The sequence below is a fragment of the Massilia sp. W12 genome (genome assembly GCF_037300705.1).
GTDB lineage: Bacteria > Pseudomonadota > Gammaproteobacteria > Burkholderiales > Burkholderiaceae_D > JACPVY01.
Window position 1 is genome coordinate 1 of record NZ_CP147776.1, and the last position, 115,343, is coordinate 115,343.

Annotated in this window: 102 protein-coding genes, 2 tRNA genes and 1 pseudogene; 69 read left to right on the forward strand and 36 right to left on the reverse strand. The window is 57.2% G+C overall.

Features of this window, described 5'->3' with window-relative positions; genetic code table 11:
* The first annotated feature begins 100 nt into the window (after window positions 1-100).
* The 3 genes from dnaA (at window position 101) to gyrB (ending at window position 5,256) form a co-directional block, all read left to right on the forward strand.
* Entirely contained in the window at window positions 101-1,525 is a 1,425-nt protein-coding gene (gene dnaA, locus V8J88_RS00005) for a chromosomal replication initiator protein DnaA (protein WP_338847081.1), read from the forward strand.
* Between the two features lie 37 nt (window positions 1,526-1,562).
* Window positions 1,563-2,669 (forward strand): DNA polymerase III subunit beta, encoded by a 1,107-nt coding sequence (dnaN, locus tag V8J88_RS00010; protein ID WP_338847082.1) that lies wholly within the window; start codon window positions 1,563-1,565, stop codon window positions 2,667-2,669.
* 91 nt (window positions 2,670-2,760) lie between these two features.
* Window positions 2,761-5,256: a DNA topoisomerase (ATP-hydrolyzing) subunit B gene (gyrB, locus tag V8J88_RS00015; protein WP_338847083.1), complete on the forward strand. Its 2,496-nt coding sequence runs from the start codon at window positions 2,761-2,763 to the stop codon at window positions 5,254-5,256.
* Between the two features lie 73 nt (window positions 5,257-5,329).
* Here gyrB and V8J88_RS00020 read toward each other — a convergent pair whose 3' ends face one another.
* Both V8J88_RS00020 and V8J88_RS00025 read right to left on the reverse strand, forming a co-directional pair.
* Window positions 5,330-6,139, reverse strand: a complete 810-nt coding sequence (locus tag V8J88_RS00020) for a hypothetical protein (protein ID WP_338847084.1) — start codon at window positions 6,137-6,139, stop codon at window positions 5,330-5,332.
* A 29-nt stretch (window positions 6,140-6,168) separates the two neighbouring features.
* The gene (locus tag V8J88_RS00025; protein WP_338847085.1) at window positions 6,169-7,278 is read right to left on the reverse strand and encodes a M35 family metallo-endopeptidase; all 1,110 of its coding nucleotides are present in this window, start codon (window positions 7,276-7,278) and stop codon (window positions 6,169-6,171) included.
* 302 nt (window positions 7,279-7,580) lie between these two features.
* On the opposite strand from V8J88_RS00025, the gene V8J88_RS00030 reads away from it, so the two are divergent.
* The 3 genes from V8J88_RS00030 (at window position 7,581) to V8J88_RS00040 (ending at window position 10,289) form a co-directional block, all read left to right on the forward strand.
* Window positions 7,581-8,201 carry a Fic family protein gene (locus tag V8J88_RS00030; protein WP_338847086.1) on the forward strand — a complete coding sequence of 207 codons (621 nt, stop codon included), beginning with the start codon at window positions 7,581-7,583 and terminating at the stop codon, window positions 8,199-8,201.
* Between the two features lie 156 nt (window positions 8,202-8,357).
* On the forward strand, window positions 8,358-9,611 hold the full coding sequence (locus tag V8J88_RS00035) for an AAA family ATPase (RefSeq protein ID WP_338847087.1): 1,254 nt from the start codon (window positions 8,358-8,360) through the stop codon (window positions 9,609-9,611).
* Window positions 9,612-9,995: 384 nt separating this feature from the next.
* Window positions 9,996-10,289, forward strand: coding sequence for a hypothetical protein (locus V8J88_RS00040; protein WP_338847088.1), 294 nt, complete (start codon window positions 9,996-9,998; stop codon window positions 10,287-10,289).
* Here the strand turns inward: V8J88_RS00040 and V8J88_RS00045 are convergent, their stop codons facing one another.
* Complete coding sequence (locus V8J88_RS00045; RefSeq protein ID WP_338847089.1) at window positions 10,290-10,892, reverse strand: DUF938 domain-containing protein; 603 nt, start codon at window positions 10,890-10,892, stop codon at window positions 10,290-10,292.
* A gap of 199 nt (window positions 10,893-11,091) precedes the next feature.
* Here V8J88_RS00045 and V8J88_RS00050 point away from each other — a divergent pair, with 199 nt between their 5' ends.
* The gene (locus tag V8J88_RS00050) at window positions 11,092-13,923 is read left to right on the forward strand and encodes a pitrilysin family protein (protein ID WP_338847090.1); all 2,832 of its coding nucleotides are present in this window, start codon (window positions 11,092-11,094) and stop codon (window positions 13,921-13,923) included.
* Between the two features lie 45 nt (window positions 13,924-13,968).
* Here the strand turns inward: V8J88_RS00050 and V8J88_RS00055 are convergent, their stop codons facing one another.
* On the reverse strand, window positions 13,969-14,850 hold the full coding sequence (locus tag V8J88_RS00055) for a hypothetical protein (RefSeq protein ID WP_338847091.1): 882 nt from the start codon (window positions 14,848-14,850) through the stop codon (window positions 13,969-13,971).
* A gap of 140 nt (window positions 14,851-14,990) precedes the next feature.
* Here V8J88_RS00055 and V8J88_RS00060 point away from each other — a divergent pair.
* Window positions 14,991-15,311 (forward strand): annotated as a pseudogene (locus V8J88_RS00060) (ATP-binding cassette domain-containing protein); the annotation flags it as partial.
* Between the two features lie 13 nt (window positions 15,312-15,324).
* On the opposite strand, the gene V8J88_RS00065 reads toward V8J88_RS00060, so the two are convergent.
* Window positions 15,325-16,065, reverse strand: coding sequence for an AAA family ATPase (locus V8J88_RS00065; protein ID WP_338847092.1), 741 nt, complete (start codon window positions 16,063-16,065; stop codon window positions 15,325-15,327).
* A gap of 68 nt (window positions 16,066-16,133) precedes the next feature.
* Here V8J88_RS00065 and V8J88_RS00070 point away from each other — a divergent pair, with 68 nt between their 5' ends.
* Window positions 16,134-17,102 (forward strand): ribonuclease Z, encoded by a 969-nt coding sequence (locus tag V8J88_RS00070; protein ID WP_338847093.1) that lies wholly within the window; start codon window positions 16,134-16,136, stop codon window positions 17,100-17,102.
* A gap of 227 nt (window positions 17,103-17,329) precedes the next feature.
* Window positions 17,330-17,524, forward strand: coding sequence for a hypothetical protein (locus tag V8J88_RS00075; RefSeq protein ID WP_338847094.1), 195 nt, complete (start codon window positions 17,330-17,332; stop codon window positions 17,522-17,524).
* A 46-nt stretch (window positions 17,525-17,570) separates the two neighbouring features.
* Here the strand turns inward: V8J88_RS00075 and V8J88_RS00080 are convergent, their stop codons facing one another.
* The 8 genes from V8J88_RS00080 to V8J88_RS00115 form a co-directional block, all read right to left on the reverse strand.
* Window positions 17,571-24,986: an AAA family ATPase gene (locus V8J88_RS00080; protein ID WP_338847095.1), complete on the reverse strand. Its 7,416-nt coding sequence runs from the start codon at window positions 24,984-24,986 to the stop codon at window positions 17,571-17,573.
* A gap of 59 nt (window positions 24,987-25,045) precedes the next feature.
* Window positions 25,046-29,059 (reverse strand): response regulator, encoded by a 4,014-nt coding sequence (locus V8J88_RS00085; RefSeq protein WP_338847097.1) that lies wholly within the window; start codon window positions 29,057-29,059, stop codon window positions 25,046-25,048.
* 126 nt (window positions 29,060-29,185) lie between these two features.
* Window positions 29,186-29,380, reverse strand: a complete 195-nt coding sequence (locus V8J88_RS00090; protein WP_338847098.1) for a hypothetical protein — start codon at window positions 29,378-29,380, stop codon at window positions 29,186-29,188.
* A gap of 13 nt (window positions 29,381-29,393) precedes the next feature.
* Window positions 29,394-32,015, reverse strand: coding sequence for a cache domain-containing protein (locus V8J88_RS00095; protein WP_338847099.1), 2,622 nt, complete (start codon window positions 32,013-32,015; stop codon window positions 29,394-29,396).
* A gap of 9 nt (window positions 32,016-32,024) precedes the next feature.
* A complete protein-coding gene (locus V8J88_RS00100; protein WP_338847100.1) occupies window positions 32,025-32,330 on the reverse strand; it encodes a hypothetical protein in 306 nt (101 codons plus the stop codon).
* Between the two features lie 57 nt (window positions 32,331-32,387).
* On the reverse strand, window positions 32,388-34,532 hold the full coding sequence (recG, locus tag V8J88_RS00105; protein ID WP_338847102.1) for an ATP-dependent DNA helicase RecG: 2,145 nt from the start codon (window positions 34,530-34,532) through the stop codon (window positions 32,388-32,390).
* Window positions 34,533-34,633: 101 nt separating this feature from the next.
* Entirely contained in the window at window positions 34,634-35,104 is a 471-nt protein-coding gene (locus tag V8J88_RS00110) for a thiol-disulfide oxidoreductase DCC family protein (RefSeq protein WP_338847103.1), read from the reverse strand.
* 9 nt (window positions 35,105-35,113) lie between these two features.
* Window positions 35,114-35,542 (reverse strand): DoxX-like family protein, encoded by a 429-nt coding sequence (locus V8J88_RS00115; RefSeq protein WP_338847104.1) that lies wholly within the window; start codon window positions 35,540-35,542, stop codon window positions 35,114-35,116.
* A gap of 205 nt (window positions 35,543-35,747) precedes the next feature.
* Between V8J88_RS00115 and V8J88_RS00120 the strand changes: the two genes are divergently transcribed.
* The 9 genes from V8J88_RS00120 to V8J88_RS00160 all read left to right on the forward strand — a co-directional run bounded on the left by V8J88_RS00120 (window position 35,748) and on the right by V8J88_RS00160 (window position 46,664).
* Window positions 35,748-35,900, forward strand: coding sequence for a hypothetical protein (locus V8J88_RS00120; RefSeq protein ID WP_338847105.1), 153 nt, complete (start codon window positions 35,748-35,750; stop codon window positions 35,898-35,900).
* Complete coding sequence (locus tag V8J88_RS00125) at window positions 35,897-36,205, forward strand: type II toxin-antitoxin system RelE/ParE family toxin (RefSeq protein WP_338847106.1); 309 nt, start codon at window positions 35,897-35,899, stop codon at window positions 36,203-36,205. Before V8J88_RS00120 ends, V8J88_RS00125 begins: the two co-directional genes overlap by 4 nt.
* A 112-nt stretch (window positions 36,206-36,317) precedes the next feature.
* On the forward strand, window positions 36,318-37,349 hold the full coding sequence (gene queA, locus V8J88_RS00130; protein WP_338847107.1) for a tRNA preQ1(34) S-adenosylmethionine ribosyltransferase-isomerase QueA: 1,032 nt from the start codon (window positions 36,318-36,320) through the stop codon (window positions 37,347-37,349).
* Between the two features lies 1 nt (window position 37,350).
* Window positions 37,351-38,484, forward strand: coding sequence for a tRNA guanosine(34) transglycosylase Tgt (gene tgt, locus V8J88_RS00135; RefSeq protein WP_338847108.1), 1,134 nt, complete (start codon window positions 37,351-37,353; stop codon window positions 38,482-38,484).
* A 174-nt stretch (window positions 38,485-38,658) separates the two neighbouring features.
* Window positions 38,659-38,985 (forward strand): preprotein translocase subunit YajC, encoded by a 327-nt coding sequence (gene yajC / locus V8J88_RS00140; protein ID WP_338847109.1) that lies wholly within the window; start codon window positions 38,659-38,661, stop codon window positions 38,983-38,985.
* A gap of 20 nt (window positions 38,986-39,005) precedes the next feature.
* The gene (secD, locus tag V8J88_RS00145) at window positions 39,006-40,865 is read left to right on the forward strand and encodes a protein translocase subunit SecD (RefSeq protein ID WP_338847111.1); all 1,860 of its coding nucleotides are present in this window, start codon (window positions 39,006-39,008) and stop codon (window positions 40,863-40,865) included.
* Window positions 40,866-40,890: 25 nt separating this feature from the next.
* Window positions 40,891-41,913, forward strand: coding sequence for a protein translocase subunit SecF (gene secF, locus V8J88_RS00150; RefSeq protein WP_338847113.1), 1,023 nt, complete (start codon window positions 40,891-40,893; stop codon window positions 41,911-41,913).
* A 469-nt stretch (window positions 41,914-42,382) separates the two neighbouring features.
* On the forward strand, window positions 42,383-44,281 hold the full coding sequence (locus tag V8J88_RS00155; protein ID WP_338847114.1) for a proprotein convertase P-domain-containing protein: 1,899 nt from the start codon (window positions 42,383-42,385) through the stop codon (window positions 44,279-44,281).
* A gap of 493 nt (window positions 44,282-44,774) precedes the next feature.
* The gene (locus V8J88_RS00160; RefSeq protein ID WP_338847115.1) at window positions 44,775-46,664 is read left to right on the forward strand and encodes a proprotein convertase P-domain-containing protein; all 1,890 of its coding nucleotides are present in this window, start codon (window positions 44,775-44,777) and stop codon (window positions 46,662-46,664) included.
* 132 nt (window positions 46,665-46,796) lie between these two features.
* Here V8J88_RS00160 and V8J88_RS00165 read toward each other — a convergent pair whose 3' ends face one another.
* From V8J88_RS00165 to V8J88_RS00190, 6 genes are all read right to left on the reverse strand, one after another.
* Window positions 46,797-47,387 (reverse strand): chemotaxis protein CheD, encoded by a 591-nt coding sequence (locus tag V8J88_RS00165; RefSeq protein WP_338847117.1) that lies wholly within the window; start codon window positions 47,385-47,387, stop codon window positions 46,797-46,799.
* Between the two features lie 107 nt (window positions 47,388-47,494).
* On the reverse strand, window positions 47,495-47,833 hold the full coding sequence (locus tag V8J88_RS00170; RefSeq protein ID WP_338849968.1) for a methyl-accepting chemotaxis protein: 339 nt from the start codon (window positions 47,831-47,833) through the stop codon (window positions 47,495-47,497).
* A complete protein-coding gene (locus V8J88_RS00175) occupies window positions 47,763-49,076 on the reverse strand; it encodes a methyl-accepting chemotaxis protein (protein ID WP_338847118.1) in 1,314 nt (437 codons plus the stop codon). The genes V8J88_RS00170 and V8J88_RS00175 overlap by 71 nt, the downstream gene beginning before the upstream one ends.
* 168 nt (window positions 49,077-49,244) lie before the next feature.
* Window positions 49,245-50,030: a BPSS1780 family membrane protein gene (locus V8J88_RS00180; RefSeq protein WP_338847119.1), complete on the reverse strand. Its 786-nt coding sequence runs from the start codon at window positions 50,028-50,030 to the stop codon at window positions 49,245-49,247.
* A 3-nt stretch (window positions 50,031-50,033) separates the two neighbouring features.
* Window positions 50,034-50,999, reverse strand: coding sequence for a homoserine kinase (locus tag V8J88_RS00185; RefSeq protein WP_338847120.1), 966 nt, complete (start codon window positions 50,997-50,999; stop codon window positions 50,034-50,036).
* A gap of 8 nt (window positions 51,000-51,007) precedes the next feature.
* Window positions 51,008-51,469, reverse strand: coding sequence for a hypothetical protein (locus tag V8J88_RS00190; RefSeq protein WP_338847121.1), 462 nt, complete (start codon window positions 51,467-51,469; stop codon window positions 51,008-51,010).
* A 209-nt stretch (window positions 51,470-51,678) separates the two neighbouring features.
* Between V8J88_RS00190 and polA the strand changes: the two genes are divergently transcribed.
* Together polA and ybiB are read left to right on the forward strand one after the other, a co-directional pair.
* Complete coding sequence (gene polA, locus V8J88_RS00195) at window positions 51,679-54,429, forward strand: DNA polymerase I (protein WP_338847122.1); 2,751 nt, start codon at window positions 51,679-51,681, stop codon at window positions 54,427-54,429.
* 10 nt (window positions 54,430-54,439) lie between these two features.
* Complete coding sequence (gene ybiB / locus V8J88_RS00200; protein ID WP_338847123.1) at window positions 54,440-55,432, forward strand: DNA-binding protein YbiB; 993 nt, start codon at window positions 54,440-54,442, stop codon at window positions 55,430-55,432.
* Here ybiB and V8J88_RS00205 read toward each other — a convergent pair.
* Window positions 55,397-56,851, reverse strand: coding sequence for an HDOD domain-containing protein (locus V8J88_RS00205; protein ID WP_338847124.1), 1,455 nt, complete (start codon window positions 56,849-56,851; stop codon window positions 55,397-55,399). The genes ybiB and V8J88_RS00205 overlap by 36 nt on opposite strands.
* 454 nt (window positions 56,852-57,305) lie before the next feature.
* On the opposite strand from V8J88_RS00205, the gene rpsU reads away from it, so the two are divergent.
* From rpsU to V8J88_RS00245, 8 genes are all read left to right on the forward strand, one after another.
* Entirely contained in the window at window positions 57,306-57,518 is a 213-nt protein-coding gene (rpsU, locus tag V8J88_RS00210; protein ID WP_005877634.1) for a 30S ribosomal protein S21, read from the forward strand.
* A 224-nt stretch (window positions 57,519-57,742) separates the two neighbouring features.
* The gene (locus V8J88_RS00215; RefSeq protein WP_338847126.1) at window positions 57,743-58,189 is read left to right on the forward strand and encodes a GatB/YqeY domain-containing protein; all 447 of its coding nucleotides are present in this window, start codon (window positions 57,743-57,745) and stop codon (window positions 58,187-58,189) included.
* 23 nt (window positions 58,190-58,212) lie between these two features.
* Window positions 58,213-60,003: a DNA primase gene (dnaG, locus tag V8J88_RS00220; protein WP_338847127.1), complete on the forward strand. Its 1,791-nt coding sequence runs from the start codon at window positions 58,213-58,215 to the stop codon at window positions 60,001-60,003.
* A gap of 258 nt (window positions 60,004-60,261) precedes the next feature.
* Window positions 60,262-62,616 (forward strand): RNA polymerase sigma factor RpoD, encoded by a 2,355-nt coding sequence (rpoD, locus tag V8J88_RS00225; protein WP_338847128.1) that lies wholly within the window; start codon window positions 60,262-60,264, stop codon window positions 62,614-62,616.
* Window positions 62,617-62,677: 61 nt separating this feature from the next.
* On the forward strand, window positions 62,678-62,848 hold the full coding sequence (locus tag V8J88_RS00230; RefSeq protein WP_338847129.1) for a hypothetical protein: 171 nt from the start codon (window positions 62,678-62,680) through the stop codon (window positions 62,846-62,848).
* Window positions 62,849-62,941: 93 nt separating this feature from the next.
* Window positions 62,942-63,310: a type II toxin-antitoxin system death-on-curing family toxin gene (locus V8J88_RS00235; RefSeq protein WP_338847130.1), complete on the forward strand. Its 369-nt coding sequence runs from the start codon at window positions 62,942-62,944 to the stop codon at window positions 63,308-63,310.
* Between the two features lie 59 nt (window positions 63,311-63,369).
* Window positions 63,370-63,448 (forward strand) — tRNA-Ile (locus V8J88_RS00240).
* Between the two features lie 199 nt (window positions 63,449-63,647).
* Window positions 63,648-65,099, forward strand: coding sequence for a DEAD/DEAH box helicase (locus V8J88_RS00245; protein WP_338847131.1), 1,452 nt, complete (start codon window positions 63,648-63,650; stop codon window positions 65,097-65,099).
* 33 nt (window positions 65,100-65,132) lie between these two features.
* On the opposite strand, the gene gluQRS is transcribed toward V8J88_RS00245, so the two are convergent.
* Both gluQRS and V8J88_RS00255 read right to left on the reverse strand, forming a co-directional pair.
* The gene (gene gluQRS / locus V8J88_RS00250; RefSeq protein WP_338849970.1) at window positions 65,133-66,020 is read right to left on the reverse strand and encodes a tRNA glutamyl-Q(34) synthetase GluQRS; all 888 of its coding nucleotides are present in this window, start codon (window positions 66,018-66,020) and stop codon (window positions 65,133-65,135) included.
* Window positions 66,021-66,134: 114 nt separating this feature from the next.
* The gene (locus V8J88_RS00255) at window positions 66,135-67,049 is read right to left on the reverse strand and encodes a LysR substrate-binding domain-containing protein (RefSeq protein ID WP_338847132.1); all 915 of its coding nucleotides are present in this window, start codon (window positions 67,047-67,049) and stop codon (window positions 66,135-66,137) included.
* 150 nt (window positions 67,050-67,199) lie between these two features.
* Here V8J88_RS00255 and V8J88_RS00260 point away from each other — a divergent pair, with 150 nt between their 5' ends.
* The 13 genes from V8J88_RS00260 to V8J88_RS00320 all read left to right on the forward strand — a co-directional run bounded on the left by V8J88_RS00260 (window position 67,200) and on the right by V8J88_RS00320 (window position 77,051).
* Window positions 67,200-67,901, forward strand: a complete 702-nt coding sequence (locus V8J88_RS00260) for a pirin family protein (RefSeq protein WP_338847133.1) — start codon at window positions 67,200-67,202, stop codon at window positions 67,899-67,901.
* Window positions 67,902-67,980: 79 nt separating this feature from the next.
* Complete coding sequence (locus tag V8J88_RS00265; RefSeq protein ID WP_338847134.1) at window positions 67,981-68,553, forward strand: flavodoxin family protein; 573 nt, start codon at window positions 67,981-67,983, stop codon at window positions 68,551-68,553.
* A gap of 97 nt (window positions 68,554-68,650) precedes the next feature.
* The gene (locus tag V8J88_RS00270; RefSeq protein WP_338847135.1) at window positions 68,651-69,703 is read left to right on the forward strand and encodes a PDDEXK nuclease domain-containing protein; all 1,053 of its coding nucleotides are present in this window, start codon (window positions 68,651-68,653) and stop codon (window positions 69,701-69,703) included.
* A 118-nt stretch (window positions 69,704-69,821) separates the two neighbouring features.
* Window positions 69,822-70,457, forward strand: coding sequence for a YitT family protein (locus V8J88_RS00275; protein WP_338847137.1), 636 nt, complete (start codon window positions 69,822-69,824; stop codon window positions 70,455-70,457).
* 61 nt (window positions 70,458-70,518) lie between these two features.
* Window positions 70,519-70,592 (forward strand) — tRNA-Gly (locus V8J88_RS00280).
* Window positions 70,593-70,690: 98 nt separating this feature from the next.
* A complete protein-coding gene (gene trmB / locus V8J88_RS00285; protein WP_338849972.1) occupies window positions 70,691-71,371 on the forward strand; it encodes a tRNA (guanosine(46)-N7)-methyltransferase TrmB in 681 nt (226 codons plus the stop codon).
* 109 nt (window positions 71,372-71,480) lie between these two features.
* Window positions 71,481-71,750, forward strand: coding sequence for a hypothetical protein (locus tag V8J88_RS00290; RefSeq protein ID WP_338847138.1), 270 nt, complete (start codon window positions 71,481-71,483; stop codon window positions 71,748-71,750).
* 60 nt (window positions 71,751-71,810) lie between these two features.
* Entirely contained in the window at window positions 71,811-72,233 is a 423-nt protein-coding gene (locus tag V8J88_RS00295; protein ID WP_338847139.1) for a hypothetical protein, read from the forward strand.
* A gap of 10 nt (window positions 72,234-72,243) precedes the next feature.
* Entirely contained in the window at window positions 72,244-73,281 is a 1,038-nt protein-coding gene (locus tag V8J88_RS00300) for a ferritin-like protein (RefSeq protein WP_338847140.1), read from the forward strand.
* Between the two features lie 15 nt (window positions 73,282-73,296).
* A complete protein-coding gene (locus V8J88_RS00305) occupies window positions 73,297-74,988 on the forward strand; it encodes a PQQ-binding-like beta-propeller repeat protein (protein WP_338847141.1) in 1,692 nt (563 codons plus the stop codon).
* Window positions 74,989-74,993: 5 nt separating this feature from the next.
* On the forward strand, window positions 74,994-75,545 hold the full coding sequence (locus V8J88_RS00310) for a manganese efflux pump (protein ID WP_338847142.1): 552 nt from the start codon (window positions 74,994-74,996) through the stop codon (window positions 75,543-75,545).
* Between the two features lie 7 nt (window positions 75,546-75,552).
* The gene (locus V8J88_RS00315; RefSeq protein ID WP_338847143.1) at window positions 75,553-76,824 is read left to right on the forward strand and encodes a hypothetical protein; all 1,272 of its coding nucleotides are present in this window, start codon (window positions 75,553-75,555) and stop codon (window positions 76,822-76,824) included.
* Entirely contained in the window at window positions 76,821-77,051 is a 231-nt protein-coding gene (locus V8J88_RS00320) for a hypothetical protein (RefSeq protein WP_338847144.1), read from the forward strand. Before V8J88_RS00315 ends, V8J88_RS00320 begins: the two co-directional genes overlap by 4 nt.
* On the opposite strand, the gene V8J88_RS00325 is transcribed toward V8J88_RS00320, so the two are convergent.
* Genes V8J88_RS00325 through V8J88_RS00345 form a run of 5 tightly spaced genes read right to left on the reverse strand, consistent with a single transcriptional unit; the run spans window position 77,052 to window position 84,239 of the window.
* Window positions 77,052-78,623: a DUF2330 domain-containing protein gene (locus V8J88_RS00325; RefSeq protein ID WP_338847145.1), complete on the reverse strand. Its 1,572-nt coding sequence runs from the start codon at window positions 78,621-78,623 to the stop codon at window positions 77,052-77,054.
* Window positions 78,624-78,653: 30 nt separating this feature from the next.
* Window positions 78,654-80,234, reverse strand: coding sequence for a DUF2330 domain-containing protein (locus tag V8J88_RS00330; RefSeq protein WP_338847146.1), 1,581 nt, complete (start codon window positions 80,232-80,234; stop codon window positions 78,654-78,656).
* Window positions 80,235-80,258: 24 nt separating this feature from the next.
* Entirely contained in the window at window positions 80,259-81,926 is a 1,668-nt protein-coding gene (locus tag V8J88_RS00335; RefSeq protein ID WP_338847147.1) for a DUF2330 domain-containing protein, read from the reverse strand.
* A gap of 20 nt (window positions 81,927-81,946) precedes the next feature.
* Window positions 81,947-83,317 (reverse strand): hypothetical protein, encoded by a 1,371-nt coding sequence (locus V8J88_RS00340; RefSeq protein ID WP_338847148.1) that lies wholly within the window; start codon window positions 83,315-83,317, stop codon window positions 81,947-81,949.
* Between the two features lie 37 nt (window positions 83,318-83,354).
* Window positions 83,355-84,239 carry an RnfABCDGE type electron transport complex subunit D gene (locus V8J88_RS00345; RefSeq protein WP_338847149.1) on the reverse strand — a complete coding sequence of 295 codons (885 nt, stop codon included), beginning with the start codon at window positions 84,237-84,239 and terminating at the stop codon, window positions 83,355-83,357.
* A 333-nt stretch (window positions 84,240-84,572) separates the two neighbouring features.
* Here V8J88_RS00345 and V8J88_RS00350 point away from each other — a divergent pair, with 333 nt between their 5' ends.
* The 3 genes from V8J88_RS00350 (at window position 84,573) to V8J88_RS00360 (ending at window position 86,662) form a co-directional block, all read left to right on the forward strand.
* Window positions 84,573-84,866, forward strand: coding sequence for a hypothetical protein (locus V8J88_RS00350; protein WP_338847150.1), 294 nt, complete (start codon window positions 84,573-84,575; stop codon window positions 84,864-84,866).
* A 140-nt stretch (window positions 84,867-85,006) separates the two neighbouring features.
* A complete protein-coding gene (locus V8J88_RS00355; protein ID WP_338847152.1) occupies window positions 85,007-85,750 on the forward strand; it encodes a hypothetical protein in 744 nt (247 codons plus the stop codon).
* 63 nt (window positions 85,751-85,813) lie between these two features.
* Window positions 85,814-86,662: a DUF817 domain-containing protein gene (locus V8J88_RS00360; RefSeq protein WP_338847153.1), complete on the forward strand. Its 849-nt coding sequence runs from the start codon at window positions 85,814-85,816 to the stop codon at window positions 86,660-86,662.
* Window positions 86,663-86,701: 39 nt separating this feature from the next.
* Here the strand turns inward: V8J88_RS00360 and V8J88_RS00365 are convergent, their stop codons facing one another.
* From V8J88_RS00365 to V8J88_RS00375, 3 genes are read right to left on the reverse strand one after another with little or no spacing between them, the layout of a single operon-like run.
* A complete protein-coding gene (locus V8J88_RS00365) occupies window positions 86,702-87,157 on the reverse strand; it encodes a copper chaperone PCu(A)C (protein WP_338847154.1) in 456 nt (151 codons plus the stop codon).
* Window positions 87,158-87,178: 21 nt separating this feature from the next.
* Window positions 87,179-87,649: a tRNA (uridine(34)/cytosine(34)/5-carboxymethylaminomethyluridine(34)-2'-O)-methyltransferase TrmL gene (trmL, locus tag V8J88_RS00370; RefSeq protein WP_338847155.1), complete on the reverse strand. Its 471-nt coding sequence runs from the start codon at window positions 87,647-87,649 to the stop codon at window positions 87,179-87,181.
* Between the two features lie 18 nt (window positions 87,650-87,667).
* The gene (locus V8J88_RS00375; RefSeq protein ID WP_338847156.1) at window positions 87,668-88,417 is read right to left on the reverse strand and encodes a ComF family protein; all 750 of its coding nucleotides are present in this window, start codon (window positions 88,415-88,417) and stop codon (window positions 87,668-87,670) included.
* A gap of 107 nt (window positions 88,418-88,524) precedes the next feature.
* On the opposite strand from V8J88_RS00375, the gene V8J88_RS00380 reads away from it, so the two are divergent.
* From V8J88_RS00380 to V8J88_RS00425, 10 genes are all read left to right on the forward strand, one after another.
* Window positions 88,525-89,466, forward strand: coding sequence for a methyltransferase domain-containing protein (locus V8J88_RS00380; RefSeq protein WP_338847157.1), 942 nt, complete (start codon window positions 88,525-88,527; stop codon window positions 89,464-89,466).
* 552 nt (window positions 89,467-90,018) lie between these two features.
* Entirely contained in the window at window positions 90,019-91,191 is a 1,173-nt protein-coding gene (gene coxB, locus V8J88_RS00385) for a cytochrome c oxidase subunit II (protein WP_338847158.1), read from the forward strand.
* Between the two features lie 19 nt (window positions 91,192-91,210).
* Window positions 91,211-92,800: a cytochrome c oxidase subunit I gene (gene ctaD, locus V8J88_RS00390; RefSeq protein ID WP_338847159.1), complete on the forward strand. Its 1,590-nt coding sequence runs from the start codon at window positions 91,211-91,213 to the stop codon at window positions 92,798-92,800.
* Between the two features lie 47 nt (window positions 92,801-92,847).
* Entirely contained in the window at window positions 92,848-92,964 is a 117-nt protein-coding gene (locus tag V8J88_RS00395; RefSeq protein ID WP_338847160.1) for a cytochrome oxidase small assembly protein, read from the forward strand.
* An 8-nt stretch (window positions 92,965-92,972) separates the two neighbouring features.
* Window positions 92,973-93,527, forward strand: a complete 555-nt coding sequence (locus V8J88_RS00400) for a cytochrome c oxidase assembly protein (protein WP_338847161.1) — start codon at window positions 92,973-92,975, stop codon at window positions 93,525-93,527.
* A 12-nt stretch (window positions 93,528-93,539) separates the two neighbouring features.
* Window positions 93,540-93,755 carry a DUF2970 domain-containing protein gene (locus tag V8J88_RS00405; RefSeq protein WP_338847162.1) on the forward strand — a complete coding sequence of 72 codons (216 nt, stop codon included), beginning with the start codon at window positions 93,540-93,542 and terminating at the stop codon, window positions 93,753-93,755.
* A gap of 54 nt (window positions 93,756-93,809) precedes the next feature.
* On the forward strand, window positions 93,810-94,667 hold the full coding sequence (locus V8J88_RS00410) for a cytochrome c oxidase subunit 3 (RefSeq protein ID WP_338847163.1): 858 nt from the start codon (window positions 93,810-93,812) through the stop codon (window positions 94,665-94,667).
* A complete protein-coding gene (locus V8J88_RS00415; RefSeq protein ID WP_338847164.1) occupies window positions 94,631-95,125 on the forward strand; it encodes a Rap1a/Tai family immunity protein in 495 nt (164 codons plus the stop codon). The genes V8J88_RS00410 and V8J88_RS00415 overlap by 37 nt, the downstream gene beginning before the upstream one ends.
* Entirely contained in the window at window positions 95,122-95,610 is a 489-nt protein-coding gene (locus V8J88_RS00420) for a T6SS effector amidase Tae4 family protein (protein ID WP_338847165.1), read from the forward strand. The genes V8J88_RS00415 and V8J88_RS00420 overlap by 4 nt, the downstream gene beginning before the upstream one ends.
* 362 nt (window positions 95,611-95,972) lie before the next feature.
* Window positions 95,973-96,827 carry a hypothetical protein gene (locus V8J88_RS00425; RefSeq protein WP_338847166.1) on the forward strand — a complete coding sequence of 285 codons (855 nt, stop codon included), beginning with the start codon at window positions 95,973-95,975 and terminating at the stop codon, window positions 96,825-96,827.
* Window positions 96,828-97,041: 214 nt separating this feature from the next.
* On the opposite strand, the gene V8J88_RS00430 is transcribed toward V8J88_RS00425, so the two are convergent.
* A complete protein-coding gene (locus tag V8J88_RS00430; protein WP_338847167.1) occupies window positions 97,042-97,239 on the reverse strand; it encodes a twin transmembrane helix small protein in 198 nt (65 codons plus the stop codon).
* Between V8J88_RS00430 and V8J88_RS00435 the strand changes: the two genes are divergently transcribed.
* Both V8J88_RS00435 and V8J88_RS00440 read left to right on the forward strand, forming a co-directional pair.
* On the forward strand, window positions 97,238-98,014 hold the full coding sequence (locus V8J88_RS00435; RefSeq protein WP_338847168.1) for an SURF1 family protein: 777 nt from the start codon (window positions 97,238-97,240) through the stop codon (window positions 98,012-98,014). The two genes, V8J88_RS00430 and V8J88_RS00435, sit on opposite strands and share 2 nt — an antisense overlap.
* An 8-nt stretch (window positions 98,015-98,022) precedes the next feature.
* On the forward strand, window positions 98,023-98,622 hold the full coding sequence (locus V8J88_RS00440) for a cytochrome C oxidase subunit I (RefSeq protein ID WP_338847169.1): 600 nt from the start codon (window positions 98,023-98,025) through the stop codon (window positions 98,620-98,622).
* Window positions 98,623-98,640: 18 nt separating this feature from the next.
* On the opposite strand, the gene V8J88_RS00445 is transcribed toward V8J88_RS00440, so the two are convergent.
* Window positions 98,641-98,799, reverse strand: coding sequence for a hypothetical protein (locus V8J88_RS00445; RefSeq protein ID WP_338847170.1), 159 nt, complete (start codon window positions 98,797-98,799; stop codon window positions 98,641-98,643).
* A 99-nt stretch (window positions 98,800-98,898) separates the two neighbouring features.
* On the opposite strand from V8J88_RS00445, the gene V8J88_RS00450 reads away from it, so the two are divergent.
* The 5 genes from V8J88_RS00450 (at window position 98,899) to V8J88_RS00470 (ending at window position 102,668) form a co-directional block, all read left to right on the forward strand.
* On the forward strand, window positions 98,899-99,963 hold the full coding sequence (locus V8J88_RS00450) for a COX15/CtaA family protein (protein ID WP_338847171.1): 1,065 nt from the start codon (window positions 98,899-98,901) through the stop codon (window positions 99,961-99,963).
* On the forward strand, window positions 99,960-100,844 hold the full coding sequence (gene cyoE, locus V8J88_RS00455) for a heme o synthase (RefSeq protein WP_338847172.1): 885 nt from the start codon (window positions 99,960-99,962) through the stop codon (window positions 100,842-100,844). Before V8J88_RS00450 ends, cyoE begins: the two co-directional genes overlap by 4 nt.
* Window positions 100,845-100,854: 10 nt before the next feature.
* Window positions 100,855-101,424 (forward strand): SCO family protein, encoded by a 570-nt coding sequence (locus V8J88_RS00460; protein WP_338847173.1) that lies wholly within the window; start codon window positions 100,855-100,857, stop codon window positions 101,422-101,424.
* A gap of 190 nt (window positions 101,425-101,614) precedes the next feature.
* Window positions 101,615-102,118 (forward strand): DUF805 domain-containing protein, encoded by a 504-nt coding sequence (locus V8J88_RS00465; protein ID WP_338847174.1) that lies wholly within the window; start codon window positions 101,615-101,617, stop codon window positions 102,116-102,118.
* A gap of 37 nt (window positions 102,119-102,155) precedes the next feature.
* Window positions 102,156-102,668, forward strand: coding sequence for a DUF805 domain-containing protein (locus V8J88_RS00470; protein ID WP_338847175.1), 513 nt, complete (start codon window positions 102,156-102,158; stop codon window positions 102,666-102,668).
* A gap of 42 nt (window positions 102,669-102,710) precedes the next feature.
* On the opposite strand, the gene V8J88_RS00475 is transcribed toward V8J88_RS00470, so the two are convergent.
* Window positions 102,711-103,226 (reverse strand): DUF805 domain-containing protein, encoded by a 516-nt coding sequence (locus V8J88_RS00475; RefSeq protein ID WP_338847176.1) that lies wholly within the window; start codon window positions 103,224-103,226, stop codon window positions 102,711-102,713.
* A 241-nt stretch (window positions 103,227-103,467) separates the two neighbouring features.
* Between V8J88_RS00475 and V8J88_RS00480 the strand changes: the two genes are divergently transcribed.
* The 6 genes from V8J88_RS00480 (at window position 103,468) to V8J88_RS00505 (ending at window position 111,597) form a co-directional block, all read left to right on the forward strand.
* Window positions 103,468-104,619, forward strand: coding sequence for a heparan-alpha-glucosaminide N-acetyltransferase domain-containing protein (locus tag V8J88_RS00480; RefSeq protein WP_338847177.1), 1,152 nt, complete (start codon window positions 103,468-103,470; stop codon window positions 104,617-104,619).
* A 223-nt stretch (window positions 104,620-104,842) separates the two neighbouring features.
* On the forward strand, window positions 104,843-106,639 hold the full coding sequence (locus V8J88_RS00485) for a hypothetical protein (RefSeq protein ID WP_338847178.1): 1,797 nt from the start codon (window positions 104,843-104,845) through the stop codon (window positions 106,637-106,639).
* Between the two features lie 78 nt (window positions 106,640-106,717).
* Window positions 106,718-108,505 carry a M14 family metallopeptidase gene (locus V8J88_RS00490; protein ID WP_338847179.1) on the forward strand — a complete coding sequence of 596 codons (1,788 nt, stop codon included), beginning with the start codon at window positions 106,718-106,720 and terminating at the stop codon, window positions 108,503-108,505.
* 1 nt (window position 108,506) lies between these two features.
* Window positions 108,507-108,698: a hypothetical protein gene (locus V8J88_RS00495; RefSeq protein ID WP_338847180.1), complete on the forward strand. Its 192-nt coding sequence runs from the start codon at window positions 108,507-108,509 to the stop codon at window positions 108,696-108,698.
* A 218-nt stretch (window positions 108,699-108,916) separates the two neighbouring features.
* On the forward strand, window positions 108,917-110,401 hold the full coding sequence (locus V8J88_RS00500; RefSeq protein WP_338847181.1) for a class I SAM-dependent DNA methyltransferase: 1,485 nt from the start codon (window positions 108,917-108,919) through the stop codon (window positions 110,399-110,401).
* Window positions 110,398-111,597, forward strand: coding sequence for a restriction endonuclease subunit S (locus V8J88_RS00505; protein ID WP_338847182.1), 1,200 nt, complete (start codon window positions 110,398-110,400; stop codon window positions 111,595-111,597). The genes V8J88_RS00500 and V8J88_RS00505 overlap by 4 nt, the downstream gene beginning before the upstream one ends.
* Here V8J88_RS00505 and soxB read toward each other — a convergent pair.
* Genes soxB through soxA form a run of 3 tightly spaced genes read right to left on the reverse strand, consistent with a single transcriptional unit; the run spans window position 111,579 to window position 114,695 of the window.
* A complete protein-coding gene (gene soxB, locus V8J88_RS00510; RefSeq protein WP_338849974.1) occupies window positions 111,579-113,279 on the reverse strand; it encodes a thiosulfohydrolase SoxB in 1,701 nt (566 codons plus the stop codon). The genes V8J88_RS00505 and soxB overlap by 19 nt on opposite strands.
* Complete coding sequence (gene soxX / locus V8J88_RS00515) at window positions 113,279-113,896, reverse strand: sulfur oxidation c-type cytochrome SoxX (RefSeq protein ID WP_338847183.1); 618 nt, start codon at window positions 113,894-113,896, stop codon at window positions 113,279-113,281. Before soxX ends, soxB begins: the two co-directional genes overlap by 1 nt.
* 10 nt (window positions 113,897-113,906) lie before the next feature.
* Complete coding sequence (gene soxA, locus V8J88_RS00520) at window positions 113,907-114,695, reverse strand: sulfur oxidation c-type cytochrome SoxA (RefSeq protein ID WP_338847184.1); 789 nt, start codon at window positions 114,693-114,695, stop codon at window positions 113,907-113,909.
* 117 nt (window positions 114,696-114,812) lie between these two features.
* Here soxA and V8J88_RS00525 point away from each other — a divergent pair, with 117 nt between their 5' ends.
* Window positions 114,813-115,250: a multidrug/biocide efflux PACE transporter gene (locus tag V8J88_RS00525; RefSeq protein ID WP_338847185.1), complete on the forward strand. Its 438-nt coding sequence runs from the start codon at window positions 114,813-114,815 to the stop codon at window positions 115,248-115,250.
* Window positions 115,251-115,343 lie beyond the last annotated feature (93 nt).

The following is a 115,343-nucleotide window of genomic DNA, read 5'->3' on the forward strand; positions in this document are numbered from 1 at the left end:
GGCGGCAAGGCGGGGCGGATCGGTTTGATCTGCTGTGCAAAGGCCCTGCGCCTGATCTGCACCCGATGCGCACCCGATTATCGCTAGACAGAGATACTGAATGGATAATTTTTGGCAAACTTGTTCCGCGCAGCTGGAGTTGGAATTAACGCCGCAGCAGTACAGCGCCTGGATCAAGCCCTTGTTTGCGCTCGATCTGGAGGGCGACCGCTTGCGCATTGCTGCGCCCAACCGCTTTAAGCTGGATTGGGTCAAGACGCAATTTGCCGGCCGCATCACCGCGCTCGCTTCGCAACATTGGGGGCGTCCGATTGAAGTGCTGTTCGTGCTCGATCCGCGCACCCTGAAAAAACCGGCCCCTGCCAGTCCGCCGCCCGCCGCGCCGAATCCGCAAAGCGCGTCCGGCGGCGCGATGTCCGCCGCCAATGTGGCTGGGGATGCGCCGGCGCAGGCCGAATTGCCGGCCATCAGCGCTGAATACAATACCCTTTCGCCGCGCCAGGAGCAAAGCAAGGTCAATCCGGATCTGACTTTTGATTCGCTGGTGACAGGTAAAGCCAATCAATTGGCGCGCGCCGCCGCGATCCAGGTCGCCAACAACCCCGGCGTATCCTACAACCCGCTGTTTTTCTATGGCGGCGTGGGGCTGGGCAAAACCCACTTGGTGCACGCGATCGGCAATCAAGTTCTGCAAGACCGCCCGGGTGCGCGCATCCGCTATATTCACGCCGAACAATATGTGCGCGACGTGGTCACCGCCTACCAGCGCAAAGGGTTTGACGATTTCAAGCAGTATTACCACTCGCTGGATATGCTCTTGATCGACGATATTCAATTCTTCGCCGGCAAGAGCCGCACTCAGGAAGAATTTTTCTACGCTTTTGAAGCGCTGATCGCCGCCAAAAAGCAAATCATCATCACCAGCGACACCTATCCCAAAGAAATCGCGGGCATGGAAGATCGCCTGATTTCGCGTTTTGATTCCGGCTTAACCGTCGCCATTGAACCGCCGGAATTGGAAATGCGGGTCGCGATTCTGCTCAAAAAAGCGCGCCAGGAAGGCGTCACCTTCTCTGAAGATGTGGCCTTCTTTGTCGCTAAACACTTGCGCTCGAATGTGCGCGAGCTGGAAGGCGCATTGCGCAAAATTCTGGCGTATTCGCGCTTTCATAATAAAGACATCACGATTGATGTCGTGCGCGAAGCCTTGAAAGACTTGCTGTCGGTGCAAAACCGCCAGATTTCCGTGGAAAACATTCAAAAAACCGTGGCCGACTTCTTCAATGTGAAGGTGGCCGATATGTATTCCAAACGGCGTCCGGCGAATATTGCACGCCCGCGCCAGATCGCCATGTATCTGGCCAAGGAGTTGACGCAAAAGAGCTTGCCGGAAATCGGCGAGCTGTTCGGTGGCCGCGACCACACCACGGTGCTGCATGCCGTGCGCAAAATTGCGCAGGATCGCGCCAAAAACCCCGAAGTCAATCACGAATTGCACGTATTGGAACAAACCCTGAAGGGTTGACGCATACCGGAATGCAAAAACATTATTGAGGAACATCATGCAACTGCTCAACGCCACCCGCGACGCGCTTCTGCGACCGCTGCAAATCGTCAGCGGCATTGTCGAACGCCGTCACACCATGCCCATCCTGGCCAATGTGCTGATTAAAAAACAGGGCGAACGTCTGACCTTCCTCGCCACCGATTCTGAAGTGCAGATCAGCACCAGCGCGGTACTGGGCGGCAGCGAAGAAAATATCGCCACCACAGTCGCCGCGCGCAAATTGCTCGACATCGTGCGCGCCCTGTCTGAAACCAGCAATGTGGCGCTGCAACTGGATGGCCGCCGTATGACGGTGGCCGCCGGCAAATCGCGCTTTGCGCTGCAAACCCTGGACGCCGACGCCTTCCCGGTGGTGGCGCCGGCGGAAAACTACAGCGCCAGCGTGACCCTGCCGCAAAAAACCCTCAAGCATTTATTTTCCATGGTGCATTTCTCCATGGCGCAGCAAGACATCCGCTACTACCTGAACGGTTTGCTGCTGGTGCTGGATGGCGAATATGTGATGGCAGTCGCCACCGACGGTCACCGCCTCGCTTTCTGCCAGGTGAAGACTGAAGAGCAATTCGAGCGCCAGGAAGTGATCATCCCGCGCAAAACCGTAGGCGAATTGCAACGCCTGCTGGAAGAGCTGGATGATCCGGTGCAAATCGACCTGGCGCAAAGCCAGATCCGCCTGCGTTTTTCTGATATCGAATTGGTGTCCAAGCTGGTCGAAGGCAAATTCCCTGACTTCAACCGCGTGATTCCGCGCGGCTATGGCAACCATTTCACGCTCGACCGCGCCGTGTTGCAACACAGCTTGCAGCGCGCCGCCATCATGACTTCGGACAAATTCAAAGGCGTGCGCTGCATGATTGAACCGGGCGTGATGAAGATCAGCTCCACCAACGCCGACCAGGAAGAAGCGCTGGAAGAAATCGAAATCGATTACGGCGGCGCCTCGCTCGATCTCGGCTTCAATGTGTCTTACCTGCTCGAAGTATTGGGGAATTTGAAGACCGAACAGGTGCAATTCTCCTTCGGCGATTCCAGCTCTTCCGCGCTGGTGACGATACCCAACGACGGCGATTTCAAATACGTCGTCATGCCGATGCGCATTTAATCTGCAGTTCCACGGCGCGCGGCGCAGCTGCGCGCTGCGCCGGCGCAGCCGGCTTGTCACCTTGAGTCAACGTTTTTTCTGAAAGCAGTCCATGTCCGACATTTCCCAAGAGCCAAACGAGCAAAAGAAAGACGAATACGGCGCCGCCTCGATCCAGATCCTGGAAGGGCTGGAAGCAGTGCGCAAGCGGCCTGGCATGTACATTGGCGACACCTCCGACGGCACCGGCTTGCACCATCTGGTGTTTGAAGTGCTGGACAACTCGATTGACGAAGCCCTGGCCGGCCATTGCAGCGAAATTCACGTCACGATTCACTCCGACAACTCGATTTCGATCACCGACAACGGGCGCGGCGTGCCGACCGGCATCAAATTTGACGACAAACACGAACCCAAGCGCAGCGCGGCGGAAATCGTGATGACCGAGCTGCACGCCGGCGGCAAATTTGACCAGAATGCCTATAAAGTCTCAGGCGGCCTGCATGGCGTTGGCGTGTCTTGCGTGAACGCACTCTCGAAATGTCTGAAACTCACCATCCGCCGCGATGGCAAAGTGCACTTCATGGAATTCGCGCGTGGCGTACCGCAAAACCGTGAAACCGAAATGATAGACGGCGTGCTGTGTTCACCGATCAAGGTGATTGGCGAAACTGACAAACGCGGCACCGATGTGCATTTCTGGGCGGATGAGGAAATCTTCACCACGGTCGAATTCCATTATGAAATTCTGGCCAAGCGCATCCGCGAATTGTCCTTTTTGAACAATGGCGTGCGCATCAAACTGACTGATCAGCGCAGCGGCAAGGAAGAATTATTCGCCTTTGAAGGCGGCACGCGCGGCTTCGTGGAATACATCAACAAAGCTAAAACCGCGCTGCATCCGCAAGTGTTCCAGGCCACCGGCGAACGCCAGTCTGACCAGGGCAGCATGATTTCAGTGGACGTTTCGATGCAATGGAACGACGCCTATAACGAAACCGTGCTGTGCTTCACGAATAACATCCCGCAGCGCGACGGCGGCACCCACCTGACCGGCTTGCGCGCCGCGATGACGCGCGTGATCAACAAATACATTGAAGAAAACGAGCTGGCCAAAAAAGCCAAGGTCGAAATCAGCGGCGACGATATGCGCGAGGGACTGACCTGCGTGCTCTCGGTGAAAGTCCCTGAACCGAAGTTTTCTTCGCAAACCAAGGACAAGCTGGTCTCCTCTGAAGTGCGCGGCCCGGTGGAAGAAATTGTCGCCAAAACCCTGACCGATTTCCTGCAAGAACGCCCGACTGACGCGAAACTGATTTGCGCCAAAATCGTGGACGCCGCGCGTGCGCGCGAAGCCGCCCGCAAAGCGCGCGAACTGACCCGCCGCAAAGGCGTGATGGATGGCTTAGGTCTGTCGGCCAAGCTGGCCGACTGCCAGGAAAAAGACCCGGCCCTGTGCGAACTGTATATCGTCGAGGGTGACTCGGCAGGCGGCTCAGCGAAACAGGGACGCGACCGTAAATTCCAGGCGATTTTGCCGCTGCGCGGTAAAGTCTTGAACGTGGAAAAAGCGCGCTTTGAGAAAATGCTCTCCAGCGAGCAAATCACCACCCTGATTGCGACACTGGGCACCTCGATTGGCCCGGATGAGTTCAATATCGACAAGCTGCGTTATCACCGCATCATCATCATGACTGACGCGGACGTCGATGGCGCGCACATCCGCACCCTGTTGCTGACCCTGCTGTATCGGCAAATGCCGGCCCTGGTCGAGCGCGGCCATGTGTATATCGCGCAACCGCCGCTGTACAAAGTCAAAGCCGGGCGTGACGAGCGTTATCTGAAGGACGATCTGGAAGAAGCGTCTTACATGATGACGGTGGCGCTCAACACCGCCGCCCTGATTCCGGGCGAGGGACAGGAACCCATCAGCGGTGAAGCGCTGGGTGAACTGGTGCGCCAATACAATACCGCCAACGCCATCATGCAGCGCCTGTCCCGTGTGATTGACCGCGCGGCGTTGAGCGCGATCATGACCGGGGTGGAATTGGATTTGAGCAACCCGGCTGCCGCCGAACAATCGGCGCAAGCTTTGATGGCCGCGATTAATGATCCCGCAGTCAAAGTCCACGCCAGTTTTGATGAGCTGTCAGAAAAGCACATGCTGCGCATTGAGCGCCTGCACCATGGCAATTTGAAAGTCAGCAGCCTGGACGCCGACTTTGTGCAAAGCGCTGACTACCGCGCCCTGGTGCAAGCCGCAATCACCTTCAAGGGCTTGATCCAGCCCGGCGCGTTTGTGCGCCGTGGCGAAGGCGAGCGGATGAGAGATTCTGCGGTCAGCGACTTCCATCAAGCCATGCAATGGCTGCGCGACGAAGCCGAACGCACCGTCACCAAGCAGCGCTACAAAGGTCTGGGCGAAATGAACCCCGAGCAACTGTGGGAAACCACCATGGACCCGACCGTGCGCCGCCTGCTCAAAGTGCAAATCGAAGACGCCATCGCCGCCGACCAAATCTTCACCACCCTGATGGGCGATGAAGTGGAACCGCGCAGGGCGTTTATTGAGGGCAATGCGCTGTTGGCGGGGAATATTGATGCTTGATGCGTCATCAACAAAAAAGCGGCTGAGGCCGCTTTTTTGTTGATGTAACTGAATTGATTCAGCCTGAAAAATATTATGGCAGTATCGGAGGTGGTCCGAGTTCCGGCATTAAACTGTCGAAGCTTGATATTGTTTTCACCTGATGTGATGCTATATTGACTTCATATGTGAATTCGTTGTAGCTTGAAATTTTAATGACTTGCATTTCCTGGTTAAATTTCATTTTGCGAAAGGCATTTTTAAGATTTTTCTCGCAAAAGAAAATTTCATTTTTAGCCCATTGTGCAATCTGAGCAGACCAAAGCAATTTTTTACTCTGGGAATCAAGCGCTAAAAGCCAAGTGCCACCATGAGAAAATGCATCGCCATCATGTAGTGTTGCCTGGCGGTAAATAATTCCATTATGTTCAAGTTTGATGGAATCCAAGTGAGCAGTGATGTTTTTCTGGATTTCGTCAGAGACAAGTTGATATTCCGGCCCTTGCTTATCAGGAGCTGGGGGATTTAACAGTGTGACAGACTGATTGCTGATGTTTACAGAGTAAATGAAGCCAGAGTTTATGCTAACCAAGATAAGGCCATTTTTTTGATCTGCTTCTATTTTCTCAATGAGCGCAGGTGTTTCAATGCTAATCATCGGGTTTTTACTGCCCTTACTGATCAATATTGACCATAGACGTTTTCCTGATTTTTTGTCTTTGGCGAGTAGATAGGCATCTAAGCGATTTTCGCTTGTTACTTGATCTTCGGCCATCAAAAGCAAATCATTATACTCAAAAGGAGTGGCTATGATCGGCGCTGGTATACTGGGAGTAGAGTGCATTTCCTTTGCTCTTTCTGAATAATTTGCCTCAAATGCTGAGGAATTCGCATGGAAAAACATGCATAGGATGCCAAACAAGTATCGCATAATTATGTGATGCGCAATGCTTTTATGCGCTCGCCTTCTGTCAAAGCTTGTGCACAGTCTGCAGCAAAGAAAGCCCAACTATCTGCATTCTGGATGGCCTCTTTTCCGGGGAAACCTGCATGTGGGGCAATGCCTGCCCAGGCATAACGTGCATAGCTGCCATATGGGACATCAATAGTCTTTGCATCCAAGTGAGATAATTCGTGCAATATCACTCTTGCCCAATTTTTAGGGCCGTTCAGAAGGCCGCCAGGGGGCGGGTTGAAAAATGCTTGTTCAATGTAAACAATATCCATGCCTTCAAATCGGTTGGATATCACAAAAGCTTCCGACTTGAAAAAACGAATTTCCTCGGATGTGCTGGCTTCTCTCAATGAAATAAAATCTGTAAATATTAACTTTCCTCTTGTTAATGTGGCAATCATCGCTTTGAACCCAGTGCTGAGAATTAGCGCAAATTGCATTAAATCTTGATCGGTGCAAGAGCTGTCTCCAAACCAGCGGCGAATGAGTTCGAGGGAGGTCGAATGCTCTTCAGATTTTTGATTAAGTGCATTAGCCAGGATGATAATTGTTCTTTGTGCCCATGCTAATGCCATGCCGCTTGCATTGGCTAGCTCCATTCGCTCGCGCGGTGTAAAGTGCTCGCTATTGCTCCGCAGCAAAGATGTTGCTGAGCTAATGGCTGAAATTTTTTCATAAAATTGAAGTGAACACCAATTTGAAAACTCTTGAGGAAGCGAGTGTACCCAAACAGAGCGTTCGCCCGATGATGTTTCAAAATACATGTGCATTAAAAATTTCAATGCGGAAACATTAATGCTTTGTGCGGCAGGCAATAAATTAACAGTTGAATTCAAAGGGACATTGACTGCTTCGAGCAAGTTGACTGCAACATCAGACGTTTTGTAGTTTGGATTGATTGAACTGGCTTTTGTTCGGATTCGCTGCAGGACATTTGCTTCTTCATGCGCAAACCCGCTTGCTGTCATCATACGCTTGCTTGCTGAGATGATATCCTGCCAATCCTTATGAAACAGGGTGGGATCATGAATAATTTTCTGAACCCAGCGGTATTGCCAACTGAAATTCTTTCTGTAATCAAAAGTCAATTTTCTTCTCCAAATCGAGGATGACGGCTGCAGTTGATATTCAAAGAGATTGATTGTTTATTAGGGTTGTAAAGTTGGATGTGGTGTATTTGAAAATTTTATCATAATGAAGAGAGTGAGTTGACATGACGTAAAATTGTTACAATCTGGTACTGTCGTAAAAATAGTTTTTTTGGTGGTTGATATTTGATGGTGAAAAATTTTTAATTTTTAAAGTATAGTAATTGATGCCTCCATTTTTTTACACTCCGCCCAAACACCCCTGGCCCACCCCTGCGGCAACGCCAGGAAAACCTGCTTTTATGCTCAAAAAAATGATGGCGCAATATGTCTATGACATTGTCCATCTGGAAGGCAATCCGCTGACATTTCTCGAAGTGCAAACCTTGCTCGATGGTGAAACACCGGGAGGGCAGCGGGTGGATGATGTGATGCAAGTGTTGAATCAAAAGCGGGCACTGGAATATTTGCTGCAATTGTGCAAACGCGGCATGCAGGCCGAAGATCAAGCCTTGGCCTGTGCATTCCATCAACGCATCGCCTTTGAGGAAGCCTTGACTTGGGGGGAATTTCGCAATGGACAGGTGCGCATCAGTGGTGCAGACTATATGCCTCCAGCTGCAAGCGAATTATCGCAATATTTCGCAGATGGTTTGGTGCAATTGCAGGCGATCAGTCATCCATTTGAATATGCCTTGGCCTGGTTTTTTTGGGCGTCGCAGCAGCAATTCTTTTTTGATGGCAATAAACGCACCGCGCGCGCGTTGATGAATCATATTTTATTGCGTCATGGCTATTATTATTTAAGTGTGCCGGCTGCGAAAAAAGATGAATTCGATCAGATGATGGTGGACTTTTATCAATCGAAAAACGCAAGCGCTGGTATGGAGTGGATGAGCGCTTGCTACCGCACATGGGATTGAAGGCTTGAACAAATTGCCATGATTTTGCGGCGTCAATCATGCTTGCTGATGCGCGCATCATTCCTGCCAAGCATCAGCGCTTCGTCAAATTGACGCATAGGGGTTCTTCACACTGGAACAGGCTACAATCGCAACAACATACATCAGGGGAAGCATATGCGGGTGGAGAGTCTGAGTCTGCAAAATTTTCGCGGCATAGCGCAGATGGGCTTGCATTTCGCGCCGGGCGTGAATGCCCTGGTTGGGATCAATGGCGCGGGCAAGTCGGCGGTGTTGGATGCATTGGCGGCGGCAATTTACCGCAAACAATTGGATTTTCTTGAGGGGCGCTTTGAACCTGAGGCCTGGGTCCCCAAACGTGAAGTTTGGTATGCCCAGGATAGTATCAAGGGCAACGATGTCAGGATAGGCCAGCCAAAAGCGGTTATTGAGCTCAAGGCCAGCAATGAAAATAACCATGCCGGATGGGAATTTGTAGCGCAGCAACAAGTGTTATTGGCTCCGCCGGAAGAGAGCATGGTGAAGATGTTGCGTCCTTTGGCTTTGCAAATCCCATGTCCTGCCGCGGTCTATTACAGTGTGCAAAGAGCTGTGCGCGCCACTGCTTTGGAAGACAGTCAGTCAGAACAAGCCATCATGTTGCAGGTGTTTGATGGCGCCATGCAAAGCAGTGCGAACTTCAGTCAGTTTTTTTCCTGGTTCCGCGCCCGTGAAGACGCTGAAAACGAGCTGATTCGCGACGATCCAGCTTGGCGTGACCCTGCGATGCAAGCAGTGCGGGAGGCAATCGAGCGGTTTACCGGCTTTACCCGCCTGCGTGTGCGCCGTAAGCCTCAGCCATATATGAGCTTGCAAAAACAGGGACTGGAATTCAATGTCATGCAACTCTCGGATGGCGAGCGCTGTTTGCTTGCGCTGGTGGGCGATTTGGCGCGCCGCCTTGCGATGTGGCGCGAAGCCTGTCCTGACTTCAATGGAGAGGCTGTGGTTTTGATTGATGAAATTGAATTGCACTTGCATCCAGCCTGGCAGCGTAAGGTATTGCGGCAGTTGCATCAAACTTTCCCGCACTGTCAATTCATTGTGTCCACCCATTCGCCGCTGGTAATCAGCGAATTACCGCCCCAGCAAGTGTTTTTATTGAAGGACGGCGAATTCATCGGCCATCCTGCGCATGCATTTGGACTGGACAGCAGCGAAGTCGTGCGCAATGTGATGGAGGTTGATGCCCGCAATCCGGAAGTGCATCAGGAATTACAAGCGATTGAAGACGCTTTGGAAGACGGTGAGTACGATCAGGCCGGACAAATGATTGAGAAGATGCAAGCAAAAACCGGCGACATCCCACCGCTGCTCGGAGCACGCGCCGCGTTGGCCTCTTTGCGCGCCATGCAAGAGGATCAAACATGATTCCTGTCAAGAAAAGGACGCAGCCGCGCGCACTGATTGAGTGGAAACGGGAAAATAAGGATACGCCACAGAATTTGTATTACGCAGGATCTGGTTTTCCCGGGGAGGAAGTGCGGCGAGCCTTGATGGCGGAGCAGCATTATTTGTGTGCTTATACTATGCGCCGCTTGAAAGCTGGAGCGGAAAAATCTTCGGATGTGTGCCATATCGAACATTTTTTTACCACAGTCCAAATACCGCGATGGCAAAGACATCGACTATGGTAATTTATTCGCATGCTATCCCGGCAGCAATCATCAGGCATGTCATTATGGCGTACCCAAAAAAGCGGCGCATGATCCTCTTGCCGATCAGATTCTGAATCCGGCGCAAGATGATCCCTGCATGCATTTGCAGTTTCGCCGCAATGGTATGGTGCGTCATTTAAGCGAGCTGGGGAAAAGGACGATTGATGTGTTGAACTTAAATCACGACATGTTGGTGGAAGACCGGAAAATGGTGATCGCACGCAGCTTGCAGCCGCTCAAAAGCAGGCCATACATTTCACGGAGTCAGGCACAACGCTTATTGGAGGCAATCTTCATGCCGGATCAACAGGGTTGCTTGCCAGAATATTGTGGGGCTGTGCACAATGCGCTGCTACAGTATTTGAAAGAAAACCCTTCGCGCTCCAAATAATCAGCAGCCAAGTCCAACCCGCTCAAACACCAACATCTGATTATTCGCCGGCATCGCCAGCATTGCGTGCGTGCGCATGCCGGCTTGATGCGCCAGCGCTTGGATGTCTTCGCGGGCGCGCAAGCCCATTTGCGGGTCGCGCGCGCGCAGGGTGGCGTCGAATTCGGCATTGCCGGGGCTGGTGAAGCCGCCCTCCTGGTTAAAAGGCCCATACAGCACAAACAAACCGCCAGCCGGCAACAGCAGGCCGACTTGGCGCAACATCGCTTGCACCGCAGGCCAGGGCATGATGTGGCTGGTATTGGCGCTGAATACCGCGTCCACCCCATCGATCCGGGGCCAGGCTTGGCTGACATCCAGCAGCAGCGGCGGCAGGAAATTCGCTGCGCCACATTCTGCGCGCCAGGCCAGAATGCTGGCGTGATTGCCCGCCAGATCGCTGCTCTGCCATTGCAAATGCGGCAATTGCGGACAGAAATAGGCGGCATGCTGGCCCGTGCCGCTGCCGATTTCCAAGACTTTGCTGCGGCTGGCGAACAGCGTGCGCAATTGCGCCAAAATCGGTTCGCGGTTGCGTTCACAGGCGCTTGAGTGCAATTTCATGCCGAATATCCTCAGATAAAATAAGCCACAGCATACACAGCTCTGCGCGTTTATGCCGCAGCTGCCATTCCTTGCACCTTGCCGGGCGCGGACAAGATGCGAATTTTCTGCATGCGGCCCGGAATTTTTCCTATACTGCGCTGTCCGATTGCGCACTGCCTTTCGGGCAGCACGCATAACACCAAGACAGGAACCGATAATGAAGATCCACACCCCGCGCCTGCTGGCGCTGCCCGCCTTGCTCGCTGCGCTGTATGGCGTCACGCCGGCGCTGGCGCATGATCACGCCTCGCATACCAAACATGCCGCCCCGGCTGCGCAAAGCAGTGCGCCGCAGATCGCTTTTGAAAAATTCAAACTCGCTAACGGCCTGGAAGTGATTCTGGCGCCGAATAAAAAATTGCCCGTCGTCACCGTCAATATCTGGTATCACGTCGGCCCCGCGAACGAGGAACCGGGCCTGACCGGTTTTGCCCACCTGTTTGAACACATGATGTTCGCCGGCACCAAGCATGTGCCGCGCGGCATGGCCGATAAGCTGCTGGAAAGCATTGGCGTGACCGACTCCAACGGCACCACCGACTTCGACCGCACCAATTATTTCGACACCGTGCCCGCCAATCAGCTCGAAACCGCGCTCTGGATTCACGCCGACCGCATGGGCTATCTGCTGGACGTGCTGGACCAAACCGCGCTGTCCAATCAGCAAGACGTGGTGCGCAATGAGCGCCGCCAAAGCGTGGAAAACCGCCCCTATGGCATTGTCGAAGAGGGCTTGATCCAACTCATGCTGCCCAAGGGCCATCCGTATTATGCCGTGGTGATGGGCTCGCACGAAGATATTCAAAACGCCAAACTGGCTGACATCCGCAACTTCTTCACGCGCTACTACACGCCGAATAACGCCAGCCTGGTGCTGGCCGGCGACTTTGACCCGGCGCAAGCCAAGCGCCTGGTGCAAAAATACTTCGGCAGCTTCAAGCGCGGCCCGGACGTGGCCAAGCCCAAGGTCGAAACGCCGAAAATCACGGAAGAACGGCGCGCCGTGATCACCGATCAGGTGGAATTGCCGCGCGTCTTCATGGGCTGGCTGACTTCGCCGGCCTACACCCCGGGCGATATGGAATTGTCGCTGGCGGCGCAAATTCTGGGCGGCGGCAAAGCCAGCCGCCTGTACAAAAAGCTGGTGTATGAAAAGCAAATCGCGCAAGACGTCGCCGCCGCGCAATACTCGAATGCGCTGACTTCGATGTTCATGATGGATGTCACCGCGCGTCCTGGCAAAACCGCGCAGGAAATCGAAGCCGCGATGGAAGAGGAATTGGTGCGGCTGCGCGACGAAGGCCCGACCGAACAGGAACTCGAACGCGCCCGTAACACCATCGAAACCCTGGTTTTGACCACTGTCGAAAAATCCTCCGGCCTGGCGAATCAGCTCAACCACTACAACCAATACACTGGCGACCCCGGCTATCTGGAAAAAGATTTGCAACGCATGCGCAGTGTGACCCCGGCGGCGATCAAGGCGGCGGTGGCGGCGCAATTGCAAAAGAATATGCGCGCCGTGGTGCATGGCGTGCCGGGCGAGAAGAAACTGGCGCCGGAAGTGCCGGTTCCGCCGCAAGCCAAAGAAGTCAAAGGCGAAGCCAAGGCCATGCATGCAGCAGAAAGCTGGCGTCAAAAACAGCCCAAGGCTGGCCCGGAACCCAAGCTGAGCCTGCCGCAAGCACAGCAATTCAAGCTGGATAACGGTTTGCAAGTGATTTATCACAAAAACCCGTCCCTGCCTTTGGTGGCGGCGGAGTTGGTGATCAAGAGCGGAGCCGGCAGCAATCCGGCGCAGCGCCCCGGCTTGGCTGATTTCACCAGCAAGATGCTGGAAGAAGGCAGCCAAAAACGCAATGCGCTGCAAATCGCCGATGAATTGGCGCAGCTCGGCGCGACCGTCTCCAGCGGATCGGGACAGGACGCCAGCTTTGTGAAAATGCTCTCGCTGCGCAGCAATTTCGCGCGCACGCTGGATGTGGTGGCGGATATGGTGCTCAACCCGGCTTTCCCGCAAGCGGAAATCGAACGCCAGCGCGCCGCGCGCATGGGCGAACTGACCCAGGAAAAGGAAAATCCTAACCAGATCGCAGCACGCGTGGCGCGCATGGTGCAATACGGCCCGCAACATCCGGCTGCCTATCCGCAGATCGGTTCCGAGCAAAGCATGAAAGATCTGCAGCGCGAGGATGTGCTGGCATTCTGGCGTCAACACTATCTGCCGAATAACGCCGCCCTGGTGGTGTCGGGCGATATCGATGAAGCCGAATTGAAAAAACTGGCGAACCAATATTTTGGCGCCTGGAAGAGCGGCGCCGCGCCGCAGGAAAAACGCATCAGCGCGATGCCGGGCGCGGCCAAAGTGGTGTTGGTGGACAAGCCGGGCGCTTCGCAAACCGCCGTGCGCGTGATTGCCGATGGCCCTTTGCGCAAAGACAGCCAGCTGGATGCGCTGGAAGTCTTGAACGCCGCGATGGGCGGCTTATTCACCAGCCGCATCAATCACAACCTGCGTGAAGTCAAGGGCTACACCTATGGCGTGTATTCGCGTTTGAATCCGGGTCGTCAATATGGCAACTTCAGCCTGGGCGGCGGCATCCGCGCCGACGCCACCGGCGACGCGATTTCCATCATGTTCAAAGAAGTCAAAGACATGCTGGGCAAACCGATGGCGGCAGGCGAATTCAAGGGCGCGCGCAATGCGCAAGTGTTGACGCTGCCGGCCACCTTCGCCACCAATGCGGTGATCAGCCAAAGCATGGCCAATCTGTTCATTTATGATTTGCCGCTCGACTATTACAGCAAGCTGCCGCAACGCTTTGCCGCCGTAACCCCGCAAAGCGCACAAAAAGCCGGCATCAAATATCTGCAGCCGGAATTGCTGAAAGTGATTGCAGTGGGGGATAAGGCCAAAGTTTTGCCGCAGCTGGAAAAGCTGAAAATGGGCAAGATCGAAGAGCGTGACGCCGAAGGCAAGCTGAAATAATCCTGTATTGCCCGCCTTGACAAGCCCGCCCATGAGGCGGGCTTGTTATTTGGCCTGCAACTGCACCATACGCCCGATTAACAGCGGGCGGTAAGTGCTTTTGCCCAGATTATCCACTGCGCCGGGCTGGCTGAATTGGTAGGTGTAGGCGCTGGCGGTGCTCCAGCTCCAACCCGCCAAATGTCCCTGCTGGCCGCTGCCGGGGCTGGCGTCTTCATACAAATACAAAACCGCGCGCCCGATGCCGCGATCATGTCCATCGCTCTCCCGGCTGTCATTCAAATAGCGGCTGTCGCTGCTGCCATGCGCGCTGGAGGTGGAGTCAATCACCGTCACCATCCAACGCCGCACCAGGGACACGCCAGGAATGGCGCGCGTATCTTGCAGGCTCATGACTTGCGCCGGCGCCGGCGCAATAAAACTTTCCACCATCATCACATGTCCCCGGCTATCGCCGGCCTTGTATTTGCTGACCAGCAAATCGCCGCGTTGCAATAACAGACTGCCATGCAAGCGCAAGCGGCGCCCATTCGCCGCCAGTCCGGCGGCGGCGTCCAATGGCTGCAAAGCCATGCCGCGATACGCGCTGTGCGCGATGGCCGGATCGAGCGCGTCATACCATTGCGCCGCGTCCGGCGAGACGCTGCCGGTCAGTCCCTGCAGCACATCAGCGCTGAGCTGCGGATAACTTTGTTGCAACAGTAAAGCCATGAATGAGCCGCATTGCGAGGTGGCGCGCAAGACCTGATTGGCGTCCAGGCTGATTGCCGCCGGGCTGCCATAGACATTGTTTTCCGGCAGGATGCGTCCCAGCCAATTGGCGGCGGTTTGCAGATGGGCTTGCGGCCAATTAAAAGTGGCGGCTTGGGTGGCGCAGGCGCTGGCGAGCAGGGCGATGGCGCAGCATGAATGGAGTTTGGCAGGCATGAAGAACGGGGAAGAGTGGTAGAGAGTAAAGACAATTATGCCATATTGATAAATTAATGAAAGAAATTTTAATATTTAAGCCATAAATTTCTGTGAAACAGGTGGCTACGCCAGCGTGCCGGGTGCGCGCTGGGGGGGGGCAATTATCCGGCGGGTAAAAACAGCGCATTGCGATTGCGCGCGCCTTGCTGCGCAATCCGCGCATCCTGATTTTGGACGAAGCCACCAGCGCGCTCGACGCCGCCAGTGAAGCGCTGGTGCAACAAGCCTTGCACACTTTGATGCAGGGACGCACCACCTTGATTATCGCGCACCGCCTGTCCACCATCGCGCATGCCGACCGCATCGTGGTGATGCAACAAGGCCGGATTTTGCAGCAAGGGCGGCATGCGGATTTGCTGGCCGATGGCGGCGGCATGTATGCGCAATTGGTGCGGCGGCAGATGGGGCAGGCGGCTTAAGCCGCAACATCTTTCATTCCTCATCGTCTTGCAGCAATTGTTGCAGGCGGCGCGGGTAATGATTTAAAAAGTCGCGTGTGACGTAATAGTGTTCGGTATCTTCATACGCGACTTCAGATAAACCGCTGGCGTCAAATTGGATGATTTTGGCCTGCGGGTAAGCCAATAAAATCGGCGAATGGGTGGCGATGATGAATTGCGAGTGGTCTTCCACCAAATGATGGATGGCGCGTAAAGCAGCCAGTTGCCGGTTGGGCGAAAGGGCTGCTTCCGGCTCATCCAACAGATAGACGCCATTTCCTCTGAGCTTGTTCAGCAATACCGCCATAAACGATTCGCCATGCGATTGCTCGTGCAGCGAGCGTCCGCCATAGCTTTCCAGATAGCCAACGCCGTCCATATAGCTGGCCAGATTGAAAAAACTTTCCGCCCGCAAAAAATAGCCATCTGTGGGCAGCGGCGGGCTGCGCACCAGGCGCAAACTTTGATCCAATGTTGAGACTGAGTTGGCGGTGCTGAAACGGCTGCTCTTGGTTCCGCCTTCTTTGCCAAAGCCCAGCGCCAGCGCCAATGCTTCGAGTATGGTGGATTTGCCGGCCCCATTTTCGCCAACGAAGAAAGTGACATTCGGATGAAAATCAATCATGCCGATTTCAGCGACAGCGGGAATATTGAGAGGATAAGCATCGAAATCAAGCGTAATGTCGGGACGGAATTCGACGCGTTGCAGATAAGGGTGTGAGCGGCGTGGCATGATGCTTGTGAATGTTGGACAGGATGCAGCACGCTATACTAATCGAAATCAATGAATGAAAGAATGCTGTGGACTTACTGTTTTTAGGCACTTCCTCCGGCGTGCCCACTTTGCAAAGAAACGTCAGCGCGCTGGCCCTGATTCATGAACAGGGGCGCGAATGGTATTTGCTCGATTGCGGCGAAGCCACCCAGCACCAATTGCTGCGCTGCCCGCTGTCGGTGATTGATTTACGTGCGATTTTCATCACCCATGTGCATGGCGACCATTGCTATGGTTTGCCCGGCCTGTTGGCCAGCGCGGCGATGAATGGGCGCAAAACCCCGCTGACTCTGCTGGCGCCGCGCAAAGTGTTGGAGTGGGTCAGCGCCACGCGCGAGTTGACGCAACTGTGGCTGCCGTATGAATTGATTGAAATCGCGATTGATGAGCAGCCGCAGGACAGGCTTTGGCAAGATCGCGGCTGGAATCTGTCCTGTGTCCCGCTTTCCCACCGCGTGCCGAGCTGGGCCTATGTGCTGCAAGAAGACGCGCCGCCGCAACAGCTCGACAGCGCCTTGCTGGAGCGCCTGGGCCTGCCGCGCGGCCCCATGTGGGGACAGTTGCAACGCGGCCAAAGCGTGCAATGGCAGGGCCAGACAATTGCCGCAGAACAGGTATTGCGCGCCAGCGGGCCGGCGCTCAAGCTGGTTTTGGGCGGCGACAATGATCAGCCGGATTTATTGGCGCATGCCTGTCAGGGGGCGCAAGTGCTGGTGCATGAAGCGACTTACACCGAGTCGATTGCGCAAAAAGTCGGGCCGCAGGTGCAACACAGCAGCGCGGCGCGGGTTGGCGCCTTTGCCGCCAGCGTCAATTTGCCGCATCTGATTTTGACCCATTTCAGCCCGCGTTACCGCCCTGATGGAGGGGATGACAGCAATTCGCTGCCCTTGTTGCAAGCCGAGGCGGCGCAAATCTACCGGGGCCGTTTGTGGCTGGCGCAGGATTTTGCACGCTTCCGTTTGCAGCGCGATGGCGTGTTGCATGCTTTGTGAAGCAGGCTTGCGCTATAGTGCCGATACAAACGCGCGACAAGCTTGGCGCCAGATGGCAAGCAAAGTGGAGTTGAGCGCCTTGGCGCGCCGTCATATTCGCAGCACCGGATTCGATGGTGACGGTCAAGGCAGCGCCAGCATGCCAGCTTTCAGTTCTTTGGCGCATTCGGCTGGCGATGCCTTGGCGCAACTCATGCAAACCCAGGCTGACCCGATTTTGCCGATGCTTGAGCCGGCAGCGCAAACATCAAGTCGAACAAACCCGCGATATGCCGGGTTTGAATAAAGATGCGGCTTTGCGCAGTGAGCGGCAAAAATGGTTGGCGGGATTGTTGCAAGTATTGCAGGCCGCGCCGGATGAGGCGGATGACTTTTTGCGACAGGCGCCTTATCGGTATATTCTTGCCACCGTACAAGGCTGAATCAATCCAGCGGAAATTGCTGCGCCGTTTCCTTGCAGATGCTCAATTATGAATTGACGCCAATCTGGCACAGCGCCAGCGCCTCTTCAAACTCATATTGCTGCAAGCAGATTTGAATCTGCTGCATCTGCTGCGCGTTCAAGACTTCGCCCAGCAGCGCGCGTTGTTCCTGGAAATAATCCACCGCTTCCAGATTGGCCTCGTTTAACAAGGCGGCAAAGGCTTGCAGCGCGGCTTGCGCCTGTTGTTGCTGTGCATTGTCGCTGCTTGCGCTGTCTGCTGCATTGTGTGCCTTGGCCTGGGGGGCGGCTGCCGCCGGCAGCGCGTGCAGGCTGTTGAAAATCTCGCTGTGCGCATTTTCCACGCCCTGCATATATTGTTCGATCATGCCGGTATCGAGTTGCTCATCCGGGGTTTGGTCGAGATACGATTCGAGCAATTGGGCGGCATGCGCTAAGCGGCTGGCGCCGATGGCGGCGGCGGCGGTGTGCAGGTGGTGGATGCGCCGGATTGCGGAGAGCAGATCGCCATCGGTGAGCAAGAGCCGGGTTTCAATCACCGCCTGTTTGTGGGTCTTGGTGAAGCGGTTGAGTTGCTCTTGGTGCAGCGCGGGATTGCCGCCGGATTGGCGCAAGCCGAGTTGATGATCCACCCCGGCCAGATTCGGCAGCGCAGGCGCGGCAGCCGGGTTGGGCTTGAGCGCCGGCGCGTGCGCCCGTGGCGCATTATGCAGCCAGCGCGCCAGGCAGGCATACAGCTGTTCCGGGTGGATCGGTTTGGTCAGATAGTCTTGCATGCCTTCGATCAGGCAGCGTTCGCGCACATCGGTGAGGGCGTGCGCGGTCATCGCCACCACCGGCAATTGCGCAAAGCGGGCGTCGGCGCGCAGTGCGATGGTGGCGGCGTGGCCATCCATTTCCGGCATTTCCAAATCCATCAACACCAGCTGATAGCTGTCCGGGCCGCCGGCCTGCAGCTTTTGCAAAGCCTCGACCCCGGTGCTGGCGACATCCACTTCAATTCCGACGGCGGCTAACAACTCAATCGCAATCTGCTGATTGATATCATTGTCTTCCGCCAGCAAGACGCTGGTGTCGCGGAATTGACGCTGATCCGGCGCCGGCAGATGCAGCGGGCAACTCGGAGCGAATACATCCAGCAGCACTTGCTGCAATTGACTCAAGAGCAGCGGTTGTTGAATAAAGCCGGTGACGCCGGCGGCTTGTGCGGCTTCTTGCAGCGCATCGGCGCCAAACGGCAGCGGCAGCAGAATCGCCGGGGCCAGGCTCAAGGCCAGTTCCTGCATCTTGCGTGCGCAACTCACCCCATCCAGCGGATGTAAATCATGCGCCAGAATCAACAGCGGGTATGGTTCGCGCCGCCGTTCCGCCAGTTGCAGCGCAGCCAGCGCGGCGTCTGAGGTGGCCAGGGTTTCCACCTTCATGCCCAGCGCCTGCAGATTTTGCGCCAGAATGCTGCGCGCCGGGGAGTGGCGCGCCGCCAGCAGCACATGCGCGCCTTGCAGCAGTGAGGCGGCCGGCGGCGTGCTGTGCGCCTGCATGCTTTGCTGTACATAAAAGTGGAAGGTGGAGCCTTGGCCGGGGTTGCTTTCGACCCAGATGCGTCCCCCCATCATTTCCACCAGTCTTTGCGAAATCGACAGACCCAGTCCGGCCCCGCCATACTTGCGGGTGGTCGAGGTGTCGGCCTGGGAGAAGGGTTGGAATAAGCGGTTTTTCTGGCTTTGGCTCAAGCCGATGCCGGAATCGCGCACGGCAAAACACAGATGCACTTGTTCCGCTTCGCCGCTGTGGCGGTCGAGATGGCAGCTGACGCAGATTTCCCCATGTTCGGTGAATTTGATCGCATTGTTCACCAGGTTGACTAAAACCTGTCCCAGACGTAAAGGGTCGCCCAGCAACTCGCGCGGCACATCCGGCGCAATATCGAACAGATAATCGAGTTTTTTCTCGCTCGCTTTCTGGCTCGTCATGCCGGCCAGATTGGAGAGCACATCGTCGAGCTGATACGGCACTTTTTCCACATCCAGCTTGCCGGCTTCGATTTTGGAGAAATCCAGAATGTCGTTAATGATCCCCAGCAGGGACAGGCCGGCGCGGTGGATTTTGGCCACATAATCATGCTGTTTGGGACTCAGTTCGGTATGCAGGGCCAGATGCGCCATGCCGATGATGGCGTTCATCGGGGTGCGGATCTCATGGCTCATATTGGCCAGGAATTCAGACTTCTGGCGCGTCGCTTCTTCCGCTTTTTGCTTGGCCTGGTTCAGCCGTTCTTCGTTTTGCTGCAGCGATTGATTGGCCTGGCGCAATTCATCTGCATGCAGGCGCACTTGCTTTTCCTGTTGCCGCAATTGAATTTCAGTGTCGCGCTGGGTCGCCAGCGTGGCTTCCACCTGGCTGTAGGCGGCGGCATTGTCCAGCGCCACGGCTGCATACGCCGCCAGGGTGCGCAGCATGTCCAGATGCACGCGCCGGTACACATGTTTTTGATAGCTCTGCACGCCCAGCACGCCCAGCACGCCCAGCACCCGTTCGCCTAACAGCATCGGCACATACAGGCCGGCTTGCGGCAGCATGTCTTCCTGCAAGCCGCCCAGCTCCAATTCTTTCGGGATGTCCAGCGCGGGAATGTATTGCGCCAGATCGGCGTCCACATCGTTGATGAAAATTTCTTTTTTCTGCTCAATGCAATACACCGCAAGCTGATTGCGCTCGCGCATGCTGCGCGCATACGGGGCCATTTTCTGGCCCCGGTTGAGGGCATGCGGAAATTCGATCAATTCCTGTTCCGGGCGGTAAAAACCGATGCCGAAATTGGTCGCCACCATCAGCGCATTCACATGCTTGTACAGGGTGTTGATGATGTCGTCGCGGTTGAGGCTGGCGGTGATTTCGCGCCCGATTTCTGATAACACCGCGATATTGCGCTGCGCTAATTCCAGGCTTTCTTTTTGCTGCTCGACTTCTTCTTTTTGCTGCAAAATTTCGGCAGTGCGCTCGCTGATGGTGATTTCCAGCTGGTCGCGATATTGCGCCAAGGCCAGCTCGGCCAATTGGCGCTCCTGGTTTTCCTGCTTCAAATTGTGATACAGCAGGGCATTTTCCAGCGCAATCGCGGCCTGGCTGGCCAGCAGTTCCAGCAGGGACACTTGTTCGGCGTGCATGCCGCCGCCGCTTTTGCCCTGTTCCAGATACAGCACGCCAACCAGACTGGCTTGTTTTTGCAGCGGCAGGCAGAGCAGGGCGTGTGGCTGGTGCTGCGCAAACCAGGGGTCTTGCAGGCAGGCTTGCGGCAGATTATGCGCGCCGGCCTGTACTTTTTGCCGTTGTTGCGCGACCTGCTGCATCAAAATCTGCGGGCAGGGCAGGTGCGCGGCTTCCATTTCGCGCGGCAAATGCACGCCTTGCAAATCGGCTTGCGCCACCAGCTGCAGGCGTTCGCCGCGCAGCAAGGCGAGTTGGGCGAATTGGGCATGCGCATGTTGCAGCACCAGGCTCAAAAAGGTTTCCACCAATTCTGTCCACTCGATCACGCCGGATAGGGCGTGCGATGCTTTCAGGACGCCCAGTAAATCGAAGTGCCCGAGCGGGTGTGGATATTGGCTGCTGCGCGCTTCCAGCCAGGGGAATTCCTGTCCCAGTTGGCGCACTTTGGCGTGGGCGCCCCATTTTTGATAGCAGTAGCGCGCATCCCGCAAATAACTCTGGCCGATACGGATGAAATCCTGTTCGAGGTAAAAGCGGCCGGCCAATTCATTGCTCAATGCTTCATGTTGCAAAAAGCCGTTTTCGCGCGCTGTGTGCAAGGCCTGGTCGTAATACTGCATGGCGCTTTCCGCTTGTTGCAGCATGCGGCACTGTTCGGCTTGCGCCAGTTGCAGGCGGTGCAGAAAATTCGCCAGGCAATGTTGCGCCCAGTGCGCCAGCTGTGCGGTTTTTTGGTCGAATTCCTGGCGCCAGGCGGCTTGTTGTGCGGCTTCGGCCTGCCCATACAAACGTGCGATCGCCAGCATGTGATAGAACAGGTGGCTGACCAGGTACAGGGTGTTGACGCTGAACTGGGTGAGGTCGATGGCTTGCGCGTGTTGCAGCGCGCTGGCATAGTCGCCGCTGGTAAAAGCCAGAATCTGCCGCATCACATGGTAGCGCGCCAGGCCATTGGCGAAGCCGGTCTGGCGCAGATGGCGCAGTAAGTCTTCTTCATTGCAGTGCGCATCGCTGAGGCTGTCCGCGCCCTGGGTTTCGCCCTGCAGGCAGCGCAGCATTTGCACATTCAGCTGAATCGTGTCGGCAATCACATGGTTGTGGCTGTCGCGCGCCAGGCGCACATATTTGCGCGTGAATTCCAGCACCTGGTCGAGCGGTTCGCCTTTTTCAAAGGGGTGCCAGGCGGCGTACAGGGCGCAAAAGCCGGCGGAAGGCAGATTGCCTTGTTCCATACAGCTTTGCCAGGCTTGTTCCAGCAGCGGAATGCTGGAGGCCAGCGGCAAATGCCAGCAGTGCACAAAGGCGCCGTCTAAATATTGCAATTGACCGCGCCGTTTCTCATCGCCGGCGCGCTGGTTCAATTCCTGCGCCAGGCGCATGAATTCCGCCGCCAGCGTGATTTCTCCCAGGCTTGCCAGCACCATGGCGTAACGCGCCCAGACGGTGGCGGCGGCGGGCGAGTTGCCGTGTTGCAGCGCCAGTTTGACCGCTTGCAAGACCAACAGCGGAAACAGATTCGGGATCGCGCCGTACACTGAGGCGCTGATGCCGGCGAACACTTCAAGCGCCATTTTGATGCGCTCATCGCCGATTTGCGGCAGGTGCAGCAGTTCTTGCGCGCCGCGCAATTTGAAGCGCGCCAACAGCGGCGCATGCTGGGCGGTGAATTCTTCGCGCAGGCGGCTGTGATCGGCGCAAAAATCCAGCTCAAACATTTTCAAGGCCGCCAGTGAAACCTGGCTGGCGCGCTGGAAGTGTCCCGCCACCTGGTACAAGGCGATTTGCATGACGGTGATTTTGGCCCGTCCCAGATCGGAATCGGCGTGTTGCCAGAGCAGCTCAAACAAGCTTTCCGCCGCCGCCACATTGGCTTGCAGATATTCGCATTCGGCCAGCGCCAGATACAGGGTGAAGGTGTCGTCGTAGCGGCTGCGCCAGGCGTCTTCCGGCAGTAATTCGCGCGCAATTTGCAGGTAGTCGCGTGCGGCGCGGTAGGCCACCGCATCGCGCGCTTTTTTGCCGGCGATGAAGTTGAATTGGCACAGGCGTTCGCGTTCCTGCGGCGCTTCGATCAAATGGCGCGCCTGGTTGAAGTGATTGACGATGTCAAAGATTTCATCTTCGATTTGCGGCCAGCTCAAATGGGCGGCCAGATGGCGGCCAATTTTCAAATGCTGCGCCGGCAGTTCGCCAGCGGCGGTCAGCGAATAGGCGGCTTCCTGAATCCGGTCATGCTGAAATTGATAGCGCTCGCCATGCCGCAATAAGAGGCGCAGATGCACTGCATGCCATAAATCGAGCTGGGTTGCTTCGACGCTTTTTTCACATACCCGCGCCAGCACGTCGATCTCAGCGCCATTCCCCATGCAGGCCAGCATTTTCAGAATTTCCAGCGTGGCTTGCGGCAGGCTGCGCAAGCGGCTGATCATCAAATCCACCACATTGTCGGCAAAGCCCTCGGCGCGGATGCGCGCCAGATCCCAGCGCCATTTGCTTTGCACATGGTCAAAGGCGAGCAGGCCGTCATCCGCCAGGCGGGTCAGAAACTGGGTGGTGAAAAAGGGGTTGCCGGCGGTTTTGTCGTGCACCAGTTGCGCCAGCGGCCAGACCTGGCCGATATCGCTTTGCAGCGCATCGGCTAAGAGGTGGGCGACATCGGCTTGCAAAAAGGGCGTCAATTCGATTTCATGTATCGGCAGCGGGCCGTTGCGCAAGCCGGCCAGCGCCTCGTACAAGGGATGTTGGCGCTCGCCTTCTTTGATGCGGTAAGCCCCGATCATCAAAATATGGCGCAGGCTGCGGTCATTGATCCAATGTTCCAGCAGCGCCAGGCTGGCGCTGTCGAGCCATTGCAAATCATCGAGGAATAAGACGAGCGGGTGTTCCGGGGTGGCGAAGGCGGACAGGAATTGGCGGAAGGCGGCTTGAAAACGCAATTGCGCATCTGCCGGCGGCAGTGGCACCAGTGCGCTTTGCGGGCCGATCACGAAACGCAATTCCGGGATCAGCTCAATCATCAATTGTCCCTGATTGCCGAGCGCGAGTTGAATCGCCTGGCGCCAGTTGTCCAGTTCGGCTTCGCTTTGACACAGAATTTGCCGGATCAGGCTTTGAAACGCATGCGCCAGAGTGGCGTAGGGAATGTCGCGTTTGTATTGATCGAATTTGCCGGAAATGAACAGGGCGCAGGGTTGCAGCATGGCCTTTTGCAGTTCATTCACCAGCGAAGATTTACCGATGCCGGAATAGCCGGAGACCAGCACCAATTCGGGTTTGCCGCTTTCCATCACCCGCGTCATGGCGTCGAACAAAACATGCAGCTGGGCTTCGCGCCCGTACATGGTTTCCGGGATCAAGAGGCGCGCCGAGGCGTCTTGCCGGCCCAGCGTGAAATGCTGCAGCTGGCCGTGGCGCAGCAGCATTTGCTGACAGTGGCGCAGGTCGGCGCGCAAGCCATTGGCGGTCTGGTAGCGTTCTTCCGCATTTTTGGCCAGCAGTTTCATGACGATATGCGACAGCACCGGGGCGATATCCGGATTGCGCTGGGCTGGTGCGCCGGGCTGGCGCGCCACATGGCAATGAATCCATTGCATCGCGTCTTCGGCCTGAAACGGCAGCGCGCCGGTCAGCATCTGGTAAAACAGCACCCCCAGGGAATACAGATCGCTGCGCGAGTCAACCGAGCGGTTCATGCGCCCGGTTTGCTCCGGCGCCATGTAGGCGAAGGCGCCGGCCATGACTTCCATCGGCAGCGCGCTTTGGTGTTCGCGCGGGATGCGGCTGGCGATGCCAAAGCCGCACAGGCGCGCGCTGCCGCTTTCCGGGTCGATCAGGATATGCGCCGGCTGCAGGTCTTTGTGCACAATGTCTTGCAAGTGCATATGCGCTAAGGCGTCCAGAATGCCGCTGGCCAGGTGCAGAAATTGCGCCGCAGGCATCGGCCCGTCCAGCAGACTTTCCAGCAAAACCATGCCGGGATCTTGCAAAATCAGCACAATGCGGCCATTTGCGCCTTGCAGCGCAAGCGGGCGCACCGCCCAGCTTTCGTGCAATTCTTCGCGCAGCGCGTATTCCTGGTTAATGCGGTTGCGCAACGCGCTGGTGGTGCGCTCCAGAGTCGGGCTTTTCACCAGTACGTGTTGGCCATCCTGTTGCCGGCGTGCCCGATACAGGGTGAATTCCTCATCCTGGCGCAAGGTCTGGGTAATGGTATAGCCTTCCAGTTGCAGCATCTGCAGCCCTTCCCACTATCTGTATTGCCTGCGGCGCAGGCTGGCGTGTCGCTGCGCGCTTATGTTTCTTCCCAGGCGAGCAAGACCTGATCCACCAGCGCGCAGGCGGCGTCGCAATCGCCTGCGTACAACAAGGCATGCAATTGTTCCAGCAAATTTTGTTCCAGCAATAATGCCAGACCTGATTCAATGCTGGCAAAGTATTCCAGCGTGTCTTGCGGGTTGAGGTGCATCAAGGCGCTTAATTGTTCCAGCGCGGCGCGCGCCGCCAGGCTGCTGCTGCGTCCGCTTTGCGGCGGCAGCGCGACGGCAGGCGGCGCATATTCCGGCGCTTGCGGGGCGGCGGCGGGCGCGCCGGCCAGCGGCAAAAAGCGCGCTAAGCAGGCGTACAGCAATTCCGGCTGAATCGGTTTGGTCAGATAGTCTTGCATGCCGTCGCTTAAACAGCGTTCGCGGATTTCCGGCAGAGCGTGCGCGGTCAGCGCCACCAGCGGCAGGGCGGCGTAGCGGGCGTCGGCGCGGATTGCGGCGGTGGTGGCGTGGCCATCCATTTCCGGCATTTCCAGATCCATTAACAGCAAGGGGTAGTGGCCGGGCGGATGTTGCGCCAGTTTGTCCAGCACCTCTCGCCCGTTTTGCGCCAAATCGGCCTGCAGACCGACTGCTTGCAGCAATTCGCGCGTGATTTGCTGATTGATTTCATTGTCTTCGGCCAGCAGCACGGTTTGCGGGGCGAATTGGTGTTGCGGCGTATTGCTTTGCACTACCATTCTTTCATGCGGCGCAAACACGGAATTCAGGGTGGCGTATAACAGCGCTTCGCTGACCGGTTTGTACAAAAAGCCGGCGATGCCGGCCTGCTCGGCCTGTTCTTGCACTTCTTCGCGGCCAAAAGCGGTGGCCAGGATGAATTCCGGGCGGCTTTGCAACCGGCTTTCGGCGCGCACCGCCTGCGCCAGGGTGATCCCGTCGCAACAGGGCATTTGCCAATCTGAAATCAAGAGCTGATACGGGTCGTTTTCCTGCTGTGCTTGCAGCAAGGCGTCCAGCACCAGCCGGGCATCTTGCAGCGCGTGCACGCGCAAGGGCAGGGCGCGCAAGGCTTCGACAAAAATCTCCAGCGCAATCGGGTTGTCGTCCACCACCAGCACGCGCGCATCGCGCAGGCGGGCCGGCAATTGCTGCGTGGCCGGCAATGCCGGGCCAAGCGTGAAACGCAGGGTGAAGCTGAAGCAGGAGCCGGCTTCGCTGGCGCTTTGCACCTTGATTTTGGCGGATTCGTCATGCGCCATCAATTGCACCAGATGCTGGGAAATCGACAGTCCCAGGCCGGTGCCGCCGAATTTGCGCGAGGTCGAGCCGTCGGCCTGGGTGAAGGGCTGGAATAAATTCGCCACTTGCTGCGGCGTCATGCCGATGCCGGTATCGCGCACCGCAAATTGCAGCAGGGCGTGTTCTTCATCCTGTTCCAGCAGGCGGCAGCTGAGTTCGATTTCGCCTTGCTCGGTGAATTTGATCGCATTATTCACCAGGTTGATCAACACCTGTCCCAGGCGCAAGGCGTCGCCGACCAATTGGCGCGGCACTTCATGCGGCACGCGGAACAGATATTCGAGGCCTTTTTCCGCCGCTTTCTGGCTCGATACGCTGGCCACATTGGAGAGCACTTCGTCGAGCGAAAACGGGGCTTGCTCGATGTCCAGCTTGCCGGCTTCGATTTTGGAAAAATCCAGAATGTCATTGATCAAGCCGAGCAGGGACAAGCCGGCGCGGTGAATCTTGGACAGATAATCATGCTGCTTGGCGTTCAAGCCGCTCTTCAAAGCCAGATGCGCCAGCCCGATCACCGCATTCATCGGGGTGCGGATCTCATGGCTCATATTCGCCAGGAAGGCCGATTTCATCTGGGTGGCTTCTTCGGCGCGCTGGCGCGCCAATTGTTCCGCCGCCATTTTTTGCTCAATCAGGCTGGTTTGCAGTCGCGCCGCGCTGGCCAATTGCTCCTGGGTTTCGCTTAAGGTTTGCAAAGTGGCTTTCAGTTGCCGGTAGGTGGCCGAGTTGTCAAACGCGATTGCGCCATAGGCGCACAGACTGCGGAAGATCAGGCGCTCACGTTCGCCAAAGGCATGTACGCGCGCGCTTTGCACGCTCATCACACCCAGCACATGTTCGCCCACCGCCAGCGGCCCGTACAACATGCTGAGCTGGCGCGTGGTGCCTTGCAGGTGGTTGCTGTTGTCACTTTGCGCCGGGTCTTGCTCAATCAGGATTTCACGCCGTTCGCGCAGGCAGCGCGCTGAATTCGCTTGCGGGTTTTGCACGCTCACCAGCACATGCGGCAGCGGTTTGCCGTTTTCATTGCCAAACACCAGCTTCATATGCTGGCCGTCCGGCTCCAGCATGAAAACGGACAGGCTGTCTGCTTCCAGCAGGCCGTGCAGATGCCGGTTCAAGGTCTGGAACACGGCGTCTGCATCCAGGTGGGCGGTGATTTCCTGGCCGATCGAAGACAGATGTTCCAGCGTGGCCGAGGTTTGCGCCAGAATTTCAGCGCGCCGCGCCTGTTCCGCCGCCAGTTGCCGGTGGTGTTCGCCATCGGCTTGCGCGCGTTCAGTCTGGTGCCGCACTTGCATCGCGATAGCGCGGTTGGTGGCCCCTTCGTTATGGGTTTTCTCGCGCGCCATGCTGGCTTGCAAGGACATCGAATAGGCCAGCGCAAAATGGCCGATGCGGGCGTATTCGCGTCCCAGCGCGTCATACAGTTCGCCCGGTACGGTGTAACCGCTGATGCCTTGCGCGACTTCAATCGACTGCAGCAGATAATGCAGCACAGGATTGGGCGCATGCATGCCTTCCGGGGCCGGCAGGCTGTGCAATTGATGGATTTCCGCCAGCACCCGCAAGACCTGAATCTGGCTGAAGGGGTCGTCGAATTGCTGGCACAGGCGCAGCGCCTCATGCGCAGCTTCCAGCGCTTCCCCGGCTTGATCCATATGTGAGAGGGCATGCGCCCGGCCACGCGCCGCGCTGATCAGAAAATCGCTTTGCGCCAGCAGATTGGCGTGTTGCTGCTGGCGTGTGAACATGTCGAGGGCTGTCGGGTAGTCGCCCTTGTCCAGCATCAAATCGCCCATGTATTCCAGCGCGATGCCGTAGTTGCGCGAATTCGGCAACTTGTCCAGGTTTTGCATCGCTTCGAGCAGAATTTCATGCGCCGCTTCGTAGCGGCTCAGGCGGCGCAGGGTTTCGCCGGTTTGCATCAGGGTGCCGCCGAGGGTGGCCGGCCATTGGCGCGGGCGGCTCAGATCCAGTCCGCGTTGCATCCACTCCAGCGCGGTATTGTGTTCGTTCAGGCTGTTAAATGAATTGCCGATATTGGTGGCGATTACGGCGGCGCGGCGCAATTGTGCGCTGGCCAGCGCGGCTTCATAAGCCTGGGTCCATTCTGAAATGGCGCGTGCGAATTCGCTTTGCTGGCTGGCGGCGGTGCCGAGGAAGTCATGCAGACAGGCGGCCAGCGCCGGCTGGCTGGCGGTATCGAGATGTTGATATTGGCCGCTCCATTGCGCCAGCGCGGCATGGGCGTCACGGAATACGGCGGCGCGCGCCTGGGTCAGAATCGAGACGTCTGCGCGCAAGCGGTCATCGCCCTGCAGCGCCAGCGCCGCCGCCTGCTCCAGCCAGTAGTCGCGCGCGCTGGTGTCGCCCTGCTCCATGGCGATCCAGGCTTGCAGATTGCAGGCGTCAGACTGTCCCAATACATCGGCATGCTGCAGAAACAGGGCGCCAGCGCTTTGCGCTTCCTGCTGCGCCGGCGCCAGTTCGGCAAACAGGCGCAGGGTTTCGCCACGGGTCAGCAGGGTGCGCGCCTTGAGCTGGTCGATTTGCGCCGACGCCGGCGCCTGCGCCAATTCACGCAAAATATCATCGGCCATCGCCAGCGCGCCACGGGTATCGCGTTCACGCAAATGCCAGGCCAGTTCAGTCATGCAGCGCCAGCGCGGCAAACCTTGTGCGTTGGACAGGGTCAGGCGCAAACCGGCGATGTGTTCATCAGAAGCGAATAATTCCATTATTGATCAGAGGTGCGCAACGCTTGCGCTTCACAGAACGCAAGCGGCGGCGACCAAGCGCCGCAATGGGCCAATGCTACCGCAATTGGCCGCCGGCGGCAAAAAAGCGATGTCAATCCTTGCATTTCATGCGCCCAATACGATGCTGAGCGCGCGTTCCTTGATCTGTTTTGCATTCTTGACCGCTGTGCGGAAACTGTCTTCCGCCGCTTGCTGCAAAACCGGGTCGCCATTCGCGGCCACCCAGTTTTGTGCAAACACGGCGTAGGCTTCTTTCATGCGCTCACTCCAGGCAGCGGTGATGATGTCGGCTTCTTTCATGTGGCGCCCTGGATTAATGATGATGGCCCCGGCTCCGGTTCTTTTCCCGTTCGCGCTGGCGCAGTACGTCGATCATGACATTAAAGGTGCGCGCCAGGCGCCCGATTTCATCATTGCTTTCGACCTTGATGGTGGCTTTGGCGAAATCGCCTTCTTTGAGCGCAATCGCGGCATCGGTCAGGCGCAGCACCGGGCGCACAATCGAGCGTGCGAACCAGACCGCCAGCAGCAAGAACACCAGCCCGACCGCCACCACGCTGTACATCACATGCGAGAACAGGCGGCGCAATGGCGCTTCAAACTGGCTGCGCGGCTCGGTGATGCCGACCACCCAGTTGTGTCCCAGTACAGGAGAAAAGCCGGCATGCTCCGGTTTTTGCGACATCACCGAATGGTAGGTCACGCTGCCGTGCTTTTTCGCATGCACCATGGCTTGCGCCAATTCCGGCATATTCAGACTTTTCACTCTTTCTTTGCCAAAGCGTTGATCGCTGACGATTTCTTTTTGCTTGTCTTCGCTCAGGGTGTTCAGGCTTTGATACAGGTAGGCGCGGTCAGGGTGGGAAATCATCACGCCGTCGCCATCAATCAGGAAGGGGATGCGGCCTGTGCCTTCCGTGCTTTCGGTCAGCAGATTGTCGATGGTGACGCCCTTGATGCGCAGCACCACCACGCCGATGGCGTTGCCGTCCGGGTCGTACACCGGGTTGGAGTAAAACACGCCGGGGCTGTTATCCGCCAGCGACAACAGCATGCCGGTGACGAACGGGCGGCCCGCCATCGCCGAGCGGAAATAGTCGCGCATGCTGGCGTTTTTGCCGGTTACTGCCGGATCGCTGGAAACCAGCACCAAGCCTTTTTTATCGATCAATAACAGGCGGTGCACATCGGGATTGGTTTTCAGCAGCTGATAGATTTTTTCCTCAATATTGCGGCGTCCGCTTTCGTTTGGACTGCGCAAATAATTGATGAATTCCGGATCAGTCGCCAGATAACTGGCCAGTCCGCGATTGTCCGCCAGCAATTGGCTGATGCGCCCGGCCACGCTTTGCGCCAGCCGTTCCAGATTGCGCGATTCCGAGGACGCCACGGTTTGCATACTGCCTTGCAGATTGTAGTAGGCGGTGATCGACATCGGCAGCAAGGCCGCCAGCATCAGCGCCAGCGTCATTTTCAGCGCCAGCGGCCAATTCGCCGGCCGCCGATAGCTCTGCCACATATGCGAGATGCGGCGGCGCAGCAGCTGCGGCGAGTTCAGCAGCATTTTCCAGCTGGCGCGCAGGGCGAAGCGTTTTTCCTTTTCTTCTTTGCTGTCGTCTTCGCGCGCCAGCGCGGCTTGCAAACCCAGGCTGGAAGAGTGGGCGGCAAACAGCGCTTGCGCAAAAGATTGAATGCTTTGCGGGCGATTGTTTTTATCCAGCTCCAGGCCCCAGTCGATGGCGCGCAGCATGGCTTCGCTGTATTGTCCGGCGCACAGGCTTTGTATGCTCGGCGTTTCGCTTTGGCCGGACATGCGCTCCGGGGCGGGCGGCGGTTTGCGCCCGGACAGCATCCAGTACAAGGTGGCGCACAATGAATAAATATCGCTGTAAGGCCCTTGCTCGCTCTGCTCGTATTGCTCCGGCGGGGCATAGCCGGGCGTGACAATCGCCGCCGGGTCTTGCTGGTCTTGTCCCTGTTGTTTGGCGGCGCCGAAGTCGAGCAGCACCAGGCTGCCGTCTTCTTTGCGCACATAAATATTGTCGGGTTTGATGTCGCGATGCAAAAAGCCGGCTTCATGCATCATCGCCAGACCGTCGCACAGCGGTTGCAAGAGCGCCAGCAATTCTTCTTCGCCCAGCGGTTTGTCATGCCGCCACCAGCCGCGCAACGGTTGGCCGCGCTCATATTCGAGCACGATATACGCCGTGTGATGCGATTCAAAGAAGCGCGCCACGCGCACAATATTCGGGTGGCGGAAGGTGGCCAGGGTGCGCGCTTCCACCAAAAACTGGTCCAACCCGGTCAGATAAAAATCGCGCTCGGCGTGGCTTTTCGGGTGCACCGCATATTCGCCATCGCGATAGGCGTAGCCGGCTGGCAGATATTCTTTGATCGCCACCTTGGTGTTGAGATTGATATCAGTGGCCAGATAGGTGATGCCGAAACCGCCTTGCCCTAATACTGAATCAATCCGGTATTCGTGCAGCATGAAGCCGGCGGGCAGGGCGTTGGGCGTGACGCCAGGGGCCGGCTCGGTCAGGGTGATGCTGCGCGTGCTGATGCTGTGGCTGCGCGGATGGCTCAGGCTCTGGCTTTTGCCGCCCGGCGGCAGCCAGGCGGTCATCATGCGCGTTGGCGCATCGGCGTCAGTCACATCCTGATTCGCCGCCTCGGTGCTGTGGCGCATGTGCAGGGTTTTGGAAAACACCGTCGCTTCCGGATCGGGCAGATTGCGCGCCTGCTCCGCCGCTTCCAGCGCTTCTTTGAGTTTGTGCCGCAATTCTTCGGCTTCTTCGTCTTTGACCCGCCGCAATTTGCGTTCGAGTTGCAATGCGCTTTCCAGTTTGGCCAGCCGCTCCGAGATATGCGATGGCTGGATTTCGGTTTGATCGCCGTTGTGTATGGCGTCAGAGGAGGGTGATGGATGGGTCATACGTTTCGCTCATGAAGTTGGTTCAGGCAAGCGCTCGCATGTTCCGCGTCTAACCGCCTTGTTATATTCAAGATTGCGGTAATAACGGGTGACGGAAGAACCGCTGGCGTCGGTCGTATGGCGCCCTTCAGGAGGGACGGAAGGGCAATATCCTGCAGCGCTACCAGCTGCAGGCAGAGAATTTGCGGATGCGGCGGCAAATTCCTTCGTTCTATTGTAGGCAGTGCGGGCAGCTTGTGAAGTCTTTTTTGCAGGATTTTTGCGCGCAGGGACGGGTTTTTTGCCGGCGCAATGTTGCTGATCTGCAATTTCCATGGCTGTTTTGCTGGCGCTGGTGGCTGCGCGCGGTTTTCTCTTGCTTACTGCGCAGCTTCAGACTTTGAGGAAGTCTTGTTTGGCCCCCAGCCAGCGCGCCAGATGCAGGTCGATGCAGGGCGCCTGTTGTTGCATCAGGTGTTGCGCCAGACGGCTGGCGCGTTCCACCAGCCATTGATCCTGCTCCAGATCGGCAAAGCGCAACATGGCTTCGCCGGATTGGCGGGCGCCGAGAAATTCGCCGGGGCCGCGCAATTCCAGATCGCGCCGCGCGATTTCAAAGCCGTCATTCGTGTTGCGCATGGTGTCCAGACGCTGGCGCGCCACCATGCCCAGCGGCCCCTGGTACAGCAAGAGGCAGACGCTTTGCGCGCTGCCGCGTCCGACGCGCCCGCGCAGCTGGTGCAGTTGGGACAGGCCAAAGCGTTCTGCGTGCTCGATCACCATCAGCGATGCGTTCGGCACATCGACGCCGACTTCAATCACCGTGGTCGCCACCAGAACGTGAATGCGGCCAGCGGCAAAGCCTTCCATCACCTCGTGTTTTTCCTGCGCTTTCATGCGTCCGTGCACCAGGCCGACGCAGGCTTGCGGCAAGGCTTCCTGCAGCTGGGCGTGGGAGTCGATCGCGGCTTGTAATTGCAGGCTTTCGGATTCTTCAATCAAGGGGCAGACCCAGTAGGCCTGGCGCCCTTGCGCCAATTGCGCGCCGATCCGCTCCACCACTTCGGCGCGCCGCTCTTGCGGCAGGGCGCGTGTGACAATCGGGCTGCGCCCGGGCGGCAATTCATCAATCACCGAAACTTCCAGATCGGCGTAATAGGTCATCGCCAGGGTGCGCGGAATCGGCGTCGCGCTCATCATCAATTGATGCGGCGCGACTTCGCCATCGCGCCCGCGTCCCCCCTTATTGCGCAAATCCAGGCGCTGGCTGACGCCGAAGCGGTGCTGTTCGTCAATCAGGGCCAGTCCTAAGCGAGCGAATTGCACTTGTTCGGTGATCAGGGCGTGGGTGCCGATCAGCAATTGCGCGCTGCCGTCTTGCGCTGCGGCCTGCGCCGCCTGCTTTTCCTTTTTCTTCAAACTGCCGGTCAGCCAGGCCACTTGCACGCCCAGCGGGCGCAGCCAGCCGTCGATTTTGCGGAAATGCTGTTCGGCCAGAATTTCGGTCGGCGCCATCAGCGCGGCTTGAAAGCCGGAATCCAGCGCTTGCGCCGCCGCCAGCGCCGCCACCACGGTTTTGCCGCTGCCGACATCGCCTTGCAACAGGCGTTGCATCGGATAGTCTTGCGCCATGTCGCGGCTGATTTCATCCAACACGCGTTGCTGCGCGGCGGTGAGGGAAAACGGCAGCGCCGCCAGCAAACCATGCCACAGCGCGCCGCGCTGGCTCATCGGGTGTGCGCCGCGCGCGCGCCGCTCGGCTTGCGCGCGCTTGAGGGAAAGCTGTTGCGCCAGCAATTCATCAAATTTGATGCGCTGCCAGGCGGCATGGCTGCGCTCCTGCAGCGCATGCACATCGCTGCCCAGCGGCGGTTGGTGCAGGGTGTGCAGGGCTTCGGCAAATCCGGGCAAGCCGAGTTTTTGCACGATCTCCGGCGGCAGGCTGTCGCTGCTGTCAAAGGTTTGCAAGGCGTCTTTGATGGTTTTGCGCAAAAAATACTGGGAAAGCCCTTCGGCGGAGGGATACACCGGCGTCAGGGTTTGCGGCAGCGGGGTTTCGGGAGTGACGATTTTATACACCGGGTGAATCATTTCCGGGCCGAAAAAACCGTGTTTGACTTCGCCGCGCGCGCGCACCAGTACGCCGGGGGCGAGTTGTTTGAGCTGATAGCCTTGGAAATTGACAAAGCGCAGCACTAATTGCGCATCCGCTTTGCCATCCTGCCCGGCTTCGTGCAGTGTCACCACGAGTTGCCGGCGCGGCCGCAGATGCACTTGCGCATCGCTGACGCGCGCTTGCACTTGCACCGAGTGCGTGCCGAGGTAAGCAGCGCTGGACAAGGGGGTCAATTCACTTTCGTCTTCGTAGCGCAGCGGCAGGTGCAGCGCCATATCATGCGCATTGCGCAGGCCCAGCTTATGCAGGCGGCGCAGATTTTTTTGCAGCGCGTTAGCCGCGCTGTCTTTGGCGTCTTTGGCGTTGGGCCTTGCGGCTGGCGTGGCGGCGGCAGGCGGTGAAGAAGGGGCGTGGGCGCTCATGGCGTGCTGCGCTGTCGCGCGGAATATCCGGTTGGCAATGGTGACAAAACGGATTGTAGCCGGATTTGGCGCGCCGCCTCAGTTTGCGCGGGGCCGGCGGATCAGGGCGGGCCGGGCGGCGACTCCAGAAAACGGGCGCGTTGCGCCGCATCGGGCAGTACGCAGGCTTGCAATTTGCCAAACAGGTGGTAGCGATTATTCGCGATGCGCTGATACAGCCAATTGCGCAGGCCGCGCGGCAACAGCATGCCGGCGCAGGCCAGACGCCAGGGCCAGCCTAAGCGCCACATGACGCGCAAAAACGCATCGCCGTGGGTGTACAGCCGGCCATTTTCCAGTAACACCATGGTGTCAAAGCGGTCCAGCGGCAAACCGCACCAATCCAGCAAGGCTTGCCCGGCGGGCGATTGCACCGTGGCTAAGCGGAATTGTGCGCGCTGGTCGTAGCGCAGCAAAAAGCGCGACCAGGCGGCGCACAGGCGGCACACGCCGTCAAATAAAATCACGCTCTCGCCGGGCGCAAGGCCGGGCGGCGCGCTGTCCGAGGGGGAGGTAAAACGCAGTGTGAACATCGCAGTTTCTCAGCTTTGATTGGAGGATGGCGTGTGCGGCGCGCTGTGCAGCAGGCCGACGATGGCCAGCGCGGCCATGGCCAGATTCAGCGCGACCGGATTAAACGCGGTGCGCAAGACGGCGGGGGCGGCCCAGAAAGTCAGCGCCAACAGCGCCGGCATCGCCAGCAGGCTGAGCCACAGCGCAAGCCGCACATAGCGCCCGGACAGCAGCCAGAGCGCAAACAGGATTTCCGCCACGCCGCCAGCGCGCGCAAACCACAGGGCCGCATCCGCGCTGCCGGTGATGTGCTGCGCCAATTGCAATTCCATCGCGTCCGGCCCCAGCAATTTGGGAACCAGCCCCTGATACAGCCAGCACAGCCCCAGACTGAGGGTGCAAATCAGCAGACACAGACGCTCACGCGCTGCTGAGTAAGGGGGAAGGGGAGTTTGCATAATTGGCGGGAAGAAAGATAATTGTGCATAGTGTACGCGATTTCGCTGCCGCGCATCTTGACCTGTCAAGCCTCCCCCGTGCATGTTCTGTAGTAGAATCAAAGCGTCTCCAATCACCATCAGTGGAGTAAAACATGGGCGATATGAATTTCGAAATGTTGCAAACCGCCGCGTTGCAATTGCCTGCCGCTGATCGGGTGCTTTATTGAGCAGCCTGCTTTCCAGCCTGGAGCAGGATGCCGAGCTGGAACAGGAATGGGAAGCGTTGGCGGCGCAACGCGAAGCCAGCCTGGCAAGCGCGCAAATGCAAGATGCGCATACCTTGCTGCAGGAACTGCGCGCCACGCTTATCGCATGAAGCTGGTTTTTCACCCTGGCGCCAGTGAGGAGTTGCATCAGGCATTGGCGTATTGCCAAAATCAGGCCGGGGCGACAGTCGCGCAGCATTTTTTGCAACAAGTTGAGCGCGGCATACAATTGCTGCAGGCGCATCCCTTGTTGGGGCGCCCGACACAGCAAGGGCGGCGCAGTCTCTCTCTGCGACATTTTCCCTATTCTCTGATTTATCGCGCACAAGAAGATTGCCTGATCATTTTGGCGCCGCGTCATCACCATCGCCGCCCTGGTTTTGGCCAAGGCCGCCGCGCGCCGCTCACGCCTTGAGCGCAAAACAGGCAAGCGCTGCCTGGCGCATACAGGTACAATCACGGGTTTGCTTTTCATTTTGTGCTGTGCGTATGCTTTGCCGCATCGATACGCCGGCCTTGACTACGCTATGTACACCCTTTCCGATTTTGATTTTGATTTGCCGCCCGAACTGATTGCGCAAACCCCTTTGCCGCAGCGCAGCGCGTCGCGCCTTTTGCATGTCACGCCGCAAGCTTTGCGTGACCGGATTTTCAGTGATATTGAAGACCAGTTTGAGGCCGGCGATGTGCTGGTGTTCAATGACACCAAGGTTTTAAAAGCGCGCTTTTTCGGCATGAAAGACAGCGGCGGCAAAGTCGAAGTCTTGCTTGAGCGCGTGCTGGATGCGCACACCGTGTTAGCCCAGGTGCGCGCCTCGAAAAGCCCGAAACCGGGCAGCCGGCTGCAGTTGTCTGATGCATTTGAGGTCGAGGTTGGGGTGCGCGCGGGTGAATTCTTCACCCTGCATTTTCCGCCGGAGCAGGATTTATTTGCGCTGATCGAGCGCCACGGCAGTCTGCCGCTGCCGCCGTATATCGAACATGCGGCGGATGGCTTTGATGAGCAGCGCTATCAAACAGTGTATTCGCGCCACCCGGGCGCAGTGGCGGCGCCGACCGCCGGCCTGCATTTTGATGATGCGCTGTTAGCGCGTCTGCAAGCCAAGGGTGTGCAGCTGACCTGGCTGACGCTGCATGTCGGCGCCGGCACGTTTCAACCGGTGCGGGTGGAAGATTTATCACAGCACAAGATGCACAGCGAGTGGTACACCCTGCCGCAGGAAACAGTGGACGCGATCAGCGCGGCGCACGCCGCCGGGCGGCGTGTGACCGCAGTTGGCACCACCAGCATGCGCGCGCTGGAATCAGCCGCCAGCCGGTATGGCGGCGAGTTAAAAGCAGGCAGTGCGGATACACAAATTTTCATCACACCCGGCTATCAATTCAAGGTGGCGCAGCGCTTAATCACGAATTTCCATTTGCCCAAATCGACCTTGATGATGCTGGTGTCCGCTTTTGCGGGTTACGATCAAATTCGCGCCGCCTACGCGTATGCGATTGCGCAGCGCTACCGTTTTTTCAGTTATGGCGACGCGATGTTGCTGGAAAGGAAGTCCTGACATGCTCAAATACACCTTGTTGCAGCGCGACCCGGATAGCGCCGCGCGCCGTGGCCGCCTGGAATTGAACCATGGCGTGATCGAAACGCCGATTTTCATGCCGGTCGGCACCTATGGTTCGGTGAAGGCGATGGCGCCGCGCGACTTGCATGAAATCAATGCCCAAATCATTCTCGGCAACACCTTTCACCTGTGGTTGCGCCCCGGCGTGGAGATCATGAACCGTTTCGGCGGTTTGCATGATTTCATGGGCTGGAATAAGCCGATTTTGACCGACTCCGGCGGTTTTCAAGTGTTTTCGCTGGGCGCGATGCGCAAAATCACCGAGCAGGGCGTGCATTTCGCTTCGCCGATTAATGGCGACAAGCTGTTTTTATCGCCTGAAGTCTCAATGCAAATCCAGCGCGCCCTGAATTCCGACATCGTGATGCAGTTTGACGAATGCACCCCGTATGAAATCGATGGCCGTCCGGCCACTGTGCACGAAGCGGCGCAATCCATGCGCATGTCTTTGCGCTGGGCCAAGCGTTCGCAAGATGAATTTGCGCGCACGGAAAACCCGAATGCGCTGTTTGGCATCGTGCAGGGCGGCATGTATGAAGCGCTGCGCGACGAATCTTTGGCCGGTTTGGAAGAATTGGACTTCCCCGGTCTCGCGGTGGGCGGTTTATCGGTCGGCGAGCCGAAGGAAGAAATGATGCGCGTGCTGCAGCACATCGGCCCGCGCCTGCCGGCGCACAAGCCGCATTATCTGATGGGGGTGGGCACGCCGGAAGATCTGGTGGCCGGCGTGGCGCAGGGGATTGATATGTTTGACTGCGTGATGCCAACCCGCAATGCGCGCAATGGCTGGCTGTTCACCCGTTTTGGCGATGTCAAAATCAGAAATGCGCGCTACAAAGATGACCAGGGGCCGCTGGATGAATCCTGCAGCTGCCATACCTGCAGCAATTTCTCGCGTGCGTACTTGCATCACTTATTCCGCACCGGTGAAATTCTGGGCGCACATTTGAATACCGTGCACAATCTGCACTTCTATTTGCAGATCATGCAAGAGATGCGCGACGCGCTCGACGCCGGCCAATTCACCGCCTGGCGCGCGCAATTTGCAGCGCAGCGCGCGCGCGGTGTGTAAGTTTTCTTGCAATTTGCGGCGGCAGCCCCATCTGCCGCCACACGCCTGTTTACTGCCTTCATGTCAGCCGGCCTGAATGCCTGCAAAGCGTGTAGAATATTGCGCTATTTTGCATGCATTTTTCTGATGCATCTTCTTTTAAATCACAAATCAATATAACTTTCGGAGTCAGCAGTGTTTATTTCCAACGCATATGCGCAAACTGCAGGGGCCGCCACTGAAGGCGCATTCGGTAGCATGACCTGGATGATGATCATCATGCTGGTCGGCATGTTTTTCCTGGTGATCCGCCCGCAGCAAAAAGAGGCGAAGAAGAAGAAGGAAATGATGGATGCCCTGTCCAAAGGCGATGAGGTGGTGACCTTGGGCGGCATGCTGGGCAAGGTGGTGCGCATCACCGACACCCATCTGGTGCTGGAAATCGCCAACGGTTGTGAAATCATCGTAGTTAAAAGCGCAGTCAGCACCGTGTTGCCCAAGGGCAGCATGAAAGCGATCTGAGCTAACCGGACGCACCTGCCATGAACCGCTATCCTATTTGGAAATACATTCTTATTGTGGTCGTCGTCCTGCTCGGCGCCCTGTATACCATGCCGAACTACTTCGGCGAATCCCCCGCATTGCAAATCTCCAGTCTGAAAGCCACGCTGAAGGTGGAGCGCGATATGGTGGGCGTGGTGGAAAAGGCTTTGGCTGACGCCAAGATCGCGCATGACGGCGTGTTCTTTGACGATGCGAGCAATCGTGGCGGGGTGCGTGTGCGCTTCACCAATACCGATCTGCAATTCAAAGCCAAGGCGACGCTGGAAAAAGCGCTCAATCCTGATCCGCAGGACGAGCGTTACGGCGTGGCCTTCAACCTGCTCTCCAACACCCCGCAAGTTTTGCAAAACATCCGCGCGCTGCCCATGTATCTGGGGCTGGACTTGCGCGGCGGGGTGCATTTCCTGATGCAGGTGGATGTCAAAGCCGCTTTGGAAAAACGCGTCGCCGGCATGCAAAGCGCGGCGCGCGACACCTTGAAAAAAGCAGAAGTGCGGCACGCCGGCTTCAACCGCGAAGGCGATAAGCTGAGCGTGCGCTTCCGCGATGAAGACAGCCGCAAAAAAGGCCGCGCCGCGCTGGATAAGGAATTCGGCGATGTCAGCTTCCTCGAAGCGCGCGATGGCGATTTCTTTGTGCTGAGCATGCAATACAAGCCGGAAGCACTCAAAAAAGTGGCGGATGAGGCGGTCAAGCAAAACATCACCACGCTCTCCAAGCGGGTGAATGAACTGGGTGTGGCCGAGCCGCTGATCCAGCAACAAGGCGCCGACCGCATTGTGGTGCAATTGCCTGGCGTGCAAGACGTGGCGCGCGCCAAATCCATCATTGGCCGCACCGCCACCCTGGAAGTGCGTCTGGCTGACCCCAGCGTTCCACCAGGCGCGGCGGAAACCGCCGCAGTCCCGCCGGGCAGCGAATTGTTTAAAGTGGGCCGTGGCGCGCCGGTGGTGCTGCTGCGCGAAATCATTATCACCGGCGATGTGATTTCCAACGCCAATCCTTCGCAAGACCAGAATGGCCGCGCAGCGGTCAGCGTCAGCCTGAATGGCGATGGCGGACGCAAGATGCGCGATGTCACCCGCGCCAATCTCGGTAAACCGATGGGGATTGTGCTGTTTGAAAAGAACAAGGGTGAAGTGCTGACCGTGGCCACGATTCAAGGCGAATTCGGTTCGCAATTCCAGATCACCGGCATGGATTCGCCGGAAGCGGCGGCGGAACTCTCGCTGCTGTTGCGCGCCGGCTCGCTGGCTGCGCCGATGGACATCATCGAAGAGCGCACCATCGGCCCGCAATTGGGCGCCGACAACATCAAGAAAGGCTTTAACGCCACGCTGTACGGTTTTGCCGCAATTGCCGTGTTCATGATCGCCTACTACATGATGTTTGGCGTGTTCTCGGTGCTGGCGCTGGCCGTGAATGTGCTGTTGCTGGTGGCGATTCTGTCCTGGATGCAGGCCACCCTGACCCTGCCCGGCATCGCCGCAATCGCGCTGGCGCTCGGTATGGCGATTGACTCCAACGTGCTGATCAATGAACGGGTGCGAGAAGAATTGCGCAATGGCAATTCGCCGCAGCGTGCGATTGAAGCCGGCTTTGAACACGCCTGGGCCACGATTGTGGACTCCAACGTCACCACCCTTATCGTCGGTTTGATGTTGCTGGTGTTTGGCTCCGGCCCGGTGCGCGGCTTTGCTGTGGTGCACTGCCTGGGGATTTTGACCTCGATGTTCTCCGCCGTGTTCGTCTCGCGCGGGGTGGTCAATCTGTGGTATGGACGCCGGCGCAAGCTGAATGCGCTGTCCATCGGTCAAGTCTGGAAACCGCAGGCTTGATGCCGGCATCTAAGGATAAGAAATCATGGAATTTTTCCGGATTAAAAAAGACATTCCCTTCATGAAGCACGCGTTGATTTTCAACGTGATTTCTATCGTGACCTTCCTCGCTGCCGTGTTTTTCCTGTGGCAGCGCGGCTTGCATTTGTCGATCGAGTTCACCGGCGGCACCGAGGTGCAATTCACCTACGCCAAGGCGGCGAATATCGACGCGATCCGCAAGACGGTGATCGAACTCGGCTTTGCCGACAACCAGACCACCACCTTTGGCCGCGCTCAGGACGTGATGATCCGCCTGCCGGGCAAAGCCGCATCCGGCAGCAAAGAAGTCTCGCTGGTGGTGCTGGAGGGCTTGTGCAAGGCGGAAGGCGGCAGCCTGAAAGAAGTGGAGAAACTGAGCGAAAAAGGCGAGTTGCTGAAAAAGACGCTCTGTTTGGACGCTGCCGGCAAAGAACCGCTGACCTTGATGAAAAAAGAATTCGTCGGCCCGCAGATCGGCGACGAATTGACCCAAAACGGCTTGAAAGCCCTGGCTGGCGTGGTGATTTGCGTGATGGCCTATCTGGCCATGCGTTTTGAATGGAAGTTCTCGGTGGCGGCGATTTTCGCCAACTTGCATGACGTGGTGATCATTCTCGGCTTCTTTGCTTTCTTCCAGTGGGAATTCTCGCTGACTGTGCTGGCGGCGGTGTTGGCGGTGCTGGGTTACTCGGTGAATGAATCCGTGGTTATTTTTGACCGTATCCGCGAAAACTTCCGCAAGCTGCGCAGCGCCACCGTGACTGAAGTGATTGATAACGCGATTACTTCGACCATTTCGCGCACCGTGATCACGCACGGCAGCACGCAGCTGATGGTGCTCTCCATGCTGTTCCTGGGCGGCCCCACGCTGCATTATTTCGCCCTGGCGCTGACCATCGGCATTTTGTTCGGCATTTACTCCTCCGTCTTCGTGGCGGCGGCAATCGCCATGTGGCTGGGCGTCAAGCGGGAAGATCTGATCCGCCCGGTCAAAGAAAAAGACGAAAACGACGGCGCTGTGGTGTAAGCCTGCAGCGCAGTTTGTCCGCAAATTGAGATGCCGTTCAGTGTGAGCTGAACGGCATTTTTCATTCTGCAGTCCGGAACGGCGATTAACGCTGAAGGCGGCTGCGCATGCCTGCGCCATATCCTGCCAGTCAGGCCAAATCAGTCAAAGCGGCGAATGCCGCGCGCGGCGGCGCTGCGCTGCCGCGCGGGCAGTGCGCAAGGCGTTCTTGTCTATTAATATAAAAATGACATGAAAATATTTATATTGAAAATATATTTACAAATTTACATCGAATTTTATTGATTTTATTTCATTCTTATTGGATACTGCGTGCCGCAAACGACAATATGTTTGCATCCACAAGACGATTGCATTCCTGCATACCCCCATTCCCTTGATTGGCTTTGCGCCCCCAAGAAGCGCGGGCGTGAGGTCGTCGCTTGCTGCCGCGAACCCGCAGCATCCCACTACAAAACAGGAGATCAAAATGAACCCCACCCCCGCCTTTGTGCGCGCCAGCTTGCTGCTGGGCGCTTTGTTGTCCCCTTTCGCGGCGCAGGCGACGCGCTTGCCGATTGGCGAAGTGAAAGCCTTGAGCGTGAATTTCGAACCGCAGGCCGGTATTGCCGCCGAGAAGGAATTTGAAGTGCGCGGCGCGCCCGGCGCCGGCTTTGTCAAACTGCATTTTGACTATTTCAAATTACCTGCCGGCGCTGTGCTGGAAGTGATGGACGCCAGCGGCAAGGAAGTGTACCGCTACAGCAGCGATAAACTGGGGCCGCATACGGTGGACGCCAAGCTGGGCGAAAATGGCAAAACCAGTTTTGCCGCGATGTCGGTGAATGGCGAGGTGGCGCGCGTGCGTCTGCTGCTCAATGGCGCGGCCTGGAACTGGGCTGAACACGGGGTGCGCGTGCGCAAAATCACCGAAGGTTTTTCCCCGGAACGCATGGCCGCCGCAATGCATGGCCAGAGCATGAGCGCGGATGGCCGCTTGCTGTCGATTTGCGGCGCGGATGAACGCAAAGAAGCGGCCTGTTTTGAGAACAGCCATGCGGCGGAATTTGAACGCAGCCGCCCGGTGGCGCGTCTGGTGATGCAAGGCGGCTTGTGCACCGCCTGGCGGGTCGGCAATGGCAATTTCATGATGACCAACAACCATTGCTTCTCGACTCAGAGCGAAGCGCAGGCGTCTGAAGTCTGGTTTAACTATCAGCGCAGTTCCTGCACCGGCACGGCGATGGCCCCGGTGGTCAAAGTGGCGGTGGCGGATCTGCTGAAAACCGACTACACCCTGGATTACACCCTGTTCACCCTGCGCGACCCGGCGGCAGTGGCCTCCTTTGGCAACCTTGGTCTGGAAGTGCGCGATCTGGTTAAAGATGAGCAGATTTTCATTCCTCAGCATGGGGCCGGCAATCCCAAGCAATTGGCGATTACCAGCGATGTGAATAACGGCGCGTTGTGCCGCATCGATAATCCCTTGCAAGGCGGGCGCGGCGCGAATACCGACGCCGGCTACCGTTGCGACACCGTGGGCGGCTCTTCCGGTTCGCCGGTGCTGTCTTCCAGCAGCCGCAAAGTGATTGCGCTGCATCATCTGGGCGGCTGTCCGTCCGGCAATAATTCCGGGGCCTTGATCAGCAAGATTTGGCCGCAAATCGCGTCCTTCTTCAACAATCAAATCCCGGCCGGCAATGGCGGCGGCACGCCGACCCCGAACATCGCCATGTTGCAATTGAACCAGGCCAAGAGCAATCTGAGCGGGGCAAAGGGCGGCGAAGTTTTCTTTGCGCTGGATCTGGCCAGCGCGCCGGCGAATCTGCGCTTCACCACCTCCGGCGGCACTGGCGATTTGGATATGTATGTGCGCTACGGCAGTCTGCCGGGGATGAATCAGGCGGATTGCAAGGCGCAAAGCGTGGGCAATGCGGAAAGCTGCGTGATCGCCACGCCCAAAGCTGGCCGCTATTATGTGATGCTGCGCGGCAATGACGCCTATGCCGGCGCCAGCCTGCTGGCGGCGGCCAGCGCCACCGCGCGCAGCTTTGAAAACAAAACCCGCTTTGACATCCCGGATAAAAACACTGCTGGCATTAACAGTCCGGTCAGTGTGCCGCTGAGCGGCGCGGCCGGCAATCTGACGGTGGATGTGGATATTGTGCACACCTATGTCGGCGATTTGATCGTCGAATTGATTGCGCCGAATGGCAAGGTATTCAGCCTGCAGCGCCACAGCGGCGGTTCAACTGACAATCTGAACAAGACTTTCAGCGTGAATGCCGGGACGGTGAACGCCAGCGGAACCTGGAAATTGCATGTGGTGGATGCGGCGCGGGTTGACGTTGGTTATCTGAAGAGCTGGAAGTTGAATTTCAGCCGTTGATGACGCAAAGGATGGGGGCGCGTTGCGCTTCCATCCTGCAGCAAGGCGCGGCGCCCGCCCGCCTTGCATCTGTTTCATATTGTAATAAAACAACAGGGTGGAATTTTCAGCTTGACATGGAAGTTTTTGCCTTGTTTTGTGAATTGGTATGCACTGGGAAACCGGTTTTTCCTGCTAAGCGGCGTGCCTTTCAAGCCGCTGGTCTGCAATCCTGGTTTTTACAAAGCGATACAATATTGGCGTGGTCATGAAATTAATTTTGCCAGTAGGAAAAAATTATCATTAATTTCATTACGATTGCTTGCTAAGCATCGCGCTCTGCCTGATACTGTGCCCACGGTTGCACGACGCACCGTATCCTCATTAACGATTGCATTTCCCAGGCTCCCCCCGCTTTCCCTCTTCTGCGCTTGCGCGGTATGCGCTCGGGCTTTGCCAATCTTTGCCTGTTCACGGAATTTTCGTGGCACTCTTTATAACACCAGGAGATACAATGAATAAACATGCAATTCTGGGAGCTGGCGCATTGCTGGCTGTGTTGCTCAATCCCTATATTGCCGTGGCGGCCCCCTTGCCGATCGGCGAAGTGAAGGCGCTGAATGTGAATTTTGAACCGCAGGCAGGGATTGCTGCGGAAAAAGAATTTGTGGTGCGCGCCGCCCCCGGCGCCGGTTTTGTCAAATTGCATTTTGACTATTTCAATCTGCCGGCGGGCGCTGTGCTGGAAGTGCGTGACGCCAGCGGCAAGGAAGTGTATCGCTACGCCGCCGGCAAGCTGGGGCCGCATACGGTGGACGCCAAATTGGGCGAAAACGGCAAAACCAGCTTTGCCGCGATGTCGGTGAATGGCGAAGTGGCGCGCGTGCGCCTGCTGCTCAATGGCGCCAAATGGAATTGGAATGAACATGGCGTGCGCGTGCGCAAAATGACCGAAGGCTTTTCCCATGAGCGGATCGCCGCCGCTATGCGCGGCAAGCAATTGCGCCCGGATGGCACGCTGTCGATTTGCGGCGCGGATGAACGCAAAGATGCGGCATGCTGGGAAAACTCCAATCCTGCTGAATTTGAACGCAGCCGCCCGGTGGCGCGTCTGGTGATGTCCGGCGGTCTGTGCACCGCCTGGCGTTTGGGCAATGGCAATTTCATGATGACGAATAACCATTGCATCGCCAGCCAGGGCGACACCCAGGCTTCTGAAGTCTGGTTCAATTATCAATACACCGGCTGCAATGGCACGCAAATGGCGCCTGTCACCAAGGTGGCGGCAGCGGATATGCTGAAGACTGACGAAACGCTGGATTACACCTTGTTTACGCTGCGCGATCCAGCCGCTGTTTCCGCGTTTGGCAGCCTGGGCCTGGAAGTGCGCGATCTGGTGCGCGATGAGCAGATCTTCATTCCGCAACACGGCGGTGGCGATCCTAAGCAAATTTCCATCGTCAGCGATGTCAACACCGGCGGCCTGTGCCGCATCGATGCGCCGCTGCAAAACGGCAATGGAACCAATACCGACGCCGGCTACCGCTGCGACACGATTGGCGGCGCCTCCGGCTCGCCGGTGCTGTCCTCCATCAGCCGCAAGGCAATTGCGCTGCATCACCTGGGCGGCTGCCCTTCGGGCAATAACTCCGGCGCGCTGATCAGCAAGATCTGGCCGCAAATCGCATCCTTCTTCAATAATGAAATCCCGAGTGGCAGCGGTGGTACGCCGACGCCGGTGATTACGCCGCTGACGGTGAATCAGGCCAAAACCAATCTGGCTGGCGCCACCGGTAATGAAGCCTTCTATTCGCTGGATCTGGCGACTGCGCCGAGCACCTTGAAATTCACCACCGCCAGCGGCAGCGGCGATGTGGATTTGTATGTGCGCTATGGCAATCTGCCCAGCACCACGCAAGCTGACTGCAAGGCGCAAACCGTGGGCAATGCGGAAACCTGCACCATTCCGGCGCCGCAAGCTGGCCGTTACTATGTGATGTTGCGTGGCAATGATGCGTATGCTGGCGTGAGCTTGCAAGCAACAGCCACTTCCACCGTGAAGAGCTATGAAAACAATACCCGGGTCGATATTCCGGACAATAACGCTACCGGCGTGAGCAGCGCCATCAGCGTGCCGCTGACCAGCGCGGCAGGCAATCTGAGCGTGGATGTGGACATCGTGCACCCGTATATCGGCGACTTGGTGGTGTCGCTGGTGGCGCCGGATGGTTCGGTGTATGTTTTGCACAACCGCACCGGCGGCTCGGCTGACAATATCGTGAAATCGTTTAATGTCAGCGCCCCGCGTGTGGGACAGAACGGTTCGTGGAAATTGCGCGTGGTGGACGCCGCGCGGGTTGACGTCGGCTATATCAAGAGCTGGCGCATCAACTTCCCTAACTGAGTGAGTTGAAGACAGCCGGCGCCATGCATGGCGCCGGCTGTTTTTTTGCATACGTATAGCTGCAAAGGTGTTTGCAAAGAATTGTCTGAGAGGCGGGGAGTGCGCAGGGGCTGGGCGCAGTAGAGAAGGGAGTCAGGCGACGGCGCTGTTTTTCGCCAGGCGGATCCAAACATCGCCATTTTTGAGGTTGAAAATCACTTCACGATGGCCGTTGCCATATAAGTCTTCGGAAACGATTTGTATGCCGTGACTGCGCAAGAGCATTTTGGCGGTCTCGCCATTTTTCTTGCCGACATTCAAATTATCTTCCATACGGCGTTGCGGGAACATATTGCCGCCGCCAAAAACTTTGGCCTGACAATCCCGCGCATCGATGCGGTTGTCACGCAATTCATTGATCATCAATTGCATGACTTCATCGGCATATTTGCCATCCAGCGCTGTCGGGGAGCGCCGGTCGTTGGCCGGGCGATTACTCTTGCGCCGGTCCATTTCCAGCGCTTGCGCCGGACGGGTTGACAACAGAAAGTGACACATAGCGCCGAAGCGGCGCTGTGGATGCCACAGCGTGATAGAGACGCAAGACCCCAGCAGGGTGCGGACTTGGAATGCATCGTCGCCGACAAAATATTCGCCGGGATCGAGAAAGACTTCAATCGCATCTTCGTCCAAACCCATGCCGGATTTGTCATAGCTGCCGTTATCGTCATACAGAGTGGGCATGATTTCCTCAATCTTGCAGAAAAAACCACCATTCACACATGAAAATGAATGGGCTTGATTCATTCTAACGAAAATGAGGCGCGGCGGGTATGGTTAAGCCTAATTCCCTAGCGTAACAGTCTGCTATTCGCCGGTTTGGCGGCGACTTTGAAAATCCCGACCGCATTTGACAGTTGGCGCGCCTGGGTCGCCAGTTGCGCGGAAATTTCCGCCGCCTGCTCGACTTGCACGGAATTTGCCTGCGCGCCCTGATCCATATCCATCAACGCGATATTCACCTGATCCACCCCGTCGCTTTGCTCTTGGCTGCTGCGGCTGATTTCGGCCATGATGGTGGTCACGTCCTGCACCGCACGCACAATATCGCGCATGGTTTCATTGGCTTCCCGCACCAGACTGTCGCCGTGCTTGACGCGTTCGGCGGATGCGCTGATCAGCTGCTTGATTTCTCGCGCCGCCGCCGCGCTGCGCCAGACTGCGCACTTCGCCGGCCACCACAGCAAAGCCGCGCCCCTGTTCGCCAGCGCGCGCCGCCTCGACAGCAGCGTTCAGGGCCAGAATATTGGTTTGGAATGCGATGCCGTCAATGATGGCGATAATATCGACAATCTTTTTGGCGGACTCACTGATTTCCCCCATCGTCATGCCAACCTGCGTCACCACTTCGCCGCCCTGGCTGGCGATTTGCGCAGCGCTCACCGCCAAATGATTCGCCTGCTCGGCATTGGCGTTGTTGTTTTTCAGCGAGGCGGCGAATTCCTCCATGGTGCTGGCGGTTTCCTCCAGCGCGCTGGCCTGGGCCTCGGTGCGGCGCGCCAGATCGGCGCTTTCATTTGCAATCTGTTGCGCATGCTCATCGATTTCAGCAATCCCGTTGCGCACATCGCCTACCGCCGCCAGCAGATTCACATTCATCTGATTCAGGGCTTGCAATAACTGTCCCAATTCATCTTGGCGCCGGGTTGCGATGCGGTAGCTGAGGTCGCCGCTGGCGATGGTGCGGGCAAAATGCAAAGCTTGTTCGACCGGTTTTAGCAAGGCGTGCCGCAAACCGGCCCAGATCATCAGCACCCCGGCCAGCGCCAGCAGGCAGGCGCCGATCAGCCAGCTTTTGCCGCCATCGAACAGCGCCGCCAGCAGAGGCAGCAGCAGCAGCGCGGATAATGTCCCCATTTGCCAGCGCAGCCGGGCTGCAAGCGAGAGGGCGTCGAGCCGGGCGCGCCAGCCGCGCCAGCCGCTGCGCCATACCGCGCCGTGCCGCACTTGCAGACCGGCTTGCGGCTGTTCCCGTATCATCCGGTAAGCTTGTTCGGCGGCGCTGATTTCTTCTCTGGATGGGGCTACCCGCACCGACAGATAGCCGGTGACCTGTCCTTGTTCGCGGATGGGGGTGACATTCGCCTTGACCCAATAAAAATCGCCATTTTTGCAGCGGTTTTTGACGATGCCGGTCCAGGGAATGCCTTGTTTGATATCGCGCCAGAGATCGGCAAACGCCGCTTCCGGCATATCCGGATGGCGCACCAGATTGTGCGGCGCGCCGATTAACTCTTCTTCTGAAAAACCGCTGATGCGGATGAAGCCCGGGTTGGCGTAGGAAATTTTGCCTTTGAGATCGGTTTGCGAGACGATCACCTCATCCTCGCCCAGACGCTGCTCGATTTGCGTTACGGGTTGATTGATGCGCATGCTATTCCTCAATAGAACATGCCGCAGGTACGGGGCGGCGCCTTGAATATAGCGGTTTTCCAGTAACTTTTACAGCAATTGCCGGTGAAGTTGTTGCATAGCGGCACAGCTTGCCGCCGTTCTTGGCGTCTGTGCAATATTCAGGCTGGCGGATTTGCCAGCCTGTCTCTATTCAGTTGCTGGCGGCATGGCTTCCGGCATGCCAAAAAATTGCCGGTAGCAGCAATACATGCTGGCAAAGGCGAGCGCGAAAAATAAATTACCGCTGGCCAGCAGGATCATACTCACGCCCACATTGCCGAATAAAGCCTGGGCTAACATCAGCGGCGGCTGCATCGCAAAAGTGAACAGAATCAACGATAAAAACATGCCAAGGCCATACAGCAAAAATGCGCCCAGCGCGCGCCAGACCGAGACCATGCTGAAGAACAGGGCTTGCGCTACGCCCATGCGGCGCCAGCCGACCAGACCCGGGGTGAACCACAAGGCCATGAAGAAAGGGCACAGCAAGAGCAGGGAAAGCAGCACGGATTGCAAAAAGTGCGCGCTGTCAAAGCCGGGCGGCAGCTTGTTTTGATTGGCCGGATTGCTCAGGCTTTGAATCGTTTCCTGCCCCAATTGCAAGACCAGAATGGCGCCCGCCAGCAGTGCGGCGGCGACCCAGAACAGGCCCAGCAAGAGCATGGGTTTGAGCAAGGGGGCGCGCACGGTTTGCAGCAGGCTGTTCCAATCCTGCTTTTTGCCACTGTCAATATTGTGGCAGGCTTGCAGCATGATGAAGCACAAGGCCGGCGTCGCCAATTGCCACAGCAAGGCGCCGAAATCGCCCAACATCGCGCAAATAAACGCCAACGCCATCCACAGCAGTGAAAGAGACATTAATTCCGCAGGGCGTTTGCGCAGTAATTGCAAACCTTGCAAAATCCATTGCACGCCATCGCCAGCTTTCGCCATCTTTCAAGACTCCACAGGTAAGGCCGCTGCGCCATGCGCGATGCGCATGCGTAACACGCGCTCGAAATGGGCTGGATCATGCGGCGTCAGTTCTTCCGCCGGGCGTGGCCGGTGAAAATCAAACAGGCGCGAAATCCAGAAGCGCAGCGCAGCCAGACGCAGCAAAGCCGGCCATGCCTGCTGCTCATATTGATCAAAGGGACGCACCGTCTGGTACGCCTGCAGCATGGCGTGGCAGCGCGCGGCATCCAGCGCGCCGCTGTCAAGCGCAATGCACCAGTCATTTACCGTGATCGCCAGATCGTACAGCCAGGCATCGTCGCCGGCGAAATAAAAATCAAAGAAACCGCCCAGCACATTGCCCTGGAACATCACATTATTGCGGAATAAATCCAAATGCACCGGGCCGCGTTTGAGGTGATGCGCCGCATTGCTGGCGGCAAAGGCATCCTGGAAATGCATTTCCGCTAACAGCAAATGGCGCTGCGCCTGATCCAGAAACGGCAGCACCTGTTCCACCATGCCGCGCATCCAATCCAGATCGCGCAGATTTTGCTGCCGCAGCGGAAAATCGCGCCCCGCCAGATGCATGCGCGCCAGCATTTCGCCGCAGGCGGCGCAATGCGCCAGACCCGGCGCCATTTGCGAGGCGCCTTCGAGTTTGGAGACGATGCAAGCCGGTTTGTCTTTGAGCAAGAGCAAAATTTCGCCCTGGCGCGTGAGTTGCGGCTCCGGCGTCTTCACCCCGTGCAGCGCCAAGTGGCGCATCAGGTGCAGATAATAGGGGACGCGTTCAAACGGCAAGGTTTCAAAAATCGTCAGCACAAATTCACCGCGCGCGGTGTCGATGAAAAAATTGCTGTTCTCAATCCCGGAGGAAATGCCGCGCAAGCCATGCGCAGCGCCCAAATCATAGGCCTGGATCCAGTCTTGCAGCTCGTCCAGGCGCAAAGGTGTGAAGACGGCCATGATTGCGCTTACTTGGCGGCGGAGGAGGCCGGTTTGGCTGCAGCCTCAGACTTGGCGTCTTTCGCGCCGTCTTCCTTGGGCTTTTTCTCGCCGCCAAATTCCATTACCTGCCATTGCGCCGGGCGCACCTGGTTGCTTTGCTTGTCGCCCGGCAGCGCGCCCGGCGTTTCATTCGGTTTCACCACATATTGGCTCTTGCCGCTCTTGACCTTGGCTTCCACCACTTTGCCATTCACCTTGCGCTCAGTGATCTTGCGTTCCGGCTCAGGCTTGCCCAATTGCAAGCTGTTTTCTTTGCTGATGTCCTTGGGCGCTTCCGCCGTTTTGGCGGCGGCGCTTGCGCTGGCGGCGGCGCTGGAAGCGGCAGAGGCCGCAGGCATGGGCGGCGGTGGCGGCGCATCAGCCGCACAAACATAAAAAGCCATGCCTAAACCTGAGAACAGGAGGGAGAGTTGAACTGGCAAACGCATGATGGCAACCATTGAGAAATGTGGAAAACTGACGCGCATTGTAGCAGTTGACAGCGCTTTTCCGCGCATGGCGGCGCGCTTTCCATCCGGGTTGCGCAATTGCGCACAGGCAAGCGGATGCGGCGGCGGATTAAATTCAAGGGGCAAGCTGTCAGCGCGCCGGATTTTGGCGATAATTCCAACCTTTGCCCGCTCTTGTGGAATCGTTTATGGAAAATACTTTACTGTTGGTAGATGGGTCGAGTTACCTGTATCGCGCGTTTCACGCGATGCCGGATTTGCGCGGCCCGCAAGGCCAGCCCACCGGCGCATTGAAAGGCATCGTGAATATGCTGCGCAGCCTGCGTCAGGATTATCCGAGCGCCTATCTGGCCTGCGTGTTTGACGCCAAGGGCAAGACTTTCCGTGACGATCTCTATCCCGAATACAAAGCGCAGCGGGCGCCGATGCCGGATGATTTGCGCGCCCAGATCGAGCCGATTCACGCCGCTGTGAAAGCGATGGGCTGGCCGGTGTTGATTGTTGAACAGGTTGAGGCGGATGATGTGATCGGCACGCTGGCGGTGCAGGCGGCGGCGGATGGCATGCAGGTGGTGATTTCAACCGGCGATAAAGACTTGGCGCAACTGGTGAATGACAAGGTGTACTTGATCAACACCATGAGCGGGGAAAAGCTGGATATTGAAGGGGTGCGCAATAAATTCGGCGTTGGCCCGGAATTGATCATCGATTATCTGACTTTAATCGGCGACACCGTGGACAATGTGCCGGGGGTGGCCAAGTGCGGGCCGAAAACCGCCGTCAAATGGCTGCAGGAATATGGCAATCTGGATGGCGTGATCGCGCATGCCGACAAAATCGGCGGGGTGGTCGGCGGCAATCTGCGCGCCGCGCTGGACTGGCTGCCAATGGGGCGCCAATTGATCACCGTCAAGACCGATTGCGACTTGCAGGGACATATGCAAGATATTCGCAGCAGTTTGCAGGCGCGTCCCGAAGATGATGCGGAATTGCTGGCGTTTGCGGCGCAATACGGCGTGCGCATCGCCTCGCCGGCAGCCAAAGCCGCCGTCAAAGCGCAAGCGCCGGCCCCTGCGCCGGCGCCCGTCAGCGGCGACTTATTTCCCGGCGCGCCGCTCGAAACCCAATACGAAACGGTGCTGGAGCCGGCCCATCTGGAACAGTGGCTGGCGCGCATTTCTGCAGCGCAATTGACCGCGTTTGATACCGAAACCACTTCGCTGGAGCCGATGCATGCGCGCCTGGTCGGCATCTCGCTCTCAGTGCAAGCCGGCGCGGCTTGCTACATCCCGCTGGCGCATCAATATCCCGGCGCGCCGCAGCAAATCGGGGTGGAGGCCGCTTTACAGATTCTGCGCCCCTGGCTGGAGAGTGAGCAGCATCATAAAGTGGGACAGAATCTGAAATATGACGCGCATGTGCTGGCGAATCATGGCGTGAATTTGCGCGGCATCCGGCATGACACCTTGCTGCAATCGTATGTGCTGGAATCGCACAAACCGCACGATATGGACAGCCTGTCTTTGCGCCACTTGAATCGCAAAACCATCAAGTATGAAGAAGTGTGCGGCAAGGGGGCGCAGCAAATCGGCTTTGATCAGGTGGAGATTGAACGCGCCACCGCCTATGCGGCGGAAGATGCGGATGTCACCTTGCAACTGCATCAGGCTTTGTGGCCGCAGCTGGAGTCAGCGCGCGATGCCGCCGGCCATGGTTTGCGCTATGTGTACGAGGAACTTGAATTGCCGACCGCGCGCGTGCTCTTGCGCATGGAGCGCAACGGGGTCTTGATCGACGCGCAGGAATTGGCGCGCCAGTCGCAGCATTTGGGCGAAACCATTATGCAGCTGGAGCAAAAAGCGTATGAATTGGCGGGGCAGCCTTTTAATATGAATTCGCCCAAACAGCTGGGCGAATTGCTGTTTGGCAAATTGCAGTTGCCGGTAGTCAAAAAAACCGCCACCGGCGCACCTTCCACCGATGAGGAAGTGCTGCAAAAACTGGCTGAGGATTATCCCTTGCCCAAGGTGTTGCTGGAATATCGCGGCCTGGCTAAGTTGAAATCAACTTATACCGACAAATTGCCCAAAATGGTGAACCCGGACACGGGACGGGTGCATACCAATTATGCGCAGGCGGTGGCGGTGACAGGCCGGCTGGCTTCTAATGATCCGAATTTGCAGAATATCCCGATCCGCACAGCAGAGGGGCGGCGCATCCGCACCGCATTTGTGGCGGCGCCGGGCAAGCACATCGTGTCGGCTGACTATTCGCAAATCGAATTGCGCATCATGGCGCATATTTCACAGGACGCGAACATGCTGCGCGCCTTTGCGGAAGGCATTGATATTCACCGCGCCACCGCCAGCGAGGTCTTCGGCATTCCGCCGGAACAGGTCAGCAGCGAGCAGCGGCGCTATGCCAAAGTGATTAATTTCGGCTTGATTTATGGCATGGGCGTGTTTGGTTTGGCGCAAGCGATGGGCGTTGAGCGCGAGGCGGCGAAAAATTATATCGACCGTTATTTTCAGCGTTTCGCCGGTGTGCATGAATACATGGAAAGCACGCGCCGCGAAGCGCGCGCGCGCGGCTATGTGGAAACCGTATTCGGGCGCCGCCTGTGGTTGCCGGAAATCAATTCGCCGAATGGCCCGCGCCGCGCTGGCGCAGAACGTGCGGCGATTAATGCGCCGATGCAGGGTACTGCGGCGGATTTGATCAAGCTCGCCATGCGCGCGGTGCAAGATTGGCTGGAGCAAAGCCGGCTTGAGACGCGCATGGTGATGCAGGTGCACGATGAATTGGTGTTGGAGACGCCGGAGCATGAGTTGGATTTGGTGAAGACCGAATTGCCGCGTTTGATGGCAGGCGTGGCGGCTTTGCGCGTGCCTCTGCTGGCGGAAGTGGGGGTGGGCGCGAATTGGGATCAGGCGCACTGAGGAGATGGTCATGCAGCAGGATTTTGCCGCCGCGCGTTTTATCAAAGAAATCGGACGCGGACGCGATGGCGCTCGCGCCATGGGGCTGGAGGATGCGCAGGAATTGTATGGCGCCATGCTGGATGGCCGGGTCGCCGATCTGCAGCTGGGCGCGATTTTGCTGGCCATGCGCATCAAGGGCGAGAGCGTGGAGGAGCTGCATGGATTTTTGCGCGCCGCGCATGCGCGCATCCCGCCTTTGAGTGCGCCTGCCGGCGAATTTGCGCCGGTCTTGTTGCCCAGTTATAACGGCGCGCGCCATGCGCCGAATCTCTTGCCCTTGCTGGCGTGCATGTTGGCGCAGCGCGGCGTGCCGGTCTTGATTCACGGCGTATTGCAAGATGCGGGACGGGTCGCCACGGCGGAAGTGATGCGCGCCGCCGGCTTGCCGCTGGCGCAGCAGCCGATTCATATTTACGCCAGCTGGCAGCGGCATCAGCCGGCGTTTATGGCGATTGATCATCTGTCCCCCGAATTGGCGAAACTGCTCAGCTTGCGGCGCGTTTTGGGGGTGCGCAACTCCACTCACAGCGTGGTCAAATTGTTGCAACCTTTCGCTGAACCTGCGTTGCGCATCACGTCTTACACCCACCCGGAATATTTGCGCGTGCTGAGCGCGTATTATCAAAGCGCGGAAGCGGCCAGCCTGGGCGACGCCTTATTGATGCGCGCCACAGAAGGCGAAGCGGTGGCGAATGTGCGGCGCGCGCAGCAGATTGATGCGTTTTGCGCGGGCGCACAAAGCACGCTGGTGCAGCGCGAAGAAGTGGCCGGGCCGCCGCCTGACTTACCGGAACGGGGTGCGGCGGAAACGGCGGCCTGGATGGACGAAGTCTTGTGTGAGCAGCGCCAAGTCCCGCCGGCTTTGCTGGAACAGGTGGAGCAGATTTGCCAGGCTGCGCGCGCTTTGCGCGCGCGTTTGCCGCTGTCAGGAGGGCCGGGCGCAGGATACCAGCGCGGCTAAAATCACATCGCGCCATTTCTTTGGCGTGCCCTCGTTTTTCTCTTTCGGCAATTCTGTGCGCGCTTCGCTGTAATCGGCGTACAGCATGCCAAAGAAACGGCCATTCACAGATAACGACCAGACCTGGAAAGACTTGCCGCCGACCAGCGGATGAAACCATTCCGGCAGCAGCCGGCTGTAAGTCGGGTTGCGGATATCGCCCACATACACGTCTGCATTTTTGCTCATCAAAATGCGGAACAGATCAGGGCGCTGGCCATGACAGTGGAATTTTTGCGCGATTTGATTGGCATTGCGCCCCACGCCGGAGACCGCAGTCAAGCCGCCTGAGCCATCCGGCAGACACAGCAAAACCAGATCGAAATCATATTCATCATGCAGGATGCGTAAAGCCTGATGAATCATATCAATCGGCTTTTTACCGCCTGAGCGTGGATTGGGGCGGGTCAGACTGTCTTGGGAAGACAGCGAGTCGAGCACTTTTTCAGAAGACTTGCGCAACATCATGCGCGCATGCTCGACATCGCAAGGGTACTGCATATCTTTCAACATGCTGTCGAGGTCGGCCAGAGCGCCTTGAATCCATTCCTGAGTTTCATCGTTTTTCAAACCCAGGGCCTGGTGGAAGAAATTCAAATCATGCTGAATCACAATCCGCTCACGTCCTTCCGGCAGGCGGAACAGGGCGTCTGTCACATCGCGCGCAAACAGCGCAGCCACCGGATGCCAAGCTTGCGCGCTGGCAGGCGGGCGCGGCGGCACTTTTTCGGCGCGCACCGCCAGACTTTGTTGCAATACGTCGGGAAAACTCCAGTGTTGCGCCGCCATATTGCCCAACTCTTCAAAGCTCATGCCCAGGGTATGGCTGATCGCCTCATCTTCAGTCAAATTGCGCTCAGCCTGCAGAGTGTGGCTTTTTTCAATTTCGTCGAACAGATAATAATAGGCGCAGATGCGTCCCAGATTTTGCAGCAGGCCGCAGACCTGCGCTTCTTGCGGATTGTAACGGCCACCATTGTGACGCGTGATGATGGCGCTGAGCGCGCCGCAAAACCAGGCCGCAATAATCTCGGCATGCAGATGTTGTAATTGCGATTTGTTTTGTATCGACGCCAGCAGCGGGAGCGCGGCGGCGGTCTGTTTGACGGTGCTCAGACCCAGTACGGAAATGGCCTGATCAATGCTTAACACATTGCTTTTGCCGCGTGCGGTGGCGTTGGCGGCGCGCAGCAATTTACAAGTCAGGCCAGCGTCGCGCAAAGCGGCAACCACGATTTCACGATTGCCGGATAAGGTGTCTTCATCCATATTCACAATCGCGTTCACCGAGCTGGCAAGCGCGGCAAAACCCTCGTCCTGATCCAGCAGCGTTAATAGCTTTTGCGTGGTTTCTGCGCGCAAGTCTTTTTGCTCATCCATAACGTGTCCTGTTTCCGCTTGCGCCCGGCGTCAGCCCTGACCGCATGAATTGGGCGGCAGGTGGCAGGCAGGGCATTGGTCGTCTGTCTGGCCTTCTTTGGGCCATACTACGTGAGCCGGCTGCGCGCCGCAACAGCGAGCATGCGCAAACAGGGCGCGCGGGCCTGAATTGTTGCGGCGCCGCTGCATCGCTTTTTTGCCCGCCTTATGCGCGCTGGCGCCGCGATCCTCTGGCAACATCGCCTAAGTGGATGGGGTTTGCCTGTATCGGGTGGAGAAAATAGTCTGGCAGTCTGTGTTGTGTTTTTGCCGCGCAGGGCGGCGCCAGAGAGGCGGTTTTGGAATTTGTCGCCCGGTCGAGACAAAATGCGTAAAAATTCAGCAGGGTCTTCACAATTTTCCGGATTGCTGCTAGAATTTCGCTCTTCCTAATAATCCTTGGCACAGATTTTACATGACCACCATCCGCCTGAAAGAAAATGAGCCGTTTGAAGTCGCTATGCGTCGCTTCAAGCGCACCATTGAAAAAACCGGTCTGTTGACCGAACTGCGCGCACGCGAATTCTATGAAAAGCCGACCGCAGAGCGTAAGCGCAAATTGGCTGCCGCCGTGAAACGCCACTACAAGCGTATTCGCAGCCAGCAGTTGCCGAAAAAGATGTACTGATCGCTGCTTCGCACGATATACCGCTGGCCCGAATTTTCGGGCTTTTGGTATTTTTGGGCGCGCAGCGTTCTTTTTTTGGAATTCAGCCGGTCGGCTGATTCTCTGCCGTTTTCACGGCTACCGCCAGATTGCTGGCGTCATTGCCTGCTCCGGTTCGCCGCAGCGGGATATCGTTGTTTTCGGCTGTGCTTGCGCCTGCCGCATCTTTTCTCCGGGGAATACACATGGGCTTGAAAGAACAGATCAATGATGATGTCAAGAATGCGATGCGCGCCAAAGACAGCGCCCGGCTTGGCACATTGCGTTTGCTGACTGCTGAAATCAAGAAGAAGGAAGTGGATGAGCGCGTCGATGTGCAAGACGGTGATGTCATCGCCATTTTGGGCAAGATGATCAAGCAGCGCAAAGATTCCATTACCCAATTTGAAGCCGGCGGCCGTCAGGATCTGGCGGATAATGAGCGCGCTGAAATGACGGTGCTGTCGGCCTATCTGCCGGCTGCCATGTCGGACGCGGAAGTGGACGCCATCGTTGCCGCCGCCATCGCTGAAACCGGCGCCGCCGGCCCGCAGGATATGGGCAAGGTGATGGGCGTGGTCAAGGCCAAGGTGGCAGGCCGTGCGGATATGGGCGTGGTTTCGGCCCGTATCAAAGCGGCTCTGGCCAAGTAATACCAAGCAAGTCCGGGCGCCGTGTGATTCCTCCCTCATTCATTCAGGATTTACTCAACCGGGTGGATATCGTTGATATCGTCGGCGCCCGCGTGCAATTAAAAAAAGGCGGCGCAAACTATATGGGTTTGTGCCCCTTCCACAGCGAAAAATCCCCCAGTTTCACGGTTTCTCCTTCCAAGCAGTTTTACCACTGTTTTGGTTGTGGCGCGCATGGCACCGCGATCGGTTTTTTGATCGAATGGGGCGGCATGGGCTTTGTCGAGGCGGTGCGCGAACTGGCTTCCGGGGTTGGCATGCAAGTGCCGGAAGAGGATGAGAAAATCCCGCCGGCGCAACGTCAGGCGGCGCAGGCGAAAAACCTGGCCTTGTCTGATCTGATGACGCGCGCAGCCGATTTTTACCGCAAGGAATTGCGCGGCGCCACCCACGCCATCGCCTATCTGAAAGGACGCGGCCTGACCGGTGAAATTGCAGCGCGCTTTGGCTTGGGCTATGCGCCTGCCGGCTGGGATGCTTTACGCCGCGTGTTTCCGGATTACGATGCGCCGGAACTGGTGCAAGCCGGCTTGCTGATTGAGCGTGAAGAAGGGGATGGCGGCGCCGGGCGGCGCTATGACCGGTTTCGCGACCGCATCATGTTCCCGATCCGTAACAGCAAAGGGCAGGTGATCGCGTTTGGCGGGCGCGTACTGGATCAGGGCGAACCAAAATATCTGAACTCGCCGGAAACCCCGCTGTTTCAAAAAGGCCAGGAATTGTATGGCTTGTTTGAAGGGCGGCAGGCGGTGCGCGAAGCAGGTTATGTGCTGGTGACTGAGGGTTATATGGATGTGGTCGCGTTAGCACAGCACGGTTTTGCGCAAGCGGTGGCGACGCTGGGCACTGCTTGCACCAGCACCCATGTGCAAAAGTTGTTGCGCATCAGCGATTGTGTGATTTTCAGTTTTGATGGCGATAACGCAGGGCGGCGCGCCGCGCGCCGCGCACTGGAAGCCTGCTTGCCTTTTGCCACCGATGGCAAAAGCCTGAAGTTTCTGTTTTTGCCGCGCGAGCATGATCCGGACAGCTTTGTGCGCGAATATGGTCGAGCGGCATTTGAGCAGGAAGTGGCGCAAGCCATGCCGCTGTCGCAATTTCTGATCAACACAGCGGTTGATGAAAACGATTTGGACGAGCCGGAGGGGCGCGCGAATACCTTGAATGCCGCCAAGCCGCTGTTGCAAGCTTTGCCGCCGAATGCCTTGCGCATGCAAATTGTGCAATTGCTGGCCAAGGTGGTGGACGCCAAGCCGGAGCAGCTTGAGCAGATCTGTGAATTGCAAAAGCCGGTGCTGGTGACCGGCTTTGCCAAACCGGCGCGCCAGCGCAGTGCGCCCACGCCGCTGGCTTTGCAAGTGATGCGGATTTTGATCGCGCATCCGCAGTTGGTGGAGGAAGTCACCCCGGAAGGTTTGCAAGCCCTGTTGGCGCGCGCGCCGGAATCGGCGGAATTGCTGGAGCAATTGATAGGGATTGCGCTGGAATTGGGCGAGCATGCCAATTTTGCGCAATTATCAGAACAATTACGCGAGTTTGAGGATTTTTCCGCCATGATACGTGCGGTGGCGGCGGAGCCTGAGCAGGATGCGCAGGCCTGCCGCCTGGAATTGCGCGGCGCATTGCGCAAAAACCGTCTGTTAGCGCTCAAAGAAGAACAAAACCAGCTGATGCAAGGCGAAGTGACGCCGGCAGTGGCGCAGCGCTATCGCGACATCACGCAACTGATACAGGCGATGCAGCGCGAAGAGGAGGCTGAACGCGGCCCGCGCTGAGTTTTTCGGCGCGAAATACATTTTGATATTGAAAAAACGGCGTTTGCAGCACATCTTGTATGCAGCGCCCCATGACTGTGCTTCTGGCCATCCTTACCTTGGAGCAATGGAAAACCCGGTACCCGTGTTATAATATAAGGCTTATGTAAACTGCCTTTGGGGTTCGGATTTTCTGCCTGGCCCGTTGCAAGCAGCCCTCGCGGCGCCGGCACAGAAGGCACAGTCGTTTCGCAAACTTTCCAACTGATGGCGAAGGCAATGAAGAAACCTGCTAAAACCCTGAGTCTCCCCGCAAAAAACAAAACGCCGGAAGGCGAAATCGACAATGGCGGCGCGGATGCGCCGACCGTTGAAGTGAAATACAAGCGCAGCATGCGCGCCAAAGTCGAATTGGCGCAGGATGACGAGGCAGTGGCAGGCAAGCCGGCGCGCGGCGCCAGGCATGCAGCTGCTGAGCCGGTCGAAGTCAAAGTTGGCAATGCCCCTACCGTGTCGCAGACCACCGATGCCGCCACACTGGCCGCCATCGATACTTCGGGCTATGTGCTGCCTGGCGTCAAAGTGCCGGGCCGGCGCGGGCGCAAACCGAAAGAATTCCAGCCGGAAAATGATGAAGTCGCGGCCCTGAACGCCGTTGAGCGCGCCGAATTGAAAGCCGCCGACAAGGCCAAGGCCAAAGACCGCAAAGCCAAGGAAAAGGCATTGCTGAAAGACGCATTCTCTTCAGACACCGAAGCGACTGAAGAGGAATTGGAGCGGCGCCGGCAAAAACTCAAAACCCTGATCAAATTCGGCAAAGAGCGCGGCTTTTTGACCTATGCCGAGATCAACGACCATCTGCCGGACAATATTGTCGAACCGGATGCAATTGACGGCATCATCAGCACTTTCAACGACATGGGCATCGCGGTGTACGAACACGCGCCGGATGCGGAAACCCTGTTGCTGTCGGACAATGTGGCCATCGTCACCAGCGATGATGAAGCCGAAGCCGCTGCCGAAGCCGCCTTGTCCACCGTGGACTCCGATTTTGGCCGCACCACCGACCCGGTGCGTATGTATATGCGTGAAATGGGTTCGGTCGAGCTGTTGACGCGCGAAGGTGAAATTGAGATCGCCAAGCGTATCGAAGACGGCTTGCGCGACATGATTCAAGCCATTTCCGCCTGCCCGATCACCATCGTTGAAATCATCGAGGCCGGCGAACGCATCGCCAAAGAAGAAGTGCGCGTGGATGAAGTGGTGGATGGCATTGTGGACCCGGACGCGCAGGAAGATGAGCAGGCGCTGGCGGCGGATGCCGAGCACGACGAAGATGAAGACGAAGACGCCGACGAGGAAGAAGACGATGATGTCGGCGGCGGTTCGGCGGCAGCCGGCTTCTCCAGCGAACAGCTGGAGCAGCTGAAAAAAACGGCGCTGGAAAAATTTGAAAATATCTCGCAGCACTACAAAAAAATGCGCAAGTGCTACGAGAAAGAGGGTTATCACTCCAAGTCTTATCTGAAAGCGCAGGAAGCGATTTCGCATGAATTGCTGGGCCTGCGTTTTACCGCCAAGATGGTGGAAAAACTGTGCGACACCCTGCGCGGCCAGGTGGATGAAGTGCGTCATATCGAGAAGCAGATTCTGGATGTGGCGGTGAACAAGTGCGGCATGCCGCGCGCCCACTTCATCAAAGTGTTCCCGGGCAATGAAACCAATCTGGAATGGGTGGATGGCGAAGTCGCCGCCGGCCATGCTTACAGCGCCGTGCTGGGCCGGAATATTCCGACCATCAAGGAATTCCAGCAACGCCTGATTGATTTGCAAGCGCGCGTGGTGCTGCCGCTGCAGGATTTGCGCAACATCAACCGTCAAATGGCGGCGGGTGAAATGAAGGCGCGCAAAGCCAAGCGCGAAATGACCGAAGCCAACTTGCGTCTGGTGATTTCCATCGCCAAAAAGTACACCAATCGCGGCTTGCAATTCCTCGACTTGATCCAGGAAGGCAATATCGGCTTGATGAAGGCGGTGGACAAATTTGAATACCGTCGCGGTTATAAATTCTCGACCTACGCCACCTGGTGGATCCGTCAGGCCATCACGCGCTCCATCGCGGATCAGGCGCGCACCATCCGGATTCCGGTGCACATGATAGAGACCATCAACAAGATGAACCGCATTTCGCGCCAGATTCTGCAGGAAACCGGTTCAGAGCCGGATCCGGCCACCCTGGCGGCGAAGATGGACATGCCGGAAGACAAAATTCGCAAGATCATGAAGATTGCGAAAGAACCGATCTCGATGGAAACCCCGATTGGCGACGATGATGATTCGCATCTGGGCGACTTCATCGAGGACAACAACACCCTGGCCCCGGCGGACGCCGCCTTGCACGCCTCCATGCGTGGCGTGGTGAAAGATGTGTTGGACTCGCTGACCCCGCGCGAAGCGAAAGTGCTGCGCATGCGTTTCGGCATCGAAATGTCCACCGACCACACGCTGGAAGAGGTTGGCAAGCAATTTGACGTGACGCGCGAACGCATCCGCCAGATCGAAGCCAAGGCGCTGCGCAAACTGCGTCATCCTTCACGTTCGGATAAGTTGAAGAGTTTCCTGGAAGGGAATTGATTCAGTCCTTACCTGCCAGATGTATAATCATAAGAGGCTTTGTTCCGTATTGGAGGTGAAAATGGATGCAGCTACTGCAAGCAAGTATGGCTTGAAATACATACCAAAAACTGAGGTTGTACGCCCCAAAAACTTGCAGTCATTAAATGATGACAATGTGGATATCATTGAGATTGCAAAGCGCGTGATGGAAGAGCACAAAGAAGTGCTGGATGCATTAGCAAAACGCTGATTTCAGCTAGAGCCGCAGCCTGAGTTTCCCTTAAGTTGCGGTTTTTTCTGAGAAAAATTATTTCTTGTTGTCAATAGATTTGCGGAAAACGTAATGATTGGTGCGAAGAAGGTAATGGAAATCCATGATCTTGTGATTATGCAAGAAGGTGGGTTGCTTGGTGATCATGGCGTTGGAGCGATTGAGGGAGCATTAAGCCGAGTCATCAATCGGATAATGTACGAGGGGATGGAAGATGCCTATGAAATTGCAGCAATGTATGCAGTTTCAATTGCTCGTGGACATGTTTTTAATGATGCAAATAAAAGAACAGCACTATTAACAGCATTGTCATATCTTGAGTCGCAGGATATCTGGGTATCAAGAAGCCCGCAGCTTGAAGAAATGATGGTGGATGTTGCGCAGGGTTTGATTGACTACAAAGATTTTGCGCATGCACTTTACATGTGTGCGAAAAAGTGAGTTGATTTTAACGTCAATTTTCGTCCCTTCACCGAAGAACTGATAAAATTCTCCGCTTCGGGCCTCTAGCTCATGCCTGGTTAGAGCAGCGGACTCATAATCCGTTGGTGCCGAGTTCGACTCTCGGGGGGCCCACCAGAATGTAAGCCGCAGCGTGCAAACGTTGCGGCTTTTCTGCTTTTTGCAGCTTGCATCGCGACGAATGCTGGGTTATGGTGAAGTCCAGGCGTATGCCGGCTGGCAAAAGTGATAAAATAGAGAGTTGCCTGCATGCAAGATCAGGCGCCATGCGGAACCCGCATGCGGTTTTCCTCCTCAACCAAGCTTGACGAAAGACATGTCAGATACTGCCGACCCAGTTATTCCCGCTGCAGACACGCCAACCGACGTTGCGGAAAACCGCCCGCGCTTTGCCGATTTTGGCCTGGCGCCGCAAATTCTCAAAGCGCTGGAAGCCCAGGGCTATCTATACCCCACCCCGATTCAGGAGCAGGCGATTCCTATCGTCATGCAAGGACGGGATGTGATGGGCGCCGCACAAACCGGCACCGGCAAAACCGCCGGCTTTTCCCTGCCTATCATCCAATTACTGTTGCCCACGGCAAACGCCAGCATGTCGCCGGCGCGCCATCCGGTGCGTGCGCTGATTTTGACGCCGACGCGTGAGTTGGCGATTCAGGTCGCCGAAAATGTGAAGGCTTATTCCCAATTCACTTCCCTGCGCTCCACCGTGGTGTTTGGCGGCATGGATATGAATCCGCAGGCGGAAAAATTGCGCGGCGGGGTGGAGATCGTGATCGCCACGCCGGGCCGTTTGCTTGACCATGTGGCGCAAAAAACCGTCAGCTTGAGCCAAACCCAGTTGCTGGTGATGGATGAAGCTGACCGTATGCTGGACATGGGCTTTTTGCCTGATTTGCAGCGCATCATTTCGCTGCTTCCGGCCAAGCGGCAAAATTTAATGTTTTCCGCCACCTTCTCGCCGGAAATCAAAAAACTCGCCGCCACCTTCCTGAATAACCCGGTCAGCATCGAAGTTGCGCGCAGCAACTCGACGAATGAAAACGTGACCCAGGTTTTGTATCAGATCGAGGAAGAGGACAAAAACGATGTGATCGCGCATCTGATCCGCAGCCGCAATCTGAAGCAGGTGCTGGTGTTCTCCAATACCAAAGTGGGCGCTTCGCGTCTGTCGCGCCAATTGGAGCAGGAAGGCATCAAAGCCACTGCGATTCATGGCGACAAGACCCAGCAAGAGCGTTTAGCCGCCCTGCAGGCGTTCAAAGATGGCCAGACCGATGTGCTGGTGGCGACAGACGTGGCGGCGCGCGGCCTGGATATTGCCGAACTGCCGTGCGTGATCAACTATGATTTGCCGTTTAACGCCGAAGATTATGTGCACCGGATTGGCCGCACAGGCCGCGCCGGCGCCAGCGGCGATGCGATTTCTCTGTTTTGCGCCAAAGATGAGCGCTGTCTGCAAGACATTGAAAAGCTGATCAAACGCAAGCTGGAAAAGCAGAAATTGGACGATTTCGCGCCGCGCCGTTCCAGCGAACGCAGTATGCGCCGCGAAGAAGCTGACAATTGGCGCAACCGCAATGCTGAACGCAGCCCGTATGCGAATAATGCCGGACGCGGGCCGAAGCGGGAAAAAGTCGATCCCTGGTTCCTCAAACCCTATGAGCCGAGCAAGAGCGGCCCGGCGCCCACGCCAGCACCCGCAGCACGCCCGGCGAAGCAGCAAAAACTCGCCTTCCTCCTGGGTGGGCGGCCAAGCCAGGCTTGAGGGGGCATCGCGCCGCTGTGCAAGCGGCGCGTCTCAATCCACCCAGCGCGCGCGCCAGCTTTGCAGCGCGCGCCGCCAAAATGCCGCCAAACTGTCTGCGCCCACTGTATCGAGCTGCAAAAATCCGGCCGCCTGCTGCAGCAGCGCCAAGCGGCTGGCTTCATCGGCGCCGGGCAAAATCGGCGCGGCCCCGGTTTGTTTCGATAATTTTTCCCCGCCTGCATTCACCACCAGCGGCAAATGCAAATAACGCGGCCGGGCATAGCCTAATAAATCCTGCAAATACAACTGGCGCGCGCTCGAATCCAGCAAATCCATGCCGCGCACCACATCGCTCACACCTTGTTCCGCATCATCCACCACCACCGCCAGCTGATAAGCCCAATAGCCTTCCACCCGGCGCAATACAAAATCGCCCACTTCGCTGGCTAAAGCCTGTTGGCAGGGGCCGAGGTGGCGGTCGTTGAAGGTGATCAGATCGTGCGGCGCATCCGGCACGCGCAAACGCAGGCTGCGCCCGCTTTTGCCAGGGGGCAGACCCTGGCGACAGGTTCCGGCATACAGCGGCGCGCCATCCGCCGCCCGCAGCGTGCTGCTGAGGGCGATTTCGCTGCGGCTGCAGGCGCAGGGGTAAACATATGTCCCCAGACGTGCGCAGGCCTCAGCATAGCGCTGCTTGCGCTCGCTCTGGCGCAGAATCGGGCCATCGCTGTGCATGCCGAGCTGGCCCAGCACTTCGATAATCGCGGCTTCCGCTCCGGCCACGCTGCGCGCTTCATCCACGTCTTCAATCCGCAGCAGCCAGCGCCCGTCATGTGCGCGCGCATCCAGAAAACTGCCCAGCGCTGTCACCAAAGAGCCGGCATGCAAGGCCCCGGTGGGGGAGGGCGCAAAGCGCCCGACATAGGGTGCAAGCAAAATGTTTCCTCAGGTTGAATAATCAAAAACGGTGCAGCAAAGCAAGCCGCCATTCCCGGCGACGGGCGGCGCTGCTGCCGCAGGCAAGCTTCGCTTTGCATGAAAAAGCATACACGTTCAAGAGAATAATTTTTCCCAGCAAGCCGGATCGGAAAATTTTTGCACAAACCAGCGCGTGCATTTACCTTGCGCAGTTTTGCGCCAACCCAGATGCAGGGTGTCGGGCGGCTTGGCCTGCAGGGTTTGCTTTTCCACCAGCAAACCGCGCGCCAGAAACTGGGCCGCCATATGGCGCGGCAAATGGCCGCAACCCAGTCCAGCCAATTGCGCCTGCAATTTGTCTTGCAAACAGGGTACGGTGAGCACTTCCTGCCCGCTCAATAAACCAAAGCTGCTGGTCGGCAAATTCCTTGCGCTGTCCCCGACTGCAATCACGCGGTGGGCCTGAATTGTCATGCTCTCCAATGGCTCTTGTGCTTGCGCCAAAGGGTGCGCGGGCGCGATTGCAAAAATCCATTCCACACTGGCCACCGCCTTCATTTGAAAAACGCCGCTGCTGCGCAAAATTTCCGGCCCGCCCGCCGCCGTGCCTAACACGATATCGGCCCGCCCATCCAGCAAGGCTTCCCATACTCCGGTCAGCACCTCAAACGCAAAACGCAAACGTGTGCCGGGCATGGTTTCCTCAAATTCCTGAATCAGCGGCAGCAATTTTTCAAACGCCACCACATTGTCAATCGCCAGCCGCAATTCCACTTCCCAGCCGCGCGCGGTGCGCTGCACGCGGCGCTCCACTTCCGCCGCTGCCGCCAGCAAACTGCGCCCCTGTTCCAGCAACTCGCGCCCGGCGGCGGTGAGTTGCGCGCGATAGCCGCGCCGGTCAAACAGCAGCACATCCAAATCCTCCTCCAGCTTGCGCACGCTGTAGGTGAGGGCGGACGGGGTGCGCTGCAGCGCCTCAGCTGCGGCGGCAAAGCTGCCTTGGCGCGCAATCGTATCCAGGATTTGCAAGGCTTCCAGGGTCAGCATCATGATAAAAACATGTTCAAAAAAATTGAATGAGTTGTCCAGCGATGGGGCCTTATCTGGGCCGCAACTGAGCGCTATAGTAACGTCATCGCAGCACGAAATTAAAAAAAACGTGCGGCGGAATCAGAAAAAATTTTGAATAAGGAACTCATCATGATGCGCTTACGCAAAGCAGACCAACGCGGTTACGCTGACCATGGCTGGTTGCAATCCTGGCACAGTTTTTCTTTCGCTGATTATTACGACGCCAACCATATGCACTTCGGCCCCTTGCGCGTGATCAATGACGACTGGATCGCGCCCGACAATGGTTTTGGCATGCACGGCCACCGCGATATGGAAATCATCAGCTATGTGCTGGCCGGCGAATTGAGCCACAAAGACAGTATGGGCAATGGCAGTGTGATCCGTCCCGGCGCAGTGCAGCGTATGAGCGCCGGCAAAGGCGTGCTGCACTCTGAGTACAACCATGGTCAGGACACCACTCATCTGTTGCAAATCTGGATTCATCCATCGCAGCCGGGCGGCTCGCCTTCGTATGAGGAAAAAGTTTTCCCGACTGAGGAAAAGCAAGGCCGCCTGCGCCTGGTCGCCTCGCCTGATGGGCGCGAGGGCAGCGTCTCGATGCAGCAGGACGCCTTGCTGTATGTTGGACTGTTTGACGGCGCACAGCAAGCCAGTCTGGCGCTGCGCCCGGGTCGTCTGGCCTATGTGCACTTAGCACGCGGCGCCTTGCAAGTGAATGGCCAGGCTTTACAAGCTGGCGACGCCTTGCTCTTGCAAGACGAAGCGCAGATCAGCATCAGCCAAGGCGAGGCGGCGGAAGTGCTGGTGTTTGATCTGCCGCCGCAATAAATCTGTTTTCTACTGAATACATGCGGGGCGCGGCCAGGCGCCGGCTCCCGCTCACCCTGAAAAAACGAAAGGAAGCATCATGGCTAAAATCGCAGTTGTTTATCATTCCGGCTACGGCCACACCCAGAAACAGGCGCAGAGCGTATTTGCCGGCGCGCAATCGGTCAGCGCGGATACGCATTTACTGGCGATTGACGCAGAAGGCAATCTCGACGCCGCAGCCTGGGAAACCCTGGCGCAAGCTGACGCCATTATTTTCGGCGCACCGACTTATATGGGCATGGCTTCCTGGCAATTCAAAAAATTCGCCGACGCCACCTCCAAAGCCTGGTTCACTCAGCAATGGAAAGACAAGCTGGCGGCCGGTTTCACCAATTCCGCCAGCATGAATGGCGACAAGCTCTCCACCTTGCACTATATGTTCACTTTGGCGATGCAACACGGCATGTTGTGGGCGGGCACAGGCATGTTGCCGGCCAACCGTAAAGAGTCAGGCCGCAACGATGTGAACTACCTTGGTTCATTCGCAGGCGCCATGGCGCAAAGTCCATCCAACGCTTCCGCCGAAGAAGGCCCGCTGCCCGGCGATTTGGAAACTGCGCGCCTGTTTGGTGAGCGTATCGCGCAGCAGGCGGCCCGCTTGCGCGCTTGATGCAGCAGGCGCGCTGCGGCAGGCTTTCAGGGTGTAAAGTATGGCAATTGCCGCACGTTATGTGCGGCAAGCGCACTTTAAATTGCCAGATGAAAGCATGAAGCCGACACCCGATGTAAGCGATGCGCACTTAGTGCAAGACATCCGCCAACTGATAGAACAAGGCCGGCGCCAGCTGGCCGCCAGCGTCAACAGCGCCTTGACCCTGCTGTATTGGCAGATCGGCCAGCGCTTGCGCAGCGAAATCCTGCAAGGCGCGCGCGCCGCCTATGGCGAACAAATCGTCGCCGGCGTGGCGACGCAACTTGAAGCGGAATATGGGCGCGGTTTTTCGGCGAAGAATTTGCGGCATATGCTGCGTTTTGTCGAGGCGTTTCCGGACGAGCAGATTGTCTCCGCGCTGCGGAGACAATTGAGTTGGACGCATATCAAGATGCTGATCTACATAGATGACCCGCTCAAACGCGATTTTTATCTGCAAATGAGCCAGCAGGAGGGCTGGAGCACGCGCATCTTGCAAGAGCGCATGGATTCTCTGTTATTCGAGCGCACCGCCTTATCCAGGCAACCACAAGCGCTGTTGACGCAAGAATTGGCACAGCTGCGCGCCAGTGGCGAAATGTCACCGGCCCTGGTCTTGAAAGACCCGTATGTGCTGGATTTTCTGGGATTGCAAGACCGCTATCTGGAAAAAGACCTGGAAGATGCGATCTTGCGTGAGCTGGAGCTTTTTTTGCTCGAACTCGGCGCCGGTTTCACCTTCGTCGCGCGGCAAAAGCGCATCCAGATCGACAACGACGATTTCTATATCGACCTGCTGTTTTACAACCGCCGCTTAAAGCGTCTGGTGGCGATAGATTTGAAGCTGGGCGATTTCAAAGCCGCCGACAAAGGGCAAATGGAGCTGTATCTGCGCTGGCTGGCCAAGTACGAACAGGAGCCGGACGAGGCCCCGCCGCTGGGCATTATTTTATGCAGCGGCAAAAAACAAGAGCAAATCGAACTGCTGGAATTGGGCGCCAGCGGGATTCATGTTGCGGAATACCTGACGGCGCTGCCGCCGAAAGAGGTGCTGCAGGCGAAATTACAGGAGGCGGTGGCGCAATCGCGTCAAAGACTGGCAGCCACGGACAGCAGCCGCGAAGATTGAGTCTCATTTTACGGACAAGACCTTATGCGCGATCCTGCCTCATCCCCCGTGCGGCCTATAGCCGCCCCCGCCGGATTCGATTAGCATCAAGCTTCCCCGCATCATATGAAAGCCGCACATGAGCACCGCCAGTCCGCCGCCCGATCCTGCCGCCCGCGTTGCTGTCGGGCACAGCTTGATTGAAGATGTGTTGGCGCTGTTTACCGGCGCGGTGCTGGTCTCGCTCGGGGTTTCCATGTTTAAGCAAACCGGTTTGCTGACCGGCGGCACGGCGGGGCTGGCTTTTTTGCTGCACTATCTGGCGAAAATTTCCTTCGGCTGGGCGTTTTTCGCCATCAATCTGCCGTTTTACTGGCTCGCCTGGCGGCGCATGGGGCCGCGTTTCACCGTCAAAACTTTTTGCGCCATCGCCCTGGTGGCGTCGCTCTCAGATTTGCATCCGCGCTTATTTCAACTGCATGCGCTGACCCCGTTTTATGTCGCCTTGATCGGCGGCGTGATGATGGGGGCCGGGTTTATTATTTTGTTCCGCCATCAGGCCAGTCTGGGCGGCTTTAATATTCTGGCGCTGTATCTGCAAGAAAAATACCGCATCCCGGCTGGCAAATTATTGCTGGGGCTGGATTTGAGCATCTTGCTGATTGCTGTCAGCTTTGCCCAATGGCCGCTCTTGCTGGCTTCGGTGCTGGGCGCGGTGATGTTGAATGTCGCCATCACCTTGAACCACAAAGCCGGGCGTTATGTCGCGGTCTGATCCGTAAAACGCGCAAGCGTTTGCGCGCACCGCATTCTGCTGCTAGAATGCGCAGCTTGTCGCGGGTGTAGCTCAATGGTAGAGCAGGAGCTTCCCAAGCTTAAGACGAGGGTTCGATTCCCTTCACCCGCTCCATCTCAGAGATGCCCATGCAAGACAAGCCGCCCGCAGCGCTGAACAGCGCACCAGAGTCCGATTCAGCACAGGCTGTCGCCGGACAAGCCCCCCGCACCATGTTGTATGACCCGAATGAGCGCCGCATCCGCAGCTTTGTCACGCGCGCAGGCCGGGTCTCGACCGGACAACAGCGCGCGCTCGATAGCCTCGGCCCGCAATTTTGCCTGCCCTACGCCAAAGCGCCCTTGGACTATGCCCAAGTGTTCGGGCGCAGCGCGCCGGTGGTGCTGGAAATCGGTTTTGGCATGGGCGACACCACGGCCCGGATTGCCGCCGCCTTGCCGGAACATGATTTTATCGGCGTCGAAGTGCATACCCCCGGCATTGGCAGCTTGCTGAAATTGATCGGCGAACAGGATTTGCACAATCTGCGCCTGATTCAGCATGATGCGGTGGAAGTGTTGCGCGATATGATCCCGCCCGCCAGCTTGGCCGGCGTGCACATTTATTTCCCCGACCCCTGGCACAAAGCGCGCCACAACAAACGCCGCCTGATCCAAAGCCCCTTCGTGGCCGACCTGTGCCGCCACATCGCGCCGGGCGGCTATTTGCATTGCGCCACCGATTGGGAAGACTACGCCGTGCAAATGCTGGAAGTTCTGTCGGCAGAAGCCAGCCTGCAAAACACGGCAGACGGCTATGCGCCGCGCCCGGCTTGGCGTCCCGAAACCAAATTCGAGCGGCGCGGCCTGCGTTTAGGCCATGGCGTGTGGGATTTGCTGTTCCGCAAGAAATAAGAATTGCGCCACATGCTTGAATCTAGTCAGGTATAGATACAGAAGATGCGCAGGTAATGCCCGCTGGACTTGATCGAAAGATCCCCAGCGGGTTTCCTTTTTTGGGGAAATGATTACGCCGATTCCAGAGGAAAAAGGCTGCGTCAAATTGTTCTCCATGGCTTTCTTTGATGCGCCACATCTGTTTCGCTTGGCTAAAAAACGGCCGCGCGGCTTTGGTGACTTGTCGCCCCGCAACTTGCCGCCAACGCAAGTAATCTTTCCCGCCGTTCATCAAAGTAATCAAAGAAACAACAAGCGCCCGCGCTTTTCAGCTGCCGCCTTGCAGTTTTCCCGCCACGGTTTAGCATGCTTACAACCTGCTGCTCGCCAGGCGTGACAGGTTTCCTATTTCTACAAAAAATCTCACATCAACCCGCATCAGCAAGCAGGAGGCAGGATGTTTGAGTCCGTCCCTAAGTACCAGCAATGGCTGGAGCAGAACTTGAATCAGCAAGCCGCCGTGGCCGGCAGTGTGCATCTGGTGCGTGATGGCGCCTTGCATCTGGTGGCGGCGCGCAACTTACCGCCGCCAGTGTTGGCGGCGGTGGCCGTGGTGCCGGAGGGCAAGGGCATGGCGGGACTTGCCATGCAACGCAAAATTCCGGTCAGCACCTGCAATCTGCAAACCGATGAGAGCGGCGATGTGCGTCCCGGCGCGCGGGCAGTGCAGGCGCAGGCGGCCATTGCAGTGCCGGTGCTGGATGGCGCGCAAGGCGTGTCTGCAGTGGTGGGCTACGCCTGGGGCGATCAACGCGAATTGGATGAAACGCTGCGCCAACACTTGAGCCGTCAGGCGCAAGATTTGATGCACTTGCTGTGAGGGACAAGACATGATCCGCATCAAACCATTTCGCGCCAGCAGCAAAGGCGGCGCCGCCGCACGCCATAAAGCTGAGCTGGAGGCGCTGAAAAAAAATCTGCAATTGGCGATTGAGCTGGAACACGCCACCATTCCGCCCTATCTGTACGCGCTGTACTCCATCAAAGATGGCCGCAATCTGGAAGCCGCCGCCTTGATCCGTTCTGTCGTGATTCAGGAAATGTTGCACATGGCGATTGATTGCAACATTCTCAACGCCATTGGCGGCCGGCCTAAATTGGCTGATCCCAATTTTATTCCCAGCTATCCCGGACATTTGCCGGGCGATGTGCAGGACAAATTAATCGTTGGCCTGGCTCCGCTGTCCAAGCAGCTGTTGCACGATGTGTTCATGATGATCGAAGAGCCGGAACATGCGGTCGATGGCGACCCGACCCCGGACGATGGCGTCACCATCGGCGAGTTTTACAAAGAAATTCAGCAGCAGATTGTGCAAGCCGGCAAGGGCGGCAATATCTTCACCGGCGATCCGGCCAAACAAGTCACCACCGGCTTTGCCGAATTGCAGCATTTGCATATCTGCGACCAGAAAAGCGCCCTGGCGGGGATTGAATTGATCATCCGCCAGGGCGAGGGCAGCAGCCGCTCACCACTGGAGCCGGATGGCGAATTGGCGCATTACTACAAATACGCCGAGATTTATCATGGCCGCAAACTGGTGCACAACCCCGACCCCAAAGGCGAGCCGCCATGGGCGTTTCTGGGACACCCGATTCATTTTGACCCGTGCGGCGTGGAACCGGTGATTGTCAATCCAAGCAGCGCCAGCTATGCCGGCAAGCCCGAATTGCAGCGCCTGAATCTGAATTTCAATACCGGCTATTCCGACCTCCTGCGCAAGCTCGACCTGGTCTTCAATGGCCAGCCGGATCAACTCGGGCCGGCCCTGCTGTTTATGCAAAACATGAAGAGCATGGCGCAATACATGATGGCGCAGGAAGTAGTGCCGGGACAGACAGCCGGCCCGACCTTTGAATGGATTGCATAAACGCACGAGGGCAAAATGGAAAAAAGCAATTGGTGGATGTTTCATGGCGACCCGGCGCACAGCGGCGCGATCAAGGGCAGCAATATTCAGCGCGCTAATCTGGATAAATTCGGCTTGCTGCACGATATCGAGATTCCCGGCCCGGTGCTGTCGGTGCCGGCAGTGGTGGATGGCTATGTGTATGTGGGTTTGGCGAATAACCACGATCTGCCCGGCTCGAATGGCGGCAAGTTTCTGAAAATTGATCTGAAAAGCGGCAAGATCACACACCAGTTTGAATGGGCGATTGACCCGGCGCAGGGCGATTCGCACGGCTTCATGGGCATGGGCTGCACCCCGGCGGTATGGAATGGCAGAGTGTATTTCAGCGCCTTCGATGGCAAATTTTATTGTCTGGCGCAAAGCGATTTGAAACTGGAATGGGTGGTCGATTTGCGCTATGCCGATCTGGCGCACAACCAGCCAGTCACCAATCCATGGGAGAAGGATGATCCGCCGCCCGCCGGCTGGTGTTCACCGGTGGTGGCGCCAAATGATGGCGCGAATGGCTTGGTGTTTGTCGGCATTGGCGAAGGTGAAAACCCGCAAACCTATGGCTTCGTGTATGCCTTGGATGCGAAAAGCGGCGATGTGGTGTGGCTGTATTGCACCTGCCAGTTCACCGATGGCGTGCCGAATGTGCCGAATATGATTCCGCCCGATGCGCTGACTGAAGATACGCTGGCCAAGCTGCCGGCCATGTTTTCTGTCGGCCCGAATCAACCGCCGGTGCGCGGCTGCTCGGTCTGGTCGTCGATTGCCTACGACAGTCAATACGACCGGATTTACTGCACCACCGGCAACCCGTCCCCGGATACCTGTTTTCCGACCAAGGGTTTTTCCAATGGCATCCTGGCATTGAATGCCGCCAGCGGCGCCTACTGCGCATTTTTCCAGCCGCCGCCGGAAAGCAGTTATCGCGACACTGACAACGACGTCGATTTTGGCGGCTCGCCCACGCTGTTCACCCTGAATGGGCGGCGCGTGGTGGCGGCAGGCTGCAAAAACGGCAGCATCTTTTTATGCGATGCCGCCAGCCTGGAACTGCTGAAATGGCGTCAATTGCTGCCGCTGTATAACGATGGGACACAAATCCCCACAGTCGATCCGCATGTCGGGCCGAACGACAACCGCATGGACCCGTTTGTGCCAAACCGCATGTCGGATGAAATCGACCAGGAAAACTATTCCGGCACCTATTCCACCCCGGCCGTGCATGCCGCATTGGGGCGCTTGTACATCGGCGTGGGCGGCAATAATTATCACAATGTGCAAGCCGGCATCGACTACAGCACCACGCCTTTCATGCGCGCGCTCGATTGGCAAACCCTGGACGACGCCTGGGAATTGGACAATGGCGATCCGCGCCGCTATATCGCGCCCACCCCGCCGATGTACACCACACCCGGCGAAGCCGCGCTCAGCTCGCCCTTGGTGTTGAATGATCTGGTGTTTTGCTCCACCTCCAAAGTGGCCTTGTACGCCTTTGACGCCTATAGCGGCAAGATGCTGTGGCAAGACCAATTGGGTGAGCAAACCGGCGGCATGAATGGCGGCTATGGCTATTGCCTGGGGCCGGCGGCAGCGGGCGATTATGTGGTGGCCGGCGCGCTGGTGTTTGGCAAAAGCGGCGGCGTGCTGCGGATTTATGGATTCAAGAAAGGCTGAGCGCGATGTTTGAGATCATGATGTTTGGCATTCTGGCGGGGGTGGATAATCTGCAAGCCTGCTCCGCGCTCGGCCTGTTGCCTTTGCATAAGCGGCGTCTGCACTTGCTGGCCGCCGCTTTTTGCTTGAGCGAAATCGGCGCCGCGCTGCTTGGCATGTGGCTGGCGCGCAGCCTCAGCGTCTGGCTCGGCGTGGATGGGCCGGAGTTCGGCCCCTGGCTGATGCTGGCCTGCGGCGTGCTGGTGCTGGGCCTGGCCTGGCGCGGCGATGATGAGCGCTTGCATGATGTGATCAATCAGCGCGGCTGGATTTTCGGCTTGCCGCTGACCCTCAGCTTTGACAATCTGGCGGCTGGGGCCGGCATCAGTTTTTCTTCTGTCCCGCTGTTTTCTGCAGCGCTGGCGATAGGCGTGATTTCCGCCAGCATGTCTTGCATCGGTTTGTATCTGGGACAAGGCGTGCGCCGTTTTCTGCCGCAGAAAATGGATTATGCCGCCGGCTTTTTCTTATGTGGCCTGGCTTTGTGGCGCATGTTGATGCCGGAAACAGCGCATTGAAAGGGGCGTGATGAAACATCTCTTGCATGGAAAATTGCATTTTCCCAGCTCGCTTGCTTTTGTGCGGGAAGGGCGCATGGCCGGTTGTCTGTTCATCGCCGAAAGCGGCTTGCCGTTTGACGGCGCGCCCAAGGGCGGGGTGGTGAGTTGCATCACGCCGGGCGGCGCGCGTGAAATCGTGTTGCGCAATTTGCGTGAGCCGGTGAATGGTTTGCTGTGGCATCAAGACAGTCTGATCATCAGCGAGGGCGGGCGTCCGGGCCGCATCAGCCGCCTGTTTCCCGATAGCGGCAAGCTGCAAGTGCTGCAGGATAATTTACCGGGACATGGTAATTATCAAACCAATATGGCGGTGGCCGGGCCGGATGGCAAACTGTATTTCAGTCAGGGCGCACTGACCAATAGCGGCATGATCGGGCATGATTCGCTGCAAATGGCCTGGCTGCGTGAAATTGAGCATGCCGCCGACATTCCCGGCATGGAAATTGTGCTGCGCGATGTGGTGCGCCAGGCGCGCGACAATCAGGGACGGGTATGGGAGAGCGGCGCGTTTTCCCGTTTGGGCGAGCGCCATGCGCCAGGGGCGCGCCTGGCGGCGCAATTGCCCTGTACTTCCTCGGTGATGCGTATGAACCTGGATGGCAGTGAATTGGAATTGGTGGCCTGGGGCCTGCGCAATGCTTACGGCCTCTTGTTTTTGCCGGATGGCCGCTTATTGGCGACAGATCAGGGTGCGGATGTGCGCGGCGTGCGCCCGGTGTATGGCTGCCCGGATTTTCTGTATGAAGTCAAAGCCGGCGCCTGGTATGGGTTTCCCGACTTCTACGGCGGCAAACCGATTTCCGCCTATGCTGCGCCGGATGGGACGCAGCAGGAATTTTTGTTAGCGAATCACGCCGAACTGCCGCCGCCGCAAACCCCGCTGACAGCGTTTGAAATCAATGCCTGCGCGGTGAAAATGGCGCAAATTCCAGCCGGCTTGCCATATGCCGGCGATTTGCTGGTGGCGCAGTTTGGCGATGAGCGTCCGTGGACTGCGCCGGGCGCGGGCCAAGCCGGACGCAATCTGGTGCGCGTCAGCCTGCACGATTGGCAGGTGCACAGCCTGCCGGACTTGGGCTTGCAGCGCCCGCTTGATCTGGCTTTCGGCCCGGATGGCTTGCTGTATGTGGTGGACTTCGGCGAATTTGAGTTCCGTCCCGATTTCAGTTTTGCCGCGCGCGCAGGCAGTGGCGCGGTGTGGCGTATCGATCCCGCATTTTTGGAGCACAGCGCATGAAAAAAACCGTCTCATTTGCGCGCGACATCGCGCCCATCTTCGCCCAATTCCGCGCTTCCATGACCTGGCGCCTGGATTTGACCAATTACGACAGCGTGAAAGCGAACGCGGATATGGTGTGGAGCCAGATCAGCACGCAACAGATGCCGCCAGCTCCTTATCCGCCGCTGACCAAGGCGCAACTGGCCTTGTTTCATACCTGGATGAAAGAAGATTTTCCGGCTTGATTACGGCGCCGCCAGGCTTTTGGGTTTGGCGGCGGCTTGCCCCGCTGCGCTGCGTTTGAGCTGGTCGATTTTTTGCGCGCTCCAGCCGCTTAATTTCGGCAGATTTATTGCTTCTTCCTGCAGCAATTTCGGTAATTCCTCATAATATTCCTGGCCTTGCTGCAATGCTCGTTGCTTGGTTTTCTGGCATGTTTGCATGCACTCTTGATGTAACTCTTCTTGCGCTCGATTGCTGTTGGCGTCAGCATGCTCATTGCGCTTTTGCATAATCGCTTTGACTTCCACCTGGCAAAATTGATTGCAGTCAGTTTTTTCCACCTGCGCTTTGCAACTCGCCATATCGCCCTTGAACGGGTAAGTAATAAAGTGACGGACTTGCCAGTTTCTGCTGTCGCGGGTGGCAGTCAAGACCAGGTCTTCAGGGAAACTCTCAGGCGTATAACGCAGGTGCAAGCGGGTGATGACGGCGGGGCGCTTGCGTTCATCTTTGAGCGGCGGCATCTTGATCAGCCCGCCGGGACTTTGCAAGGCGGCAAAACCGGCTTGCGCATCGCCGGACAGCCAGAATACGCCGGCTTTTTGCAATTCCTCATTTGTGGGCGGATCGGTAATACAGGGGTCGCATGAATTCAGGCTCCAGGCATATTCTGTAAAGATGTTGCGATAGCCCTCTTGTTTGGATTGCTTGTCGAACATGGCTTGATAAAACTCGGCATAGTGCGGTTTGATAAAATTGGGCAGCGCCATATCGGTCGGCAATTTACTGGTGCGATAGTTAGCGGCTTCCACCCGACCCTCGCGCGTGAGCGCATACACAATCAAATCCTGCGGCTTGCCGGCTTCCGCGTTCAACATGCCCAGCCGCATCGGCAGCATGAATTTCGGGCTTTCAAAGGCGAATTGCAAAGGACGCAAATAGCCGAAACCAATCCGTTTTTGCTCTTTCAGATTCACTTTGGCGACAAAAAATTTCATACCCTGCTTGATGTAGGGCGCCAATGCGCTGCTGGCGCCTGGCGGGATTTTGTAGCCGTTTTGGCGCAGCCAGAGTTCCAGCCCTTCAGACTGTTTGGCCGACAAACTCACGATGTCATACTCATCCAGGGTGAACTTGGCCTCGACTGTGACGCCTGTGGCCTGGTAACGGCGCGCGTCTTTGCTGAAATAAGTGCTGGCAGTGACATGAACTTTTTGCACGGACATGTATTTTATACCCCACGGAATTTCAAACTTGCATGGGTCTTCATCATGATATTCAGTCAGGCGCGGCGCGCTGAGTTCATCCAGTTTCTTGAAAATTGCTTTGTCGGCGATTCGCACTTGTCCCTGTTTGATGACTTGCGGGGTGGGCACAACCAACACGAATTCTGACAGCGGGCCGGCATAGTCGTTTTGCATCGAAATCACCGTGCGTTCGCCGTCGCGCGCCAAAATCACCTGGCTGGCGCGGTTGTACAGCGAGGCGTCAGCCCTGGCGGCGTAAAAGCCGCAAAAGGCTTGCGCTTGCTGGCTGAAGGCTGCTGCGCCAAGCAGCATGACGCAGCATATTTTTTGAAAGCGGGCATACATCATGTTTTGGCTCCAATAATAATGGGGGGCGACTTATTTTTTGGCGGCGGCACTGTAGCGCTGCGCCTCCGGCATCTGTTCGATTTTTTGCAAACTCCAGCCGCTCAAATCAGACAGCGTTTTCTTTTCCTGTTCCAGCCGGTTGGGCAAGTCCACGCGGTAATATTGCAGCGCGTTTTTCAAGCCATTCGCCTTGCTCTCATTGCAGGATTGCAGGCATTCCGCATGAAGTTTGTCACGGCTTTTTTGCTGCCATTCCGGTCTGAGGATTTTTGGTTCTTCGCGTTGCACCCGCAAAACTTCTTCCACCCTGGGCTTGCATTCAGCCGCGCAATCGACTTTCGCCGCCTTCTCGCGGCACTGCTGCATATCGCCGCTAAACGGTTGCTGAATCACATAGCGCGCCTGCCAGTTTTCATTATCGCGGGTTTGCGTCAACACCAAATCCTCAGGAAAACTCTCCGGCGTGTAGCGCAAATGCAGACGGGTAATCATGGCGTCGCGCTGGCCGCTTTGCGGCAGCGGCGGCATTTTGACTTGCGCGCCAGGGGCCTGCATGGATTGGAAACCGGCGATGGCATTGCCGGACAGCCAGAACACGCCGGCTTTTTGCAATTCTTCAGCCGAGAGCGGATCGGCGGCGCAGGGATCGCACCAATTCATGTCCCAGAAATATTCTGTGAACACGCTGCGATAGCCATCCTGTTTGGCCTGCTTTTCAAACATATCCTGATAAAACGCGCCAAACTGCGGTTTGATGAAAAAGGGGAGATTCATATTCGCCGGCAGTTTTTTAGTGCGGTAGTTGGCGGCTTCCACCCGTCCCTTGCGCGTCAACACATACACAATCAAATCCTGCGCACGGCCGGCTTCCGCATTCAACATGCCAAGTCGCATCGGCAGCATGAATTTCGGACTTTCAAAGGCGAATTGCAGCGGGCGCAGGTAGGAAAATCCGGTTTTTTTCTGCTCCTTCAAATTCACTTTGGCGACGAAAAATTTCATGCCCTGTTTGATGTACGGGGCCAGTGCGCTGCTGGCGCCTTTGGGGATTTGGTAGCCGTTTTCACGCAGCCAGATTTCCAAGCCTTGCGACTGTTTCGCCGACAGGCTGAGAATATCGTATTCCTCCAGCGTGAATTTGGCGTCTATTGTCACCCCCAGTTGCTTGGCGCGCTCGGCTTTCTCCATCATGGGCGCGCCCGCCATCGCCATTGGCGCGGGCATCATGCGCATGTTATAGCCCATCTGCGGCCCCCAGTAATTTTCCAGGCGGCAGGGGTCTTCATCATGGTATTCGGCCAGACGCGGGGTGGAAAATTCATCCAGGCGCTTGAATACATTTTTATCAGCGATACGCACCTGTCCCTGTTTGATGGCTTGCGGGGTCGGCACGACCAGCACAAATTCAGACAGCGGCCCCTGATAATCGTTTTGCATCGAAATTACGGTGCGCTCGCCATCGCGCGCCAAAATCACCTGGCTGGCGCGGTTGAACAGCGAGGCGTCGGCCTTGCCGGCGTAAAAGCCGCAAAAAGCGTGTGCGGGCGACGCCAGAATGGCGCTCAACAGCATTGCACTTGGCAGGTGTTTCAAATAAGTCTGAATCTGCATACAGTTTTCCTTTGATTGAATGCTTCAGCGCCCGTTTTTGCCGGCAATTTGCGTAGGGGCGGGGCTGGCTTTGCCGGTTTTTGGCATGCCTTGATGCAGCAAATTTTCCTGCGCGCCCGGCAGTGCCTCAATTTGCGCCATGCTCCAGCCGCTTAAATTTGCCAGTGTTTGCTTTTCGCGCTCCAGTCTTTGCGCCACGTCTTTCTGGAAATAATTGATGATAGGGCGAAAGCTGTCTTGCTTGGCGACATGGCAGGCGCGCTCACACTCTGCTTGCCACACCGGCGCAGTTTGATGGCGCCAGCTGCTCGCCCTGCCGGAGTTTTGCAGCGCAATCACCTTGCTCACACGCGGCTCACATTCATCGCTGCAGCGATGTTTTTGCTCCAGCACAGCAATGCATTTCTGCAGCGCGCCATACTGTGGGTGATGAATCACATGCCGCACCTGCCAATTTTCCTGATCACGGGTTTCGCTCAACACTAAGTCTTCCGGGAAGGATTCTGCGTTATAGCGTAAGTGCAGACGGGTTATAGCGACAGGCGTGAGCTTATTCGCATCCGCTTCGACAATTGCCTGGCCGCTGATGCGCGCGGCAAATTCCTTTTTACTGTCATTCAGCCAGAATACCCCGGCTTGCTGCCAATGTTTGACTTCAGGCGGCGTTTCAACGCAAGGATCGCACATAAAGCGCCATTCGTTGCGCCAATAATGTTCGGTGTACACGGTGCGCATTTCATCTTGCTTTACCTGGCGCTCAAAATAGCTTTTGTAAACGTCCGCGAAGCGCTCTTTGATGAAGTAGGGCAGTTCTTGATTGGTGGAAAGCTTTGCTGTGCGGTAATTGGCCGCTTCCACCCGACCATGCGGTGACAGCGCATAGACAATCAAATCCTGCGCGCTGCCGGCTTGCGCATTCAACATTCCCAAGCGCAGCGGCAGCATGTATTTCGGACTTTGGAAAGCAAATTGCAGTGGCCGCAGATAGTTGAAGCCGAGGCGCTCTTTTTCTTTCAAATTGACTTTGGCGGCAAAAAATTTCATGCCCTGGCGGATATACGGTTGCAGCGCGGCTGCTGCGCCGGGCGGCAGGCGATAGCCGTTTTGCAGCAGCCAGCTTTCCAAGCTGCTCGATTCTTGCGCCGAGAGGCTGACAATATCGTATTCCTCCAGTGTGAAGCGGGCTTCCACTTTGACGGCGGCAGGATTGGCAATTGAACCCCTTTGCACCGTTTGAGCCGGCATACTCATTTCATTGGTAATGTATCTTCTGATCGCTTTCCCGAACACCTTGACCGTGTTATCTGCAACAAACTGCTTGCCCCAATCAAATGAGAAATTGCATTCCGGCGCCTTCTCATGGTACTCCGCCAGCCTGGGAGCGGTATAAGCATCCAGGCGCGCAAACACTTCTTTGTCTGCAATTTTCACCTGTCCCTGTTTGATGGCTTGCGGCGTGGGCACGACCAGCACAAACTCGGACAAGGGACCTTGGTAGTCGTTTTGCATGGTGATCACGGTGCGGTCTTCATCGCGCGCCAAAATCACCTGGCTGGCGCGGTTGAACAGTGAGGCGTCGGCCTTGCCGGCGTAAAAGCCGCAAAACGCTTGCGCCGGCAGGCTCAAGATGCTGCTGCACAAGAGCACAGTTGCCGGCAGGAGTGAGGTGAGCGAGATTGTGCGCATATTCATCTTTCTGATGTGTGGGGTTTTTATTGTTCGATGCCCTGCATGCGGTTTTCCCAGTCTTGAAAATCCGGGAAGTGCTGACGCAACCAGCTTTCCGGTTGCTTCAAATCCTTTTGCAATTGCAACAGCGCTGCGCGCATTTTCGGGATGCGTTCCTGTTCGGCGGAGCGTACTTTCAGCAGTGCGTCTTGACGCAGGGGTTCGCATTGGGTTGTGCAATTGTGCAAGACAATCAACTCATCGCTGTCAAGGTCTTCCGGTTTTCGCTTTCTGCCCAGGAAGTTATTCATGCAATCCTGTGTGCAATTTAATGATTTTGCGCAGGACGTTTCACTTTCACTTGCGGGGCGGTAATTGGCCCGATATGTATCGTATTCATGAAACTCGCTGAGTTGTAATTCCAGCTCGTCAGCTTTGTGATGCTGACCCGGATATCTCAATTCGTACATCGTGTGCAGCAATGTGCTTGCAGACGCATTCCAAAAGGTCAGCGTGTCCCCCTGCTTAAACCTGCCTGCGCTTGATTTGTAAATCACGTTTGCATCGTTTTCATTCAGCGCTTTGTAGTATTCATCTTCGCTGAAAAAAGACGGCCACAGACCGGTTTGCCGGGAGATTTGCACATTTTCATAGTTGCTGCTGCGCAGAGCGTGTGTTGGGCTGAAAAAATGCAGGCGGGTGACAAATTTTGCGCCAGACTTGACGGCTGGCAATTTCATCGTTTTCACACGGACGTTCATTTCAAGCGCAAAGCGTTCATCTCCTGGCGGCAATCCTTTGAGCGGCACAGCTAAAAACTCCTTGCCTTCCATGATGAGGTTTTGTATTTGCCCTAAAGTGGCTGGCGGCGCAATAAAACCATGTTCAATCAACCAGCTTGGCAGCAGATAGGCATCTTTGCGCGAAAAAATGCGCGCTTGGAGTAAATTGGGGTCCGGCGTATGCGGGGCCTGCTGTGGAGACTGGGCGTACGTCCAGCAACCGCCCTGGCGGCGCCGTATCGTGCTGATATTGGCAAGTCTGGCTACTTTGTCGAAATCCACTTTACAAAATTCTTCCTGTGATTCACTTTGCAGCTTATTTCGGGATGAACTGGCGCCTGGATATCTGAAGACATCTGTCCGGATGGTGTGACTGAGAATTTCACCATGCACAGGCAGCAGCCAGATTTGGCTCAGGGAATAAGCAGGTTTGATGTCAGTCTTGAAAATGATGCGCGCATTTACCCCTTGATGCAGCCAGGCGATCTGACAATCTGTGTATTCATTTCCGCTCCCATCATCGTCCTCATTGCTGCTATGACTGAGGTAAAAGCCGCAAAACGCTTGTGCGCCCGCCGCCACGCTGAGCATCAGCAAGGCAAAACAAGCTTGTATGCAAAATCTGAGCAACATCGCCTTCTTCCTTGAATCTGTATGAATCTATTCGCCATCATGCCGGGCGGGTTTGCGGCATTGTCGCCGGGGCCGCGCTGAGCGGGCTGGTTTGCGGGGGCGTTTCGCGCCACTCAAAACGTGTTTGCGGCCACAGCCAATTCAACAGCGGAACCAGCCAGCTCAATGCAAACAGCGCCACGATCAAGCCATGTTGTTTGAACAGCATGAATTGCCAGTAGTAGGCCGCCAGCGCCACCGCCGCCACCCACAGCATGCGCACGCTGCGCCGTTGCGGCGTGGTCATCGGATCGGAAATCATGAAGAAAGCGAATAAGAGCGTGGCGCCATTGCAGAATTGCTTGACCCAGATCGCTGCGCCCGGATCCCAGGCATAGCCAAGCCACAGCAGACGCGCGGCCAGCACGCCGCCCCAGACCAATAAAAAAGTAATCGATACATCCAGCCTGGCGATGCGTTGCGTAACGATGCCGCCCAGGGCGATGAACCACAGCGCCAACAGGCTGGAAGAACCCCATTGCCCGGGCGAGAGCCAGGCGCCTTCCACCACACTGAGGGCGAGAAAGGCGGCCAGATTGGCGGGATTCAGAATATGGCTTTTGCAAGCCGCTGGGCCGGCGCGCAAGAGATATTTGGAACTCATGGCGATGCAGGCCAGCAGCGGATGCACCCAGAGATTGTCGGCGCGCACCAAAATCGAGATGCCAAAGCAGGAAATCAGCGCGCTCAAATAGCCGCCAAAATTGTAACGGCCCGGCAGGCGCAAAGCATGCTGCCAACAGGTTTGCGTCAGGATACCGCTGGCGAAACATAGCGCAACCTGCTGCCAGCTCAAGGCAAAATCACGGGCTAATGCGCCGATTGTCAAAAAGCTGGCCAGAAACAGGATCTGAAACCAACGTGCGTCAAGTTTTGCAAACATAGTTTATTTTCCGGGAATATTGCGCAGGCAGATTTGGATTGAAACGACGCTCAGTGGCATAAAGGGTTAAGTCTATGCGAAAAAAAACCATAGAAGCATAATATGAATGCGTTACTTATTTCCTTGGAATAATTTTTTTGTTTCCTATTGGAAAATATGCAACAAATCAGCCTCAATTTACATTTTGTAACCCGGATTGCATAGGGAAAGTGGATATTCTGACGCCGCAATCCGCCCGCAAGGGAAAACCCAAAGAAATACAGGCCCGCCAGGGCTGCCGGTGCAACACCGCTTTGCATCTTTGCCTCCAACCATTTTTTATATGGAGATACCATGAAGAAACATTTGACAGCCGCATTGATCATGGCCGCCTGCTTGCACGGTCAGGTATTTGCCGCGAATGCAATGGACAGCAAGTCAGCGGCCAATGCCGCCGCCAGCCATTATCAAACAATTGATTTGCAAACTGCAGAAGTGCGCAATACGCCGCTGCAATTTCACGCCGACAAAAAAACCGAAGCCAGTCTGCGCGCGCCGATTCCTGCGCCAGCATCGACCTGGCTGGTGCTCGGTGGTTTAGCCGTGTTGGGTTTATTCGCCAGCCGCTCCAGCCAGCACTTCGCCTGATTTCTCTTCAACGGGGGCGTAAGTCCGCCCCATCCTGCCAGCCAAACGCAGGTTAGCCGCCTGCTCCCGCCAGCTTCGTTTCACCTGCCATCTTTCGGATGACGGGACGCCTTCTCTCGCACACACAAAAAGGGTACATCATGATAAAAATCTTGTTTTCAGGTTTGCTTTGCTGCGCCGCTCTGCCGGCGCTGGCCGATGCCCGGCATCAAGCTGCAATTGATCAGATACAGATCAATGTTTTCAACTTGCAGGACAACAGCCCGATTTCGCTCGACTCCATTGTGACAGGTGTGAGCGGTCGCGGCTTCTTCATGGTGAAGGATAATGGCGGCACGGTGATTGAGGGGAGTGATCTTGGGCTGGAAGCGCGTGCTGATGGGCGCGATTTTGGCGGTCAATATGCAAGGTATAGCGCAGGCGTCGGTATGTCAGGGCGTCTGGCCGCGGATGTTGAGATTCCGGGCGGCTTTGCATCCGCCGCAGCGGAGCGCACGGTGCAATTCAATTTGCCGGCGCACAGTATCATTCGGACTGAGGTTGAGCTAAGCGCCAATCACGCCGTGTTTAATCAAGGGCCCGGCATGAATTATGGCGGCAGTATTTTCAACTTCAATTTAGGTTTGCCGGGACAGCAGGACACCAAGATTCCAGGCTATTTCGAGCCGGGCGACGCCACACGTTTTGTTTTTTACTATGCAAATTGGTCTGACAGCGTGGAGCAAGTCGTATGGAGCGCCAGCGTGTATTCGACCGCAACCGAATCCAAGTCCAGCTGGCGCGCGCATGCTGACGGCGTGGCGCCGGTGCCTGAAATGGAAAATTGGGCCATGCTCTTAGGCGGCCTGGGCTTGCTCGCCACGCGTTTGCGCCGCCGCGACTGATGTCTGCGCATGGCATGTCTTACGCATGTTTTACAATAGCCTTTTTTGCAGAAAAGACATGTTATGCGCCTCAGTTTGCAAGCGCTGGATCAGTATTTACTCAGTCTTGCCGCGCCGCAGTTGCGCGGCATTCGCCGTTTTTTGCTGGAATTCTGGTTTTTTGGCGTCAAAGAAGCGCGCTGCTGTCTGTTTGCAGGCCTGTTTTTTCTGGCGGTCTTTCTTGTGCCGCGCGCCGGTATCGCCGGCTTGCCGCGCTATGATGTTTTACTCTTGATTGCATTGGCGATTCAGGTCTGGATGTTGTGGGCCAAGCTGGAGACGATGGATGAGTTGCGCGCCATCTGCCTGTTTCACCTGATCGGATTTGCCTTGGAGGTTTTCAAGACATCTTCCGGCATCAAATCCTGGTCTTATCCTGATTTTGCCTATAGCAAGGTACTGGGTGTGCCGCTGTTTTCCGGCTTTATGTATGCCGCCGTCGGCAGCTATATGACACAAGCCTGGCGCTTATTCAAACTGCGCATTGAACATCACCCGCCGTATTGGATGGCGACTTTGTGCGCGCTCTTGATTTATGCGAATTTTTTCACCCATCACTACATCGGCGACTATCGCTGGTATCTGGCGGCGTTTGCGCTGGGCCTGTATGCGCGCAGCACGGTGATTTTTTACCCCATGGAAAAAGCGCGCAACATGCCGCTTTTGCTGTCATTTGTGCTGATCGGCTTTTTTATCTGGCTGGCGGAAAACCTCAGCACCTTTTTTGGCATCTGGCGCTATCCAAACCAGCTTGGGGCTTGGTCAGTGGTGCATATCAGCAAATGGAGCGCCTGGGCTATGCTGGTGATCATGACCTTCACCATCATCGTCCACCTCAAGCACATCAAAGAAACAGTGCGCGTGCCGGAATGAAAAAGCGCCTGAACAGGCGCTTTTTCATTGTATCTTCGTTTATTTGCCGCTTTTCGGGGCTTCGACCTTGATCATCACCTCGACTTTGCCGGCTTTTTCAAACTCCAATTGCATGGGGAATGTTTGCCCCGCCTTGAGCGGCGCTTTCAAGCCCATCAGCATCAAATGGGCGCCTTTGCCGGATTGCATTTCCACTTTGGCGCCGGCGGGCAGTGCTAAATCCTCCATGGCGCGCATTTGCATGACGTCACCGCTCATTTCCATGGTGTGGATTTCCACGCTCTCGGCTGCGGCGCTGCTGGCTTTGCGCAGCCGGTCGGCCTGTTTGCCGGTGTTTTCCAATTTCAAATACGCCGCGCCGGACATTTGACCGGGGACGCTGGCGCGGGCATACGCCTGACTGATTTTGAGTGCGCCGAGTTTGACCTCATTGGCGGCGGCGGGCAGGGTGGCCAGCAGGGCGCTGGCGGCCAGGGAGAACAGAATTTTTTTCATGATCAGAAAGGGTGAGGGAGGTTATATGCCGCCAGCAAAGCCGTGCTGACGCCAGGCTTCATACACAACAATGGCGACTGCATTGGATAGATTAATACTGCGGTTGCCGGGTTGCATCGGCAGCCGTATGCGCTGTGTTTGCGGAAAGCTGTCGCGCAAGGCGGGCGTCAGGCCGCGCGTTTCCGAGCCGAAAATGAACAAATCGCCCGGCGCAAACGCCACATTCGCGAAGGGTTGCGAGCCATGTGTGGTCATGGCGAACATGCGGGCCGGATCGGGCTGGACTGTGTTGAGAAAATCCTGCCAGTTGCGATGCACTTGCATTTGCGCGTATTCGTGATAGTCCAGACCGGCGCGCCGCATCTTGGCGTCATCCAGCGGAAAACCCAGCGGTTCGATTAAGTGCAGCTGTGCGCCGCTGTTGGCGCACAGGCGGATGATATTGCCGGTGTTCGGCGGGATTTCGGGTTCGACCAGAACGACGTGAAACAACAGAATCTCCTTTTCATCTCAAGCATGGCGCGGGGTGCGCGCAAACACATAGTTGCTGACGCGCGCCGCGCCGTAGCGCCGCAGCACGCGCGCAATCTCATTCAAGGTCTGACCACTGGTCATGACATCATCCACCACCCCGATGTGCAAACCGGCGATGCGGGCGACGCTTTCCGGGGCGGGTAAAAAAGCGCGCCGCAGATTGCGCCGCCGCGCCCGGTAAGATAATGCCGATTGCGCTTGTGTTTCGCGCACCCGCAGCAACAGCCCGGGCGCCAGCGGCGCGCCGAGCAATTGCGCCAGCGGGCGCGCAATTTCCAGCGCTTGATTGTACCCGCGTTCGCGCAGACGCTGGCTGCCAAGCGGCGCGGCGCATAATAAATCCGGCAAATCCTGCTGCGGCGCGCGCAAAATCGCATCGCGCAACAGCGGCGCCAGCGCGGCGCCGAGTTCTGGTTTGGCGCCGAATTTGAGCGCCAGCACCAGCCGGTCTTGCGGCGCGGCATAGGCGCAGGCGGCGATGGTGGCGTCAAAGTGCGGCGGGTGCGCCAGACAGGCCCCGCATTGCGCTGTTTCATGCTCAGACAGCGGCAGCGCGCAGATGCGGCAACGCGGCGTGTCTTGACTTAAAAATTGCTGGCAATCAGCGCACAGCAGGGCGCGCGCGGTGCAACCGCACAGGGCGCAGCAGGATGGCAAGAAAAAATCCAGCGCCGGCGCACACGCCTGCCAAGTGCTGCGCAAAAAACGCAAAGCCCGGTTTGTCATATGGATTCCTTTCGGCGGATTTGCACGCAGACTGAGCGCCGGCGTCACGCGCCGGCATGCTCCCTGATATACTGCAGCCTCTTTTTTCAGATTGTGCCGCAAGCATCGTGAACCAGCCAGCTTCCGCCGAATCCGCATCCGCTCCCATTGATCAGCAATTAGTGGCGCGCCTGTTTGCGCGCAGTGAGCGCTTGGGCGCGGCGGATTTTTTATTGCGTGAAGTGGCGCAACGCATGCATGAGCGTTTGGATTTATTGCGCTTGCAACCGCAGGATATTCTTGACGCCGGCGCGGGCTTGGGCTTGGACGCCTTGCAATTGCTGGAGCGCTGGCCGCAAGCGCGCGCGCTGGCGCTGGATCTGGCGCCGCAACGCTTGAGCCAGGGCCGGCGCTTGCTGGCGCAGCAAAAACAGGCTGCGCAATCCACCCTGGGGCGGGTGTTCGGGCGCTGGCTGGGCGGGGCGCGCGATGATGATCCGCTGATACGCGTGGCGGGCGACTATGCCGCTTTGCCCTTGCGTCCTGCCAGCCTGGATTTCCTGTGGTCGAATCTGGCCCTGCATTGGCATGCCCGGCCGCATCGGGTGTTCATGGAGTGGCGGCGCGTGTTGCGCGCGCAAGGCGTGTTGATGTTTTCCTGCTTCGGCCCGGACAGCCTGCGCCAATTGCGCAGCGCGTTTGAGTACGCCGGACTGGGGCAGGCGCGCGTGCTGCCCTTTGTCGATATGCATGACCTGGGCGATATGCTGCTGGCGGCCGGCTTTGCCGATCCTGTGCTGGACATGGAAATGCTGACCTTGCGTTGGCGCGATCCGCAGCAAATGTTAGAGGAAGTGCGCGCATTGGGCGGCAACCCGCTGGCGAACCGGGCGCGCGGCTTATGCGGGCGGCAAGCCTGGCAGCGCATGTTGCAAGCGTTGCCACGCGATGCGGAAGGTCATTATCAAATGCAGATCGAGATTGTGTACGGCCATGCTTTTTGCCCCCAGCCAAAAACCGGCGGGACAGGTGAATCCGTGCTGCATTTCATGCCCCGGCCCCGCAGCTGAGGGCGTTTTGTAGCCGTATGGCAACATTTTCTTGCAAATTTCCCCCTTGCAATTTCCCTTAAATCTGCTTTTGCATTGCAGCATTGAGGATTTTCTGTAAATTCTTAAGCCTGTCATTTGGCGTGTAAAAGACGGGTTTTTGCAGAAAATGGCAGAAGTTAGCAGGTAAATGTGCTTTTCGTACGGCGCCTGGCGTGTGCGCCGTGTTGCCCCCATGGGGGCGCTCTGATTATAATCAAGTGAAAATCAGGTAAAATAATGTGTTTTTCAGGGCGGGCTTGCAGGTTTGCCCTGCTCTGGGCGGGGGACGCACAGTCGCCGCCGTCAAGCGCCGTTGCAAGAGAATCCGGCAGCATCAAGTCAGGATTTTTCAGGAGGGATTTGCGCGTGTTCACCGACAACGGGCAGTGGATTCCGCTCAGGAATCCGCGCGGCCCGTTTTTGTCTGTCCGCCTTTTGGCTGGCAGGCAGAGCGCGGCAGCATGCGCCAGCGCCAACATCCGTTGGCGTCAGGTTTTTTGAAAATTATTATCTTTGGTTGTTGAGGAAAACATGAAACTTGCAAAGCGACTTCAAGCCTTGATGCTGGGAATCGGCGTATGGCTGGCTGCCGCACCGTCCTGGGCGGTCGGCAACAGTGAGGGCGGGCCAGCGGTCAACCAGCTCAATCTGGCTGCTCCGGTCACCAAGATTGCGGAAGACATTCACTGGATGCACTGGATGGTGATGGGCGTTTGCCTGTTCATCTTCGTGGCTGTGTTCGGCGTCATGTTTTACTCGATCTTCAAGCATCGCAAATCAGTCGGCCACAAGCCGGCCACTTTCCACGAAAGCACGGCTGTGGAAATCGCCTGGACCGTGGTGCCGTTCCTGATCGTGATCGGGATGGCCTTGCCGGCTACCAAGATCGTGGTGGCGATGAAAGACACTTCCAATCCGGATCTGACCATCAAAGTCACCGGCATGCAGTGGAAGTGGGGCTATGAATACCTCAAAGGCGAAGGGCAGGGCATTTCCTTCCTGTCTGCGCTGTCCACTCCGCGTGAACAAATCGGCGCACCCGGCATGCTGCCGACCGCTGCGCGCGGCGACAACTACCTGATCGAAGTCGATAACGAGCTGGTGGTGCCGGTGAAAAAGAAAGTGCGCCTGGTGCTGACCGCCAACGACGTGATTCACGCCTGGATGATTCCGGCTTTCGGCGTCAAGCAGGATGCGATTCCGGGCTTTGTGCGCGATACCTGGTTTAAGGCGGAAAAAACCGGCGTGTACCGTGGCCAATGCGCTGAATTGTGCGGCAAAGAACATGCTTTCATGCCTATCGTGGTGCGCGTGCTGTCTGAAAAAGACTACTCTGACTGGGTGGCCAAGAAGCAAAAAGAAATGAAGGCCAAAGCGGATGATCCGTCCAAGGTCTGGACGGTGGACGAGCTGAAACAGCGCGGCGAACAGGTTTATGCGCAAAATTGCGCCGCCTGTCACCAGGCTAACGGCAAAGGCGCACCGGGCGCGTTCCCGGCGCTGGATGGTTCGCCCATGGTGGTTGGCGGCAAGGATGCGCAAATCAAGATGGTTTTGGAAGGCAAGGGCGCGATGCCGGCCTGGAAGGCCTTGTCTGACACCGAGTTGGCGGCCGTCATCACCTACACCCGCAACAGCTGGAGCAATAAGGCTGAGCAGAATATCGTGCAACCGGCAGAAGTTCTGGCCGCACGTAACAAGTAATTGAGAGCAGGAGTTCGAGATGACTACAAGCATTCATGTCAATGATCATGGCCACGGTCATGACGATCATCATCCGCATGGCATAGGGCGCTGGATTTTCGCCACCAACCACAAAGATATCGGTTCCCTGTATCTGTGGTTCTCGTTTGTCATGCTGATGGTCGGCGGCGTGTTGGCGCTGTGCATCCGTCTGGAATTATTCCAGCCCGGTTTGCAATATTTCCAACCTGAGTTGTTCAATCAATTCACCACCATGCATGGTCTGATCATGGTGTTCGGCGCCATCATGCCGGCCTTCGTCGGCTTCGCCAACTGGATGATCCCGCTGCAAATCGGCGCATCCGATATGGCGTTTGCGCGTATGAACAACTTCTCTTTCTGGTTGTTGCCGCCCGCTGCGCTGCTGCTGGCCGGTTCCTTCCTGGTTCCTGGCGGCGCGACTGCCGCCGGCTGGACGCTGTATGCGCCGCTCTCGACCCAGATGGGTATCGGCATGGACATGGGTATTTTCGCCATGCACATCATGGGCGCGTCCTCGATCATGGGTTCGATCAACATCATCGTCACCATTCTGAACATGCGCGCGCCCGGCATGACCCTGATGAAGATGCCGATGTTTGTCTGGACCTGGCTGATCACTGCTTATCTGCTGATCGCGGTGATGCCGGTGCTGGCTGGCGCCATCACCATGACGCTGACTGACCGTCATTTCGGCACTTCATTCTTTAACGCTGCCGGCGGCGGCGATCCGGTGATGTACCAGCATATTTTCTGGTTCTTCGGCCATCCCGAGGTGTACATCATGATTCTGCCGGCTTTCGGCATCGTGTCCCAGATCATCCCGGCGTTTGCGCGCAAACCGCTGTTTGGCTACGCCTCAATGGTGTATGCAACTTCCTCCATCGCGATTCTGTCCTTCATCGTGTGGGCGCACCATATGTTCACCACCGGCATGCCGGTGACTGCGCAGCTGTTCTTTATGTACGCCACCATGCTGATCGCGATTCCGACCGGCGTGAAAGTGTTTAACTGGATCGCCACCATGTGGCAGGGTTCGATGACGTTTGAAACCCCGATGCTGTTTGCTGTCGGCTTCATCTTCGTGTTCACCATGGGCGGCTTCACCGGCGTGATCTGCGCGATCACCCCGATTGATATTCAGCTGCAAGACACTTACTACGTGGTGGCGCACTTCCACTACGTGCTGGTGGCCGGCTCGCTGTTCTCGCTGTTCGCCGGTTTCTATTACTGGTCGCCGAAGTGGACTGGTTATATGTACAACGAAACCCGTGGCAAGATTCACTTCTGGGCTTCGCTGATCACCTTCAATATCACCTTCTTCCCGATGCACTTCCTGGGTCTGGCCGGCATGCCGCGCCGCTATGCCGACTATCCGGCCCAGTTTGCTGACTTCAATATGATTGCATCCATCGGCGCTATCGGTTTCGGTCTGTGCCAGGTGTATTTCCTGTTCTTCGTGGTGTTGCCGGCGATTCGCGGCGGCCAGAAGGCGGAAGCCAAGCCCTGGGATGGCGCGGAAGGTTTGGAATGGACTGTGCCCAGCCCGGCGCCGTTCCACACTTTTGAAACTCCGCCCAAGGTGGATTGATTGCAGCATTGCGCGGCGCCTCTCTGCGCCGCGCCTGGAGAGATGAAGTGGCAAGTCGAGAAGATGAAATCAAAGCGAAAAACCGCCGCACCGGCATGTGGGTGGCGGTTTTGGCGGCAGTTTTTTTTGCCGCTTTGTTTGTTAAGCGCACCTGGTTTATGTAAGGCCGCCAATGACGCAACAAACCGGCTTTTTGCAGAGACTGAACCGGCGCATGCTGGGCAAATTGGTGTTGATTGCCTTTTTGATGTTCGGCTTTGGTTATGCGCTGATTCCGATTTACCGCAAGATTTGCGAAATCACCGGCGTCAACCTGATCACGCCGCAAGACATGACAGTCAAGCGGCCTGATAACACCCAGGTGGACAAGAGCCGCAAGGTGACGATTGAGTTTGACGCCACAGCCCAAGGCCCGTGGCGCGCCAGGCCGGTGAAAAACAGCCTGGATGTGCACCCGGGCGAATTGGCGCATATCGTGTATGAAGTGGTGAACAAGGAAAAGCATCCGGTCACAGCGCAGGCGATTCCAAGCTATGCGCCGCAGCAATCGGGTGAGTTTTTCAAGAAAGTGGAGTGCTTTTGCTTCCAGCAGCAAAAACTGGGGCCGAACGAAGCGCGGCAGATGCAAGTCGTGTTTTATGTTGATCCCAAGCTGCCGGCGAATGTCAAAACCATCACTGTTTCATATACGTTTTTTGAAGTGGCCGGCTTGAACAAACCGGCATAAAGAGGGGGCGTGATGACTGAGGATTTAAAGCAGGCGGTCAAACGCAAGCCCTCGTTTCTGGCGACGGTGCGCGCGGTGTTGTGGTCATTCATCGGCATCCGCAAGAAGAGCGGATACGAGCAGGATGCAGAGCAACTCAATCCGCTGCATGTGATTATCGCCGGCGTGCTGGGCGCAGTGATTTTTATCGTAACCCTGTTGTTCATCGTCAGCAGGGTTGTGGCTTAAGGCAACAAGAACAGCAACAGGAATTGCAACAATTCGAGTAATCGGGAGATTGAAATGAGTTCACACAACGCCAAGGCGCCGTATTACTACGTGCCGCATTCATCCAAATGGCCGGTTCTGGGCGGCGTCTGCCTGCTCATGACCATGGCTGGCGCTTCGGCCTGGGTCAATAACATAGGCTGGGGCATGTACGCCAGTTTCATTGGCATCGCCATGTTCCTGGTCGTGTTGTACAACTGGTTTGGCGATGCTGCCGCCGAATCTGAAAGCGGGCAATACAGCGACCGCATCGACATCTCCTACCGTTGGAGCATGGGCTGGTTCATTTTCTCGGAAGTGATGTTTTTCGCCGCATTCTTTGGCGCGCTGTTCTATGCCAAGGGCGTCACCTTCCCCTGGCTGGCGGATTTGAATCACAAAGTGATTTGGCCTGATTTCAATGGCATCTGGGGCGGCGTCGGCCCGGCCGGCACGGTGGAAGCGTTCAGCAAAATGACCTTGACCATCCCGACCATCAACACCGCTTTGCTGTTGACCTCCGGCGTGACCTTGACCATCGCCCACCATGCACTGGTGGCGAATCAGCGCAGCAAAACCATTTTCTGGTTGTTCCTGACGATTTTGCTGGGTGCGGTGTTTATGGGCTTCCAGGCATATGAATACATACATGCCTACAGCGATTTGAATCTGAAACTGACCTCCGGCATCTACGGTTCCACCTTCTTCATGCTGACCGGCTTCCATGGCTTCCATGTGACCATGGGCGCTATCATGCTGTCTTGTGTGTTATACCGTTTGATGAAGGGCCACTTCCGCCCCGACTGGCACTTCGGCTTTGAAGGCGCCGCCTGGTATTGGCACTTTGTGGACGTGGTGTGGCTGGGCTTGTACTTCGTCGTGTACTGGAACTGAACTGCGCAGCAGTGAAGCAAAAAAAACAGCGCCCTGCGGGGCGCTGTTTTTTATTATCGAAATCTTTTGTGAGAACTGAGATGCGAATATTTTGTTTGTTTGCCATCCTGCTGTTTTGTGGCGCCGCCCAGGGGGAAACCCGTTTGGCGCGACCGATAGCGGAACAGCAACGCTTGAATATTGAAAATAATAATTTGACCACCGAAGAATTTTTGTCTGCATATATGAGCAAAAATATAATGGAGCGCCGATATGCGGAAATGTTCTTGTTGGGAGTTATGGAAGCCGGCGAGGGGAGAGATTGGTGCGATTATCGAAAATTTAAGACTGTAACTGTGAATGAGGAAATATACAGCGGGCTGCAAGGTTTGAGCATGGGGCAACGAAAAGAGCGTGCGGCATCAATCTTAATCAGTATTTTGCGTAAGCAATTTCCATGTAAAGGGAAAAATAAATGAAAGTGAAGTATCTGATTTTGAAGAATAATCACTACTCATCAAATGAGCTAAATACCAGTTATGTTTCGCGCCAGAAACTGTATCGTGAAATTGGATATGACGATGAGCAGTTGATAAAGCAAAATGCCGGATATAAGAATACCTGTGCTACTCGCATGAGTTTGGCCTTGCTTAAATCTGGTGTGCAGATCAGGGGGCGGTTGAAAATTAAAGAAGGCTCTTACAAGGGAAAAACGTTTGAGCCTGGTGCGAAGTTGTTGGCGGATCATTTGGCGAACCGGCATATTTTGGGGAGGCCGCTTGTCATGACTCCAGCGACGGCACTCTCAAAGTTGTCCGGGAAAAAAGGAATAATTTTCTTCTGGAAAATTGATGGATATGATGGTGGGCATATTGATGTAATTGATTCTACAACAAAAGAGCAAGTGTGCAATTCTGCATGCTACTTTGCTTCCAAAGAAATATGGTTCTGGGAGTTGGATTGAAAAATAACGTTTCTATTCGGTCTCTGCGGATGTGATTAATCACTCTTTAAAATTTAATGTTTATAAAAATCATAGGGAATTTTGCGTGGGAATTTAAAAAACCTTATAAACAGTAAAGCAATAAGAAGCAGCGTCTTGCGGGGAGGGTGAAAATGGGGCAGTAAGATCGGGGGGGGCTTTGTAAAAAATGCCATCTATTCAGGGGGGCAACGTATTGGAGCGTATGCGGCCCATCTTGCGTACTCCTACTGGAGCTAATTCCATTATTGATCCAACGCTGTCGGACGCCGGGCTATCACTGCGCTCAATCCAGCCTTCTGATGACCCGAATTCGACTGACTAATCACCTCAAAGGATTGAAGATGAGATTGAAACCACTTCGTAAAACTTGTCTTGCATCGTTCCTGATTGCAGCAAGCGTTCTAATCTTTGTGCCAGCAAAAGCCAGCGAAAAAGATGCCACCGCTACCTATAAAGAAACAATTGAATTTATTAAAGAACACAAAATTTCTGCCTATTACAAAAATGACTCAGAAGCAGCCTTAGTCTTTTTTGGTTCAAGGCATACTTTTAATTCCGGTGATCCGCAACTGAAAGCAATCGAGAATTTTTTCGCACTGCTGAAGCCAACGCTTGTGTTGACGGAAGGTGGCAGGTGGCCTGTGGCAAAAGATAAAGTTGCTGCAATTACTGCTTACTCGGAAATGGGATTTCTCACTTTCTTAGCACATGCAAATGAAGTGAAATTTGATTCGCTTGATTTGGATTATCAAGCGCAAGTGAACTACGCACTGAAAAGGCACGATCCGCTGGATGTCAGCGTCTATACAATCATTAGATTAATACCACAATGGCGTGATCAATATGGTTATGAAGCGATTTCAAGGAAAATTGATCAGTACTTGGCAAACGAGGAGTTTAAGAACACGTTCCCGCTGAACACGGGGCCAAAAAATTTTAATGAACTAAAAGCTTACTGCGCTCAAAAGTTTCCAGATGTGAAAAATATATTGGATTTCGATTATCACCTGACTGCAAATGGAATTCAGCCTGACGTGCTCATGAAAGTGAGTGCTTCCTTTTCTGAGGTTCGTGATGCTTACATGGAAAAGAAAATAATGCAGGAGATTGAGAAAGGCGAGCGTGTATTTGCTATAGCAGGAACGCCGCACTTGGCGAAAATTGTGCCTAATTTGCTTAAAAAATACAGTAATTAGAGCTGCTTGCGATGCATCGCAACACATGTGGCCGGCTGATGCATGGTTGGCCCCGCCAATTGAACGAGCCGGCTGGCAGGTCGCCGAAAAAAGCTGCGGCGAAAGCGGCGCGCAATTTACCCGCCAAACAAAGCAATTCAGCCCCCTTCATGTGACTGGACCCCTGCCGCGCCCACTCCCCCATTTCTTGGTAGAATGACGCGCCCTCACTTCTTCAGCGCAAACCCGTCGGCTGTATCCATCCCATCCAGTGCGCCAGCAAGACGCATACAAACAGGGTGATCGACAAGGCGACGCGGGCGGTGAGTGACCACACCATACTTTTGCCGCTTTTCCGGCGCAGCATAAAGAACAGGGCGAAGGCCAAGCTGCCCAAAATCAGCGCAAAGGCCAGGATAAATACAATTTTCATGATGATGAGCAGCTCAGAACAAAGCACGATTGTAAACCCAAAACGCTTCGCCTTCCTGCCATGGGGGCCGACGCTTGTGCTGTTTTTGCTGCTCGCCTTGGGGCTGGGCGCCGGCGTATGGCAAACCCGGCGCGCCTGGTTCAAAGAAGAAAACGCCGCCAAACTGCAGGCGCGCCAGCGCCAGGCGCCGGTGCGCAATCCTTTTTTTGAGGATGTGGCGGCGCATGAATTCCGCCGTGTCCAAGTACATGGCGAATTTGCTCCGCAATGGTCGGTCTGGCTGGAAAACCGGCCACAGCAGGGAAAATCCGGGTTTGTGCTGGTCACGCCTTTGCGTCTTGATAACACCAATCAATATGTGCTGGTGGCGCGCGGCTGGGCGGCGCGCGATCCGCGCCAGCGCGATAAATTGCCGCAGGTCGCCACCCCCGCCGGCTCCTGGGCCTTGGATGGCATGATCAAACGCGATTTTGAACGCGTCATGCAACTCGGTCAGCCGCCGGCCCTGCAAACCAATGCGATTCTGCAAAACCTGGAGCGCAGCGAATTTGCGCGCAGCAGCGGCTTGCATGTGCTGCCCTGGGTGATTGAACAAAGCAGCGAGGCTCAGGACGGCTTACAGCGCAATTGGCCGCAAGCCGGCAGCGGCGCCGACAAGCATCGCGCGTATGCCTTTCAATGGTTCGGCCTGTCATGCGCCGCACTCGGTTTTTATATTTGGCTGGGCGTGCGCCGTGCGCGCGGCCTGGACTCTCCGCAAACATCAGCAAAATGAGCATCGCCATGAGTGAAAACAGCAGTCCTGCCAAGCCCAAACGATCATCCGCCATGTTATGGGCCGTGCTGGCGGTATGCATCGCCCCGATCGCCGCATCGTATTTTTATTATTACGTGGTGAAACCCGGCCCGGCCACCAACTACGGCGCCTTGCTCGATCCGCGCCAATACCCGATGCCAAACTTGAATGCGCGCAGCCTGGATGGCCAACCGCGCGAGCTGGCCAGCCTGAATGGCAAATGGCGCATGCTGATGGTGGCGCCTGCCGCATGCGCGGAGAGCTGCCGCGAAAAGCTGTTTCAAATGCGCCAATTGCGCTTGACCCAGGGACGTGAAAAAGACCGCATCGAGCGCGTCTGGCTGATCACTGATGAGCAGGCGCTCGACACCATCCTGCTGCGTGAATATGACGGCACCCATTTCATCCGCGCCGAGCGCGCCAAAATCGCCGCCTGGCTGCCGGCGGAAGCTTCGACCCGGATCGAAGACCATCTCTACTTCATCGATCCGCTTGGCAATTTGATGATGCGTTACCCGAAAGATGCGGACCCGCACAAGATCAAAAAAGACTTAAACAAGCTGATTAAAATCTCGAAGATTGGCTAACAATCCTGGAGTCCTCAGTCAACCGCTTTGTTGCTTCGATAACCCGATGATTTTCTTGAAATTTTCAGCAAATTGCAGCATCACACCCCGGGCCGGGGCGCGACCGGCGCGCAAAGCATGCTGTTCGCCGTTTTCGCCCTTGCCGGGCGCGCCCTCGCTTGCAAGCGAGGGCCGCATTGATGGCCGCTGGCATGCCGCCCGAATTGCCTTCAATACCCTGGCCAGGAAGCCGGTAAACTGCTTACTCCCGCCTCTCCAACTGAGGAATCCAGGATAATGGAATGGCATAAATTCCTGCAATTGGCCATCACCGGCTTGCTGGTGGCCAGTTTTCCCTTGTCCATCGTCTGGGCGCGCAAACAGGAGGCGCGCTATGTCAAATTGTGCGGCCTGCTGCTGTTTTTGACATTTGATTTGATTGTTTTCGGCGCCTACACCCGGCTCTCTGATTCCGGCCTGGGCTGTCCTGATTGGCCGGGCTGCTACGGTCACGCCAATCCGCTGCAGGCGCATGCCCAGATCAGCGCCGCCGAAGCCGCCATGCCGCATGGCCCGGTGACGGTGTTTAAAGCCTGGGTTGAAATGATTCACCGTTTTCTGGCGATGGGCATCGGCATCCTGATCACCACAATGTGCGTGCTGGCCTGGCAGCGCCGCAAGACGCAGCCGGTGGGGGCCATGGCGTATTGGCTGTTTGCCCTGGTTTGCGTGCAAGGCGCATTCGGCGCCTGGACCGTGACCATGAAATTGCAGCCGCTGATTGTCACCATCCATTTATTGCTGGGCATGCTGCTGCTGGCCATGATCGCCTGGCACTGGGCGCGCCTGCATCCCATGCCGCCAGCGCCGCAAGCCGGCGGCTTGCGCATGTGGGCGCGCCTCGCGCTGGTGATTGTGTTTTGCCAAATCGCCCTGGGCGGCTGGGTGTCGACCAATTACGCCACCCTGGCCTGTATGGAATTTCCGATGTGTCAGGGGCGTTGGCTGCCGGAAATGGATTGGGGCCATGGCTTCACCCTTTGGCGTGAACTGGGTAAAACCGGCGGCGGCGATTGGCTGCCGTTCGCCGCGCTGACTGCGATTCACTGGCTGCACCGCAATTTCGCCTGGCTGGTGCTGGCCGTCTGCGGCGTGCTGGCCTGGCGCGCGCGCGGCGCTCATCCGCGCGCGGCGCGCATGATCGGCGCCTTGCTGCTGGCCCAATTCTGCACCGGCTTGCTGACGATTTATTTTAAATTTCCGCTATTACTGGCGCTCTTGCATAATGCCGGCGCCGCCGCTCTCGTGCTTTGCCTGTCCATGCTAAACTCGCGCCTTGATCGCTGCCCTGACCGTCCATGAATTCCGAAGCCCCTCTTCCTCATCCCTTGGCCCAGTATTGGGTGCTGACCAAACCGCGCGTCACGCAGCTGGCGGTGTTTTGTGCTGTGATCGGCATGTTTTTGGCCACACCCGGTATGCCGCCGCTGGACAAAGTGCTGTTTGGCGCGCTTGGCATCTGGATGCTGGCGGGCGCCGCGTTTGCCGTGAATTGTTTGTTAGAGCGTGAAATTGATGCGCGCATGTTGCGCACCGCGCGCCGCGCCGTTGCTTCCGGCGAATTGAGCGCCGCGCGCACCCTGCAGTTTTCCATCGTACTGGGCGGGGCCGGCATGGCGCTGCTGTACTTTCTGGTGAATCCCTTCACTATGTGGCTGACCCTGGCCACCTTTGTCGGTTATGCCCTGATTTACACCCTGATCCTGAAACCGGCCACGCCGCAAAATATTGTGATTGGCGGCCTTTCCGGCGCCATGCCGCCTGCGCTGGGCTGGGCGGCGGTGGCGAATGCCGCGCCGGTTGAAGCCTGGCTTCTGGTCTTGATCATTTTTGTCTGGACGCCGCCGCATTTCTGGGCCTTGGCGCTGTACCGACGTGAAGATTATGAAAAATCCGGCCTGCCCATGTTGCCGGTCACGCACGGCATGCATTTCACCCAGTTTCATGTCTGGCTCTACACCATCGCTCTGACCGCCACCACGCTGCTGCCATATGCGATCAAGATGAGCCACCATATTTATCTGGTGTGCGCTTTGCTGCTGGACGCCGCCTTTATGTGGCAAGCCTGGAAGCTGTACCGCAATTATTCCGATGCGCAGGCGCGCAAGACCTTCCGCTTTTCGATTGTGTATCTGGCCTTGCTGTTCGCCGCGTTGCTGGTCGATCATTATTTTCCCCTGTAAGGAGTCGCTGATGTTGCTGCGTTTGCTTTTGTGCTGCTGTGTTTTTTTGCTGGCTGGCTGTGAGCAAAAAAAGACGTTCGCAAATGTTGATATCACCGGCGCCGAGTACGCGCAAAAACTCAATCTGACCGATCACCATGGCAAAAAACGCAGCCTGGCGGATTTCAAAGGCCGCGCCGTGCTGGTGTTTTTCGGCTATACCCAATGTCCGGATGTATGCCCGACCACCATGACGGAAATGGCCGCCATCATGAAAAAACTGGGGTCACGCGCAGAGCAATTACAAGTGATTTTTGTCACCCTCGATCCAGAGCGCGATACCCAGGCCCTGCTGGCGCAATACGTGCCGGCCTTTGATCAGCGCTTTCTGGGCATGTATGGCAGCTTGAAAGAAACCGAGGAAGCGGCGCGTGAATTTCATATCTTCTTCAAGAAAGTCATGCCGAAAGAGGGCGCTCACTACACCATCGACCATACCGCAGGCAGCTATCTGTTCGATAAAGATGGCCGGGTGCGTCTGTTTATCCGCTACAACCAGCCGCAGGAAAGCATTCTGAGAGATTTGGAACAGTTGCTCTGATAATCGCTTGCGGCGCCGCTGCTGCTGACTGCATATTGCCGCGCCGCAAATGCAGGCCGGCGCCGGCTTCGCGCAAGCCGGCGTCAGTGTCAGCTTGAATTGCGCCGCGCCGCATAAAAATAATATTTACTTGAAGCAATATCCCGCACATGCCATCATGCGCCATCTTTTCTGAGGAGAATATGGTCACATGGAAAACGCATATCAAGCCCCCGTCAGCAATATTGAACAGCAAAGCCAGGAGTATCAGACCCCGCGCATCTGGTCCTTGCGCGGGCGGATTGGCCGTTTGCGCTTTATTGCTTATTGCGGCTTAATGCCTCCCATCCTGGTCATGCTCGGCATACTGTTCGGCCTCATCATTCCGCTGCTGCCGCCAGCAGTGGCGCGTTCATTCAGAGACATGCCGCCGGCCTTTGTCGGCATTGCGCTGTTTGTGGTGGTTATGCTGTTTATCGCTTACTTTGCGGTACGCCGCTTGCGCGACATGAGTTACCCGATTTGGCTGTCGCTCTTGATGCTTGTGCCCTATATTGGCACGCTGCCTCTTCTTTTGCTCATCTTCAAAGCCGGTGACGAGGGAGAAAACCGGCATGGCTTGCCGCCCGCGCCGAACGGCATGGGAGTAATAATCGGCGCCATCCTCACCAGCTTGCTATTTATATCCGGCATGCTCAAGAATGCTTCGCGCTGAACGGTATCCAGTATCCCCTTCAATTCAGGATATAAACATGAGTAATTTCTACAAAAGCCCGCAAAGCCAGCTGGGTAAAACGGAGTACGCCAATCTCCAGATCGTGGCCCTGAGTGGGCGCATCGGGCGCTTGCGTTTTCTGGTGTACAGTTTTTTCCTCGGCCTGCTCGGGCTTGCGGCCGAACAAGTGCTGTCCAACCTCTTGCCTTTCGACTTGCTGTTGATGGATAGCGCGGTGGATTGGAGCGTGGGCGGCGTCACACTGATCGGCGCTTTGATTCTGACCATACGCCGTCTGCAGGATGTGGAACATCACCCCTTGTTATGCCTCATCATGTTCCTGCCAATCATCAACCTGCTGTTTTGGCTGTATTTATTGCTGGCGCCCGGCAGCGAGTTTGCCAACAGCTATGGCTTGCCGCCGCCGCCCAATCCGCCCGGCATGGGGTGGTTGGCGGCGCTGGCGATTTTGTGCACAGCAGGGGTGTTTTTACTGTTTTTTGGCAGTATCTTTGCGCTGCTGATGTTCTTTACCGCAGGCAGTTGGTAAGCCCTGCAGGCCGGCCGCGCGCATGCTGCCGGCCTGCTGGTTTCATTGTCCCATTGTGCGCATCAAGCCGACCATCATCACAATCGTCATGATGATTTGCAAGACGCTAAGTCCGATCAAGACCACGGCGCTGACAATCACCGGCGTGGTGTTCGGCTCAGGCGGTGCGCCATAGCGGTTATCGCCATCGGTGCCGGGGGCAAACAATAGGTAGAGCATAAAAAGGAGATTCACGAGCGGCAGCAGCATCAGCAAACAAAGCCAGCCTGTTTTATCCAGATCATGCAGACGGCGTATGCAAAATACGACATACATCCCGATAAATGGAATCGCCAACAACACCATCAACCAGCTCAGTGATTCCAGTTTGGCCGGATCGGCGCCGATGATCGCAAACAAAATACCCAGCGGGAATGCGAAGAGCAAGGTAAGCGCAACGGGATACACGTAATAACGCAAGCGCCCGATGCGCCCGCGCAAAGCGAAAATCTTTACTTTAGTGAACTTGTCAGTGTCATGCGCCACACTGCTGCCGGGGGCTTGATAGGGGTGTGTCATGCTTCTTCTCTCCTGAAAATGGGTGTTTTCTTAAGCGCTGAAAGTTATATGTTCTCATATTATATGGCCTCTGCGTGCAGATAAGCTGCAATTCGTCGCAAGACAACCTGATCCTGCCCGCCTGGCGTGTTTTTTCATCATACAGACGCAGCTGCAGCATTCAAGCGTGATATGCAAAGCGCGTTTGACCTGATACGCCATTTGCGCGCAGCATACAGCTTTGCCCGCCTGGAGCCGCAGCATGAGCACCTCTGCCGACACATCCCCAAGCCATGCGCGTCTGGCCGCCCCCGACCTCTTGCGCGGCCTGGTCATCATGCTGATGGCCTTGGATCATGTGCGCGATTTTTTTGTGCATCTGAATTTCAATCCCACCGACTTGAGCGCCACCAGCCCGGCCTGGTTTTTGACACGCTGGATCACCCATTTATGCGCGCCCGCATTTGTCCTGCTGGCTGGACTGGCGGCATGGTTGCGCATGCAGCGCGTGGGCGCAGCGGCGCAAAGCCGCTATCTGCTGCAGCGTGGCGCACTCTTGATCTTGCTCGAAGTGAGCTGGATCAACTTCAGCTGGCAATTTGAATTCGGCCTCATCGTGTTTCAGGTGATCTGGGCCTTGGGCGTGGCCATGCTGGCGCTGGGGCTGGCGCTGTGGCTGCCGCGCGCAGCCTTGATCGCCCTGGCCGCACTCTTGATTTTGCCGCACAACCTGCTCGACGCCTGGCATAGTGAGAGCGCGCCGCTGTGGCTAAAAATCTGGCATCAAAGCGGCGGCGCTAAAATCGCCGGTCTCAAATTGTATTTTCTCTATCCCCTGATGCCCTGGATAGGCTTGATGCTGGCCGGTTTTGCCATCGGCCCGCTGTGCCGGGCCGCACCCATGCAACGCAGCCGGCATTGGCTGCACATCGGCCTCATGCTGCTGCTTGCCTTTGTGCTTTTGCGCAGCGGCAATTGGTATGGCGACCCGCATCCCTGGCGCGTGCACAGCAATGGCGCGGTATACAGCCTGCTGTCATTTATCAATGTGCATAAATATCCGCCTTCATTGCAATACCTCTGCCTCTTCGTCGGCCTCGCCATGTTGCTGCTGGCGGCCTTGGAAAATATGCCGCCAGGGTGGTGGCGTGAAAGCCTGGCCCTGTTTGGCCGCCACCCATTGTTGTTTTACTGCCTGCATATCGCCGTTTTACATGCCGCCGGCATGCTCTGGATGGAATGGCGATATGGCCCTGTGGCATACTCAGCAGGGCAGGGCAGGCAGTTGCCGCCGGAGTATGCGCCCTCCCTTTTGCTGTGTTACAGCGTGTGGTTGCTGGCCTTGTTGCTATTTGCTTTGTTCTTGCGCACATGGGAAAACAGGCGGGATAAGCGGCGCGTGGCCTCAGCCTGATTTGCTGGATAGATTTCATTGTTTTTATGTAAAACATTGCAAATTGCGCCACAATACCTGTCAAATCTAACAGTTTTTGATATAAAATTGACGTAATTGCAATGTTTTTGTCGCGGCAAACTCTATACTTGCCGCAGCGCTGTCCTCACCACTGCCGGCGCTGTTTGCAAGTTCAGCGCCGCTTCGCGCAGCGATTTTCACCACAGCCAACCGACACCGCACCATGCCACCCGCCCTCATCGCACTGTATTCCCGCTTCATCGAGGTGGCCACGCCCGGCTTGAGTCTCTTGATTTTGAGTCTGGCCGCCTGGCTCAGTTTGCCGCTTTTATTGTGCTGGCGACATGCGCGCCGCCTGCTGCGCTTGCGTCTGGCCCCGCCCTTGCCTGAAATATTGACTGACGGCGCCGCGCTGTCGCCCGATTTGCGCGCCTGCCAATTAGCCTTGCGCAGCGCGGCGACGGAATTGCAAGAAGCCGGTTTTCAACGTCAGCAAAGTTGGCGCAGCCATGGCTTGGCGCAGCAAACCATGGAACTGCAAGAACTCTGGTGGAATCCGCAGATGCAAGTGCATGCCCTGCTCAGCTTGCACCCGGCGCCGCAATTCGGCCAATGTTATGAAATCGTGCTGCAGGATTGGAATGCGCAAGGGCGCAGCCTGCTGACCTGCTGGCGCGGCGCACCCGGTCTGAGCCGCCTGCGCCTGCCGCAACCGGGAATGGAAGTGCAATACTGCGCCGGCGTCACCCTGCAAGAGATGCTGAGCGCCCACCTGCGCCGCCTGCAGGAATTGGACTGGCGCTGCGTGCAAGCCGGCAGCGCATGTTGGCAGGCGCAACGCAATCTGGCTGAACAGCTCTTGCCCTTCGGCTTGCGCGCCGGCCAATTGCGCGTCTGCCGCGAGCGCGCCGGCGCACGCACCCTGTACCGGCTGCGCCTCTGGAGCGCGCTGCGGATTGCCGCGCAACATCTGCGCGCCGCCGCCTGGCGCCAATGGGCGCGCTGGCGCCGCCTGCCCTGGCGCGTCAGCGATGCCGCCATGCTGCAAGTGGCGCACAGCTGGCAATGGCAGCAAGCTTACGCCAGCGGCTGGCTGCGCGCGCAAAAACCGCGCGCAGTGGCTTACTGGGCCGCCTTGATTCCGGGCGCGCTGTGCTTGTGGCTGAGCTGGCGCGCGCAAAGTCTGGTGGCCGCCGGCGTGCTCTTGATCATGCTCGGCCTGCATCTGGCCTGGCTGGGTTTGCAAAGCCGGCTGGCGCAATGGCAGCTGCAGCGCGAGGCCGGCAGCCGCCTGCGCCATCCGCTGTTACTCCTGGCCGGTTTGCTGGCCGGCCCGGCCTTTGGCATTGGTCTGGCCTTGGGCTTGACGCTCGGCCTGGTGCAAGGCTGGCTGCAGCCGGATCAGGGCGGCGCCCTGTTTTGGCTGATTCTGTTCTCTCTGGTGCTGCACCTGGGCCAATTACTGCCTTTGCGCGTGTACAGCGGCGGACAAATGCTGGATTTGCTGCTGCCCTGGGCCTGGCCGCGCCTCTTGCTCTGCCTCGGCAGCGCGCTAACCTTGTTCACCCTGTCCTGCTGGCTGCCGCTGCCGCGCCGTCTGCTGGTGCTGGGCCTGGTCTTGCTCTTGCTCTGGCGTGTCCCCGGATTGTGGCGGCGGGCGAATGCGGTGCGCCTGTTGCGCGCCCATCCCGCGCCCGCCGGCGCGCACGGCTTCGCCCTCTGGCGCAGCCTGGCGCGGCAGCGCGTGCTGGGGGCGGGCGGCAAGTGGCTGCTGGCGCATCAATTGCCGGCGCTGGCCTTGCGTGTGCGGCCCGGTGTTTCATCGGCTTTATTTGGTTTGAGCTTGTATCTGCTGTTGGCCCTGTTGCCGGCGCTGACCATAGGCGGCTTGTTTTTGAGCAAACCGCAACAAAGCATTCAAGTCTGGAAACAGGGACAGCAAGTAGTGTGGGGACAGGCGGAAAATCCGGCCCCGGCCCCGCTCGACAGCGCCGCCGCGCGCCATGCGCGCCTGCAATAAGCGCAATCCATGCGGCGGCTTGCGGCAAACCGCGCGAGCCAGGATAATGCCAGCTCTTCCTCTTACCGAGTCACGCCCATGTCCAGCCGTTTCCCGTCCCGCGCGCGCATTCTGGCCGCGCTGTTTGGCGCCGCACTGAGCGCCGCCAGTCCGAGCGCCAGCGCGGATACTCTGCAAACCCAATCCGAATTAAGCGGCTTTGTGCGCACCGGGCGCTATGCCGAAGTGGGGGAATTATGCGAACGTTTTGCGCGCCGTTATCCGCAATGGGTGCGCTGTCTGCAATTCGGCGTCACCCCGGAAGGACGCAAAATGCATGCGCTGGCGGTTTCCACCGGCAGCCGTTTGACGCCGCAGGCGGCGCAAGCCGCGCGTATTCCGGTGGTGCTGGCGCAGGGCGCCATCCACGCCGGCGAAATTGATGGCAAAGACGCCGGCTTTTTATGGCTGCGTGAAATACTGGCCGACGGCAAGCGGCGCGCCGTGCTGGAAAATCAAATTCTGCTGTTTGTCCCGGTATTCAATCCCGATGGGCATGAGCGCTTTGGCCGCTGGAGCCGGCCAAACCAGCGCGGCCCGGAACAGATGGGCTGGCGCGTCACCGCGCAAAACATCAATCTCAACCGCGATTACGCCAAAGCCGAGAGCGCCGAAATGGCGGCCATGCTGCGCCTGGTGCGCGAATGGGATCCGCTGATCTATATCGATATGCATGTCACCAACGGCGCGCAATTCCAGCACGATATTTCAGTGCAGATCGAGCCGGTGCATGCCTCTGACGCCGGGTTGCAGGAAATCGGCCGCAGCATGCAAAACGGCGCCATGGAGCGCTTGCGCCAGCAAGGCAGCCTGCCGCTGCCGTTTTACATGGAATTTCAGGAAACCGACCAGCCGGCCTCCGGCTTTGCCGACAATCTGCCGCCGCCGCGCTTCTCACATGGCTATTTCCACCTGCGCAACCGCTTTGGCGTGCTGGTTGAGCTGCATTCCTGGAAAGAATATCCCTACCGCGTGAAAGTCATGCGCAATGCGCTGGACGCGATTTTGCAGCAAAGCGCGCAAGATGGCCGCAAATGGCTGCAAGAAGCCCGCGCGGCGGATGTGCGCGCCAGCCAATTGGGCGGCAAGCCGGTGGCCCTGACATACCGCACCAGCGAAGCCAGCCGCATGATTGACTTCCAGGGCTATGCCTACAGCCATAGCAAATCAGATATTTCAGGGGCGACCATGGTGCGCTACGACGAAACCCGGCCTCAGGTCTGGCGCGTGCCCCTGCGCGAGCAAATCGAAGTCCAGAACAGCATCGCCGCGCCGCGCGCCGGCTATTTGATCCCGCAAGCCTGGGCCGCCATCATCGCCCCCAAACTGGACTTGCACGGCATCCAATATCAGCGCGCTGCGCGCGCCGGCAGCGCCACCTTGCTTGCCTGGCGCGCCAGCGAATTCAGTTTCAGCAAAGACAGCAGCGAAGGCCGCCAGCGCCTCGAAGCCAAGGGCGAATGGCGCAGCGAAACCCAGAGCTGGCCGGCAGGCAGCTTGTATGTCCCGATCAACCAGCCCAAAGCGCGCCTGATCGTGGCCTTGCTGGAACCGGGCGCGCCGGACGCCTTCCTGGCCTGGGGGTATTTCAACATCGCTTTTGAGAAAAAAGAATATATGGAGAGCTATGTGGCGGAAGAAGTGGCGCAAAATATGCTGGCGGCAGATCCGGCCTTGCGCGCTGCGTTTGCGGAAAAGTTGCGCGATCCCCAATTTGCCGCCGATCCGCATGCGCGCCTGGCGTTTTTCGCCAGCCGCCATCCCTCATATGACGCGCGCTGGAAGCTGTATCCGGTGCTGCGCCTGGAACAGCCACTGGAGCAATAACATGGAACATCGCGAATTGCAGGAAATCTTGAATCAGCAACTGCCGGGGCGCTTGCTGCGGGTTGCGCAGGCGGGCGGATTTGTGACCCAGGACGTGGTTCCGGGGCGCATCACAGTGTGGCTGGACGAAACCGGGCGCGTTGCCAGCGTACGTGTCGATGGCGCAACACAGGCGCTGGAAGAAGCCGTCTAAAGGTGTCTCAAGTCACCCGCAGCACGCCAGCGCCCGTGTCGCACACGGACGCTGGCGCTCTCTGAAAAAAGCGTGTTACCGCCCTGTCAAGTGAAGCCGGTCACAAGCGAATGGGGTGGAGAGAAAAATATTTCAGCTGCGTTGCTTCCCGTCCTGGTATAGCGTGCAGGAATCCCCATTCTGAAGTTCTTCCGGCCATGTATGCACTGACGCAACAAATGCTTAACCGTGCTGTCTGGCAAGCTTGTGACAGCTTCCGCGCCTCGGTTGATTCATACGAGTACAAAAATTTTGTGCTCGGCATGCTGTTCTTGAAATTTATCGCCGACGTGATGCGCGATCACGACGAGGGACGCAGCCCGGATGTGCCGGAACTGTTCAATCTGCCGCTGGAAGCAAATTTTTACTGGCTGCTGGATAAAAGCCCGGAAAGCGGCAACCAACTGCGTCTGGATCGCGCCCTGCGCCTGCTGGAATTGGCCAACCGCGACAAACTCAATCGCGTATTTGATGAAATTCAATTCGATTCCGCGCATTTGGGCGCAGCGGCGCGGCGCGATGAATTGGCGCGCCAGCTGCTGCAAAAATTCTCCCGTCCCGAACTCGATTTACGCCCCAGCCGCATCGGCTCGCTGGATGTGATCGGCAACGCCTATGAATACCTGATTGCGCGTTTCGCCAGCGATAGCGGCAAAAAAGCCGGCGAATTCTATACCCCGGCGCAAGTCTCGGAATTAATGGCGATGTTAGTCGATGCGCAAGACGGCGAACGCATCTATGACCCGGCGTGCGGCTCCGGCTCATTGCTGCTGCACTGCCTGCGCCATGCGCGCAGCCGCAATGCGCGCAGCAAAATCAGCTTATGGGGACAGGAATCAAAATTCACCACCTGGCAGCTGGCCAAGATGAATATGTTTTTGCACGGCGAAAGCGGGGAGCGCATCATGTGGGCCGATTCCCTGCTTGAACCCAAATTCGTCGATCTGCAACAACAGCTGTATCAATTTGAAGTCGTGGTGGCGAATCCGCCGTTTTCCTTGCAGGAATGGGGCCATGCCAGCCTGCAGCAAGACCGCTGGAAGCGCTTTGCGCGCGGCATGCCGCCAGCCTCAAACGGCGACTACGCATTTCTATTGCATATGCTGGCCAGCCTTGATCCGCAACGCGGGCGGATGGCGGTGATTGTGCCGGGCGGGGTCTTATTCCGGCGCGGCGCGGAAGGCGAATTGCGGCGCAAGCTGCTGCAGGAAAATCTGATTGAAAGCGTGATCGCCCTGCCGCCGAATCTGTTTTACGGCACCGAACTGAGCGCCTCGATTTTATTCATGCGCAGCGGCAAGCGCACGCGCGATATTTTATTCATAGACGCCAGCCGCGAATGCGACGCCAGCCAGCGTAAAAACCGCCTGCGCGAAAGCGACTTGCAAGGCATCATGCAACAAGTGCGCAGCCGCAGCAGCACACCCGGTTACGCCAGCCTGGTCAGCCTGGAGCAAGTGCTGGCGCAAGATGGCGATTTGCGCGTCGCAGCCTGGGTCGAAGCGCCGCCCGGCGGCAGTGAAAACCCTGATCTGCAAGCCCTGCTGGCGCAACAGGAGGCGGTGCGGCGGCAAATCGCCGCCAGCGACGCCGAATTGCGCGCCGCGCTGCGCGCGCTGGGCGTCTTGCCGCCGCTGCACGCCGAAGACGGGGACGCGTCATGAGCGGCTGGCCGCTGCGCAGTCTGGCCCAATGCGTGCAGAGCCAGACCGGTCTGGTGGTGAATGCGCGCAAGCAGGGCGCGGCAAGCGCGCGTCTGCCATATTTGAGCACGCGCAATGTGCAACAAGATGGACTGGATTTATCCGATGTGGGCGAGATTGCGCTTGATGCGGCCAGTGCTGCACGCGCGCGTTTGCAAAGCGGCGACGTGCTCTTGCTCAAGGGCGGCAGCCCGCAGCATCTGGGCCGCAGCGCATTGTGGCGCGCGGAATTGGCCGAATGCCTGCATCAAAACCATCTGCTGGTCTTGCGTTGCGGCGACGGCATCTTGCCCGAATATTTACTGGCGCTGTTGCAAAGCGCGCCGGTGCGCGCCTATTTTCAGCGCCAGGCTTGCAGCAGCACGCGCCTGGCGCATTTGACGCTGGATGCGGTGCTGCAACTGCGCTTCATTCTGCCGCCGCTGGCGCAGCAACAAAACCGCTGCGCCGCGCTGCTGGAAGTCGAGCGCCAAATCAGCCTCAGCCAGGAAGCCATTCAGCGCAGCCGGGAATTGCAACAAGCATTGCGTCTGCGTCTCTTGCAGGCTGCGGCGCAGGACTGGCCGCTGCAGCCGCTGGGCCGGCTGTGCCGCTTTGGCGGCAATCTGGAGGCCCGCGAACGCTTATTTCTGCCGCCTTTCCGCTATATCGAAATCAGCGATTTGACGCAGGGCGGGATACGTCCCGATTTACCGCTGATCCAGGCGGATAAAGCGCCGGCGCGGGCGCGCCGCCGCCTGCAGGCTGGCGCAATTTTGCTCGGCATGGCGCGCCCGGAATTGCAGCGCTTTGCGCGCGTCGGCCCGGAGCATGCCGACTGTATCGCCAGCACTGCTTTCGCGGTGCTCTTGCCGCAAGCGGAATTGGATGGCGATTTTCTGTTTCACACGCTGTTCGCGCCCTATCTGGCGCAGCAAATGCAGCAAGCCGCACGCGGCGGCACGATTCCAGCCTTGAATCAGGATTGCATTGCCGCCCTGCAAATCGCGCTGCCGCCGCTGGCGCGGCAAGTGCAAATCGCGCGCGCCATGAACGCCCTGTTTGCGCGTTTGCAAGGCGAGTTGCGTGAGCTGGCTTGCCTGCAAGCCCTGCAGCAGCGCTTATTGCAGGATGTCTTGCCGCCCTTGCCGCCGCAAGATTACGCCGGCAAACCTTGATTGCCCTGTAAGCCGATAATGCGCGGCACATTCGGCTGTTGCACGCGCACCGTTTTCTGTTCCCGCAACCAGGGCGCCAGCACGTCCCAAATCATCGGCCCCTGCTGTCCCTGCACCCCGGCCCAGCTCGCCACCTTGTACTTGCGGCTGGCGTCCAGCGGCTTGCCGTGCAGACGCAAATCACTGATGCGGCTGCCCATTTTTTGCAGTGGCGCAATGCTGTAGGTCAAACCGCCGGTGCGCACCATATCGCCGCCTTGCTGGTAATACGGATCGGGATTGAACAGATTGTCAGCAACATCTTCCAAAATCCCTTTGATCTCCGCGCCGCTGAGCAGATTCACACTGACTTGCGAATACGTGGTCGCGGTCTGGCTCATTAAATCGCCATACGTGATGGGGCTGCCGGCCAGCAGGCTCGGGCCCCAGCGGAAACCGGGCGAAAATGCGATTTCCGCATCGCGCGCGGCCATCAAACCATCCAAAATCAATTGATCAAAGCCGCCATTGAAATTACCGCGCCGGTGCAATTCGCCTTCGGTGCGGGTCAGCACTTCGCCCAATTGCGCAGCATACGGCGCATGCAAGGTCTGGATTAACTGCGCCATTTCCCGGTCTGGCGGCAGCAAATTGGAAAACACCGGCAGCAAGCGCCAGGCGTGGCGCTTGATCTTGCCCTCGCGCACCTCAAAATCGAGCACGCCGACAAACTTGCCATGACTGCCGCTGTTGCACACCAGCGTTTGGCCATCGCGGTTGGCAACCGGAATCGCCAGCGGCACAGCATCGTGTGTATGTCCCCCCAGAATGGCGTCCAGGCCGCTCACGCGCGCAGCCAGTTTCAGATCCACATCCATGCCATTATGCGACAGCAACACCACCACCCGGGCGCCCTTGGCGCGCAGATCCAAAATCAGTTTTTGCAGATTTTCTTCTTCGATGCCAAAGCGCCAATCCGGCATCAAATGACGCGGATTGGCCACCGGCGTGTAGGGAAAGGCCTGGCCGATCACAGCGACCGGCACGCCATTGACTTCGCGCCACAAATGCGAAGCGAACACCGGGTCGCCGAAATCCTGGGTTTGCACATTCTGCGCAATGAAAGCAATGCGCTCGCGCAAACGGGTTTGGATCAATTCCTGCACACGCTTGGCGCCCAGCGTCATTTCCCAATGCGCGGTCATCGCATCCACCCCCAGCAAGAGGCAGGCTTGCGCCATATCTTCGCCCTGCGTCCACAGCGCTGGCCCCGAGCCTTGCCAGGTGTCGCCGCCATCCAGCAACAAGGCGTTGGGGCGCTGCGCGCGCAAACGCTTGATCAGGGTGGCCAGATGGGCAAACCCGCCCAGCTTGCCGTAACGCTGCGCATTTTCTTGAAAATCCAGATCAGCCAGGGCGTAGGCTGCGCGGCTGCGCGGCGCGATGCCGGCAGCCTGCAAGAGATGTTTGCCGGTCAGATGCGGCCAGCGGTTGGCGGCCTGGCCGACGCCAATGTTATAGCTGGCCTCGCGGTAATGCAGCGGCTGCAATTGCGCATGGCAATCGGTGAAATGCAGAAAATGCACATTCCCCACCCTTGGCAGATCATAGCTTTGCGCTTCGTCAGCGGCATGGCTCTGTCCCGGCAGCAGACCGGCGAGCGCGCCGGCGGTCAGGGATTGTAAGTACTCGCGCCGGCTGATCATTGATTCACCGGTGAGGCGGGATCGAGCAAGAGCGCCATCACATCGCGTATCTGCTCTTCAGTCAAAATACCTTGATGGCCGAAACGCGGCATCACCGAACAGGCGCGGTACGCTTGCGCATTGTAAATCTTGGCCCAGGTGTAGCGCAGCACCTCCTCACTGCCGCCGCGCAGCTTGCCGTACTGGCTTAAAGACGGCCCCAGATTGCCGAAAGAGATTTCTTTTTTATTGATTTGGTGACAGGCGTAGCAATTCCCGCCATTCACCCCGCCGGCGGCGTCCGAGCTTTGCATGCCGCGCCCGTTTTGCGCAATCGCCTCGCCTTTTTTCCAATCGCCCAGCCATTTGCCATCTGCCGGATAACGCACCGTGGCCAATTGCTGCGCTTCCAATTCTGCCGCCGCAGCCCCTTCCAGCGTGGCCCCGCTGCACTGTTTTTGCGCAGCGTCGCGCTGCAACAGGCGTTCGCGGCTGGCCGCGCCCTTGCTTTGAAAATCGCGCGCAATCAGGGCTTCGGCTTCGCTGGCGATTTGCGCGGCGGAAAATTCCGGGGCCAGACCGGCCCCGGCGCAGCCTGCACACAGCAGGGACAGCAAGATCATCTGGTATCGCATAGCGTCCCCTTCAACGTTTTAAGGCTGGCGCGGCAAATACCCCGCCATTTGCATTTTTCGCCAGGAACATGGTCAAGGCGGTGATCGTGTCTGAGCCGTATTCCACTTGCGCAAAGCGCTGCTGGCGCAAGCAATCGGATAAGCGGTGCTGCATGCTGCGCACCTCACCCTGCGAAACACGGTAAGCCGGCCAGCTGGTGTAAGCCGCCTGCGCTTGCGGGGTGCGCAAAATATTCGGCAAATCCTGCATACGGATGCGTTGCCCGTCGCTGGAGTGACAGGAGGCGCAAGAAAAGTCATGCGAACCGGCGCGATAGTGGAATAGATATTCGCCGATTTTGTAGGTTTTCTGTTCTTGCGGATGGGCGGTGGAAACCGCCATTTTCATCCCGCGCGACTGGCCGGCGATCCAGGCCGCCAGCGCTTCCATGACGGACGGTTTGCCGGGCGCGCCGAAATGCTGCGCGCGCGCCTGCGCAGCGCTCCAGCCCTGCAATGTGATGCGGCAATGCAGTAAGCGCTGCTCCAAATCCATCACCTTGCCGGTGTCGGCAAAATAGCGCGGCAGTTCGACATACGCGCCGGCGGTCACGCCCGCGCCTTTACCCAAATCGCAAGCCTGCAGGCTGGCTTGCTTCGGGCCGTCTTTCTTTTGCCAGATTTCCGCGCCGCGCATCTCCCATAATTCAGCAGGATTGCCTTCGGCCAATAATTCGCGGTATTGCGTTAAATCGTTTTGGGCTTGCGCCTGTCCCGCCAAAAAGAGCAGGGCGGCGCAAGACAGAATATGGATTTGCATGAGGAAACTCCGGCAGTGGGCGGGGTAAGCTGCATGGTAAGCGCAGCGCGGGGTGGCTGTCCATCCGCGCACGGATTTAGCGTTGCAGGTGTACACTGTAGCGCCGCTGGAGCAGCTATGAACGCCAATCAAGTCACCAAGAGATCCATTCCCGAACGTATTTTTCACGCCATTCTGTATGAAATTGTGGCGCTGCTGCTGTGCACGCCCCTGTTCGCCTGGCTGATGAATACCCCGCTGTTGCAAATGGGGGCCTTGAATCTGATGCTCTCGACCCTGGCAATGGCCTGGAATGTGCTGTTCAATGCCGCCTGGGACGCCATGTTGCGCCGCATGGCCTGGCAAAAAACGCCGCGTCTGCGCATTGCGCATGGCGTGGCGTTTGAATGCAGCTTAGGCTTGCTGGCGATTCCGCTGGCGGCCTGGTGGCTGGATATCAGCTGGTGGCAGGCCTTGGTGCTGGATGGCGGCCTGTTGCTGTTTTTCCTGCCATATACCGTCGCGTTTAACTGGACTTACGATCATGCCAGAGCGCGCTGGCAGGCGCGGGGATAGGCGTGAGGTGCAAGCCTGATGGGGGCGGCGCAGCCGCAAAACCGGTTTGCGCAGCGCTGCCGCCGCTCTGCTCTTGAGCCGGGGCGCGCAACT

Bases quoted from the DNA above. Each gene is read 5' to 3' on its own strand.
- dnaA (WP_338847081.1), top strand. From the start codon at position 101: ATGGATAATTTTTGGCAAACTTGTTCCGCGCAGCTGGAGTTGGAATTA.
- dnaN (WP_338847082.1), top strand. From the start codon at position 1,563: ATGCAACTGCTCAACGCCACCCGCGACGCGCTTCTGCGACCGCTGCAA.
- gyrB (WP_338847083.1), top strand. From the start codon at position 2,761: ATGTCCGACATTTCCCAAGAGCCAAACGAGCAAAAGAAAGACGAATAC.
- V8J88_RS00020 (WP_338847084.1), bottom strand. From the start codon at position 6,139: ATGTTTTTCCATGCGAATTCCTCAGCATTTGAGGCAAATTATTCAGAA.
- V8J88_RS00030 (WP_338847086.1), top strand. From the start codon at position 7,581: ATGCTCAAAAAAATGATGGCGCAATATGTCTATGACATTGTCCATCTG.
- V8J88_RS00035 (WP_338847087.1), top strand. From the start codon at position 8,358: ATGCGGGTGGAGAGTCTGAGTCTGCAAAATTTTCGCGGCATAGCGCAG.
- V8J88_RS00040 (WP_338847088.1), top strand. From the start codon at position 9,996: ATGCATTTGCAGTTTCGCCGCAATGGTATGGTGCGTCATTTAAGCGAG.
- V8J88_RS00045 (WP_338847089.1), bottom strand. From the start codon at position 10,892: ATGAAATTGCACTCAAGCGCCTGTGAACGCAACCGCGAACCGATTTTG.
- V8J88_RS00050 (WP_338847090.1), top strand. From the start codon at position 11,092: ATGAAGATCCACACCCCGCGCCTGCTGGCGCTGCCCGCCTTGCTCGCT.
- V8J88_RS00055 (WP_338847091.1), bottom strand. From the start codon at position 14,850: ATGCCTGCCAAACTCCATTCATGCTGCGCCATCGCCCTGCTCGCCAGC.
- V8J88_RS00065 (WP_338847092.1), bottom strand. From the start codon at position 16,065: ATGCCACGCCGCTCACACCCTTATCTGCAACGCGTCGAATTCCGTCCC.
- V8J88_RS00080 (WP_338847095.1), bottom strand. From the start codon at position 24,986: ATGCTGCAACTGGAAGGCTATACCATTACCCAGACCTTGCGCCAGGAT.
- V8J88_RS00085 (WP_338847097.1), bottom strand. From the start codon at position 29,059: ATGGAATTATTCGCTTCTGATGAACACATCGCCGGTTTGCGCCTGACC.
- V8J88_RS00090 (WP_338847098.1), bottom strand. From the start codon at position 29,380: ATGAAAGAAGCCGACATCATCACCGCTGCCTGGAGTGAGCGCATGAAA.
- V8J88_RS00095 (WP_338847099.1), bottom strand. From the start codon at position 32,015: ATGACCCATCCATCACCCTCCTCTGACGCCATACACAACGGCGATCAA.
- V8J88_RS00100 (WP_338847100.1), bottom strand. From the start codon at position 32,330: ATGGAAATTGCAGATCAGCAACATTGCGCCGGCAAAAAACCCGTCCCT.
- recG (WP_338847102.1), bottom strand. From the start codon at position 34,532: ATGAGCGCCCACGCCCCTTCTTCACCGCCTGCCGCCGCCACGCCAGCC.
- V8J88_RS00110 (WP_338847103.1), bottom strand. From the start codon at position 35,104: ATGTTCACACTGCGTTTTACCTCCCCCTCGGACAGCGCGCCGCCCGGC.
- V8J88_RS00115 (WP_338847104.1), bottom strand. From the start codon at position 35,542: ATGCAAACTCCCCTTCCCCCTTACTCAGCAGCGCGTGAGCGTCTGTGT.
- V8J88_RS00125 (WP_338847106.1), top strand. From the start codon at position 35,897: ATGAAGCTGGTTTTTCACCCTGGCGCCAGTGAGGAGTTGCATCAGGCA.
- queA (WP_338847107.1), top strand. From the start codon at position 36,318: ATGTACACCCTTTCCGATTTTGATTTTGATTTGCCGCCCGAACTGATT.
- tgt (WP_338847108.1), top strand. From the start codon at position 37,351: ATGCTCAAATACACCTTGTTGCAGCGCGACCCGGATAGCGCCGCGCGC.
- secD (WP_338847111.1), top strand. From the start codon at position 39,006: ATGAACCGCTATCCTATTTGGAAATACATTCTTATTGTGGTCGTCGTC.
- secF (WP_338847113.1), top strand. From the start codon at position 40,891: ATGGAATTTTTCCGGATTAAAAAAGACATTCCCTTCATGAAGCACGCG.
- V8J88_RS00155 (WP_338847114.1), top strand. From the start codon at position 42,383: ATGAACCCCACCCCCGCCTTTGTGCGCGCCAGCTTGCTGCTGGGCGCT.
- V8J88_RS00160 (WP_338847115.1), top strand. From the start codon at position 44,775: ATGAATAAACATGCAATTCTGGGAGCTGGCGCATTGCTGGCTGTGTTG.
- V8J88_RS00165 (WP_338847117.1), bottom strand. From the start codon at position 47,387: ATGCCCACTCTGTATGACGATAACGGCAGCTATGACAAATCCGGCATG.
- V8J88_RS00175 (WP_338847118.1), bottom strand. From the start codon at position 49,076: ATGCGCATCAATCAACCCGTAACGCAAATCGAGCAGCGTCTGGGCGAG.
- V8J88_RS00180 (WP_338847119.1), bottom strand. From the start codon at position 50,030: ATGGCGAAAGCTGGCGATGGCGTGCAATGGATTTTGCAAGGTTTGCAA.
- V8J88_RS00185 (WP_338847120.1), bottom strand. From the start codon at position 50,999: ATGGCCGTCTTCACACCTTTGCGCCTGGACGAGCTGCAAGACTGGATC.
- V8J88_RS00190 (WP_338847121.1), bottom strand. From the start codon at position 51,469: ATGCGTTTGCCAGTTCAACTCTCCCTCCTGTTCTCAGGTTTAGGCATG.
- polA (WP_338847122.1), top strand. From the start codon at position 51,679: ATGGAAAATACTTTACTGTTGGTAGATGGGTCGAGTTACCTGTATCGC.
- ybiB (WP_338847123.1), top strand. From the start codon at position 54,440: ATGCAGCAGGATTTTGCCGCCGCGCGTTTTATCAAAGAAATCGGACGC.
- V8J88_RS00205 (WP_338847124.1), bottom strand. From the start codon at position 56,851: ATGGATGAGCAAAAAGACTTGCGCGCAGAAACCACGCAAAAGCTATTA.
- rpsU (WP_005877634.1), top strand. From the start codon at position 57,306: ATGACCACCATCCGCCTGAAAGAAAATGAGCCGTTTGAAGTCGCTATG.
- V8J88_RS00215 (WP_338847126.1), top strand. From the start codon at position 57,743: ATGGGCTTGAAAGAACAGATCAATGATGATGTCAAGAATGCGATGCGC.
- rpoD (WP_338847128.1), top strand. From the start codon at position 60,262: ATGAAGAAACCTGCTAAAACCCTGAGTCTCCCCGCAAAAAACAAAACG.
- V8J88_RS00230 (WP_338847129.1), top strand. From the start codon at position 62,678: ATGGATGCAGCTACTGCAAGCAAGTATGGCTTGAAATACATACCAAAA.
- V8J88_RS00235 (WP_338847130.1), top strand. From the start codon at position 62,942: ATGATTGGTGCGAAGAAGGTAATGGAAATCCATGATCTTGTGATTATG.
- V8J88_RS00245 (WP_338847131.1), top strand. From the start codon at position 63,648: ATGTCAGATACTGCCGACCCAGTTATTCCCGCTGCAGACACGCCAACC.
- V8J88_RS00255 (WP_338847132.1), bottom strand. From the start codon at position 67,049: ATGATGCTGACCCTGGAAGCCTTGCAAATCCTGGATACGATTGCGCGC.
- V8J88_RS00260 (WP_338847133.1), top strand. From the start codon at position 67,200: ATGATGCGCTTACGCAAAGCAGACCAACGCGGTTACGCTGACCATGGC.
- V8J88_RS00265 (WP_338847134.1), top strand. From the start codon at position 67,981: ATGGCTAAAATCGCAGTTGTTTATCATTCCGGCTACGGCCACACCCAG.
- V8J88_RS00270 (WP_338847135.1), top strand. From the start codon at position 68,651: ATGAAGCCGACACCCGATGTAAGCGATGCGCACTTAGTGCAAGACATC.
- V8J88_RS00275 (WP_338847137.1), top strand. From the start codon at position 69,822: ATGAGCACCGCCAGTCCGCCGCCCGATCCTGCCGCCCGCGTTGCTGTC.
- trmB (WP_338849972.1), top strand. From the start codon at position 70,691: ATGTTGTATGACCCGAATGAGCGCCGCATCCGCAGCTTTGTCACGCGC.
- V8J88_RS00290 (WP_338847138.1), top strand. From the start codon at position 71,481: ATGATTACGCCGATTCCAGAGGAAAAAGGCTGCGTCAAATTGTTCTCC.
- V8J88_RS00295 (WP_338847139.1), top strand. From the start codon at position 71,811: ATGTTTGAGTCCGTCCCTAAGTACCAGCAATGGCTGGAGCAGAACTTG.
- V8J88_RS00300 (WP_338847140.1), top strand. From the start codon at position 72,244: ATGATCCGCATCAAACCATTTCGCGCCAGCAGCAAAGGCGGCGCCGCC.
- V8J88_RS00305 (WP_338847141.1), top strand. From the start codon at position 73,297: ATGGAAAAAAGCAATTGGTGGATGTTTCATGGCGACCCGGCGCACAGC.
- V8J88_RS00310 (WP_338847142.1), top strand. From the start codon at position 74,994: ATGTTTGAGATCATGATGTTTGGCATTCTGGCGGGGGTGGATAATCTG.
- V8J88_RS00320 (WP_338847144.1), top strand. From the start codon at position 76,821: ATGAAAAAAACCGTCTCATTTGCGCGCGACATCGCGCCCATCTTCGCC.
- V8J88_RS00325 (WP_338847145.1), bottom strand. From the start codon at position 78,623: ATGATGTATGCCCGCTTTCAAAAAATATGCTGCGTCATGCTGCTTGGC.
- V8J88_RS00330 (WP_338847146.1), bottom strand. From the start codon at position 80,234: ATGCAGATTCAGACTTATTTGAAACACCTGCCAAGTGCAATGCTGTTG.
- V8J88_RS00335 (WP_338847147.1), bottom strand. From the start codon at position 81,926: ATGAATATGCGCACAATCTCGCTCACCTCACTCCTGCCGGCAACTGTG.
- V8J88_RS00340 (WP_338847148.1), bottom strand. From the start codon at position 83,317: ATGTTGCTCAGATTTTGCATACAAGCTTGTTTTGCCTTGCTGATGCTC.
- V8J88_RS00345 (WP_338847149.1), bottom strand. From the start codon at position 84,239: ATGTTTGCAAAACTTGACGCACGTTGGTTTCAGATCCTGTTTCTGGCC.
- V8J88_RS00350 (WP_338847150.1), top strand. From the start codon at position 84,573: ATGAAGAAACATTTGACAGCCGCATTGATCATGGCCGCCTGCTTGCAC.
- V8J88_RS00355 (WP_338847152.1), top strand. From the start codon at position 85,007: ATGATAAAAATCTTGTTTTCAGGTTTGCTTTGCTGCGCCGCTCTGCCG.
- V8J88_RS00360 (WP_338847153.1), top strand. From the start codon at position 85,814: ATGCGCCTCAGTTTGCAAGCGCTGGATCAGTATTTACTCAGTCTTGCC.
- V8J88_RS00365 (WP_338847154.1), bottom strand. From the start codon at position 87,157: ATGAAAAAAATTCTGTTCTCCCTGGCCGCCAGCGCCCTGCTGGCCACC.
- V8J88_RS00375 (WP_338847156.1), bottom strand. From the start codon at position 88,417: ATGACAAACCGGGCTTTGCGTTTTTTGCGCAGCACTTGGCAGGCGTGT.
- coxB (WP_338847158.1), top strand. From the start codon at position 90,019: ATGAAACTTGCAAAGCGACTTCAAGCCTTGATGCTGGGAATCGGCGTA.
- ctaD (WP_338847159.1), top strand. From the start codon at position 91,211: ATGACTACAAGCATTCATGTCAATGATCATGGCCACGGTCATGACGAT.
- V8J88_RS00400 (WP_338847161.1), top strand. From the start codon at position 92,973: ATGACGCAACAAACCGGCTTTTTGCAGAGACTGAACCGGCGCATGCTG.
- V8J88_RS00405 (WP_338847162.1), top strand. From the start codon at position 93,540: ATGACTGAGGATTTAAAGCAGGCGGTCAAACGCAAGCCCTCGTTTCTG.
- V8J88_RS00410 (WP_338847163.1), top strand. From the start codon at position 93,810: ATGAGTTCACACAACGCCAAGGCGCCGTATTACTACGTGCCGCATTCA.
- V8J88_RS00420 (WP_338847165.1), top strand. From the start codon at position 95,122: ATGAAAGTGAAGTATCTGATTTTGAAGAATAATCACTACTCATCAAAT.
- V8J88_RS00425 (WP_338847166.1), top strand. From the start codon at position 95,973: ATGAGATTGAAACCACTTCGTAAAACTTGTCTTGCATCGTTCCTGATT.
- V8J88_RS00435 (WP_338847168.1), top strand. From the start codon at position 97,238: ATGATGATGAGCAGCTCAGAACAAAGCACGATTGTAAACCCAAAACGC.
- V8J88_RS00430 (WP_338847167.1), bottom strand. From the start codon at position 97,239: ATGAAAATTGTATTTATCCTGGCCTTTGCGCTGATTTTGGGCAGCTTG.
- V8J88_RS00440 (WP_338847169.1), top strand. From the start codon at position 98,023: ATGAGTGAAAACAGCAGTCCTGCCAAGCCCAAACGATCATCCGCCATG.
- V8J88_RS00445 (WP_338847170.1), bottom strand. From the start codon at position 98,799: ATGCGGCCCTCGCTTGCAAGCGAGGGCGCGCCCGGCAAGGGCGAAAAC.
- V8J88_RS00450 (WP_338847171.1), top strand. From the start codon at position 98,899: ATGGAATGGCATAAATTCCTGCAATTGGCCATCACCGGCTTGCTGGTG.
- cyoE (WP_338847172.1), top strand. From the start codon at position 99,960: ATGAATTCCGAAGCCCCTCTTCCTCATCCCTTGGCCCAGTATTGGGTG.
- V8J88_RS00460 (WP_338847173.1), top strand. From the start codon at position 100,855: ATGTTGCTGCGTTTGCTTTTGTGCTGCTGTGTTTTTTTGCTGGCTGGC.
- V8J88_RS00465 (WP_338847174.1), top strand. From the start codon at position 101,615: ATGGAAAACGCATATCAAGCCCCCGTCAGCAATATTGAACAGCAAAGC.
- V8J88_RS00470 (WP_338847175.1), top strand. From the start codon at position 102,156: ATGAGTAATTTCTACAAAAGCCCGCAAAGCCAGCTGGGTAAAACGGAG.
- V8J88_RS00475 (WP_338847176.1), bottom strand. From the start codon at position 103,226: ATGACACACCCCTATCAAGCCCCCGGCAGCAGTGTGGCGCATGACACT.
- V8J88_RS00480 (WP_338847177.1), top strand. From the start codon at position 103,468: ATGAGCACCTCTGCCGACACATCCCCAAGCCATGCGCGTCTGGCCGCC.
- V8J88_RS00485 (WP_338847178.1), top strand. From the start codon at position 104,843: ATGCCACCCGCCCTCATCGCACTGTATTCCCGCTTCATCGAGGTGGCC.
- V8J88_RS00490 (WP_338847179.1), top strand. From the start codon at position 106,718: ATGTCCAGCCGTTTCCCGTCCCGCGCGCGCATTCTGGCCGCGCTGTTT.
- V8J88_RS00495 (WP_338847180.1), top strand. From the start codon at position 108,507: ATGGAACATCGCGAATTGCAGGAAATCTTGAATCAGCAACTGCCGGGG.
- V8J88_RS00500 (WP_338847181.1), top strand. From the start codon at position 108,917: ATGCTTAACCGTGCTGTCTGGCAAGCTTGTGACAGCTTCCGCGCCTCG.
- V8J88_RS00505 (WP_338847182.1), top strand. From the start codon at position 110,398: ATGAGCGGCTGGCCGCTGCGCAGTCTGGCCCAATGCGTGCAGAGCCAG.
- soxX (WP_338847183.1), bottom strand. From the start codon at position 113,896: ATGCGATACCAGATGATCTTGCTGTCCCTGCTGTGTGCAGGCTGCGCC.
- soxA (WP_338847184.1), bottom strand. From the start codon at position 114,695: ATGCAAATCCATATTCTGTCTTGCGCCGCCCTGCTCTTTTTGGCGGGA.
- V8J88_RS00525 (WP_338847185.1), top strand. From the start codon at position 114,813: ATGAACGCCAATCAAGTCACCAAGAGATCCATTCCCGAACGTATTTTT.